Source organism: Actinomadura napierensis (assembly GCF_039529375.1).
GTDB classification, from domain to species: domain Bacteria; phylum Actinomycetota; class Actinomycetes; order Streptosporangiales; family Streptosporangiaceae; genus Spirillospora; species Spirillospora napierensis.
Genome location: NZ_BAAAMR010000001.1, coordinates 19,461 through 134,803 on the forward strand (window position 1 = coordinate 19,461; position 115,343 = coordinate 134,803).

Genomic DNA, 115,343 nt, shown 5'->3' on the forward strand with positions numbered 1-115,343 from the left:
CGCGCGGGCCGCCGGGGGCCGGCCCCGCCCCGTCCGGGCCGGCGCCGACCAGGTGGGCGACGAGCCTGCCGCCCGCGCCGACGACCGCGGCGGCGGTCACGCCCGGATGGGCGAGCAGGGCGGACTCGACCTCGCCGGGCTCGACCCTGAACCCGCGGATCTTGATCTGCCGGTCCAGCCGCCCCAGGTACTCGACGGCGCCGTCGGGCCGCCGCCGGACGCGGTCGCCGGTGCGGTAGAGCCGGGACCCGTCCGCGCCGAACGGGTCGGCGACGAACCGCTCGGCGGTCAGGTCGGGCCGTCCGGCGTACCCGCGCGCGAGCCCGGCGCCGCCGAGGAACAGCTCGCCCGGCACGCCGGGCGGCACCGGGTTCAGCCACCGGTCGAGCACGTGCAGGCGCAGGTTGGCGATGGGGTGGCCGATCGGCGGCGGGGACCCGTCGCCCGGCCGTTCGCACCGCCAGGACGAGACGTCGATCGAGGCCTCGGTCGGGCCGTAGAGGTTCTCGACGACGGCGCCGGGGTGGCGCGCGTAGAAGCGGGCGACCGTCTCGCCGGGAAGGGCCTCGCCGCTGCACACGACGAGCCGCAGATCGGCCATCTCGCCCAGCGGCTCGTGCGCGGCGAACTCCCGGAACAGCGACGGCACGAAGTGCGCGACGGCGACGCCCTGCTCGTCGATGAGCCGCGCCAGATGGTCCAGGTCGCCCTGGCGGCCGGGCTCGGCGAGGACGGCGCAGGCCCCGGCCGTCAGCGGCCAGACCAGCTCCCACAACGACACATCGAAGGTGACCGGGGTCTTGTGCAGCACCCGCTCCCCCGGCCGCAGCCGGTAGCGCTCCTGCATCCAGGCGATCCGGTTGATCAGGCCGCGGTGCGGGACCTGCACGCCCTTGGGACGGCCGGTCGAGCCCGACGTGTAGATCACGTAGGCGAGCCGGCCTGGCCGCGTGGTCACCTCGGGCGGGGTGGCGGGCGCGCCGGCGATCGCCGGGTCGTCCGGATCCACGACCGTGACGCCGGCCGCCCCGCTGGTCGTCCCGATCACCGCCGCCGCGCCGCTGTCGGCCAGCATGAACGCCAGCCGTTCGGCCGGGTGGGCGGGGTCGAGCGGGAGGTAGGCGCCGCCCGCCCTCCAGACGGCGAGCATCGCGACCAGGAACCCGGGGCCGCGCTCCAGGCACACCCCGACGACGGTCTCGGGCCCGACGCCGAGCGACCGCAGGTGGTGCGCCAGCCGGTTCGCCCGTTCGTCCAGCTCGCGGTAGGTCAGGGTGCGGCCGGCGAGGATCGCGGCCGCGTCCTCGGCGCGCCCGCGCACCAGCTCGTGGATCCCGCCGACGTCCGGGATCGGGGCTGACGTGGCGTTCCAGGCCGCCTCGGCGCCGGGCGACGGCGCGATGGTGGCGAGCGGCCGCCGCGGCTCGGCGGCGAACGCGGCGAGCAGATCGGTGAAGTGGGCCGCCATCCGCTCGACCGTCGTCCGCTCGAACAGCGCCGTGCTGTACTCGAAGGTTCCGGCGATGCCGTCGCCGGTCATCGAGGTGAAGAGGGTGAGGTCGAACTTGGCCGTGGTGTGCGGCGGCACGATCCTCTCCTCGCGCAGGCCGCCGCCGAACGTGGCCTGCCCGGCCCCCGCGTCGGCGACGCCGAGGTGGTTGAAGAACACCTGGAACAGCGGGGTGCGGCTGCGGTCCCGGACGGGCTGGAGGGCGTCCACGAGCTGCTCGAACGGCACGTCCTGGCGGGCGAACCCGGCGAGGGCCTCCCGCCGGGCGTCCTCGACCAGGTCGAGGAACGAGGCGTCGCCGCCGGCCCGTGCGCGCAGCACCAGCGTGTTGACGAAGAACCCGATCAGGTCCTCGGTCTCGGTGCGGTTGCGGTTGGCGATCGGCACGCCGACGGCGACCTCGTCCCTGTCGGCGTAGCGGGCCAGCAACGCGCCGAAGGCCGCCAGCAGGGTCATGAACATCGTCGCGCCGGTCTCCCGGCTCAGCTCCCGCAGCGCCGCCGCCGTCGGTTCCGGAACGGTGAACTCCACGAGCGCGCCCGCCGTGGACCGTACGGGCGGCCGCGGCCGGTCGGTGGGCAGGTCGAGGTCGGTGAGCCCGTCCAGCCGTTCCCGCCAGTACGCGAGCTGCTCCTGGATCGCCTCGCCGCGCAGCCGGTCGCGCTGCCACACCGCGAAGTCGGCGTACTGCACCCGGAGCGGTTCCAGCGGTGACGGCCCGCCCCGCGAGTAGGCCGCGTACAGCGCCGACAGTTCGCGGCGCAGCACCCCGGCCGACCACTCGTCGCAGACCACGTGGTGCATGCAGAGGCTGAGCACGTGGTCGGCGGGCGCGAGGCGGATCAGCGTGACGCGCAGCAGCGGCCCCGCGGCGAGGTCGAACGGGGTGCGCGCGTCGGCGGCGACGAACGCCTCGGCGCGCTCCAGCGCGTCCGGCTCGCCGGTCAGGTCCATGTGCGACGGCCGGACGGCGCCGGGCGGGTCCACCACCTGGCGTGCCACGCCGTCGACGGCGACCAGCCGGGTGCGAAGCACCTCGTGCCGCTCCACCACGGTGGTCAGCGCGGCATCGAGCGCCGCCGCGTCGAGGTCGCCGCGCAGCCGGAGGGCGAGCGGCACGTTGTACTCGGCCGAGCCGGGCTCGAGTTGGTCGAGGAACCACAGCCGCTGCTGGGCGAACGACAGCGGCAACGGCCTGTCCCGGTCCGCCGGCAGGAGTGGCCCGGCGGCGCCGCTCCCGGGCGCCGCCTCGTCCACGACGGCGGCGAAGCGGGCGACCGTCGGCCGGTCGAAGAGCGCGGCCAGGGTCGGCTCGGCGCCGAACGCCGTGCGGACCCGTGACACCACCTGGGTGGCCAGCAGCGAGTGGCCGCCCAGGTCGAAGAAGTCGTCGTCCACGCCGACGCGGTCCAGGCCGAGCACGTCGGCCCAGATCGCGGCGAGCGCCTCCTCGGTCGGGGTGCGCGGCGCGGTGTACGCGGTGCCGAGGCCGGTGCGGGCGCCGTCGGGCTCGGGCAGCGCGGCACGGTCGACCTTGCCGTTGGGGTTCAGCGGCAGGGCTGCGAGCTCGACGAACGCGGCGGGGATCAGATAGGAGGGCAGCCTCCGGCCGAGGAAGTCGCGCAGCTCACCCGCCGGGGGAACGCCCTCGGCCAGGTCGGCCGGGACCAGGTGGGCGACCAGGCGCCGGTCGCCCGCGTCCTCCCGCGCCACGACGACGGCCTCGGCGACCGCCGGGTGGGCGAGCAGCGCCGTCTCGACCTCGGCGGGCTCGATGCGGAACCCGCGGATCTTGACCTGGTGGTCGAGCCGCCCGAGGAACTCCAGCACACCGTCCGGACGGCGCAGCACCCGGTCGCCGGTGCGGTAGAGCCGGGAGCCGCCGGCGTACGGGTCGGCGACGAACCGCTCGGCGGTGAGGTCGGGCCGGTGCACGTAGCCGCGCGCCAGGCCCGTCCCGCCGATGAACAGCTCGCCGGGCACACCGTCGGGGACCGGGGCCAGGTGCCGGTCGAGGACCAGCAGCCGCATGTTGGCCAGCGGCCCGCCGATCGGCACGGTCACCGCGTCGGCGTCCACGTCATCGACCAGGTGCCAGGCGGCGAACGTCGTCGTCTCCGTCGGCCCGTAGCCGTTCAGCAGGCGCTCGGGCGGGGCGTGCCCCAGGACCCGCCGGACGCTCGCCGGGTCGAGGGCGTCGCCGCCGAGCACCAGGTGGCGGAGGCCGCCCAGCGCGTCCGGCGCGTCGGCGGCCAGCCGGTTGAACAGCGCCGGGGTGAGGAACATGGTCGTGACGCCGAGCCGGGTGAGTTCCGCGCCCAGCCGGCTCGGCGACAGCAGGACCTCGCCGTCGATCCCGGCGAGCGCGGCGCCGTTGGCCCACGCGCCCCAGATCTCGAAGGTCGCGGCGTCGAACGACACCATGGACGCCTGGGCGACGACGTCGTCCTCGGTGACGCGGACGAAGTCCCCGGCCGTCACCAGCGAGACGATGTCGCGGTGGCAGACCCCGATCCCCTTCGGGGTGCCGGTGGAGCCCGAGGTATAGAGCACGTAGGCGAGCTGGTCAGGGTGCGTCAGCACGTCCGGAGGCTCGGGCGAGGCGGCGGCAAGCGCGGCCATGGTCGCGGGCTCGTCCAGGCGCACCGGCCGTACCCAGCGGGCCGGGACCGCGTCCAGGGTCTCCGCCGTCCCCACGAGCACGGACGCGCGGCTGTCGGTGAGCATGAGTGAGGCCCGTTCGGGCGGCAGATCCGGGCTCAGCGGCAGGTAGGCGCCGCCCGCCCGCAGCACCGCGAGCAGCGCGACCAGGAGGTCGACGCCGCGTTCCAGGCAGAGGCCGACCACGACCTCGGGGCCCACGCCCATCGCCCGCAGGTGGTGGGCGAGCCGGTTGGCGCGCTCGTCGAGCTCCGCGTACGTGAGGGCGGCGGTGCCGTAGGTGAGGGCGGTCGCGCCGGGCCGCCGGGCCGCCTGCGCGGCGACGAGCTCGTGGACGCCGAGCGCGGGGACGGCGACGTCCGGGCCGCTTCCTGCGGCGAGCGCGCGGCTGCGTTCGTCCTCGCCCATCGGCCGGAGTTCGGACAGGCGCCGCCCGGGGTCGGCCGCGACGGCGGCGAGCAGGGCGGTCAGGTGCCCGGCCATGCGCCGCACGGTGCCCGGCTCGAACAGGTCGGTGTTGTAGAGGAACGAGCCGGTGAGCCCGCCACCGCTTTCGGAGAGCCCGAGCGTCAGGTCGAAGCGCGCCGCGGTCACGCCGACCGGGAACGCCTCGTTCTCCAGGCCCGGCAGGGCGAGGCGGTCCTCGCCGATCGCGTCCAACCCGAAGAACACCTGGAACAGCGGGGTCCGCGCCAGGTCGCGTTCCAGGTTCAGCGCCTCGACGAGCTGCTCGAACGGCAGCTCCTGGTGCGCGTAGGCGCCCAGCGCCTCCCGCCGGACGCGGGCGACGAGCTCGGCGAACGTCGGGTCGCCGGACAGGTCGACGCGCAGCGCGACGGCGTTGACGAAGAAGCCGATGAGCCCCTCCGTCTCGGCCTGGTCGCGGCCGCCGACGGGGGTGCCGACGACGAGATCGTCCTGGTCGGCGTACCAGCGCAGCAGGGCCGTGAGCGCCGCGAGCAACGTCATGAACATCGTCGCGCCGGACTCGCGTGCCAGGGCCCGCAGCGCCGTCGTGGTCGGCTCGTCCACCGTGAGGGGCGCGAGCGCGCCGGCCGTCGAGCGCACCGGGGGGCGCGGACGGTCCGCCGGCAGCTCCAGGGCGGGCGCTCCGGCCATCCGGTCCCGCCAGTATCCGAGCAACCGGTCGAGCGTCGCGCCCTGGAGGCGGTCGCGCTGCCAGACCGCGTAGTCGGCGTACTGCACGGGCAGCGGCTCCAGCGACGGCTCCGCGCCGCCCGCGTACGCCTCGTACAGCACCGCCAACTCGCGCCGCATCACCAGCGCCGACCGCTCGTCCGAGACGACGTGGTGGAGGTTGAGGCTCAGGACGTGATCGTCGGGGCCGAGCCGCAGCAGGCCGCCGCGCACCAGCGGGCCCGCCTGCAGGTCGAACGGGCTCGCGGCGTCCGCGTCGACCAGCTCGCGGGCCCGCGCCACCGGGTCCGGTTCGCCCGACAGGTCGGTCTCGACCAGGCCGAAGCCGCCCGGCGGGTCCACCACCTGGACGGGGACGCCGCCCTCGGCGACCAGCCGGGTCCGCAGGACCTCGTGCCGTTCCACCATCGCGTCGAGCGCCCTGGCCAGCGCCGGGACGTCCAGCGCGCCGCGCAGCCGCAGCGCGAGCGGCTGGTCGTACTCCGCGGAGCCCGGATCGAGCTGGTGGAGGAACCACAGGCGGCGCTGCGCGAAGGACGGCGGCAGCGGCCGGTCGCGGACGGCCGGTGCGATCGGGGGCGCGGCGTCCATGTCCGCGGCGTCCACTACCTCGGCGAGTTCGCCGAGGGTCGGGTGGTCGAAGACGTCGGCGAGCGAGACCTCGACGCCGAGCAGGCTCCGCACCCGCGCGACGACCTGGGTGGCCAGCAGCGAGTGGCCGCCCAGGTCGAAGAAGTCGTCGTCCACGCCGACCCGCCCCAGGCCGAGCACCTCGGCCCAGATCCCGGCGAGGATCTCCTCGGTGGGCGTGCGCGGCGCCACGAAGTCCGCCGCGGGCTCCGGGCGGTCCGCCACCGGCTCGGGGAGCGCGGCGCGGTCGAGCTTGCCGTTGGCCGTCAGCGGCAGGGCCGCGAGCGCCACGAAGTCGGTGGGGACCATCGGGTCGGGCAGCGTCCGCCGCAGGAAATCGCGCAGGTCGGCGCCGGACGGCGGCGCCGGCGGGTCCGCGGGGACGAGGTAGCCGACCAGCCGCCGATCGCCGTCGTCGCCGTGGGCCGCGACCGCCGCGGCCGCCAGCGCGGGATGCGCCAGCAGCGCGTTCTCCACCTCGGCGGGCTCCACCCGGTAACCGCGGATCTTCAGCTGCCGGTCCATCCGGCCGAGGAACTCCAGCCGCCCGTCCAGCCGCCGGCGGACCCGGTCGCCGGTCCGGTACAGCCGGGAGCCGTCGGCGGCGAACGGGTCGGCCACGAACCGCTCGGCCGTCAGGTCCGGGCGGCCCCCGTAGCCGCGGGCCAGCCCCGGGCCGCCGAGGTGGAGCTCGCCCGGGACGCCCCACGGGACCTCGTTCATCGCCGGGTCCAGCACGTGCGCCGTGACGCCGGGCAGCGGTAGGCCGATGGGCGCCGAACGCCCCCCGGTCAGCAGGCCGGGCTCCAGCAGGACGGCCGTCGCCCCGACGGTCGCCTCGGTCGGGCCGTAGTGGTTGAACACCGCCGTCCGGTCGCCGGCCGCCTCGACCAGCTCGCGCACCTGGTCGAGCGGCGCCGCCTCACCGCCGATCACCAGCGACCGTGCGGGCAGCAGCCGCGCCGCGGGAACGCCGCCCGCGGCCAGCGCGGCCAGATGCGACGGCACGATCTTGACATGGTCGACGGCGTGCTCGGCGAGGTAGTCGCGCAGCAGGGGCCCGTCGCGCTCGATCCGCCGGCCGGGCAGGTGCAGGACGCCGCCGGAAGCCAGGCAGGCGAAGACGACCGTGTTGCCGAAGTCGGTCGTCAGCGGCTGCAGGAGCGCGTAGCGCTCGCCGGGCCGGTCCCAGGCGAGCCGCGCGGAGACGCCGTCGACGTAGGCGTCCAGAGCGCGGTGGGTGATCTGCACGCCCTTCGGGCGCCCGGTCGACCCCGACGTGTACATGACATAGGCGAGCCGGTCCGGTGGCGGCGCGGCAGCGGCGGGCGGCGTCTCCGGAAGGGCGGCGAGCGCGGCCGTGAGCAGCGGGCCGTCCAGCGCGACCGTCCTGGTCCGTCCGGCCGGGAGCCCGCCGAGCGAGTCCTCGGTGCCGATGACCAGCGAGGCGCGGCTGTCGGCGAGCATGAACGCCAGCCGCTCCGCCGGATGGGCGGGGTCGAGGGGCAGGTAGGCGCCGCCGGCCTTCCAGACCGCCAGGAGCGCGGGCACCATGTCGGCGCCGTCGTCGAGGCAGAGCCCGACGACGGTCTCGGGGCCGATTCCGGCGGCGAGCAGGTGGTGGGCGAGCCGGTTGGCGCGCGCGTCGAGCTCCCGGTAGGTGATCGGCCCGCCGGGCCCGTGCAGCGCGGGTGCGTCCGGGCGCCGGGCGGCATGGGCCGCGATCCGCTCGGGCAGCCCGTCCGCGCCCTCCCGCTCCGCCTGCGTCGGCGACCCGGCCTCGGCGGGGCTCCGCAGGACGATCGCGGCGATGGGGTGGTCGGGGTCGGCCGCCACGGCGTCCAGAACCATGCGGTAGTGCCCGGCCAGGCGCTCGACGGTCGCCCGCTCGAACAGCTCGGTGCTGTACTCGACGGCACCGGTCAGCGCGTCGCCGTCCTCGCCGATGATGAGCCGGAGGTCGAACTTGGCGGCCACCACGCCGGGCAGCGCCGCCGCCGACACCCCCAGCCCGCCGAGCAGGCCGGCCGCGTCGGGGTCGGCCTGGTTGTAGTTGAACAGCACCTGGAAGAGCGGGGTGCGGGAACGGTCCCGGTCGGCGCCGAGCGCGGTCACGAGCTGCTCGAACGGGAGCTCCTGGTGGGCGAACGCGCCGAGGGCCTCCCGCCGCACCCGGGCGAGCACCTCGCCGAACGTCGGGTCGCCGGACACGTCGGTGCGCAGCACCAGCGTGTTGACGAAGAACCCGACGAGGTTCTCGATCTCGACCCGGTCGCGGCCCGCGACCGGGGTGCCGACCACGATGTCGTCCTGGCCCGAGTACCGCGCGAGAAGCGTCACGTACGCGCCGAACATGGTCATGAACATGGTCGCGCCGCGGTCGCGGCCGATCGCGCGCAACCGGGCCGCGGTGTCCGCGCCGACCCGGAACTCGACGCGGCCACCTGCCGACGACCGCACCGCGGGCCGCGGGTGGTCGGTCGGCAACTCCAGCGTCTCCGCCCCGGCCAGCCGGTCCCGCCAGTACGCCAGCTGCTCCTCCAGCACCTCGTCCCGGAGGTGGTCGCGCTGCCAGACCGCGTAGTCGGCGTACTGCACCGGCAGCGGCGGCAGCGACGGCTCCGCGCCCCGGCCGAACGCCTCGTACAGCGTCCACAGCTCGCGGTGCAGGAGGGCGACCGACCACTCGTCGCAGACCACGTGGTGCATGAGCAGGCTGAGCACGTGGTCGTCGTCGCCCAGTTCGATCAGCCGGGCGCGCAACAGCGGCCCCTCGGCCAGGTCGAAGGGGACGGTCACCTCGGCGGCCACGAGCACCCGGGCCTCGGCGAGCGGGTCGGCGGCGGCGCTCAGGTCGAGCCGGTCCAGCGGGACCGCGGCCGGCGGGTCGACGACCTGGTGCGCCACGCCCTCGACGCCGACGAGCCGGGTGCGCAGCACCTCGTGCCGCCGGACGATCGCGTCGAGCGCGGCGCCGAGCGCGCGCACGTCCAGGGGGCCGCGCAGGCGCAGCGCCAGCGGCTCGTTGTACTCCGGCGAGTCGGGCGCGAGCTGGTTGAGGAACCACAGCCGCTGCTGCGAGAACGACAGCGGCAGGTCGCCGTCGCGCGGCACGGGCACGATCGGCGCCGCCTTCCGGCCGGGCGCCGCGCGGCCGACCGCGGCGGCGAGCCCGCGGATGGTGGGGTGGTCGAACAGCTCCGCGAGGTCGATCTCGACGCCGAACGCGGCCCGCACGCGCGACATCACCTGCGTGGCCAGCAGCGAGTGCCCGCCCAGCTCGAAGAAGTCGTCCTCGGCGCCGGGCCGCCCGATGCCGAGCACCTGCGACCACAGCCCGGCCAGCGTCTCCTCGGTGCCCTCGGCCGGTTCCGCGTAGGGCGTCGAGAGCCGCGGGCGGGCGCCCTCGGGCGCGGGAAGCGCGGCGCGGTCCACCTTGCCGTTGGGGTTGAGCGGCAGCGCCGGCAGCACCATGAACACGGCCGGGATCAGGTAGTCGGGCAGCCGTCGCCGCAGGAACGCCCGCAGCTCGCTGGTCGACGGCGCGGGCAGGGCGCCCGCCGCGACCGCGTAGGCGATGAGCCGCCGGTCGCTGCTGGTTCCCCGCGCCACGACGACGGCGTCGGTCAGCGCCGGATGGGCGAGCAGCGCGGCCTCGACCTCGCCGGGCTCGATGCGCACGCCGCGCACCTTGACCTGCTCGTCGATCCGCCCGTGGTACTCCAGCTGCCCGTCGGTGCGCCACCGGACCCGGTCGCCGGTCCGGTAGAGGCGTGAGCCGTCGGCGGCGAACGGATCGGCCACGAAGCGCTCGGCGGTGAGGGCGGGCCGGTTGCGGTAGCCGCGGCCGACCCCGATCCCGCCGATGTAGAGCTCGCCGGGGGCGCCCACGGGCAGCGGCCGCAGGCACCGGTCCAGCACGTGCAGCCGCACGTTGCCGATCGCGCCGCCGATCGGGGGCGAGGGAGCGGTGCTCCCCCGGCCGATGATCGCGGAGGTCGCCTCGATGGTGCACTCGGTCGGCCCGTACAGGTTGCTGACGACCGCGCCCGCGTTGCGGGCGTGGAAGCGCGCCACGTCCTCACCGGCGAGGGCCTCGCCGCTGCAGAACACCAGCCGCAGGTCGGGCGGCGTCCCCAGGTCGGGGTGCGTGACCAGCAGGCGGAAGAGCGAGGGCACGAAGTGCACGACGCCGACGCGGCGGTCGCGCAGCAGCGCCAGCAGGTGGTCGAGGTCGCGGTGCCGGCCCGGTTCGACGACGACCATCTCGGCGCCCACCGACAACGGCCAGAAGAGCTCCCACACCGATGCGTCGAACGTGAGGGGCGACTTGTGGACCACGCGCTCGCCGGGCCGCAGCGAGTAGACCTCCTGCATCCGGACCAGCCGGTTGACCACGCCGCGGTGGGCGATCGCGACGCCCTTGGGCAGGCCGGTGGAGCCGGAGGTGTAGATCACGTAGGCGAGCCGGTCCGGATGGACGGGGACGCCGGGCGGCCCGGAGGGGGCGGCGGCGAGCGCGGCGGCGGTCGCCGGGTCGTCCAGGTAGACCGCGGTCCCGGCGGCCTCCGCGAACGGCGCGGCCAGGTCGCGGGTGCCGAGGACGACGGAGGCGCCGCTGTCGGACACCATGTAGTGCAGCCGGTCCGGCGGATAGTCGGGGTCCAGCGGGAGGTACGCCCCGCCCGCCTTCCAGATCGCCAGCAGCGCGACGACCATCTCCAGGCCGCGTTCCAGTGCCAGGCCCACGACGGTCTCGGGGCCGACCCCGGCGGCGCGCAGGTGGTGGGCCAGCCGGTTGGCCGCCGCCTCGAGTCCGGCGTAGGTGAGGGAACGGTCCCCGCAGGACGCGGCGGGTTCGCCGGGCGTACGGGCCGCCTGCTCGGCGAACAGCTCGTGCACTCCGGCGACCGGGGCGTGCGGCGCGGCGGTGTCGTTCCAGCCGCTGACGACGAGACGGTGTTCGTCGTCGCTCATCACCGGCAGCTCGGACAGGCGCCGGGCCGGGTCCGCGGCGACGGCCTCCAGGAGGAGGCCCAGCTGCTCGGCCATGCGGGCGATCGACTCGTCGTCGTACAACGCGCTCCGGAACCGGATCGCCCCGTCCGGCGACAGTTCCAGGTCGCGCTCGGCCGCCCAGTCACAGCCGTCCGGGCCGCCGTCCAGGTCCAGGCAGGCGTGGAAGAGCTCCGGGCGAAGGGCGTCTGCGGGGATCGGCCCGGCCGCCCGTCCCTCGCCGAGTGCGGCCTCGAGTCTTGCGGCGACCTCCGTGAAGAGCGGGTCGCCGGAGAGGTCGGCGCGGACCGCGAGGCCGCCGCTCAGACCCACCACGACGTCGTCCTCGCCCGCGTACCGGCCGATGATCATCGCCCACGCGGCGAGGAGCGCCGGGACGGGCAGCACGGGCAGGGCGATCCGCGACACCGCGTCGACCGGCCCGCCCTCGGGCGGCCGCGGCCGGTCGGTGGGCGGCTTCAGCACGGGGGCACCGCTCAGCAGCCGCTGCCAGAAATCGTCCCGAGCGTGCGCGGGTTCGCGTCCTGATCCCATGAATGCTCCACGTGAAGGCTTGGACGAGTCCGAGGCGCGGCGGCGCCTGCCATTCAGTGCAAAGAGATGGTCCGGTCGTCGGATTTTCCGTTTTCGGCGCCCGGTTGCAGATATCCGCGTGCCTGCAGGGTGAACAGTTCCGCGTACAGGCCGTCGGCGGCCATGAGTTCGTCATGGGTGCCGTGCTCGGCGACCTTTCCCGAACGGAGCACGACGATGCGGTCGGCCGTGCGGACGGTCGAGAACCGGTGCGAGATCAGCAGGACGGTCCGGCCCTGGTAGAGCTCGCGGACGCTGTCGAACAGCGCCCGCTCCGCGCGCGCGTCCAGGGACGCGCTCGGCTCGTCGAGGATGACCAGCGGGGCCGAGCGCAGGAACGCCCGGGCCAGCGCCACCCGCTGCCATTGCCCGAGCGAGAGGTCCTGGCCCTCGCCGAACTGCGGCGACAGGATCGTGTGGTAGCCGTCGGGGAGCGTGGCGAGGAACCCGTCCGCGCCCGCCGCGCGGGCGGCGTCGCGGATGGCCTCGTCGGCCGGGTCGCGCTCGGCCGCCCCGATCCGGATGTTGTCCTCGGCGGGCAGGGCGTAGCGGATGAAGTCCTGGAAGAGCACCGCGACCGACTCGCGCCAGGTCGCGGCGTCGAAGCCCGCGAGGTCGGCGCCGTCGACCAGGATGCGGCCGTCCTCGGGCGCGTAGAGCCCGGCCAGGAGCTTGGCCAGTGTGGTCTTGCCGGACCCGTTCTCGCCCACCAGCGCCACGACCTCGCCCGCCTCCATCCGCAGCGAGACCTGCTCGAGCGCGCGCCGGTCGGCTCCCTGGTAGGTGAACGAGACGTCCTGCGCCTCGATGGCCTCGAAGGCGGTGGGGGCGGCGTCCCCGGTGCGTTCGCGCTCGATCTCGGGACGCAGCGCGAGGAACTCCTCCAGGTCGCGCACGAGCGGCGCGGACTCGAAGAACTCGTTGCTGGACCCGATGCCGTCGACCAGCTTCTGGCTGAAGACCAGCAGCGCCCCGGCGGTCGTCGCGGTCTCGGCGAGGCTCATGCCCGCCCACCGGTTGAGGGCGATCAGCACGCCGGCGGCCAGCGCCAGCACCAGCCCGCTGCCGACGGAGGCCAGCAGCGCGGAGTAGAACCGCTTGCGCAGGTTGGCGGCGAGCAGCGCCAGCCTGCGCTCCATGATCGAGAGCCACCGCAGGGCCAGGTAGCGCTCCAGGTTGAAGGCGCGGATCTCCTTGGCCGGCTCCCTGGTCGTGAGCAGGTCGAACAGGTAGGTGCGGCTCCGGTCGTCGGCGGTGGTCTCGGTGACGAACTCGAAGTGCTGTTCGCCGCCCCGGACGCCGCCGAGCCAGACCGGCACCGTGGCCAGCACGACGACCAGGGCGATCCACGGCTGGATGAAGATCATCGCCACCGCCACCGCGGCCAGCGTGAACACCACCTGCCCGATGGTGACCAGGCTCTCCACCATGCGGGCGGGCCGGGTGAGCGCGCTGGTCGCCGCCCGGTGCAGCCGGTCGTGGAACCGCGAGTCGTCGAAGTCGGCCAGGTCCGCCAGGCACGCCACGCCCATGATCTCGCGGCACACGTGCAGGCCGGTGCGCTCGCTGAGCAGCAGCCGGCGGTTGGCGATGACGGCCTCGGCGACCGCGATGAGGATGTTGGCCGCCACGAAGCCGACCATGCCGAAGGCCAGCTTGTCGGGGTCGCCGCCGCCCTTCTCGGCGATGAGCCCGGAAAGCAGCGACTGCAATTGGACGACGAGTACGAAGATGCCGAAGGCCTGGACCAGGTCCATGAGCACGACGACGATGAATTCTTTTCGGCTGGCCGCCCACACCAGCTTTATCGCCGCAATGACGAGGTGGAGCATTCCGCCGATATTGCGCACTCGGCCATGCTTACACAGCCCCTCAGGACTGCCAATAGACGCTACAAGCACGCCAGATCGGCTCCACCGAGCCTCCAGCGATCAACCTTTTGCGCTTTATTCGAGGGCCTGTCTGGAAATGGCCGGGGGCTCGCGTCCGGCGAACAGCCAGCCCGCCGCGGCGGCGACCAGGGGAACACCGACCGCGACCCCGGCCAGGTAGAGGACGGGCACCTGGCCGAGCCTGCCGATGTCGCCGCTGTAGCCGGCGAGCAGCCCGGCGTAGGCGCCGAGCGAGCCGAGGACGACGCCGAGCAGCGCCAGCGCCCCGGCGGTGGCCGCGGTGATGGTCCGGCGGACGCGGCCGCTCGCGCCGGTCGCGGTGAGCGTGCGCAGGTCGCGGGCGGCCTCGATGCGGATGAGCCCGACGGTCATCGCCAGGACGCCGAGCGCGAGGAGCATGCCGGCGAGCGCGGCACCGAGCCGGATCTGCCCGAGCGAGCGCTGGTCGCGGCGCGACTCGACGGTCACGCCCGCCTCCGCCGCGATGTGCCGGGCGCCGACGACCTGGTCGGTGGTGAGCGGCCTGCCGGACTCGATCAGCCAGCCCGCGGGGACGCGCTTCCAGTGCCGGCGTTCGAGGCCGGCGGTGGTCAGGACCGAGTCGGGGTCGGAGGTGTAGGCCGTGCCCTTGACGCGCCGGACGTTCGTGAGCACCTCCGGCTTGGAGACCGACGGGATCTCCAGCCGGCCGGTCTGCGCGGTGATCACGTCGGTGCGCGGGTCGATCCCGGCCGGATCGACGTGGAGGTGGGCGAGCAGTTGCGGGTTGGCGAGGTAGAGCGGGACGGACCGGAGCGCGCCGTCGGCCCGCCCGCCGCCGTCGCCTCCCCCCTGGTCCGAGGAGGAGCCGCCGGTCGGGATGCCGAGGTCGGCGACCGGCTGCCCGCCCTGCGCGTCCTCGAACCCGGGCTCGGGCTTGATGGCCGGGTCGGCCGCCATCTCCAGCGGGATCACCCGCGCGCCGCCGAGCCGCCCCGCGATCAGGTTCATCTGGGCCGACAGGCCGGCCAGCTCCCGGGCGCTGCGGATCGGCACGACGGCGTCGCCGCGCTGCCCGATCCGGACGAGCAGCTGCCGGTCGGACAGGTTGCCGGTGGCGGCGGTGTCCTGGGCGGCGGCCGTGGAGACGATCACGGCGACCGGGATGCCCAGCGCCAGGCTGATCGCCGCCAGGGCCGCCGCCGAGCGGGACCGGTGGCGCGCGAGGTCGCGCAGCGCGAGCCGTACCGCGATCGGCGCCCGCGCGCCCAGCAGCGCCAGCGCCTTGATGGCCGGCGGGCTGGCGAACAGGGTGCCGAGCACCGTGCAGAACGTGCCGAGGATGATCAGCGGCGGGCTGGTCTGGTCGGCCAGGACCAGGCAGGTCGCGCCGACGGCGAGCAGGAGCACGGCGAGCAGCGCGGGGCGGTGCGACGCCTTGGGCCGCGGCGGCCGGTCGGAGAGCGCCTGGACGACCGGGACGCGCGCCACGGTGCGCGCCGGCCACCACGCCGCGGCGGTCGCCATCACGACCGCGAGCACCGCGCACTCCAGGATCAGCGACCAGGACGGGCTCAGCGGGCTGATGCGGTGCCCGGCCGCGGTCTCCAGCGTGCCGGACACCGGCATCCAGGCCAGCACGCCCGCCAGCGTGCCGGCGGCGGCCGCGATGACGCCGACCGCCGCGCCGTTGGCCAGCATCACCAGCCGGAGCTGGCGCTGGGTGGCGCCGATCGCGGCGAGCATGCCGATCTGGCGCAGCCGGCGTTGCGCGACGACGGCGAAGGCCGCCGCCGCCACGAGCGACACCAGCATGAGCAGGACCGTGGCGACGGCGAGGACGCCGGCCGCCGCCTGCCCGCCGCCGCGCAGGGTGTCGGTGACCAGCGGCGTCCTGGAGGCCTGCCGGTAGGCGTCGAACGTCTCGGGCGAGACCTTGGCGAGCACGGTCACCGACTGGGGTGCCGCGGCGCCCGCCGGCGGGACGAGCGCGAACTCGTCGCGCAGGTCGCGCGGGTTCTCCACGATGCCGACGACGGTGCGGTGCTCGCCGCCCGCGGTGAGCGTGCCGCCGATGCGCAGCCCGAGCATCTCGGCGGCGCCGTCGGTCAGCGCCGTCTCGCCGGGCCCCCGGGGAAGGCGTCCCCGGTCGAGCGCGAGCAGCGGCGCCCCGTAGACACCGCGCGGGTCGGCCGCGCGCAGTTCGAGGGACTCGACCGAGCCCGGCACCGGCACGAACCGGCGGCCGATCAACTCGATGGTGCCGAGCTTCTGCCGGGCGAGCGCGACGCCCTCGCCGAGCGCGCGCGGATCGGTGCCGTCCAGCCGGACCAGGTGGTCGGCGTTGCCGTAACGGGCGTCGGCGCGCGGCGTGAGGTTGACCGCGGCCGAGCCGCCGACGACGGCGCCGAGCACCGCCAGCGCGAGCAGCGCCGTCACCACGATCTGCTGCCGCCAGCCGCGGCGCAGCAGCCGCCAGGCCCAGCGGACGACGGCCCGGCGGGCGGTGACGCCGCCGTTGGCGGGCCCGTCCAGCAGCGGCCGCTCCGCCGTGACCGTCACTGCTGGCCGCCGGTGAGCAGCGAGTCGGCGCCGGGCGGGGTGATGGTCTGGTCGACGATCCGGCCGTCCCGGATGAAGACGACCCGGTCGGCCCAGGAGGCGAGCTGGGAGTCGTGCGTGACGATGATGCCCGCCACCTTGTCGCGGCACGCGGTGCGCAGCATCCGCATCACCGTCTCGCCGTTCACCGAGTCGAGCGCCCCGGTCGGCTCGTCGGCCAGCAGCACCTGCCGGTCGCCGACGACGGCGCGCGCGATCGCGACGCGCTGGCGCTCGCCGCCCGACAGCTCGTCGGGGTAGTGCCCGGCGCGGTCGCGGAGCCCCAGGCGGTCGAGGGCCTCCAGGCCGATCCCCCGGGCGGCGCGCATGCCGGTGCCGTCGAGCTCCAGCGGCAGCGTGACGTTCTCCACCACGGTGAGGCCGGGGAGCAGGTTGAAGTCCTGGAAGACGTAACCGATCAGCCGCCGCCGCATCTTGGCCCGGTCGTTGCCCGAGGTCCGGGACAGGTCGATGCCCGCGATGACCACGCGGCCGCTGCTCGGCTCCTCCAGGCTCCCGGCGATGGTCAGCAGCGTGCTCTTGCCCGACCCGCTGGGGCCCATGATGGCGACCAGCTCGCCGTGGTTCACCGCGAGGCTGACCTCGTCGAGGGCGCGCACCTCGTTGGGCGGCGCGCCGTAGACCCTGGACACCTGCTGCAACTCGATGGCGGCGGTCACCGGGGCACCTCCACGTCCGGTCTCGACGGCGCCCGATCCGGGCCGGCCGCCTCCGGGCCGGGGTCCTGCCGGGCACCGTCGCGTCGCGCGCTCTGCCTGAGCCGCGTCTCGGCGCTCTCGATCCAGCGGAACGCCGCGTCCAGCCGGAAGAGCTCCGCGTCCACCACCAGCGCCAGGCCGAGGTCGTCGAGCGACGCCTGGCTCTTGAGCGTGGTGTAGCGCTGCATGTTCTCCACGAGGTGCCGCCGGTGGACCTGGAGGATCTCGTGGACGTCGACCCCCGGGACCTTCAGCGCCACCATCACCTTGATGACCAGCTCGTCGCGGGGTGGCGGGGTGACTCCCGAGGGGGCGTGCAGCCAGCCCATCAGCTCGTAGCGGCCGGCCGGGGTGAGCCGGTAGCGCTTCTGGGAGGACCGCTCGACCTCGTGGTCGTCGTCGGACTCGATGAGCGCGTCGCGCTCCAGGCGCTGCAGGGTCGTGTAGACCTGCCCGACGTTGAGCGGCCACAGCTCGCCGGTGCGCGCCTCGAACTCCTCGCGCAGCCGCAGGCCGTACTTGGGGCCCTCGGCCAGCAGCGAGAGCAGGGCATGTCGGATGCTCATCGGCGCCCTCCCCTGAGGATACTCGGTACTATACCCGTTATACTCCCCGCGGCCAACGCCCCCTCGCACGTTCGTGCGAGAGGGCGCGGGCGGCTCGGTCAGAACTCGAATTCCTCGAACTCGCCCGAGTCCTCCCCGCCCTCGGCGGGCGTTCCGGAGACGGCCGGGGCGAGCTCGGCGATGGTCGGCCGGTCGAACAGCACCGCCAGCGGCAGCCCGACCCCGAACGCCTCGCGGACCCGGCTGGCGACCTGGGTGGCCAGCAGCGAGTGCCCGCCGAGTTCGAAGAAGTCGTCGGACGTCCCGACCGCGTCCACGCCGAGCACCTCGGCCCAGATCGCGGCCAGCCGCCGTTCGGTCGCGGTCCGCGGCTCGGTGAACGAGCCCTCCGGGCCGGGCCGGGCGCCGTCCGGCGCGGGCAGCGCCGCCCGGTCGAGCTTGCCGTTCGGCGTGAGCGGCACGGCCTCCAGCTCCATGAACACCGACGGGATCATGTGGTCGGGCAGCCGGTCGCGCAGGAACTCGCGCGCCTGGCCCGCCGACGGGACGCCCTCGGCCGGCCCGGCGGGCAGCAGGTACGCCACCAGCCGCCCGTCCGCGGCCGCGCCCTCGGCGACCACCACGGCGCCGCCCACGGCGGGATGCGTCGCGAGGACGTGCTCGATCTCGCCGGGCTCGACCCGGAACCCGCGCACCTTCACCTGGTCGTCGGCGCGGCCCAGGAACTCCAGCCGCCCGTCGGCGCGCCGCCGCACCCGGTCGCCCGTCCGGTAGAGCCGGGAGCCGTCGGCGGCGAACGGGTCGGCGACGAACCCCGCGGCGGTCAGGTCCGGGCGGCCTCCGTAGCCGCGCGTCACCCCGGCGCCGCCGATGAACAGCTCGCCGGGAACGCCGGCCGGGACGGGTCGCAGGTGCGGGTCGAGGACGTGCAGCCGGACGGTGGGCAGCGGCCTCCCGATCGGCGCGGGCCCGTCCTCCCCGTCTCCGGGATCGGCCGGCTCGCCGCAGGTGGAGTCGATGGTGGCCTCGGTGACCCCGTACGCGGTCAGGACCCGCACCGCCGGGCCCAGCACGCGCGCCGCCTCCCGGGCGGCCGCGGTATGCCAGACGTCGGTGGTGACCACCAGCAGCCGGAGCTCGGGCAGCGCGGCGCCGGTGTCCCTCAGGTGCGCGACCAGTTCGTCGGCGTAGCGCGGCGCGCACTCCAGGGCGTTGATCCGCTCCCCCGCGAGCACGGACGCCCAGCCGGGCGCCGACAGCTGCAGGCCCACCTCGCCCATGACCAGCGTCCCGCCCGAGCACAGCGCCCGGACGAGGTCGCCGGTGAAGACGTCGAAGCTGAAGCTGGTCAGCGTCAGCCAGCGGTGCCCGTCCTCGGGCCCGAACTGCGTCCGCGTCCAGCCCGCGTAGACGCCCGCCAGCGAGCCGTGGGTCATCAGGACGCCCTTCGGCCGTCCCGTCGAACCCGAGGTGTAGATGACCGCGGCGGCCTGGCCCGGCGGCACCGGACCGGCCTGCGGCGCGACCGGCGGCCGCGCCGCGAGCGCCGCCGCGACCTCCGCGTCGTCCAGCCAGACGGCCGCGGCCTCGGGGCGCAGCGGCGCTGCGGCCCGGTGCCCGACGAGCAGCGAGGCGCCGCTGTCGGCCAGCATGAACTCCAGCCGGTCCACCGGATACTCGGGGTCGAGCGGCAGGTACGCTCCCCCGGCCTTCCACACGGCCAGCACCGCCACCACCGTGTCGGCGCCGCGTTCCATGCACAGGCCGACCACGGTCTCGGCGCCCACCCCGCTGTCGCGCAGGTGGTGCGCGAGCCGGTTCGACCGCGCCTCCAGTTCCGCGTAGGTCAGCGATTCCCCGCCGCAGACCACGGCCGTTGCGTCCGGGCATGCCGCCGCCCGCCGGGACACCAGCTCGTGGACGCCGGCCGCCGGGATCGCCACGGGCGGGTCCGCCGGGATCGCGAGCTCCGCGTGTTCGTCCGCCGTCAGCATCGGCAGCTCCGACAGGTGTCGCCCGGGGTCGGCCGCCACCGCCTCCAGCAACGTGACCAGGTGCCCGGCGAGCCGCCGCGCCGTCGGCCCGTCGAACAGGTCGGCGCTGTACTCGACGCCGCCCGCGAGGCCGCGGCCGGCGGTCTCGGTGATGCTGAGGGTCAGGTCGAACAGCGTGGTGACCACCGAGATGTCGCCGCCGCCCGAGGCCGCCAGGCCGCCGAACGCGCCCGTCCCGTCCTCCGCGCCGGCCGTCTCGTAATTGAAGAGCACCTGGAAGAGCGGGGTCCGCGACCGGTCCCGATCGGTGACCAGGGCGTCGACGAGCTGCTCGAACGGCACATCCTGGTTGGCGTACGCGGCCAGGGCGTGGCCACGCACCTGGGCCAGCAGATCGGTGAACGCCGGGTCGCCCGACAGATCGGTCCGCAGCACCAGCGTGTTGACGAAGAACCCGATCAGATCCTCCACCTCGGCACGGTTGCGGCCCGCGATCGGCGTACCCACCGCGACATCCGGCTGACCGCTGTAGCGGCCCAGCAACGCCGCGAACGCCGCGAACACCGTCATGAACATCGTCGTCCCGGACGCCCGGCTCACCCCGCGCAGCGCCTCCGCCAGCTCCTCGGGCAGCTCGAACTCGACCAGGCCGCCCGCGGACGAACGCGTCACGGGCCGCGGCCGGTCGGTCGGCAGGTCCAGCGCCGGAACGTCCGCGAGCCGGTCCCGCCAGTAGGCGAACTGTCCCTCCAGGACGTCCCCGGTCAGCCGGTCGCGCTGCCAGACCGCGAAGTCGGCGTACTGCACCGGCAGGGGCTTCAGAGCCGGTTCCCCGCCGCCCGCCAGCGCCTCGTACGCGGCCGACAGCTCGCGCAGCAGAATCCGCGCGGACCACTCGTCCATCACCACGTGGTGGACGCAGAGGCCCAGCACGTGCTCGGCCGGGCCGGTCCGCACCAGGGTCGCGCGCAGCAGCGGCCCGCGGGCCAGATCGAACGGCCGTGCCGCGTCACGCGCCAGCAGTTCCCGCGCGGTCTCCGCCGGATCGGTGTCCGCCGAGGCGTCCACGACCGTCGGCTCGATCTTCGAGGACGGGTCGATCACCTGGTACGGCACGCCGTCGGGGCCCGCCACCAGTCGCGTCCGGAGCGTTTCGTGCCGGTCGGCGACGGCGCGCAGCGCGTCCCGCAGAGCATCCGGGTCGAGGTCGCCGGTGAGCCGCAGCGACATCGGCACGTTGTACTCGATCGAGCCGGGTTCGAGCTGCGCCAGGAACCACAGCCGCTGCTGCCCGAACGACAGCGGCAGGCGCCGCGTGCGGTCGGCGGCGGTGACCGGCGGCGCGATCGCGGTCCGCGGCCGCGTCTCGATCGTCGCGGCCAGCCCCGCGACGGTCGGCCGGTCGAAGAGCGCGGCGAGCGGGACCTCGAAGCCGAGGACCGAGCGCACCCAGGAGATCACCCGGGTGGCCAGCAGCGAGTGCCCGCCCAGCTCGAAGAAGTCGTCGGTGACGCCGACCCGGTCGACGCCCAGCACCTCGGCCCAGATCCCGGCGAGCACTTCCTCGGTCGCCGTGCCGGGCTCCACGAAGGCGCTGCCCAGCTCGGGGCGGGAGCCGTCCGGCGCGGGCAGGGCGGCCCGGTCGATCTTCCCGTTGGCAGTGAACGGGACGGCGTCGATCTCGACGAAGACCGCCGGGATCATGTGGTCGGGCAGGAGGGTCCGCAGGTGCGCGCGGAGCTCGGGCGCGGCCGGGACCGCGTCCGCCGGGCTCGCCGGGACCAGGTAGGCGACCAGCCGCCGGTCCGCGCCCGTGCCGTCCGGCACCACCACGGCCGTCGCGACCGCCGGATGGCCGGCGAGAACGTGCTCGATCTCGCCCGGCTCGATCCGGAAGCCGCGCAGCTTCACCTGGTCGTCGAGGCGGCCGAGGAACTCCAGGGCTCCGTCCGCCCGCCACCGCACGCGGTCGCCCGTCCGGTAGAGGCGGGAGCCGTCGGCGCGGAACGGGTCGGCGACGAAACGCCCGGCGGTCAGGGCGGGCCGCCCCAGGTAGCCGCGCGACACCCCGTGGCCGGAGATGTGCAGCTCCCCCGGCACACCGGCGGGCACCGGGTTCAGGGCGGCGTCGAGCACGTACAGCCGCACGCCGGGCAGAGGCCGGCCGATCGGCACCGGGCCGTCCTGGACGGAGACGAGTCCGTCCAGTTCGCCGTAGGTGGAGTCGATGGTGGTCTCGGTGACGCCGTACGCGGTCAGCACCCGGACGCCGGAGCCGAGGACGCCGCGGGCGCGCGCGGCAGCGGCCGTGCGCCACACGTCGGTGGTGACGACGAGCAGCCGCAGCGCCTCCAGGGTCGTCCCGGTACGGTCGAGATGGTCGATCAGGTCGTCGGCGAACCGCGGCGCGCACTCCAGCGCGTTGACGCGGTGGACGGCAAGGGCCTCGGCCCAGCCGGCGGCCGACAGCTGCAGCCCGACCCGGCCGAGTACCAGCGTGCCGCCCGCGCACAATGCGCGCACGACGTCTCCGGTGAACACGTCGAAGCCGACGCTGGTCAGCGACATCCAGCGGAAGGGCCTCGGCTCGTCCGGGCCGTCCTCGCCGGGGAAGTGCGTTGCCGCCCAGGCATGGAAGACGCCCACCAGCGACTCGTGGGTGACCAGCGTGCCCTTCGGGCGTCCGGTCGAGCCCGAGGTGTAGATGACCGCGGCGGCCTGGCCGGGCGACGTCACGCCACCGGGCGGTGAGGCCGGGGCGGCCGCGATGCGGCGCGCCGTCTCCGGATCGTCCAGCCATACCTCCGGACGGCCATCGGGGAACCCGGCCGCCAAGGCGCGATGGCCGACGAGCACCGACGCCCCGCTGTCGGACAGCAGGTGGGCGAGGCGTTCGGCCGGGTCGTCGGTGTCCAGCGGCAGGCACGCGCCGCCCGCCTTCCACACCGCCAGCATCGCCACGACAAGGTCCACATCGCGCGGCAGCAGCAGCCCCACGACCGACTCCGGGCCCACTCCAACGACGGCACGCAGGTGGTGTGCCAGCCGGTCCGACCGTTCGCGCAACTCGGCGTGGGTCAGGGAGGCACCACCGGGCACGACCACGGCAGGCGCATCGGGACGCTCCGAGGCACGGGCGGCGATCAACTCATGCACGCTCGCCGCGACCGGCGCCGGTTGGTCCGCGCCGAGGCCCCACGACTCGACCAGCTCGCGCCGCTCGTCCTCCGCCAGCATCGCGAGCGCGGACAGCGGCCGGTCGACCGACGTGGTCACCTCCTCCAGGAGGCCGATCAGGTGGGCGGCCATCCGATCCACGGTGGCCGCGTCGAACAGGTCGGTGGCGTATTCGAGGCCGCCGAAGAGCCCGTCCTCGCCGTCGATGATGGTGAGGGTCAGGTCGAACAGCGTCGTCCGGCGTCCGATCCCCGTCTCCACCGCCCGCATCCCGCCCGGACCGCCCGGACCGGCCGTTCCGCCGCCCCATCTGCGCGCGTAGTTGAACATGACTTGGAAGAGCGGCGTCCGGGACCGGTCGCGGTCCACGGCGAGCTCGTCCACGAGCCGTTCGAACGGCAGGTCCTGGTGCGCGTAGGCCGCGAGGGCCCCGGACCGCACCCGGCCCAGGAGCTCCCGGAAGCCGGGATCGCCGGACAGGTCGGTGCGCAGGACCAGTGTGTTGACGAAGAACCCGATCAGGCCCTCGGTCTCGGCCCGGTCGCGACCGGCGGCCGGGGTGCCCATCGCGATGTCGTCCTGGCCGCTGTGGCGGGCGAGCAGGACGGCGAACGCGGCCTGCAACGCCATGAACATGGTCACGCCGTTCTCGCGCGCCACCTCGCGCAGCCGCGCGGTGAGGGCCGCGGGCACCTCGAACTCGGCGAGGGCGCCCGCGCCGGAACGCACGGGCGGGCGCGGTCGGTCGGTCGGCAGGTCCAGGACCGGGACCCCGGCGAGCCGGTCCCGCCAGTACGCCAGCTGTCCCCGCAGCGCGTCGCCGCTCAGCCACTCCCGCTGCCACACCGCGAAGTCCGCGTACTGGACGGGCAGCGGCTCCAGCGGGAAGGGCGCGCGGTCGCGCAGCGCCTCGTACAGGCTCAGCAGCTCGCGGCGCAGCACCTCGATCGACCATTCGTCCGAGACGACGTGGTGCATCACGAGGCCGAGCAGGTGCTCGCCCGGTCCGAGCCGGTAGAGCACGGCGCGCAGGAGCGGCCCGGCCGCCAGGTCGAACGGTTCCAGCGCGTCCGCCGCGACGCGCTCGCGCGCGGCGCCGTCCGGGTCGTCCGCGCCAGTGAGGTCGACGATCGGCAGCCGGACGCCGGACGGCGGGTCGATCACCTGGCGGGGCTCCTCGCCGGTCCCCGCCACGAGGCGGGTGCGCAGCACCTCGTGGCGTTCCACGAGCATGTCCAGCGCGCCGCCGAGCGCCCGCACGTCGAGCTCGCCGGACAGCCGCAGGGCGAACGGGAGGCTGTACTCGGCCGACTCCGGCTCGAGGCGCGACAGGAACCACAGCCGCCGCTGGGCGAACGACAGCGGCAGCGGGCGTGAACGATCGGCCGGGACGACCGGCGGCGCGGTGGCGCCGGGGGCGGCCGACTCGACCACCGCGGCCAGGCCCGCGACGGTCGGATGGTCGAAGAGGGCCGCCACCGCGAGCTCGACGCCGAACGCCGTGCGGACCCTGGTGACGACCTGGGTGGCGAGCAGGGAGTGCCCGCCCAGCTCGAAGAAGTCGTCGGTGGCGCCGACCCGGTCCAGGCCGAGCAGCCCGGCCCAGATGCCGGCCAGCAGGTCCTCGGTGGCGGTCCGCGGCGGCACGTGCTCGCCGGCCGTCCCGGCGCGGGCCCCGCCGGGCGCCGGGAGGGCCGCCCGGTCGATCTTGCCGTTGGGGGTGAGCGGGATCTCCGACAGCTCCGTGTAGACGGCCGGGATCATGGAGGCGGGCAGCGCCGCGGCGAGCAGGTCGCGCAGTTCGGCGGGGGACGGGACGCCCGCCGCCGCGTCGGCCGCGACCAGGTGGGCTACCAGGCGCCGGTCGCCCCCTTCCCCGTCGGCGACGACCACGGCCGCGCCGATCCGGGGATGCGCGGTCAGCAGGGCCTCGATCTCGCCGGGCTCGATCCGGGACCCGCGGACCTTCACCTGCTGGTCGGCCCGGCCCAGGAACTCCAGTCCCCCGTCGCGCCGCCGGCGGACCCGGTCGCCGGTCCGGTAGAGCCGCGAGCCGTCGGCGGCGAACGGATCGGCGACGAACCGTTCGCCGGTGAGGTCCGGCCGGCCGCGGTAACCGCGCGCGACCCCGGCGCCGCCGATGAACAGCTCGCCCGGCACGCCCGCCGGGACGGGCCGCAGGTGCTCGTCCAGCACGTGCGCCGTGGTGTTGGCGATCGGGTCGCCGAGGCCGACCCCGCCGCCCGGGGTCAGCCGCCGGCAGGTCGACCAGATCGTGGTCTCGGTCGGCCCGTACATGTTCCAGACCGCCGCGACCCGCTCCAGCAGCTGCCCGGCGAGCCGTTCGGGCAGTGCCTCGCCGCCGCACAGCGCGCGCAGCCCGGCCGATCCCGTCCAGCCGCCCGCGACGAGGAGCTGCCAGGTGGCCGGCGTGGCCTGCAGCACGCTCACCGAACGGCGGTCGATCTCGGCTGCCAGCCCGGCCGCCGAACGCGCCGTCTCCCGGTCGGCGATCACGAGCCGGGCGCCCTGGAGCAGCGGCAGCCACAGCTCCAGCCCGGCGATGTCGAAACCGAGCGTGGTGACGGCGAGGACGACGTCGTCGCCCGTGAGACCCGGGCGGTCCGCCATCGCGGTCAGGAAGCCCGCGAGGTTGCGGTGCGTCACGACGACGCCCTTGGGCCGCCCGGTCGAGCCCGAGGTGTAGATGACGTACGCGGTCTGCGCGGGGTGCGGCCGCACGCCGACCGCGGTCACGGGTCCCGTCTCGATCGCCGCGGCCGTCTCGGGATCGTCCAGCCACAGGGCCGGCACGGTCTCGGGGAGCCCGGCGGGGACGGCCGTGCGATGGCCGATGAGCAGCGAGGCGCCGCTGTCGGCGAGCATGTAGGCGAGCCGGTCCGACGGATGGTCGGGGTCCAGGGGCAGGTACGCGCCGCCCGCCTTCCACACCGCCAGGGCCGCCACGACCATCTCGGCGCCGCGCGCGACGCACAGGCCGACGACCGTTTCGGCGCCGACTCCGGCGGCGCGCAGGAGGTGCGCCAGCCGTTCGGCGCGGGCGTCGACCTCGGCGTAGGTGAGCTCCGCGGTGCCGCTGACCACTGCCGTGACGTCCGCCCGGTCGGCGCTCCGCTCGGCGATCAGCTCGGGGACGGAACGCGCCGGGACGGCCGCCGCGGTGTCGTTCCAGGCCGCCTGCTCGGCGAGTTCGGCCGCGGTGAGCAGCGGCAGCTCCGACAGCCGGCGGCCGGGGCCGGCGGCGACCGCCGCCAGCAACGTGCCGAAATGACCGGCCAGGCGCTCGATCGTGGCGGCGTCGAAGAGCTCGGTGCTGTACTCGATCGCCCCCGCGAGGCCGCCGTCGCCCGGCTCGTCCAGCAGCACCGACAGGTCGTACTTGACCGGCAGCGGCCCGCCGCGCGCGAGCGTCTCCGCGCCGCCGAGCGCGTCGTCCCCGGCCTCGCCGCCGCGCTGCGCGGGCCCGAGGTAGTTGAAGAGGACCTGGAAGAGCGGGGTGCGCGACCGGTCCCGATCGGTGACCAGGGCATCGACGAGCCGCTCGAACGGAAGGTCCTGGTTGGCGTACGCGGCGAGGGCGTGGCCGCGCACCTGGGCCAGCAGATCGGTGAAGACCGGGTCGCCCGACAGGTCGGTCCGCAGCACGAGCGTGTTGACGAAGAACCCGATCAGGTCCTCCAGCTCGGCACGGTTGCGGCCCGCGATCGGCGTGCCCACCGCGATGTCGTCCTGACCGCCGTAGCGGCCCAGCAGCACCGCGAACGCCGCGAACACGGTCATGAACATCGTCGCGCCGGCCTCGTTCCCCACCGCCCGCAGGCCCGCCGCGACGTCCGCGGGCACCGCGAACTCGACGAGCGCGCCCCGGCCCGACCGTACGGGCGGGCGCGGCCGGTCGGCCGGCAGGTCCAGCACCGGCGCGCCGGCGAGCCGGTCCCGCCAGTACTCCAGCTGGCCCTCCAGCACGTCCCCGCTCAGCCACTCCCGCTGCCAGACCGCATAGTCGGCGTACTGCACCGGCAGCGGCTCAAGAGGAGACGGGCGGCCGGCGCGCAGCGCGTCGTAGGCGGCCGACAGCTCGCGCAGCAGGATCCGCGCCGACCACTCGTCCGCGGCGACGTGGTGCAGGCAGAGGCACAGCACGTGCTCCCCGGCGCCGAGCCGCAGCAGCCTGGCCCGCAGCGGCGGCCCGGCCGCCAGGTCGAACGGCGTCACCGCGTCCCCGGCCGCCAGGGCGCGCGCCGCGGCCACCGCATCGGGCTCGCCGGTCAGGTCGGTGACCGGCAGGTCCATCGCCGGTCGCGGGTCGATCACCTGGTGGGCGACGCCCTCGGCGTCCGCGACCAGCCGGGTCCGCAGCACTTCGTGCCGCGCCGCGACCGCCTCCAGCGCACCGCGGAGGGCGGCGGCGTCGAGGTCTCCGGTAAGGCGGAGCGCGAGGGGGAGGTTGTACTCGGCCGACTCCGGCTCCAGCTGCGCCAGGAACCACAGCCGCTGCTGGGCGAACGACAGCGGCGGTTGCGCCGGCCGCGCCCTCGCCGTGACGGGCGGGACGGACGGGCGCTCGCCACCGGTGGAGATCGCCTCGGCCAGGCCCGCGACCGTCGGCCGGTCGAAGAGGACGGCCAGCGGCACCTCGACGCCGAGGACCGATCGCACCCGGGAGGCGACCCGGGTGGCCAGCAGCGAATGCCCGCCGAGCTCGAAGAAGCCGTCGGTGACGCCGACCCGGTCGACGCCCAGCACCTCGGCCCAGATTCCGGCCAGGAGCTCCTCGGCCGGAGTGCGCGGCGGGACGTACGTCCCGGACGCCGCGACGCGCGCGGCCGGGTCCGGATCGGGCAGCGCGGCCCGGTCGGTCTTGCCGTTCGGGGTGAGCGGAACGGCGTCGATCGTCAGGAAGAGGGCCGGGACCATGTGGCCGGGGAGGCTCTCCGCCACGTGGTCACGGAGCTCGCCCGCGGCGGGCACGCCCCGCCCCGGGTCGGCGGGCACCAGATACGCCACGAGCCGCCGGTCGGCCTCCGCGCCGTGCGCGGCCACGACCGCCGCGGCCACCGCGGGATGCGCCCGGAGCGCGGCCTCGATCTCGCCCGGCTCGATCCGGAACCCGCGCACCTTCACCTGGTCGTCGGCCCGGCCGAGGAACTCCAGGGTGCCGCCGGCCGCCCACCGCACCCGGTCGCCGGTCCGGTAGAGGCGCGTCCCGTCCGCGACGAACGGGTCGGGCACGAACCGCTCGGCGGTCAGGTCGGGCCGCCCCGCGTAGCCGCGGGCGACTCCCGCGCCGCCGATGAACAGCTCGCCCGGCACGCCCACCGGCAGCGGCCGCAGCTCCGCGTCCAGCACGTACACCCGGGTGTTGCCGATCGGCCCGCCCAGATCGACGCCGCCGCCCGCCGCGATCGGGCGCACCGTCGACCAGATCGTGGTCTCGGTCGGGCCGTAGAGGTTCCACAGCTCCCCGGTGCGCTCGATCACCGCCTCGGCCAGCGGGACGGGAAGGGCCTCGCCGCCGCACAGGGCCCGCAGTCCGGGCGCGCCCTGCCAGCCGTCGTCGACCAGCATCCGCCAGGTGGCCGGGGTCGCCTGCACGACCGTGGCGCCGCACCGCCGGATCGCGGCGGCCAGCAGTGCCGGGGACCGGGCCGTGTCCCGGTCGGCGATCACCAGCCGGGCGCCCGCCACCAGCGGCAGGAACAGCTCCAGCCCGGCGATGTCGAACCCGAACGTGGTCACCGCCAGCAGCACGTCGTCCGCGGCCAGGCCGGGCTCCTCCTGCATCGACAACAGGAGGTTGACCATCTGGTCGTGGGCGACGGCGACGCCCTTGGGGCGTCCGGTCGACCCGGACGTGTAGATCACGTACGCCAGGCGGCCGGACGGCCCCGGGGCGGCCGGCCGCGTCGCGGGCCTCGCCGCGACGGCCGGGTCGTCCGGGTCCAGCGTCTCCCCGACGACCACCGAGACGCCCGCGTCCGCGGTCATGCGGGCGAGCCGTTCGGCCGGGAAGCCCGGGTCGAGCGGAAGGTAGGCGGCCCCGGCCTTCCAGATGCCGAGCGCGGCCACGACCAGGCCGGCACCGCGTTCCAGCCGGATGCCGACGACCGACTCGGGCCCCACCCCGCTCGCCCGCAGGTGATGGGCGAGCCGGTTCGACCGTTCGTCCAGTTCCCGGTAGGAGAGGCGGTCATCGCCGCACTCCACGGCGATCGCGTCGGGGGCGGCGGCCGCGCGCGCGCCGATCAGCTCGTCGACGCCGCCCGCCGCGGGCAGGTCCCGGCCGGTGGCGTTCCAGTCCTCGACGACCTGGCGCAGCTCGGCGGCGGACGGCGCCCCGGCGTCCGCGACCGCGATGGCGGGGTCGGCGGCGACGCGGCCGAGGATCCCGGTGAGGTGCCCGACGAGCCGCTCGATCGTGGCCCGGTCGAAGCGGGACCGGTCGTACGAGGCGCCGACGATCAGCTCGTCGCCGTCGGGGGCCGCGATGACGGTGAGCGGGTAGTTGTCCTGCTCTCGTTCCAGGCCGGTCGAGACGCGGAGACCGTCGCCCGCCGCTCCCCCTGGCCCTTCGTCCTCGGGCGGCGGACCGGCCGAGGGGTAGTTCTCGAACAGCAGGAGGCTGTGGAACAGCGGAGCGACACCGGACCAGCCCTGGACGCGCACGAGCGGGGTGTGCTCGTGCCTGCGCGCCCGGATCTGCTCGGCCTGGAGCTCGGCGAGCCAGTCCAGCATCGGCCGCGTCGGATCGATCCGGGTGCGCAACGGCGTGGTGTTGATGAACGTGCCGACCATCGTCTCCACGCCCGCGAGGTCCTCGGGCCTGCCCGAGGTCGTGACGCCGAAGACCACGTCGTCCTCGCCGCTGTAGCGCGACAGCAACAGCGCCCATGCCCCCTGCATGAGGGTGTTGAGCGTCAGCCGGCGTTCGCGCGCCAGGCCCGCGAGGGCGGCGGCGGTCTCGGCGGGCAGCCGCGTGCGGTGGACCGCGCGGCCGTGGTCGCCGGTGGCCCGGTCGACGGCCGGCGGCGTCGCGCCCGCGAGCCCGGCGAGCCGGTCGCGCCAGTACCGCTCGGCCTCGGCCGGGTCCTGCCGGTCCAGCCAGGCCACGAAGTCGCGGAACGGGCGGACCGGCGCGTGCGCGGGCTCGCCGCCCGCCGCGTACGCCCGGTAGGCGTCGAGCAGCTCGTCATGAACGATCGGCGCGCTCCAGCCGTCGAGCAGCAGGTGATGGTAGGTCCACACGACCTGGCTCTCGTGCGGTCCGAGGCGCAGCACCGACACCCGCATCAGCGACGAGCCCGCGAGGTCGACGCCGCGGGTGCGGTCGGAGGCGGCCCAGGCCTCCACCGCCGCGGCCCGGTCACCGGCCCCGCGCAGGTCGTGGACCTCCAGCGCGGGGTCCGCCTCGTCCGGGACCACGAAGAGGGGCTCGGGAACGCCGTCGTGGACGACGCGGCCGCGCAGCACGGCGTGCCGGGACATCACGTACCGCCAGGCCCGGGCCAGCGCGGTCTCGTCCAGGTCGTCGCCGAACACCAGCCCGCGCTGGACGAGGTAGACCCCCGACCCGGGGGCGAGCAACGTGTGGAACAGCATGCCCTGCTGCATGGCCGTGAGCGGGTAGAGGTCGCCGACGGGCACGCCGACGCGGTCGAGCAGCCGGTCGAGGGAGCGCTGCCCGAGGCCGGCGAGCGGGAAGTCCGACGGCGTGGCGCCGCGCACCCCGGGCCGGGAGCAGTGCTCGATCAGCCGGGTCAGCACCTCCGTGTAGCGGCCGGCGAGCCGGTCGACGGTGGCCCGGTCGTGGACGTTCGGGGAGAACGTCCACGACAGTTCCAGGCGGCCGTCGATGACCAGGCAGTTGACCTCGATGAGGTGGGTCCGGCCGCCCGCGTCCGACCGTTCGGGGCCCAGCGTCCAGGGCAGCAGCCGGAACCCGCCGTCGTCGGGCGCCCCCTCGTCCACCCGGCCGAGGTAGTTGAAGCTCACGCCGGCCGGTGGATGGCCGGGGAGCGTGCGGGCCAGGTGGCGGAGCACGCCGTAGCCGATGCCGCCGCGCGGGACCGCGCGCAGCTGTTCCTTCACGCCCTTGATCAGCGAGGCGGGGTCGGCGGCCGGGCCGTGCGGGGCGACCGGGTGGATGGAGGTGAACCAGCCGACCGTGCGGGACACGTCGATCGCCGGGCCGAGGTCCTCCCGCCCGTGCGACTCCAGGTCGACCAGCAGCGGACGGCCGGCCCACTCGCCGAGCGCCGCGCCGAGCGCCGCCAGCAGCACGTCGTTGATCCGGGTGCGGTAGGCGGCGGGCACGCGTTCGAGCAGCCGCGCCGTCAGGTCGGCGTCCAGCCCGGCGTCGAGGGTCTCGGCCGAGGCCAGGTCGTTCTCGCCGTCCGGGTGATCGCGGGGCACCTCGCCCGCGTTGCCGGTCACCGCCTGCCAGTAGGCGGCCTCGGCCGCGAGGCCCTCGTCGGCGGCGAGGTCGTGCAGGGCCCGCGCCCAGCGCGGGTAGGACGTGGTCTTCGCGGGCAGCTCGATGCGCTCACCGCGGGCGGCCTGGGCGCAGGCGATCCGGAGGTCGTCCAGGAAGATGCGCCAGGAGACGCCGTCGAAGGCCACGTGGTGCACGACCACCAGCAGGAGCGTGCCGCGTCCGCCGTCCTCCAGCGGTGCGGCCTCGAACAGCACGCAGCGCAGCAGCGGCCCCTCGGTGAGGCTCAGGCTCCGCTGGACGCTCGCGCCGCGCTCCCGCATCCGGGCCTCGGCCGCCTCGGCGTCCAGCCCGCCGAGGTCGACGGTCTCCAGGACGTCCTCGTCGTCCGGCGACCCGATCACGGCGGTCCCGTCGGGGGTGAGCCGGAGCCGCAGCGCGTCGTGGTGCCTGGTCAGCGCGGTGAGCGCGCGGCGCAGCGGCCCGGCGCCGAGCGGCCCGGCCGCCTGGAGCACGACGGACTGGTTGTAGTGGTCGTGTTCGGCGCGCCGGTTCTCCAGGAACCAGTGCAGGATCGGGGTGAGCGGCACCGGGCCGGTCACCGGCCCCTGCTCGGCGTCGGCCGTCGCCTCGAACCCGGCCACGGCGGCCAGCGCCTCGACGGTCTGCCGTTCGAACGCCTCGGCGGGCGTGACGTGCAGGCCGCGCGCCCGGGCCCGCGCGACCATCTGGATGACCAGGATGGAGTCGCCGCCGGCCTCGAAGAAGTTGTCGGCCGTGCCGACCCGGTCGCGGCGGAGCACCTCCGCCCAGACCTCGGCGAGGATGCGCTCCGCCCGGGTGCGCGGAGCGGTGAAGACGGCCGCGGCGGACGTGGTGAGGGAGCCTGGGTCGGGCAGCGCCGCCCGGTCGAGCTTGCCGCTCGCGGTCTGCGGCAGCTCCGACAGCTCGGCGAACACCGCCGGGATCATGTGGTCGGGCAGCGTCGTGCGGAGCCGCTCGCGCAACTCCGCCGTGCCGGGGACCCCGGCGGCGGGGTCGGCCGGGACCAGGTAGGCGACCAGGCGTGGTCCGGTGCCCGCGTCGCCGGCCGCAGCGACCACGGCGGCCGAGACGGCCGGGTGCGCGGCCAGCGCCGCCTCGACCTCGCCGGGTTCGATGCGGAAGCCGCGGATCTTGACCTGGGAGTCGGCGCGGCCCAGGAACTCCAGGGTCCCGTCCGCGCGCCGGCGGGCCCGGTCGCCGGTCCGGTAGAGCCGCGAGCCGTCGCCCGCGAACGGATCGGGCACGAACCGCTCCGCCGTCAGGTCCGGACGCCCCGCATAGCCCCGGGCCACCCCGGCGCCCCCGACGTACAGCTCGCCGGGCACCCCGGCCGGGCTCAGGCCCATGACCGCGTCCAGGACGTACACCCGCAGGTCCGGGATGCCGACGCCGATGACGCCGGGCCCGCCCGCGGCGGCGGTGGCCGCGTCGAGCGGCGCGTAGGTGACGTGCACGGTCGTCTCGGTGATGCCGTACATGTTGACCAGGACCGGGGCCCCGTCCGCAGACCGCGCGTACCAGGGCGCCAGCCGGACCGGGTCGAGCGCCTCGCCACCGAAGATCACATAGCGCAGGACCAGGTCGCGGCCGCCCCCGTCCACGTCCCCGGCGTCCTCGCCGTCCGCCGCCGTCAGCGCGGCGAACGCCGTCGGCGTCTGGTTGAGCACCGTCACCCGTTCGGCGGCCAGCAGCCGCAGGAAGTCGGCGGGCGACCTGGACACCTCGAACGGCACCACGACCAGCCGGCCGCCGTACGCCAGCGCGCCCCACATCTCCCACACCGAGAAGTCGAAGGCGAACGAGTGGAACAGCGTCCACACGTCCGAGGGGCCGAACCCGAACCAGGGCTCGGTCGACCGCAGCAGGCGCAGCAGGTTGGCGTGCGGGACGACGACGCCCTTGGGCCGCCCGGTGGAGCCGGAGGTGTAGATGACGTAGGCGGCCTGGCCGGGGCGGATCTCCGGCGCGGGCAGGGGCTCCTTCGCGGGCCACAGCTCCTTCGCGTCCTCGGGCCCCGGCGCGTCCAGCCAGACCGTGCTGATCCCGGGGTCGAGCGCGGTCGCGGCGCGATGGGCGACCAGCACGGCGGCGCCGCTGTCGGCCAGCATGAACGCCAGCCGTTCGGCCGGGTACTCCGGATCGAGCGGCAGGTACGCGCCGCCCGCCTTCCACACCGCCAGCGGGGCGACGGCCAGGTCCAGCCCGCGCGGCAGGCAGAGGCCCACCACGGTCTCCGGGCCCACGCCCAGCGCGCGCAGGCGGCGTGCCAGCAGGTCGGACCGCTCGTCGAGCTCGCGGTAGGTCAGCGACGCGTCACCGCAGACCACCGCGACGTCGTCCGGGCGCAGCCGGGCATGCTCCCGGACCATTTCGTGCACGCCGCCGGGTTCGGAGGCCGGAGCCGGAGCCGAGGCCGGGGCCGCGGTGCCGCTCCAGCGGACCAGCTCGGCGCGTTCGGTCTCGGGCAGGACGGAGATCTCCGACAGGTGGCGGTGCGGGTCGGCCGACACGGCGGCCAGCACGGCCCGCAGGTGGCCCACCAGGCGCTCGGCGGTGGCGTGGTCGAACAGCTCGGTGCTGTATTCGAGATGCCCGCCGATCTCGCGCATGGCGTCGCCGAGCAGCAGGGTCAGGTCGAAGCGGGCGACGGCCGCGCCGAAGGGCATGGGCTCGGTGCGCAGGCCCTCCAGCGCCGCCGGGGTGTCGCCCACCCGGTCCACGCTGAACATCACCTGGAAGAGCGGGTGCCGCGACCGGTCCCGTTCGGGCTGCAACTCGTCCACCAGCCGCTCGAACGGCACGTCCTGGTGGGCGTAGGCGTCCAGCGCGTCCCGGCGCACCCGGCCGACGAGCTCGCCGAACGTGGGGTCGCCCGCGAGGTCGACGCGCAGCACCAGGGTGTTGACGAAGAAGCCGATCAGCTGCTCGATCTCCGCCCGGTTCCGGTTGGCGACCGGGGTGCCGAGCACGATGTCGTCGCCGCCCGCGTGCCGTCCGAGCACGATCGCGAAGGCCGACAGCAGGGTCATGAACATCGTCGCGCCGGTGTCGGTGCCGAACGCGCGCAGCCGGGCGACGACGTCCTCCGGCAGCTCGAACTCGACGATCCCTCCCGCGGCGGACCGGACCGGCGGGCGCGGCCGGTCGGTCGGCAGGTCGAGGACGGGCGCGCCGGCGAGCCGTTCCCGCCAGTACGCGAGCTGGTCCTCCAGCACGTCGCCGGTCAGCCAGCCGCGCTGCCAGGCGGCGAAGTCCGCGTACTGCACGGGCAGCGGCGCCAGCGGGGACGGCTCGCCGCGCCGGAACGCCTCGTAGAGGGTCTCCAGCTCGTGCCGCAGCACGCCGGTCGACCACTCGTCCGCCACCACGTGGTGCACGCAGAGGTCGAGGACGTGGTGCTCGGCGCCCAGGCGCAGCAGCGAGACGCGCAGCGGCGGGCTCGCCGCCAGGTCGAACGCGAGGGCGAAGTCGGCCTCGACGCGGCGGACGGCCTCGGCGAGCGGGTCGGCGTGACCGGTGAGGTCGTGCACCGGCAGCGGCACCGGGCCCGGCGGGTCGACGACCTGGTGCGCGACGCCGTCGGCGCCCGCCACCAGCCGGGTGCGCAGCACCTCGTGGCGGGCCGTGATCTCCGTCAGCGCCGCCTCCAGCGCGGCGGCGTCGAGCGGGCCGGTGAAGCGCAGCGCCATCGGGACGTTGTACTCGGCGGATCCGGGTTCGAGCTGGTCCAGGAACCACAGCCGCTGCTGGGCGAACGACAGCGGCAGCGGCCGGTCCCGGCCGGCCGGGACGATCGGCGGCGGCGCACCGCCGCCCTCGGCGGGCCGGGCCGCCTCGACGATGCGGGCCAGCCCGGCGACGGTCGGATGGTCGAACACCTCCACCAGCGCCAGCTCGGCGCCGAGCTCGGTCCGGACCCGGGAGATGACCCGGTTGACCAGGAGCGAGTGCCCGCCGAGCTCGAAGAAGTCGTCGCCGACGCCGACCCGTTCCAGGCCGAGGACCGCCGCCCAGATCTCCGCCAGGACCCGTTCGGTCCCGGTCCGCGGCGCGGCGAACTCCGCCACCTCGGGCCGGGCGGAGTCGGGGGCGGGCAGCGCGGGACGGTCGACCTTGCCGTTGGAGTTGAGCGGCAGCGACGCCAGCTCCACGAACGCCGCGGGGATCATGTGGTCGGGCAGGCTCTCGTGCAGGAACGCGCGCAGGTCGCCCGCCGCCGGCACGCCCTCCGCGAGGTCGGCCGGGACCAGGTAGCCGACCAGCCTCGCGTCGCCGTCCTCGTCGTCGTCGCGCACCGCGACCACCGCGGCCGCCACCGCGGGGTGACCGGTCAGCGCGGCCTCGATCTCACCGGGCTCGATCCGGAAACCGCGCACCTTGACCTGGTCGTCGACCCGGCCGAGGAACTCGATCTCCCCGTCCGGCGTCCACCGCGCCCGGTCGCCGGTGCGGTAGAGGCGGGAGCCGTCGGCGGCGAAGGGATCGGCGACGAACCGTTCCGCGGTCGGCTCGGGACGGCCTACGTAGCCGCGGGCCACCCCGGCTCCGCCCAGGTGGAGCTCCCCCGCCACCCCGGCGGGCACCGGCCGCATGCGCCGGTCCAGCACGTAGACGCGGCCGTTGGCCAGGGGGCGGCCGATCGGGACCGGGTCCCCGGACCCGACCCGGCGCACCGCCCGCCAGGTGGCGAACGTGGTCGCCTCGGTCGGGCCGTACACGTGCAGCAGCCGCTCCGGCCGCCCGAGCGCCAGCATGCGCCGCACGCTCAGCGGGTCGACGGCCTCACCGCCGAACAGCAGGGACCGCACCCGCCGCACGCCGTACGGCGCCTCGGCCGCGAGCCTGTTGAACAGCGCCGTGGTCAGGAACAGCACGGTGATCCCGCGCCGTTCGATCTCCGTGCCGAGCCGCCGCGGCGACAGCAGCACCTCGCGTTCCACCCCGGCCAGCGTCGCGCCGTTGGCGAGCGCGCCCCAGATCTCGAAGGTGGCCGCGTCGAACGCGGTGGTGGCGGCCTGCGCCACCACGTCGCCGGGCTCGATGGTGATGTAGTCGCCGGGTGCGACGAGGCCGACGATGTCGCGGTGGCGAACGCCGATGCCCTTCGGCCGTCCGGTCGAGCCGGAGGTGTAGATGACGTACGCGAGCCCGTCGGGGTGCGCCGGGACCGCGGGATCGGTGGCCGGGCAGGCCGCGATGGCCGCCGCGGTCTCCTCGTCGTCCAGCCACACCGCGTCGGCCTCCCCGATGTCGCCGGGCAGGGCTCGCCGGCCGACCAGGACGGCGGCGCCGCTGTCGGCGCGCATGAAGGCGAGACGGCCGTCCGGGTAGTCGGGGTCCAGGGGCAGGTACGCGCCGCCCGCCTTCAGCACCGCCAGCAGCGCGACGACCATCGCCGGGCCGCGTTCCAGGCGGATCCCGACGACGGTCTCCGGCCCGGCGCCCCTGCCGATGAGGTGGTGGGCGAGGCGGTTGGCCCGCGCGTCGAGCTCGGCGTACGTGAGGGACTCGCCGCCGTACACCACCGCCGTCGCCTCCGGCCTGGCGGCCGCCTGCGCGGCGACGAGCTCGTGGACGCCGGCCGCCTCCGGGACGGGCATGGCGGTGTCGTTCCAGCCGACGAGGATCTCGCGGTGCTCGGCGGGCGTGCCGAACGGAAGGTCGGCGACCCGGCGGCCCGGGTCGTCGGCGATGGCCTCCAGGACGGCGACCAGGTGGCCCGCCATCCGCCCGATCGTGCCGTCGTCGAAGCGTGCCCGGTCGTAGGCCAGGCCGAGAGCGAGCTCGGGGCCGGGCCCGGCGACCACGGTGAGCGGATAGTTGGCCTGCTCGCGGGAGACGTTCTCCTCCATCAGCAGGCCGCCGCGCGCCGACTCGGCCTTGCCGTGCTCCAGCCGTTCGGCGGGAAAGTTCTCGAAGAGCAGCAGGTACTCGAACAGCGGCCGCCCTGCGGGCACCTCGCTCCACGCCTGCGCCTGGACCAGCGGCGTGTGCTCGAACCGCCGCGCCTCCGCCTGCTCGCGCTGCAACCGCCGCAGCCAGGACGCGACCGTCTGCTCCCCGTCCACCCTGACCCGCGCCGGGGTGGTGTTGATGAGCAGGCCGACCATGCTCTCGATGCCGTCGAGCTGGTCCCCGCGCCCGGAGGTGGTCACGCCGAACAGCACGTCGTCGGTGCCCGCGTAGGCCGCCAGCAGCACCGCCCAGGCGCCCTGCACCACGGTGTTCAGCGTGAGCCGGTGCCGCCGGGCCAGCTCGGAGAGGTCGGCGGTCACCCGTTCGCCGAGATGCGTCCGGTAGGTGTCGTGGCCCGTCTCGCCGGTGTCGCGTTCGACGCCGAGCACGGTGGCCGCGCCGATGCCGCGCAGCCGGTCCCGCCAGTACGCCTCGGCCGCCGCGAGGTCCTGCCCGGCGGTCCAGGCGACGTGGTCGCGGAACGGCCGGTGGGTCGCGTGCGGAGGCCGTTCGCCCGCGCGGTACGCGTGGTAGGCGTCGATCAGCTCGCCGAGGACGATCGGGACGCTCCAGCCGTCCAGCAGCAGGTGGTGGTAGCTCCACAGCACCTGGTGGCGGTCCCCCGCCAGCCGGATGACCACGATCCGCACGAGCGTCGGCCGGTCGAAGTCGGCGCCTCGGGCACGGTCGGCGGCCATGAACGCCGCGAGGGCGTCGTCCACGCCCGGCTCGTCCAGGTCCGACCAGTCCAGCTCTTCCCAGGGCAGGTCGACGCCGCGGGAGACCACGGCCAGCGGCTCGGGCACGCCCTGCCAGACGACCGTGCTGCGCAGCACCGCGTGCCGGGCGAAGACCAGCTCCCACGCGCGGCGCAGCGCGGCGAGATCGAGGTCGCCCTCCAGCAGGAGCCCGTTCTGGACCCAGTAGACGCCCGACTCCAGGGCGCGCGCGGAGTGCACCATCATGCCCTGTTGCAGCGCCGTCAGCGGATAGATGTCCTCGATCTCGGTCGTGGCGCGCGCGTGGACGGCGTCGAGGGCGTCCTGGCCGAGGCCGGCGAGCGGGAAGTCGGACGGGGTGAGGCCGCCGGTGCCCGGAGCGCAGCAGTGGTCGATCAGCTCCGTGAGGGCCTCGAGGCAGCGCCGGGCCAGCCGGGCCACCGTCGCCTCGTCGTGCACCTCGCGCGAGTACGTCCAGACCAGCCGCAGCCGCCCGTCGTCGATCTCGCCGTTGATCTCGATGAGGTGGGTGCGGTCGCCGGTTCCGGCTCGCTCCCGCCCGAGGCCGGCGCCGTCGACCGGCCGGAAGCGTCCGTCCGCGGAGGACGAGGGGGACGCGGGGGACGCCGGCCGGGCCGCCTGCCCCCCGAAACGCCCCATATAGTTGAAGCTCACCTCGGCGCCGTCCGCCGGGCGCGCATCGCCGTTCAGGTAGCGCAGCAGGCCGTAGCCGAGGCCCCGCCGCGGGACCGCGCGCAACTCCTCCTTGGTCCGGCGCAGTGCCGCGCCGGGGTCCCCGCCCGGCGCGGCGAGCGCCACCGGGGCGAAGGCGGTGAACCAGCCGACGGTCCTGGAGACGTCGATGCCGGGCCCGAGGTCCTCGCGGCCGTGCGCCTCCAGGTCGACCACCGCCCGGTCGGCGCCGGTCCATTCGGTGAGGGCCGTGCCGAGGGCCGTCAGCAGCACGTCGTTGATCTGCGTGCGGTACGCGGCCGGAACCTCCTGGAGGAGCCGGGTGGTCTGGTCGCGGCCGAGCGCGACCCGGACGTCGCGCGCGGACGCGACGGTGTTGGGGCCGCCGTGGTCGCGCGGCAGGGGCCGTACGGCGGCCTCTACCGCGTGCCAGTGCTCGACCTCCTCGGCCGGGACGGGGGGCAGGTCGGCGAGCCGTTCCGACCAGTGCTTGAACGAGGTGGTCTTCGGCGCGAGGCGGATCGTGCCGCCGCGTTCGGCCTGGTCGAAGGCGAGGGCCAGGTCTTCCAGCAGGATCCCCCATGACACGGCGTCGACGGTGAGGTGATGGACGACGATCAGCAGCAGCGGGTGCGCGCCGGGGCGCTCGAACAGCACGCAGCGCAGCAGCGGCCCGTGCTCCAGGTCGAGGCTCGTCTGCGCCGCGTCGGCATGCGCGTCGAGCGCGCCGTCGTCCTCGGACGGGACGCGGACGACCCGGAGCAGGTCCGCTCCGGCTCCTGGCGGCACGTTCCGTCCCACCCAGGCGTCGCCGTAGCGGACGTAGCGGGCGCGCAGCGCGTCGTGGTGCTCGACGAGTGCGTCGAGGGCCCGCCGCAGCACGGCCGGATCGACCGGCGAGGTCGCCTCCAGCACCATGGACTGGTTGAAGTGGGCCGGGTCCGGCAGCTCGCGGCGGAAGAACCAGTGCTGGATCGGCGTGAGCGGGAACTCGCCGACCACCGGCCCCTGCTCGGCCTGTGCCGCCGGCCGGCGGGCCGCGACAGCGGCGAGCTCGGCGACGGTCTGGTGCTCGAACAGCTGGGCGGGCGTGACGTGCACGCCCCGGGCGCGGGCGCGCGCGACGGTCTGGATGCTGACGATCGAGTCGCCCCCGAGCTCGAAGAAGTTGTCCTCGACCCCGACCCGGTCGAGGCCGAGCACCTCGGCCCACGCCTCGGCCAGGACCTGCTCCGCGTCGCTGCGCGGGGGGACGAACCGTTCGGCGAGATCGGGACGGGCTCCGCCGGGCGCCGGCAGCGCGGCGGCGTCGATCTTGCCGTTGGGGCTGAGCGGGATCGCCGCGATCGGCGTGAACACCGCGGGGATCATGTGGTCGGGCAGGGTGGCCGCCAGGAAGGCGCGCAGCTCGCTCGTGCCGGGCGGGCCCCCGTCCCCGGCGTCTTCGCCGGGGACGAAGTAGGCGACCAGGCGCCGCCGGCCGTCGTCCTCCCGCACGACCGCGACGGCCGCCGCCACCCGCGGGTGCGCGGTCAGCGCGGCCTCGACCTCGCCCGGCTCGACGCGGTGGCCGCGGACCTTGACCTGCTCGTCGATGCGGCCGAGGAATTCCAGCCGCCCGTCCGCGCGCCATCTGGCCCGGTCCCCGGTCCGGTAGAGCCGGCCGCCGTCCGCGGCGAACGGGTCGGCGACGAACCGTTCGGCGGTGAGGGCGGGACGGCCGTGGTAGCCGCGGGCGACCCCGGCGCCACCGACATGGAGCTCGCCGGGGACGCCGACGGGCACGGCGTTCAGCGCGCGGTCGAGCACGTACACGCGGGCGTTCGCGATGGGGGCGCCGATCGGCGGCGGGCCGGCGCCGATGCCGGGATCGACGGCGACGGTCGCGCAGACGGTCGTCTCGGTCGGCCCGTACGCGACGATGAAGCGCCGCCCCCGCGCCCAGGCGCGGGCGAGGCCGGGCGGGCACGGCTCTCCGCCGACGACCAGGACGCGCAGCGCGGGCAGGGCGCCCGGGTCCAGGTCGTGCAGCGCGGTCGGGAGCGTCTGCGCGACGGTCACGGCATGCTCCTGGAGCAGCCGCTGGAGCTGCGGCGCGGACCGGCGGGTGGCACCGCCCGCGATGACCAGGTGCGCCCCGGCCGCCAGCCCGACGAAGGTCTCGCAGCCGGCGACGTCGAAGCTGAACGAGGCCATCTGCAGCACCACGTCGTCCTCGGTGACGCCGAGATCCCGGCGCTGGGCCTCCACCAGGTTGGCCAGGGCGCGGTGGCCGACCATGACGCCCTTGGGCCGCCCGGTCGACCCGGAGGTGTAGATCACGTAGGCGGGCTGGTCGCCGTGCCGGACCGCCCCGGCGACCGGCCGGGCCGCCGGGCCTGCGGGGTCCCGGTCATCGGGATCCAGGAGTTGGAGCCCGAGGTCGGCCGCTACGGGCGTGCCGACCAGGACGGCCGCGCCGCTGTCGGCGATCATGAACGCGAGACGGTCGGCCGGGTAGCCCGGATCGAGCGGGAGGTAGGCCCCGCCCGCCTTCAGCACGGCGAGCATGGCGGTGACCATCCGCGTGCCGCGATCCAGATGCAGCCCGACGACGGTCTCCGGGCCGACGCCCAGCCCGCGCAGCCGATGGGCGAGGCGGTCCGCGGCCGCGTCCAGCTCGCCATAGGTCAGCGTCTCGCCGCCGGACGTGACGGCGGGCGCGTCCGGCCTGCGGGCCGCGGCGGCCGACACGAGGTCGGCGACGGTCCCGTCCGGCTCCCGGGCGGCGGTGTCGTTCCATTCGGCGAGCAGCCGGCGGGACTCGCCGGCGGTGAGGAGCGACGTCCCGGCGAGGCGCTCGTGCGGGGCCTCGGCGACGCGGCTCAGCAGCTCCGCCAGATGGCGGCCCATCCGCTCGACGGTCGCGTGGTCGAACAGGTCGGCGCTGTAGCTGAGCTCGAAGTCCAGCGCGTCGCCGCGCTCGCCGATCGCGACGGTCAGGTCGAACTTGGCGTGCGCCACCGCGAGCCCGACGCCCTCGGTGCCCAGCCCGGCGAACTCCAGGGCGCTGACGGTGCCCCGGCCATGCGTGATCATCACCTGGAAGAGCGGATGCCGGGCCCGGTCGCGCTGCGGCCGGAGCGCGTCGACGAGCTGCTCGAACGGCACGTCCTCGTGCGCGTAGGCGGCCAGCGCGTCGCGCCGCACCCGCGCGACGACCTCGGCGAACGTGGGGTCGCCGGACAGGTCGACGCGGAGCGCGAGGGTGTTGGTGAAGAAGCCGATGAGCTCCTCGGTCTCCACGCGGTTGCGGTTGGCGATCGGGGTGCCGAGCACGACGTCGTCCTCGTCGCCGTACCGGCCGAGGAGGACAGCGAGGCCGCCGACCAGGACCATGAACATGGTCGCGCCGGTCTCCCCCGCCACCTCCCGCAGCCCGGCGACGACCGGGGCGGGCAGCGCGAAGTCGATGGTGCCGCCGGCGGACGAGCGGACGGCGGGCCGCGGCCGGTCGGCGGGCAGCTCCAGGACGGGCGCGCCGGCCAGCCGCTCCCGCCAGTAGGCGACCTGGTCGTCCATGGTCGCGCCGCTGAGCCACTCGCGCTGCCAGACCGCGAAGTCGGCGTACTGCACCGGCAGCGGCGGCAGGGGCGACGGCTCCCCCGCGCGGAACGACGCGTACAGCCGCGCCAGCTCGCGGCGGAAGACGTCGGCCGACCAGTCGTCGGAGATCACGTGGTGCATCACCAGCGACAGCACGTGGTCCTCGGCGCCGAGGCGCGCGAGCAGGCCGCGCAGCAGCGGCCCGGCCGCCAGGTCGAACGGCGTGGTCGCCTCGACCGTGGCCAGCTCCCGCGCCCGGCCGAACGGGTCGGGCCCGCCGGACAGGTCGATCGTGCGCAGCGGGAACCCGGCGGGCGGATCGATGATCTGCCGGGCCCGGCCGTCCACGGTGACGAGCCGGGTGCGCAGCACCTCGTGGCGTTCGGTGAGGGCGTCCAGCGCCGCCGCCAGCGCGGCCTGGTCGAGCGGCCCGCGCAGCCGCAGCACGATCGGGATGTTGTACTCGGCCGACCCGGGTTCGAGCTGGTCGAGGAACCAGAGCCGCTGCTGCGCGTACGACAGCGGCAGCTCGCGGTCGCGCCCGGCAGCGACGATGGGCGGCGCGGGCGCGCCGGGCGCGGCCGAGTCGACCAGCGCGGCCAGCTCGCCGACCATGGGGTGGTCGAACAGCGCCGCCAGCGGCAGCTCCCGCTCGAACTCCTTCCGCAGCCGCGACACCGCCTGGATGGCGATCAGCGAATGCCCGCCCAGCTCGAAGAAGTTGTCGGCGACGCCGACGCGCGGCACGCCGAGCAGGTCGGCCCAGATGCCGGCGATGGCCTCTTCGGTGCCGGTCCGCGGCGCACGGTAGGGACCGGCGGTGCCGGACGGCGAGGAGCCGGGGTCGGGCAGGGCGGCCCGGTCCAGCTTGCCGTTGGGGGTGCGCGGCAGGCCGGCCAGCTCCACCATGACGGCCGGCACCATGTGCTCGGGCAGCCGCTCACGCAGGAACGCGCGCAGCTCGCCGGCCGGGGCGGTGCCCGCGGCCGCGTCGGCGGGGACGAGGTAGGCGACGAGCCGCCGGTCCTGGTCGTCGCCCCGGGCGACGACGACGGCGGACCCGACCGCCGGGTGCGCGGTCAGGGCGGCCTCGACCTCGCCCGGCTCGATCCGGAAGCCGCGCACCTTCACCTGGTGGTCGGCCCGGCCGAGGTACTCCAGGCCGCCGTCCGCGCGGCGCCGCACCCGGTCACCGGTCCGGTAGAGGCGCGTCCCGTCCGCGGCGAACGGGTCGGCGACGAACCGCTCGGCGGTGAGGTCGGGCCGGTCCCGGTAGCCGCGGGCCACGCCGGTGCCGCCGATGAACAGCTCGCCCGGCAGGCCGACGGGCACCGGGCGCAGGTGCCGGTCGAGCACGTGCAGGGCGGTGTTGGCGAGCGGCCTGCCGAGGGTCACCTCCCCGCCCGCCGGGATCTCGGCGCACGCCGACCAGATGGTGGTCTCGGTCGGCCCGTACACGTTCCACAGCCCGGCCGTGCGCGCCAGGACCTCCTTCGCCAGCCGGGGCGGCAGCGCCTCGCCGCCGCACAGCGCGCACAGCCGCGGCGATCCGGCCCAGCCGTCGTCGACGAGCATCCGCCAGGTGGCCGGCGTCGCCTGCATCACGGTGGCCCCCGACCGTTCGATCAGATCGGCGAGGGCCCCGGGTGAACGGGCGGCCGCGCGGTCGGCGACCACGACGCGCGCGCCCGTCCAGAGCGGCAGGAACAGCTCCAGCCCGGCGATGTCGAACCCGAGCGTCGTCACGGCGAGCAGGACGTCCGCGCGGGTCATTCCCGGGCGGCCGGCCATCGAGACCAGGAAGTTGACCAGGTTGCGGTGAGAGACCACCACGCCCTTCGGGCGGCCGGTGGAGCCGGAGGTGTAGATGACGTACGCGGCCTGGCCGGGGTCGGTGGGGACGGCCGTTCCGGGGGCGTCGAGCGGATCCGTGCCGGGGTCGTCGAGCCAGAGCCTGACCGGCACGTCCGCCGCGAGATCCCCGGCGACGGCCCGGTGGCCGACCAGGACGCGGGCCCCGCTGTCGGCGAGCATGTAGGCCAGCCGGTCGCGGGGGTACTCGGGGTCCAGCGGCAGGAAGGCGCCGCCCGCCTTCCAGACGGCCAGCAGGGTGACGACCAGGTCCAGGCCCCGGTCCAGGCACACGCCGACGACCGTCTCGCGTTCCACGCCGAGGGCCCGCAGGTGCCCGGCCAGCCGCCCGGCCCGTTGGTCGAGCTCGGCGTAGCCCAGCGATCCGTCCCCGTGCCGCACGGCGGCCGCGTAGGGGTCGCCCTCCGCCCAGGCGGCGACCGCCTCGTGCACCCCGGCCGGGCCGGGGAGGCGCAGCGCGGTGTCGTTGTGGCCGTGCAGCAGGTCGTCCAGCTCGCCCGGGGGCAGCAGCGGAAGCTCCGACAGCCGCAGCGACGGGTCCGCCGCCACGGCGTCCAGCAGCGTGCGCAGATGGCGGATCATCCGCTCCAGCGTCGGGCGCTCGAAGAGGTCGGTGCTGTACTCGAACGCCCCGGACAGCCCTCCGCCGGGCGCCTGGGCCAGGCCCAGCGTCAGGTCGAACTTGACGGTCGTCTGCTCGACGCCGAACCCGCGGACCTCCAGCCCGCCGAACGCGGGGGCGCCGCCGCCGTCGCCACCGCCGCCGTCCTCGTGGCTGTAGTCGAACATCACCTGGAACAACGGGGTGCGGGAGCGGTCGCGTTCGGGCAGCAGCGCGTCCACAACGTGTTCGAAAGGGACGTCCTGGTGCTCGTAGGCGTCCAGCGCGACCTGGCGGACCCGGGCGACGAGCTCGGCGAAGGACGGGTCGCCGGACAGATCGGCCCGCAGCACGAGGGTGTTGAGGAACAGCCCGATCATGCCCTCGGTCTCCGTGCGGCCGCGGTTGGCGATCGGGGTCCCGGCCACCACGTCGTCGGTGTCGGCGTAGCGGCCCAGCAGGACCGCGAACGCGCTGAAGAGCGTGATGAACATCGTGGCGCCGGAGCGCAGGGACAGCTCCCGCAGGCCGGCAGCCGTCGGTTCGGGCACCTCGAAGCCGACGACCCGGCCGTCCGCCGACCGCACGGGCGGGCGGGGCCGGTCGGCGGGCAGCTCCAGCGCTGGTGCCCCTGCCAGCCGCTCGCGCCAGTAGGCCAGTCCGGCCGCGGCCGCCTCGCCGTTCAGCCGGTCGCGCTGCCAGAACGCGAAATCGGCGTACTGGGCGGGCAACGGCTCCAGAGGGGACGGCTCGCCGCGCCGGAAGGCGTCGTAGAGGGCGGCGAGCTCGCGGTTGAGGATCCCGATCGACCATTCGTCCGAGATGACGTGGTGCAGGCACAGGCTGAGCACGTGGTCGCCGGGGCCGACGACGATCAGCGTCCCGCGGATCAGCGGCCCGGCGGCGAGGTCGAACGGCGTCAGCGCGTCCGTGCGGACCAGCCGTCCGGCCTCCTCGGCGGCGTCGGGGCGGCCGGTGAGGTCCGCGCGCGCGAGCGCGAACGGGACCGGCGGGTCGATGACCTGGTGGGCGACCCCGTCGCTTGCGACCAGCCGGGTGCGCAGCGACTCGTGCCGTTCCACCAGCGCGTCCAGCGCCGACCGCAGGGCCGCCTCGTCCAGGTCGCCGGTCAGCCGCACCGGGAGGGGCACGTTGTACTCGACGGACCCGGGTTCGAGCTGGTCCAGGAACCACAGGCGTTCCTGGGCGAATGAGAGCGGCACCGGCCCGCCGGGTCTGGCCGCCGGTTCCCGCCGCGGCGGGGCCTGCCCCCGCAACCGCCGTTCGAGCAGGCGCCGCTTCGATTCGGAAAGCATCGGGGACCCTCCGTGCGAGAGATCGGGCGGGACGGGAGACCCCGCGGGGCGGATCAGGCGAGGACGCCGAGCAGCTCGTCCACGCTCCGCAGGATCGAGGCGTGGTCGAAGCCGAAGTCGATCAGGCAGGCGACCTCGTCGACGTCCCAGGACGCGACGGCCGCCAGCCGTTCGGGGATCTCGGCGGCGGTGCACACCAGCCCGGTGTCGATGTAGCGGGACGCGCCCGCCGCCGCGACCGCGTTCCGGTCCGCGGCGGTCATCGCGGTGAACGCGGCGGCGTCCTTGACGGCCGCGACGTTGGACGCGTCGAGCCGCATCGAGGTCGTCAGGTAGCGGGCCAGCTCCGCCTCGGCCCGCTCGGCGGCCGCGGGCGAACCGTCCAGGACGTGCGTGTGCAGCATCAGCGTGACGTGGCCGCGCCCGCCGCCGTGCTCCGCCCTGGTCTTCCGGTAGGCGGCGATCTTGTCGCGCAGCTCGCCGGGGCGCTGCCCGACCAGATGGGTGAGCACCCCGGCGCCCAGGGAGCCGGCCAGCTCGAACGTGCCCGCGCTGCCGCCCGAGGTGAGCCACATCGGCAGCTCCGGCCGCACCGGGCGGGGCCGGCTGGTGATCTCGACCTCGCGGCCGGCCGCGTCGGTGAAGGTCCACGCCTCGCCGCGCCACAGCGCGCGGACGGCGTCGACGCCGTCCCGCATGACCTGCCGCCGGTCGGCCGCGTCGAACCGGGACAGCACGAAGTCGGCCCCGTGCCAGCCGGAGGCGAACGAGATCCCGGCGCGGCCGCCCGACAGCCGGTCGACGACGGCCCACTCTTCGGCGACCCGGGCGGGGTGGTGCAGCGGCAGGACCACGCTGCCCGCCCGGATCTCGATGCGCCGGGTGGTCGCCGCGACCGCGGCCGCCGGGACGGACGGGTTCGGAAAGAGGCTCCCGAAGTCGGCGAAGTGCCGTTCGGGGATCCACACGGCCTCGAGGCCCGCCTCGTCGGCGAGCCGGGCCGTGTCGAGCAGGACGTCGTAGGGCGCGGCGGCGGGGTCGTGCGCACCGCCCGCGGAGAAGTAGGAGAGGCTGACGGTCACCATGATCTGGCCCCTTCGCTGACGATGGCCGTCAGGTCGGCCACCAGCCGGTCGATCCGGCCGGCGGCGGCTGCGCCGCCGCGGCCCGGCGCTTCGAGGAGTTCCTTGTGGTCGGCCAGCAGCTCGGCGGCGCGCGTCGCCGCCCGGCCCGGCCGGCGCCGCGCGGTGCGCAGGACGGAGGCGGTGAGGGCGAGGGCGGCCTTGGCCTCGCCGATGTCGTGGAGCAGCCGGACCAGGTCCGCGGCGTCGGTGAACGGGTCGGCGTCGCCCTGGCCGTCACCGAGCTCGAAGGTTCCGGCCAGGGCCCCGAGGTCGTCCTGGACGGCCGCGGACTGCAGTTGCCGCATGAACCCCGGGACGAGGCAGTCCAGCACGTTCGCCCGCCACCAGAAGTTGACCGAGACGGCCACCTCGTCGCGCGAGAGCACCTGGTGCCACCAGAACGCGGGGAGCACCAGCGCCTCCCCCGCCCGCACCGTCGCCTCCAGGTAGCCGAGCGCGGCGGCGCGCGGGTGCCGGTCGAGATCGGGCTGGAAGAGGTTCACGCCGCTGAGGTGCTGGGCGCCGGTGTTCAGCGGTCCGGGGTAGAGCGCGTCGAGGTCCTCGGGCGGGAAGACGTAGAACGTCTTGGCGCCCGACACCTGGCAGAAGAGGTTGTGGGTGTCGTCGTAGTGCAGCGGCGTCACGGTGCCGGGCGATGCCAGCCACAGGTTCACCGCGTTCACCAGTTCCCGGGGAACGCAGTCCGGGTAGTCCAGGGCGGCGAACAGGGCCGGGAGCGCGCGTTCGACCGGCACCTGCTGCAGGCACCAGCGCGGGCCGTCCGGGTCGGCCATGTCGTCGAAGAACCGCGCCACCGCCAGCGGCCGCGAGTCGAGCACCCGGCCCGGCTCGTACCGGAAACCGCCGTCCGGGCCGGGCAGCGTGGCCGGGAGCCGTTCGTCCCCGACCGTCGCGCGCAGATGGTCCGGGGTCCACCGCCACACCTCGTTCATCAACCGCGACGCGCCGGTGACGACCACCGGCTCCCGCAGCCACGGCGACCCGGCGCGCAGCGGGCCGAGATCGGCGGCGGAGACTCTGCTGATCGGCCCCGCGCTCGGGAGCCCCGGGGTCCCGCTCATGTCCAGGTGACCACTGTCCGCGCGTCCGCGAACCCCATGAGGAAGGACACGGCGGTGCGGTTGCCGCGGGTGGCGTCGACCGCGTGCACGTGGCGGCCGTTGAAGATGTAGACGTCCCCCGGCCGGATGTCGACGCGGAACTCCTCGAAGCCGTCCAGGAGCTCGGCGGGGTAGGAGAAGCCGGTGTGCTCGATGCCGAGGCGCCGCCTGCTGTCGTCGTCCGGGCGGATGTTCCACAGCACCAGCCGGCCGCCCTCCTCGTGCTCGACGCACATGTTGACCGCGCAGACCTCGAAGTCCGGCACGCGCTGCACCTCGAAGCCCGCCTGGCGGGGATCGCGGCACTGGGCCTCGTCCTCGTGCGGCTCCAGGGAGTAGGCGCCCTCCTTGTTCCAGGCGCGGATCAGGGCGGGACACGCCTGTGCGCCGTCCATCTCGGCCAGCCGCAGGGACGCGCCGCGCCCCGCCAGCTCGCGCGCCAGCTCGTCCTGGAAGAGGTGCCACGGCGAGTCGGCCACGTCGAGCACGTCCATCACGTCGCCGGCCACCTCGGCGGACTCGGCGAGATAGGTGCCGATGGGCTTGTTCCAGTGATACGAGCCCACGTAGTAGGAAGGCTCGCCGGTGCGTCTCTTCAGCGCCGGGCTCGCCCAGAACTTGGCGCACAGCTCCTTCTGGGTGGCGACCGGGATGACGTCGCGGAAGATGACCCCGAAGCGCCTCCCCCGCAGCACGTCGGCGACGAGCGAGGCGTCGAACTCGGTCCGCTCGTCGAAATGGAAGTGGCCGGGATCCATCCGGGTTCCGGTCAGCGGCGCCAACCCTCGTACGGTCATCGCGTGTCGCCCTCTCCGTCTCCTGCCGGGTCTCCGTCCGCCGCCGGGCCCGGCGGGCACCGCCGCCACCCGGTGAGCGCGGCCGTCAGCCGGTCCAGGCCCTCGGCCAGCGGCCCGGCCGGTCCGCCGAAGCCCAATCTGATGTGCTCCGGGGCGCCGAAGCAGGAACCCGGAATGACCAGCACTCCCCGCCGTGTGAAGAGGTCGTCGCAGAACGCGTGGGTGTCCGCCAGGCCGTGCAGCCGCGGGAACGCGCTGACCCCGCCCAGCGGGGTGGCGAGCGACACCAGGTCGGGATGGGCGTCGGCCCACTCCCGGACCAGGTCGCGGTTGGCCCTGGCCTGCTTCATCCTCGGCTCGAGGAACGCGTCGGCGTTCCGCAGGACGTTCAGCGCCAGGAGTTCGATCAGCGGCGACACGTGCAGGGTCGTGTAGTCGCGGATGCGCACGCACTCGGCCAGCACGGCGGGCGGCGCCAGGCACCACCCGAAGCGCAGCCCCGGCAGTCCGAACGCCTTGGAGAACGTGCCGAAGCCGATGCCGCGCTCGTAGAGCGTCGAGATGTCGGGCAGCGGCGGCGCGTCGTAGGCGAGGTCGGCGAACGCGGCGTCCCACAGCAGGTAGGCCCCCGAGGCCCCGGCGGCCTCGTCCGCGGACCCGGCAGGCCCCGCGGACCTGGCGATGGCCACCAGCCGGCGCAGCTCGGCCTCGGTGATCGACGCGCCGGTCGGGTTCTGCGGGAAGTTGACGATGATCGCCTTGGTGCGTTCGGAGACCAGGTCCGCCAGCTCGTCGAGCGAGGGACGCCAGCCGCGGGCCCGGTCGAGCCGCCAGGTGCGGGTCGCGCAGCCCAGCCCGGCGGCGAACGCCACGAGCGTGTGGTAGCCGGGCTCCACGACGACGACCTCGTCGCCGGGCCGGAGCAGCGCGGTCAGCACGAGGGTGATCGCCTCGCTCGACCCGCTGGTCGTCATGACCCTGCTCGGGTCGCCGTCGCCCCAACGCCGCGCGATGTGCCCCCGCACCGCGGGCGTGCCGAGCGAGTATCCGTCGTCGAAGACCAGCCCGTCGATCTCGGCGTGGTCCAGCCCCGTCATGGCGCGCAGCTCGGCCATCGAGTACGAGTGCACGCCGCTGGAGCTGATGTCGATCTCCGCGGTGAAGTAGTAGTCGCGGAGCCAGTCCTCGAGCCGTGCCGCACGCAGCCTCATGGCCCGACCTCGTTCTTGGAGAGGAATTCCAGCAGTGCGGCGTTCACCTCGGCGGGACGTTCGAGATAGCCGAAGTGGCCGGCCGACCCGATCTCGATGAGGTCGCAGTCGGGGATGGACGCGGCGACCTCCGCGCCCAGGTGCGGCGGCGTGACGAGGTCGTCGGAGAACGCGATCACCCGGCAGGGCGCCGCGACGCCGCGCAGCGCCTCCCTGCGGTCCTCGGTGAGGTCCGCCCAGCTCTGCCCCAGCGCCCGGTTGGCACCGCCGACCGACCGCCGGATCGTCTCCAGCCAGAGCTCGGCCTGCGCCGGGTCGTTCAGCGTGGCCGGCGAGAGCATCTCGAACGCCAGCACGCTCGCCTCGAAGTCACGGGGCAGCTCGACCCCGCTCTCGGCGAGCGCCTGGTAGGCCCGCAGATGGGCGGCCCGGGCCGGGTCCGATCTGGCCTTGGTCGAGATCAGCACCGCGCACCGGACGAGCTCCGGCCAGCGGATCGCCAGCTCCTGGGCGACCAGCGCGCCCATGGAGGTGCCGACGATCCGGCAGGGCGCCGCCCCGAGTGCCTCGATCAGGCCCTTGGTGTCGGCCACCAGGTCGTCGAGCGAGTACCGGCCCGGCGGCTCGTCGGACGGCGGCACGCCCCGGTTGTCGAAGGTGATCGCCTGGTATCCCGCGGCGGCCAGCGCCGGGGTCTGGTGCAGGGTCCAGACCCGGCCGGCGGCCGACGAGCCCATGATGAGCAGCACCCGCTCGCCCCGCCCGTGCCGGTCGAAGGCGAGCCGGATGCCGTTCGTGAAGACGTGGGGCATGGCGGCGGCGCGTCATTCCCCGTCGAGCGCCAGGCGCAGGCTCTTCGGACGCATGTCGGTCCAGGTCGCGCGGAGGTACTCGTCGCACTCCTCCTTGGAGGCGTGCACCCCCGTCTCCTTCCAGCCGCCGGGGACCGGGAGGTCGCCGGGCCACAGCGAGTACTGCTCCTCGTCGTTGATCAGAACCTTGAATCGCGCCTCGGGCGATTCGAAGTCGAAACTCACCGTCCGCACGGTCACTCTCCTCGGTCGTCGCCTGGTCGTGGGGGTGTGCCTTGCCGTGGGGTGCGCGGGTCCTACCAGCGCCACTCGCGCTGCCCGAGCAGGTGCTCGGCCTTCACCCCGTTGTCCGCGCACCAGGTCATGAACTCGTCGATCTGCTTGAGCTGGTAGGACTCGTCGTTGTAGCTGGTGGCCATGACGTGGCCCAGCCACTCCTCCTCGCCCATGGCGTAGATGTAGGCCTCGCCCGCGCCGAGCTCGGTCACGATCGCGCCCGCCTGGGCCGCGTTGGAGCCCGACAGCTTGCGCGAGTCGCTCATCTTCTTGGTGATGGGCTGGGTGAGCAGTGCCTGGTAGAGCCAGGTGAGCGGGGCGCCGTCGCACTCCATGCCGAGGAAGGCCATGTCGGCCGTTCCCAGGTGCTCGCGTACATGGCGGTAGAGCGCCGGGTCGATGCCCGAGGAGTCCGCGCCGACGAAGACCTTGCGGCCCGCCATCTCGACCCAGAACGTCGACTTGCCGCGGATGTCGAGGTCGGCGTGCTCGCCGAGGAACGGCGTCGCGGTGACCTTGCCGCCGGGGAACTCCACCTCGTCGAAGTCGTCCACCTCGACGACCGGCAGCCCCAGATGCTCCAGGTAGAGCCCCAGCGACGGGTCGCAGAGGTTGCCGCGCGACGAGCGCGGCACCACGACGGCGCCCACGCGGCCGCGCAGCTGCAGCAGCGTCTCCAGCACGATGTGGTCCTGGTGCCCGTGCGTGATGAGCACCAGGTCGATGTGGTCGGGCAGGTCGTCGTAGGTGTACCGGCCGCTCGCGTGGCAGTCGGCGCTGATGAACGGGTCGGTGAGGATGGCCGCCTGGGGCGACTGCAGGGCCAGGCACGCGTGCCCGTAGTAGCGGACGCGGCCTCCGGACTCGATGTGGCGGTCCGGATGCAGTGAGCCCTCGCCGGTGAGCAGCCCGTCGAGCAGGGCGAACTGCGACTCCTCCAGCTCCAGTGCCTCCCGGAGCGCCGCCGCGGTGGTGGGGCGGATGCGGGCCTGGAACAGTTCCTGCAGCCCCGGGTGCCGGAACGGGACGGGCAGGTCGAGGACGTCCGGCGACGCGAGCCGCGGCGTGCTGAGGATGAACGGGCGTTCGTGGCCGGGCTCCAGCAGCAGCTGGACCGACTGGCGCGCCTCGGTGTACGCCGGGCTCTTGTAGACCAGCGGCTCTATGAAGCGCAGCGACGCCTGGTTGCCGGTGTCGTAGGCGATCTCCACCAGCCCGTTGAGCTCGGCCGGCAGCTTCGGGTAGAGGGGCGTGAGGTCGAAGCCGGCGGCCTCCTGCCGGACCAGGTCCTCGGCCTGCGCGACCGCCTCGGCGAACCTCAGCATGTCCGCCCGGTCCCGCCTGATCGAGGCCAGCAGATCGCGGATCTCGCCGCCGCGCTCCTCGGCGACGTTCACGAAATAGCCGCCGCGCAGATCCGGATTGCTGCTCGCCGCCACGTGCACCTGCGGCGCCTGCAGGTACGACTCGAGCATCGGCACTTGCAGAAATGCCAGATTCATCGACGCCTGTACGGGAGCGACCGTGTGGGCCCAGGCATAGAAACTGTCGACCAGTGGCTCGACAATCACATTCGACCGAAGAAAGCGAGGATCGTCCATATGGTTTTCTCCTTCAGGCAGCGCCCATGCTCACACAGCATTGGAAACCCGAACAAGAGGACGCCATGCAGGCTCCATCCGGGCCCCAGGGAGCCACATGCGCCGCATTCACCGGATGGCGCGGCCGACCCGTGCCGCCCGCGATTTGCGCAGGTCGCTCGCGACGTTGATCCGCTTGAGCCACCGGTCCGTTCCGTCGTGGCGGGGCGTGAACGGCTTGCGGCCGTGCACGACCCGGTAGTTGTCGAGGAAGCAGAAGTCGCCGCTCTCCAGCCGCAGGTCGAACATCAGCTCGTCCATGGACTTGGTGAACTCGTCCAGCGCGGCCTGCGCCTCGCGGTCGGCCACGCTCATGAAGTACGGGTCGGCCCTGATGTAGGGCCGGTCCGGGTCGCCGAACAGGACGGCGACGCGTTCGGGAGACCGCTGCATCTCCTCGACGCGCTCGAAGGCCTCGTCCGCCGGCAGCGAGTTGTTCTTGGGCAGGTGCGACTCGTCGGGACGAATGCTGAAGCGCTCGCCGGACAGCACCTCCTTGACGCTCGCCGGCAGGTCGAGCGCGTCGACGTAGCCCACGGTCGTCGCCGCGGCGTACGGGTTGCGCAGGCACGCGAAGCCCAGGAAGTCGCCGCGCAGAGGATGGAAGGCGTCCTCGGTGTGCCAGGTCAGCAACGACTCGCTGCTCGAGCCGAGCTGCTCGTGCTCGTGCCCGCGGATCGGCACGACGTCGTGGACGAGCCGCCCGTCCTGCTGCGTGGCCCATCCGAACGGGTCGCCGAGCAGCGACCCGTACAGCACCAGGAGCAGTTCCTCGCGGTGGGCGCGCGAGGACCCCTCCCGCTCCCGCCAGTGGACGGGCGTCGCCCCGAGCCGCTCCTGGTCGACGGCGTAGCCCGTGATGCGCAGCACCCCCGACATCCGCTCCAGCCGGAACTCGTTGAGGCACCTCCTGATCCGCGCCGGGAGCCGGTGCGCCAGCACCGTGGCGCACCGGAGGGCCTCGTCGGAGTCGAGGTCGGTCAGCTCCCCCTCCGCCTCGTCGAGGAGCCGGTCGATCTCACGCAGTTCGGCCGCGTCGACCTCCAGCCTGTCCATGCCGCAACACATCCTCTCCATACGATTGACTCGACGATCGAATGCCGCCAGCCCGGTTGACTTCGACATCGACATCCGCACATGTTTCATGCTCTGCGCTGCCTTGCGAACGTTAATTCGCACTCTTCACCGGGCGTTGGGGACCCAACACCGCCAGCCAGAGTCGGAGCTGATCCGTCATGGACTCGGGCGATCGGCGCCGCCTTTCTTCTCCGGCTTCGGAGAATTTTCGAATTCCGCTTGATCCGACGTCATGGTTACATACCCCAAGACCCGCGACAAGCGACACTATTAACCCGCCACACCCACGCTATCGGCACTCCATCGAAACGCATGGGCGCACTTTCGGGCAGCCGAAGAACCCGTCCCGGCGATTCGGGAACGGACGTCAGGAAGGGCGAATAGGCCCGCGCCCCATCGACCGGGGACACGGCCGCCGTACGCGAGGATCAGGCCTGCTCGACGAGGCCGCCCGCCGCGACGGCGTACGGAGGGAGCGACGCGCTCAGCCAGGAGGCCGCCCAGCGACGCGAGTGGGGCGGACCGCCCGGACCCGTCAGCGAACCCGGGCCTTCCACACAGAATTGCTGAGCTCGGCCGCGGGCACCTGCCTGAGGATCGACTTCTGCAGCTCCTGGAGCTCCTGCCCCGGCTCGATACCGAAGTTCTCGGAGAGCCGGCGCCGCATGATCGCGTAGTTCTGCAGCGCCTCCGCCTGCCGGCCGGACGCGTAGAGGGCGAGCATGAGCTGCGCGCGGAAGACCTCGTGCAGGTGGTAAACCGAGACCGCCTTGTGCAGCTCGGGAATGATCTGCCGGTGCCGCCCGAGGTCGAGCTCGGCGCTGAAGAGCTCCTCATAGGCGGCTATGCGCTCGCCCTCCAGGACGCGCGCCTCCTGTTGGACCGTTTCACCCGGGATGCCGGCGAACGCGCTGCCCCGCCAGACGTCCAGGGCGCTGCGGAAGGTCTGCGCAGCGTCCGCCTTGTCATCGCATCGGGCCATCCCGCGCGCCGTGTCGACCTGCCGCCGGAAATACCAGAGGTCGGTCTCGGCATAGTCCACGCTGAGCATGTAGCTGTCGGTGCTGGTCTTGAGCTCGACCCCGGCCAGCGGGCGCAGCATCTGGCGCAACCGGTAGATGTAGGACTGCAGGGTCGTCTGCGCGGTCACCGGCGGGCGCCCGTCCCACACGAACCTGATGAGCCGTTCTATTTGCACCTCGTTGTTCGCCTGGAGGAGCAATGCCGCCAGTACCGCCCGCTGCTTGGGTGCCGTGATGGAGATGCGCTTTCCCAGATGTTCCACCTTCAGATTTCCCAGAATCAGAAAGTGCATCGTCACTCTCCCCCTTCGATCGGCACCGCGCGGCGTTTCCAGTGATGATCATTTTGGATGATAGCCACCCGGGATGGCCCCAACAAGCCTTGATCACCAGCGGCAGAGCGTCGATCTTCTATCACCCAACGCAATATTAGGGTTGCCTACCCTCACTCGACGGCGGCCCGCATCCGGCCCCATTTCACCACGGAACTCGACCCCTCCCGGCCATCGAACGGTCATGACCGCAGGCTGGACGCCCAATGGGCATCCGCTCTCAGTCAGGTTCCGGCTTTGCGCTATTCGCCCCGACCTCCCCCACCCGCCCGCGAGCACGCGCCTAAGAATGCCTAAGGTGCCACTAAGAGTTCGCGATCGTCACTACGGGCCCGCCCGCGTACTTCTTTCGCCGCGCGGCCACAGTCGGCCCCTTATGCCACCACCGAGGCTCCAACGAAGGTCCATCGGGTCGCGACCCGTCCGACCACTTAGCGCAGGGAAAGAAAAAACGCGCGTTAACCGCGGATGGAAAGCAACAGGGGGACAACCTGGTCGATGCCCTTTTCGTGCAGATGCCGCATCACCAGCCCGGCGTCGTCCGGGCCGTCCACCAGAAGGCACCGCGCAGGCACCCGCCCCTTCGCGACGGCGGCCGCGGGGATGGCGAACATCGGGGCGTCGACCTCGGTGACCGTGTGGTCCCGGCCGTCCAGCCACTCGGCGACGACGTCCGGCCGCCCCCGGGGCACGGGCACGATGACCAGCACCTGCACCAGCGCGCCGGCTTTGAGCGGGGCCTTGCCCAGCTCACGAACGATCGACTCGGCCGTGAACGGGTCGAGCCCCCCGGCGCGGTCCCGGGGCGGACGGCCGGGCGCGTTGAAGACCACGTGATCGTGACCGTCCAGGCCGTCCTCGAACCCGGCCACGCGAAAGTCGCCCGCCCGGCCGTTCACGAGCGCGTTGGCCTTGGCAAAGAACACTGCCCGCGGATTGACGTCGATTCCGGTGACCGACTCGTGATCCGGCGCCATGGTCAGGGCGAGAAACCCCGATCCCGTACCGACGTCCAGCAGACGGCCGCCACGGCCGGAGACCTCCTGGCGCATCACCAGGCTGCTCGCATGAGGCGGCATGACAAGGTCGGGACTCAGGTTCATCACCGGCCGCTCTCCCACGCAGGAGAACAGCGGATCAGACAGGAAGAACATCCCTGAATGAGGAGACACGGAAACAGTCGGTCGGACCCGGTCTCCCAACTCCACCATGCCCAGGGTTTCGAGAATGATCCGCAGATCCCGGCCCAGAACGCTGGTGTATTGATGGCGCTCGGCATCACCGTTACGGACGAAGAGTTGCGTCAGCATCCCCTCAGACGTGCGAACGAGTTCAGCGACCCGCCCATACGATCCGAGCGCATGCAACGCCGAACGTCGCAACAGGTCGTCAACATCCCTGGCCCCCAGAACCCGGGCCGCCGACCTCTCGTCGAATCCACTTTCACGCAGACGGGGAACAAGACCGGCAATGGCATGGGCGATATCCGGTGAATCAATATCGACGTCGGCGCCCCACCGGCTCACGATCTTGGATCGTACTCCCGAACCAAATACCTGTACAGGCCCGAGATACAGACCGCGCTTGACGAGCAAGAACTCACCCTGTCAAACACAACAGAGCCCGCTGGGACCCCGCTATCGGCCTCGCTTCGCCGCCGCCCGCCGCGGCGGATGGGCGCATGCGGTGGTCCAGCGCCTTGGCTCCCCCGCCGGATTCACGGGCCGGAGCTGCCGGCCAAGGTGAGCAACTGGTACAGATCGCGCACCGCCTCCATCGCCCACACCATCGAGCCGGCTGCCAGCAGCAAGGGGATGATCGCCGGCCAGGTGAAATACCGGGACCGGCGTGGTGTCAGCAACTCGGCCACCCGCCGCGGAACCTCCCCGGGCCGGACAGCCCTGGCGAAGGAGAGCCGGAGCGACGAATCGGCCGCCGGCCGACGGTTGGCGGCGAGGGCGGCGACTCCGATGGCCCGAGCCACTGCTCGCCGGTCCCCGACCGTGCCGACGGCCCGCTCGTCGGCCGCGCGCTCGATCAGGTAGGAGACGCGGTGCGCGACCCAGCGCAGAGCCGGATGCGCCGCGCCCGCCAACTCCGCCATGAGCATCAGCCGGAAATGATCGGCCTCCAGATGGGCGCGTTCATGCGCCACGAGCACAGCGAACTGATCGTCGTCCAGGACGGCGCGCATACCCGTCGTGACGACTATCCGTCCGGGACGGCCGGGGACGGCGAGCGCGTCGATCTCGTCGCTCTCGATGAGGACGACCTGCTCCAGGTCAGGAAGTTCGGCGACCTCGCGGACGAACTCCCGGCCGCGGCGATGCCTGCGCCATACCCGTACGGCGGCGTGGGCGGCGTAGGCCAGCATGACCACCGACACCCAGGAAACCCAGCGCACGTGCACGGTGTCCTGCACGATCGTCCGCTGCGACAAGCCGAATCGAGCGGCGATCCAGGGCACCTCGCCCGCGGCCTTGACCGTGAAGGTGCCCAGACTGACGAAGGCCGCCACCGCCGCCACGGCGGCCGACCATGCGAGCGCGACCACGCCTGCGGCCGGCGGCAGGCGGTCCGCCAGCAGGGCCGCGATGACCACTACCGCGGCCGGTATGACGAGCACGGACCATACAAAGTGATCGAACACGTTCATTCCTGACGTGGAGGACTGTTGATCAGTCTGACACCGGCGCGCGACTCCCGAGCGCAGGGTGGCTACAGTTCGTACGATGACGCCGAAGGCCCCCGGAACCCCTCCGCCGCGCAGGCGCCCGGGGGAACTCGAGGCCCAGATCATCACCGTGCTCGTCGAGGCCGGCGCCCCCCTGACGACCGGGGAGGTTCTGAAGCGGCTCGGCCCGGGGGGCGGGCTCTCGTACAGCACGGTGGTGACGACCCTCACCCGGCTCCACAAGAAGGGAGCCGCCGTCCGCAGCCGCCACGGACGCGCTTTCCGCTACCGGGCCGTGGCCGACGCGGCGGCGCTGACCGCGTCCCGCATGAGCCGCCTGCTGTCGGACGAGGCCGACCGCGCGTCGGTCCTCCGCCGTTTCGTGAGCACCCTCGACCCCGACGACGAGGAGATCCTGCGCGAACTGCTCCGCGATCAGGACGATTGACCGCTCGCCCACATCAGGTGAAACGCCGACCTCCGACGCACCACCCGCGCTACACCTTCGGCACCGAGACCGCAATCCCCGACGGCCCGGAGTGCCCTGCGCGGCCGCCAGGTCGGTGAAGTCCATCCCGCCGTCAATGACGACCATGGCCATCTCGTGTGCCGGACGCCGAACAGCGGTGATGGTCCGCTCAGCGGTTGGGCGCCCACGCTCAACGCCGCCTCGACCGAGGGAAGGGTCACCGCGCCGACAGGTTGCTGGGGTGGCACGACGGCCGGGGCGACGCGCACGGCGCTACGGTCCGAGTGAGTACGGTGGGAGGTGGCTTCGAGTCTCATCGTGTCCGCTCGTCCAAGAGCGGGCCGTCCCGGAGTAGTGAACTCACGGCCCTGGCAGGGCTGGGACGGACCGGATCGTGGCCGACGAGCCTGCGCAGACCAATGCGACGACGACACGCCTGCAGTCGTTGCTGCTGGAGACCACCAGTGTCGAGGACTTCCTTCAGGAAGTGGTCGAGCTCGCCGTGGGCGAAGCGGGGCCGGGACTGTCGTGCGGGATCACCATGCGGGCTGAGGGCCGGGCGCTGACGGTCGCCAGCTCTGATGTGTTGGCCGAACAGGTCGACGAGGTCCAGTACGGTCTCAAGCACGGCCCCTGCCTGCACAGTCTCGACACCGGTGACCGGATCTACATCGAGGATCTGGCCGCTGCGGAACGGTGGGCCGACTACGCCTCACGTGCGCTGGCGCACGGCGTGCGGTCCTCGTTGTCCCTGCCGCTGCAGGTACCCGGCGCCAGCATCGGCGCGATGAACCTGTACGCGCGGACGCCGCACGCGTTCCCCGAGGACCGGACCCGCACCCTGGAAGGGTTCGCGCAACTGGCGGCGGGAGCGCTGGCAATCGCGTCGCGGCTGGCGGCGGGCACGGCTCTGGCCGATCAGCTGCAGGCCGCGCTGGCCTCCCGGTCGGTGATCGACCAGGCGCTCGGGGTGCTGATGGGGCAGCAGCGATGCACCGCCGACGCCGCGTTCGCGATCTTGCGGACGGCATCGCAGAACCGCAACGTCAAGCTCCGCGACATCGCCGCGCAGATCGTCACCGCCGTCAGCGGCGCCCCGCCCCAGCCCACCCCGTTCAACATCGGCCCCGACCCGGCCCCGCAGAGCAGCTGAAACCACAGGCCGCTGCCTGCCCAGCGAGCCGACACCGCCGACACCTGACCGGCGGCCCCGGAAGTGCGATGATCCCCTCGGTCAAGGTCGGCGATCGTCCACAGCGCCACGCGGCACCTCCTCCTTCGAGGAGCCTTCGCGTGTTGTTTCGGCGGCAGAAGCGGCGCCATCCCGGCCTTGGCCCTCGCCGCCCCGGGCTTGGCCGTTGTGGGCCGCGTGCTGAGCCCGTTGCCCACGACGCCGGGACCGGCGATCTTCATCCGGCCCCGTAGAACCGGACCGCAGCGGCGGACCTTCTGACACGGCGGCGACCGGTCGCGACGCGCGCCGCACCAGGTGATCGATGTGCTCCCGCGCCGCATGCGCACCAGGCAGATCCAAGACCGTGGCGATGGCCTCGGCCTCCAGCCCGGCATCCCGGGCGGCGTTCAGCAGGCGGAACTCGCGCCGGTCGGCGTCCAGCCGGACCGCTTGGGCCAGCACCAGCGCGGCGGCCAGATCCGGGCCGATCGCGGTACCGTCCTCAGCGGCCTTGATCACCGCCTCGATCGCATCGACGTCGGGCATCGGCCGCTCATAGGTCTCCCACAGCAGCACCTGCACACCCTTGGCGTACCGGCCCGTCAGATGAACGCGCGCCGCCCGGACCATCTTCGGATCGGGAGCCGGCGGCTCCACGGGGCGCCCGGTCACCGGCCACGCTCCGCGGCACCGTCCCCTTCTCCAGGGGTCCTCGTCCAGGGAACCGTCGTCGGCATCACAGACCTCCACCCACGTCGAAAACGCTGGTGGCCGCTCTGCTGGACCCTCGCCGCCATGCCTCCCGAGACACACGCGACCCGTACAGGATGCCCAAAACCGACCCGAGACGTCAAAGATCCACACCACCACGTTCACTCGGCCACCGTCGCACCGCGTTCGAAGGCACGTCAGTAGCGATCGGCAACCCTGTTGACAGGCGTTAACTCAGAACGCGACGGCCGATTACGGGTCTGTACGGTTTCGGCACCTCGGGCCCCACAAACGCTGGCACTCCTCGGCTACGAGATGCGGTCGGCCTCGTCCTGCTTGGCCTGTTCGACGGTCGTTTCGGGAAGGCCCGCGGCGGCCAGGGCCTGGCTTTCGGTCGGGCCGGGCGCCAGTGCGTTGACGCGGATGCCGTCGGCGGTGGTTTGGGCCAGGGGCATCACCTTGGTGGCCCCGGCGTTGTTGACCAGCACGTCCACGCGGTCCCACCCAGGCGTGCGGACGGCCTCGGGAGCGTTCTATGCCCCCGACCCCCGATGGCCAGGGACCCCCGACTTGGGCTCTAGAAGTTGTCGCGACACCCCACTCCAGGCAGGGCGACTCGAAGACCGGCTGGCGGTGGCGGAACGGACGTGGCCCACCCCTTTTGCGCGCTGCTTGGTGGGGCATCGCAGCGCTGAGGTGTGGATACGGCATCGCAACAACCGTTAGGGTCGTGTACTGGTGAGCCGGGAAGTCTGGTCGGCATGTCCCTACCCGACCGTCCCCGAAGGGCCCCGGCACGCCGATGACCATTCTGCTGACCGTCTTCGCGGCGCTGCTGCTGCTGGCAGTGCTGCTGTCCAACCTGGCCAACCGCACCATCCTGTCCACCGCGGCGCTGTTCTTGGTGGGCGGTTTCCTGCTGGGCGACGGGGTGACCGGTGTCGTCTCGGTGAAGCCGGGCGATGCGATGGTGTCCCGGTTGGCCGAGCTGGCGCTGTTCGCGGTGCTGTTCACCGATGGCATGCACGCCGGCTGGCGGGATCTGCGCAGCGCTTGGCGGCTGCCGGGCCGGGCCCTGGGCTGGGGACTTCCGCTCACTCTGCTGGTGACCGCCGGCCTTGCGCGCTATGTCGTGGGGTTGGGGTGGGTGGAGTCGCTGCTGATCGGGGCGATCCTCACCCCGACCGACCCGGTGTTCGCCGCGGCCTTGGTCGGCAATGAGCGGGTGCCCCCGCGGCTACGGCATCTGTTGAACGTGGAGTCCGGCGTCAACGACGGTGTGGTCCTGCCGTTCGTGGTGTTGTTCCTGGCCGTCGCCCAGGGCTCGCACGATCTACATCTGGGTGAGCTGGCCGGTGAGCTGGCTCTGGGAGTGGTGATCGGCGTGGCGGTGCCCTGGGCGGCGATAACGTTGGAGCGCACCAGAGTGTTCGCGATCTCGCCCAAGTACGAGCCGCTGAACGCGGTCGCCATCGGGCTGCTGGTGCTCGCCCTGAGCCAGGCCACGCACGGCAACCTGTTCCTGGCGGCGTTCGCCGCCGGCATCACGGTGGCCAGCATCGGTGACCGGCACCGGGAGGCGTTCGAGGACTTCGGCGAGTTGGTCGCCGAACTGCTGAAGCTCGCGGCACTGCTGGTGTTCGGGGCGCTGCTGTCGCCGGCGTTCCTCGGAGACGTCGGTTGGAGGGGCTGGGCGTTCGCGGTGTTGGCACTGGTGGTGGCCCGGCCGGTGGCGATCTGGGTGTCGTTCCTGCGGTCCGGGCTCACGACTCGTGAGCAGGGCGCGGTGATGTGGTTCGGGCCCAAGGGGTTCGCCTCGGTCGTGTACGGGCTGCTGGTACTGGAGTCGGGCATCTCGGCCGCCGGGAAGATCTTCCACCTGGTCGCCGTCACGATCGTGTTGTCGATCCTCGCCCATTCCTCCACCGACATCGTGGTGGCCCGCGGCTTCGACGACGAACGAGAGGTCCCCGCCTGGTTCGGCAAGGCCAGGACGCTCGCGCGTCGCCCCGCCAGGACCGATGCGCCGGCAATGGACGGCGACTCACCATGATGGACGTGCCCGCCGCGCGGCCAGGCGTGGTCAGGGCCCGGCCGGCCAAGCCCGGCTCATGCCCGTGTTCAGATTCGCCGAGCAGGAGGCTCCTTGACCGCCGTAGCCGCCATCGCGATCTTCGTCGTCGCCTATGTGCTGATCGCGTCGGAGAAGGTGCCCCGCACCGCCGTCGCGCTCGGTGGCGCGGCGCTGATGATGCTGCTGCGCATCACCGACTCCGGCAAGGCGTTCTTCTCTGAAGAGACCGGCATCGACTGGAACGTCATCTTCCTGCTGCTGGGGATGATGGTGATCGTCTCGGTGCTGCGGCGCACCGGGGTGTTCGAGTACGTGGCGATCTGGGCGGCGAAACGGGCGCGGGGAAAGCCGTACCGGCTGATGGTGATGCTGGTGGTCATCACCGCGGTCGCGTCGGCGCTACTGGACAACGTCACCACCGTGCTGCTGGTCGCCCCGGTCACCTTCCTGGTGTGCGAGCGGCTCGGGCTGAAGGTGGTCCCGTATCTGATCGCCGAGGTGATGGCGTCCAACATCGGCGGCACCGCGACGCTGGTCGGCGACCCGCCCAACATCATCATCGCCAGCCGCGGCGGGCTGACCTTCAACGAGTTCCTGGTGAACCTCGCGCCGCTGGTCGTCGGATTGATGGTGGTGTTCTGCCTGCTGTGCCGGTGGCTGTTCCGATCGGCGTTCGTCTACGACCCGGACCGCGCGGCCGCCGTCATGGCGCTCAACGAACGCGAGGCCATCACCGATCGGCGGCTGCTGTGGCAGGGACTGTCGGTGCTCGGGCTGGTGGTCGCGGCGTTCGTCCTGCATCCCGTGCTGCACTACGAGCCCTCCATCGTCGCGCTGCTGGGTGCCGGGCTCCTGGTCGCCGCGACCAAGGTCACCACCGAGCAGGCGCTGGAAGAGGTCGAATGGCCGACGCTGGTGTTCTTCGCGGGGCTGTTCGTCATGGTCGGCGGGCTGGTCGAGACCGGCGTCATCGCGCACGTGTCCGAGGCCGCCGCCGACGCCACCGACGGCCGTCTCGGTTTCGCCACCATGCTGCTGCTGTGGGCCTCCGCCGCCCTGTCGGCGATCGTGGACAACATCCCCTACGTCGCCACGATGACTCCGATCGTTTCCGACCTGGTCCATGCCCAACAGCCCGCCGGGGACGGTCACGTCCTGTGGTGGGCGCTGGCCTTGGGCGCCGACCTCGGCGGCAACGCCACCGCCGTCGGCGCCAGCGCCAACGTCGTCGTGCTCGGCATCGCCGCGCGCAACGGCGCCCCCATCAGCTTCTGGACGTTCACCAAATACGGGCTCATCGTCACCACCATCACCGTCGCCCTGTGCGTCCCCTACCTCTGGCTGCGCTACCTATAAAGGACACGATGCTGAGGGAAAGGATCCGCTCAAGGCCGCCCGCCGCATTCCATCGGCCGTCAGATCGAAGGTCGCATCGTCGAGGGAGAGCCGTTCGGCATCGGCGCGGCGAAAGCGGACGCGGTCGTCGAACCCGGCCGCGCGTCGTGTCGGTGCCGGGGAAAGCCGACGTGCTCCACGCCGTCGACCTGGGCGGCGTGGTCGGGGGCGAGCAGCAGGGCCGTTCCACCGGTACCGCTGGCCACGTCCAGCACCCGTCCGCGGCCGCCGCGGACAGTGTCAGCGCTCTGGTAGACCCGTTGTCACCGTCGTCTCATCCCCCGGTCGTCGTGAGGTCGTCCGCCAGCCGGTGCAGATCGGCTGCGGTATGCGTGGCCGCGGTCATGACCGAGGGGTATTCGGCGCCGCCGCGATTGAGCCAGGCGGCTTGAAGCCCGGCCCGTCGGGCACCGTCGATGTCCCACGGGTGGACGGCGACCAGCACGGTCTCAGCCGGGTCGGCGCCGAGCGCGTCGATGGCGTAGTGGTAGGCCGCGGGGGCGGGCTTCCATGCCCTGGGTGCGCCGACGTCCAGCAGCGCCGTGAAGTACTCCACCAGGCCGGCCCGGGACAGCAGGCGCTCGGTGTTGGCGGCCGAGCCGTTGGTCAGGGTGGCGAGCCGCAACCCGGCGGCGTGCAACTCGCGCACGCCGTCCGGGACGTCGGGATGCACGGTGAGGTCCGCGAAGCCGTCCAGGATGTGGGCCGCCGCGCGAGCGGCGTCCCCCTCCCATCGCGGCAGAGCGGTCAACAGGCCGCGCAGCCCGGCATCTGCCACATCGCGGAAGTCGGCGTAGGCGCCGGCGGTGGTGAGCGCGAAGCCGTCCCGCAGGACACCGGCGAACCAGGTGGCGACCAGGTCTCCTGGAGCGCCGACGTCCGCGAACCGCGTCCGCAGCGTCGACATGTCGCTCAGGGTCTCGTTGACATCGAAGAGCACTGACCGAATAGTCATGCCCCGTCTCCTTCCCGCACTCCGGCGAACCGACCATGGGGGGACGTCCGCGAGGAGTGGGAGTTGTCAGCCGCCTGCTGTCGGGGTGGGTCGAGTGCTCGAATGGGTGGTGTGGTGTGGTGTGCATGGAGGAGGGCGAACATGGCACGAGCCGTTTGGAACGACGTCGTGGTGGCCGAGACCGATCGGCCGGTGATGCTGGAGGGCAACGTGTACTTTCCGCCCGAATCGCTGCGGCGCGAGTACTTCACTCGGGCCCGCACCGTTTCGGTGTGCCCGTGGAAGGGGCTCGCGCGGTACTACTCGGTCACGGTCGGGGACCGCACGGCCAAAAGCGCGGCCTGGTACTACCCGCATCCGACGCCCTTCGCCCGCAAGATCAAGAACCACGTGGCCTTCTGGGGCGACGTGCGGGTCGAGCACTGACCGATGGCCACGGCCCCCGGGCATGACCTGATCGTGATCGGAGGCGGCGCGGCCGGGCTCGCCGCCGCCCGCACCGGACCCTGCTGGTCTGCGACGGCCCGATCGGCGGGGACTGCACGTTCACCGGGTGCGTGCCGTCCAAGACCCTCGTCGAGCACGCCGCACGCGGCGCCTCCTTCACCGAGGCGATGGCCGCGGCGCGGGACGCGGTCGCCGCCACCGAGACCGCCGACGTTCTGCGCGGCGAAGGCATCGAGGCGCTGTCCGGACGCGTCCTTCCGATCGGCCACCGAGGTACAGGTGGACGAGCATGCGCTGTCAGCGACAACCCCACAAGTCCGGCCCCGCCTCCCCCATGACGCCTGCTCCCTTCCGCTCGGCGGTGTTCGCTCAAAGGCGGTCTTCGAAGTAAGAGCGTGAAGCGGGGCGGGCTGGGGTGACACGGCGGCGCCGGAGCCAGTGTGACGGTGATACAGATTCTGTCAGTGGGCGGCGGTGAGCTCGCCGCTGAGCTTTCCGTGCAGGTGGGCGCTGGGCTGGTTGAGGCCGGTGATCTGGACGGTCTTGCCACGCTGGGCGTACTTGGTGGTGATGGCGTCCAGGGCGGCGACGGAGGAGGCGTCCCAGATGTGGGTGGCCGACAGGTCGATGACGACGGTGTCGGGGTCGCCGGCGTAGTCGAACTGGCCGACCAGGTCGCTGGAGGAGGCGAAGAACAGTTCGCCGGTGACCCGGTAGACGACGGTGGCGTTGTCGGGATCGGTGACGGCGGTGACCTCGGCGAGGTGGGCGACGCGGCGGGCGAAGATGACCATCGCGGTCAGGGTGCCCAGCACCACGCCGATGGCCAGGTTGTGGGTGGCCACGACGGCGGCCACGGTGATGGCCATGACGATGATCTCGCCGGCGGGCATCCGCTTGAGCGTGGCGGGGGCGATGGAGTGCCAGTCGAAGGTGCCGAACGAGACGAGGACCATGACGGCGACCAGCGCGGCCATCGGGATGTCGGAGACGATCGGGCCCAGGCCGATGCACAACACCATCAGGAAGGCGCCGGCCAGGAAGGTCGACAGGCGGGTGCGGGCGCCGGACACCTTCACGTTGATCATCGTCTGGCCGATCATGGCGCAGCCGCCCATGCCGCCGAACAGCCCGGTGACGATGTTGGCGATGCCCTGGCCGATGGACTCGCGGGTCTTGCTGGAGCGGGTGTCGGTGATGTCGTCGACGAGCTTGGCGGTCATCAGCGATTCCATGAGCCCGACCAGCGCCATGGCCAGGGCGTAGGGGGCGATGGTGGTCAGGGTGTCCAGCGTGAACGGCACGTCGGGGAGGCCGGGGACCGGGAGGGCGGAAGGCAGGGCGCCCTTGTCGCCGACGGTGGGGACCGCGATCCCGGCCGCGACGGTGATCACGGTGAGGACGGCGATGGACACCAGCGGGGCGGGGATCACTTTGGTGACCTTGGGGAACAGCACCATCAGTGCCAGTCCGGCGGCGATCAGCGGGTACACCGGCCACGGCACGTCGTGCATCTCGGGGATCTGCGCGGTGAAGATCAAGATGGCCAGGGCGTTGACGAACCCGACCATCACCGAGCGGGGCACGAACCGCATCAGCTTCGCCACGCCCAGCGCGCCCAGGACGATCTGGAAGGCGCCGGCGAGAATGACGGCGGCGACCAGGTAGCCCAGGCCGTGCTGGTGGTTGAGCGGTGCGATGACCAGCGCGACCGCACCGGTCGCGGCGGAGATCATGGCGCGGCGGCCGCCGACGATCGCGATGGTGACGGCCATGGTGCAGGAGGCGAACAGCCCGACCGCGGGGTCGACTCCGGCGATGACCGAGAACGAGATCGCCTCGGGGATGAGGGCCAGCGCCACGACCAGGCCGGCCAGGACCTCGGTGCGCCACACCTTGGGATCGGTGAGCCAGTCGGGACGCAGGGCCCGCAGCCGGGCGCCCCGCGAGACGGCAGAAGACGAAGCAGACAAGAGGAAGAGCAACCTGTCGGACTCGGGCACGCCACCGGGCAGGCGGCGCGGGAAGTGGCGCAGACGGGCCGGACGGCACCTCTGCGGGCGGCCGCCGCACGGGCGGACCGCGAGATCACGACGAACGAACGCGCAGACGACCTGCGCACGGGGCGGGGGCCCGGCCAGGTATCAGGGGGGCGGCCGAGTTCATGTCCAGGCGGTGGTCACGGCGGGCACGCGGCGCCATACGACATCGGCTCGCGCACGCTCCCCCAGTCGAAATCCACCATCGCGGCTCCGGGGCGTTGCCCAGCACCGGACACGGTAATGGTGGAACCATCGCGAGCGGTCCCACCACCAGTAACTCTACCCTAACGTGAGGGTAGAGAATGCGGGGGTCGCGGACCGGAAGCAGACGCGAAAGGGCCGGTGGACGGCGGGACATGGACGGCACGCACATGCAGATCGGCGAGGTCGCAGCGCGGACGGGGCTGTCGCTGCGCACGATCCGGCACTACGAGGAGACCGGCCTGGTCGTCCCCTCGGCGCGGTCTCAGGGCGGCTTCCGGCTCTACACCGAGGCCGACGTGGCCCGGCTGATGGTGATCCGCCGGATGAAACCGCTCGGCTTCACCCTTGACCAGATGCGCGACCTGCTGGAGATCACCGACCGCCTCGATGCCCCCGCGGACGCCGGCGGCTCGGGCGGCGCGCTGCCAGGCGGCGAGCGAGCGGCGCTGCTGGAGCGGCTGAGCACTTACGAGCAGGCCGCCGCGCAGCAGGTGGACAAGCTGCGGGTGCAACTGGCCCGAGCCGAGGACTTCGCCGCGACCTTGCGCGCCCGCCTGGACCACGCCGACGCGCCACCAGGGTCTTGACCTCGACCATGGTGTTCGATGAGCCGAGCTGCCGGGACGACCGCAACACCGAGAGCGCGAACCACCGGCCCCACGGCAGGCCTCTGCACTTGAGCCCCGTCACGATTGACGGGCATGCTCTCCCGCACGTGTTCCGCAACGGAGGACAGGGCATCTAGCTGCATTGTCGAGCACACGACGGGGGGTGAAGAGTGGAACCGACCGCAGATGGCAGTCGACGGTTTCTGAGTGTTCTGCCCTTCGGCATGATGGGTGTGGTCACCGCCGTCGATCTTCTCGCCGGGCCCGGTGTGGGCTACCTGCCCCTGCTGTCGCTCGGCCCCGCCTTCGCCAGCCTGTCCTGCGGCGTCCGGCGCACTGCCGCCGTCGGAGCGCTCGCCGTCGCCCTCTGCGCGATGCTCGGCCTTTACGACCAGACTCTCGGCACCCGCGCCAACAGCCTCACGTTCGCGTCGATCGGCGGCGTGATCGCCGCGGGCATGCTCGCCGCCGGCCTCCGGGAGCGCAACGAGCGGGAACTCGCCGACGTGCGCACCGTCGCGGAGGTGGCACAGCGGGTGCTGCTGCGTCCGATGCCCCGCAAGGTCGGTCCCGTTCAGGCCGCCGTCCGCTACGTCTCCGCGGCGGCCCACGCGAGGATCGGCGGGGACCTGTACGAGGTGGTGCTCACCCCGAACGGCGTCCGTGTGATCGTCGGAGATGTCCAGGGAAAGGGGCTGGACGCCGTCGAGACCGCCGCGGTCGTGCTGGGCGCCTTCCGCGAGGCCGCCTACGACGAGCCGGAACTCAACGGCGTGGCGGGCCGCATCGAGACGGCCCTCACCCGCCACCTGACCAGCGAGCAGTTCGTCACCGCGATCCTCGTCGAGATCCAGCCGGACGAGAGCGCGACACTGCTCAATCAAGGGCATCCGTCACCGCTCCTGCTCCACCGCGCCGGGCCCGTCGAGGCCGTCGATCCGCCCGAGCCCGCACCACCGCTCGGCCTGTCCGGCCTCGTCGACGCGCCGGTGCCGGCACGCTCGCTGAAACTGGAACCCGGCGACCGGATGCTCCTCTACACCGACGGAGTCGTGGAGGCACGCGACCAGGACGGCGCCTTCTACCCGTTGGCCGATCGAGCGGAGCGGCTTCTCGCGGCCGACGACCCCGAGGCGGCCCTGGACGCGCTGGTAAGAGACCTGACCCGCTTCCGGGGAGCACCACTCGACGACGACGCCGCCATGCTGCTTCTGCAATGGCGGGCATCCGCGGACCGCGGCGCACATCGACTCAGCTGACCGCCTGAAGGCAGCCGGCGACCATTCCGGAAAAGGGACCGATGGCGCACAGCAGCAGGCTCAGAGCCGGATAGTTCCCGGTCGGGCCATCGGATCCGTCGAGGGAGCGCTGGGCGTCGAAGAACAGGCGCTCGGGCACCAGCGGCGTCCACGCCACCCGCTCCTCCTCATCGGCGGCGGCCTTGCCGATATAGGCGGGGTTGTGGACGATGTCGTGCACGACGGCCCACGACCAGCGCGGGCCGCCTCGCGGAGCGCGCACACCGCGACCCTCGAGCTCACGGATGATCGGCTGGATGCCCTGCCCCTGGGCGACCCGGCTGATGATCTCGCGGACGACGCTCGCCTGCGGTTCCAAGGGCAGTTGCGTCACGTACCGTCCCCGCTCATCGCGAATGCACCGGTAGCCGTAGGGCACCGGCCGACCTCTCCTCCGCGCCACCGCATCCCCCTTCGCCGCACGCGGCCACTGTTACGCCAGGCCAAGCATCCCCCCAACAATTGCATAGTGCAATAAACCGATCGCTCCGAAGCGGACGTCACTCCCAGCCGAGCGGAACGGCGGCGGAGACGGGGGGTTCGCCGCCGGCCTCGGCGAACGCCCGCAACGCGGCCACCAGGGCACGGCGTTCGCCCGGCGGCATGCGCGCGACGATCGCGGCGATGTCGGTGCGCCGCCGGGTCGTCACCTGGTCCACCACGGCGCGTCCCGCCGCGGTGAGTTCGATGCGGATCTCGCGGCCGCTGTCGGGACTGGCCCTGCGGTCGACGAGTTTCGAGGCGACCAGACGGTCGACCATGCGCAGGGCCGTCGACGGGTTGACGTCGAGGAGCCCGGCGAGCGTCACCAGCTTGGCCGGCCCCTGCGAGGACAGCACCACCAGCAGCCGGAACTGCGGAAGGGTCACCGCGTCCTCGACGGCCGCCAGCGACCGTGCCGCGACCGCGACGAGCAGCCGCGACGCGGTCAGCATCGCCGAGGTGAGTTCGTCGACGTCGCCGACCCCCGGACCGGCGTCCGCGCTTCCTTCGATCACGACGACGTTTCTACCCTCCCGGCCGCAAGGGCGCCAATCCCTCTCCGATCCCCCGCGGGACGCCGGTCCGCACGGCGTACACCTCCCCCCGAATGTCATTCGGGACGAAAATGTTGCATACTGCAATGGTTATGGGACGAACAGGGAGGGACGACTCAACAGTGGCCAACACGTCCAGCCGTCATGAGATACCCGTCGAGACAGGGGCCCGCCTTCTCGTCACGCGGCTGCGTGAGACCCAAGGCGGCCTCATCGTCCTGGCCCTGCTGGTGGGCTGCGGGGCAGGGCTGGGCGCGGTCGTGTTCCGCAAGCTCATCACCGCGTTCACGCACCTGTTCACCGGGCACGCCGACTACTCCGCCGCCGGGCACGCCGGCAACCCGCACCTGCCCTGGCTCGGGCCGTTCTTCGTCCTGATCGTCCCGGTGGTCGCCGGGCTGGTCTACGGGCCGCTGGTGCACCGCTTCGCCCCCGAAGCCCGCGGCCACGGCGTCCCCGAGGTCATGTTCGCCGTCGCGCAGCGCGGCGGCCGCATCGGCGCCCAGGTCGCCATCGTCAAGTCCCTCGCATCGGCCCTGACGATCGGGTCGGGCGGCTCGGTCGGACGCGAGGGCCCCATCGTCCAGATCGGCGCGGCGCTCGGCTCCACGCTCGGCCGCCTCGCCCGGCTCACCGAGAACCGGCTGCGGATCCTGGTCGCCTGCGGCGCCGCCGGCGGCATCGCCGCCACCTTCAACGCGCCCATGGCCGGGGTGTTCTTCGCCATGGAACTGATCCTGCGCGACTACACCGTCGAGTCGTTCGGGGTCGTGGTGCTCTCCAGCGTCACCGCCAGCGTCATCGGCCGCGCCATCCTCGGCTCCGCCCCGTTCATGTCACCGCCCCACTTCGAGATCTCCCATCCCGCCGAGTACGCGCTGTTCGCCCTGCTCGGACTGCTCGGCGCGCTGGTCGGCGTCGGTTTCACCCGCGCGCTCTACCTCATCGAGGACGTGTGCGACCGAGCCTGGCGCGGCCCCGAATGGCTCCGCCCCGCCGCCGGCGGCCTGCTGCTCGGGCTCCTGCTCCTCGCCGTCCCCCAGATGTACGGCGTCGGGTACCCCGTCCTGCAGAACGCCGTCAACGGCCAGTACGCCATCGCCTTCCTGCTCGTGCTGCTGGTAGCGAAGATCGCCGCCACCAGCCTGACGATCGGCATCGGCGGATCCGGCGGCGTGTTCGCCCCCAGCCTGTTCATGGGCGCCATGCTCGGCAGCGCCTTCGGCGCCGCCGCCCACCACGCCGCGCCGTCCCTCACCACGTCGCCCGGCGCCTACGCCCTGGTCGGCATGGGAGCCGTCTTCGCCGGCGCCGCCCGCGCCCCCATCACCGCCGTCGTCATCCTGTTCGAACTCACCGGCGAGTACTCCATCATCCTGCCGATGATGACCGCCATCGTCGTCGCCGCCCTGATCAGCCGTCGCCTGACACCCGACACCATCTACACCCTCAAACTGCGCCGCCGAGGCGTCGACCTGGACGCACCGCCCGTGGACCCGCGTCTGACCGCCGACGTCGCCACCGTCATGGCACCGGTCCCCGAGCCCCTGCCCGCCGCCCTGACCATCGCCGACGCCTCGCAGCGCCTGGCCCTGTCCGCCCACGGCGCCCTCCCCGTCATCGACGACCAGGGCGCCTACCAGGGCCTCGTCACCGCCCGCGCGGCCGCCGAAGCCCTGGCCGATCCCGCCCCCCGCAGCACCGACGCCGGCCACGCCGCGACCGTCGGCGCCCTGGCCGAAATGCCCGCCCCGCTCGCCGCCGGCATGCCCCTCGCCGACGCCCTCCACCACCTGACCACCGCCGACGGAACCGGCCTGCCCGTCCTCGACGCCGACCGCTCCGCCCTCGTCGGCTGGGTCACCCACCAGGCGGTCCTCCGCGCTCTTCACGCGCCGAAGATCGTCACCATCGAACAACCGGCGCGAACGGCAACGATGCCGCCAAAGGAAACGTCCGAAGTTCAGGTATAGGCCGAGGCAATCGCGCGGCGGCCATGGCGCCCTCTCTTGCGGGCCGCCCGCTCGGACCTCGACCAGACGGAATCCAAGCCGGCGGACGCCACCGACCCCTGCCAGGTAGCCGTCTCGGTCGCAGAGACGCGAGAAGGCCGGGGGCGAGCGAGAGGCGGCCGCAGTTAACGCCCACCGGCGATTCCCGCGGAGCCAGGCAGGTCAAGCGCCATTGGAAAAATCCGGGGAAGGACGTTAGGGAGGCGCCGTACCGGTTATGACCTATCGTGAGGCGATACATACCGGCACCGCATATGCCGGTCTTCGCCGAGCCGTATGGACGACGAGAGGGAAAGGAGTAGATCCATGACCACTCATCCTGCGGGGAGCATCGAACAACACCCGGACATCATCGAGATGCGCGCCCGGTACGAAGCCGCGGCGGAGACGCCCGTCGCGCAGGGCGTGAACGGACTCATCGCGCTCGCCGGCCTCTACCTGGCGGCGTCCTCCTGGATCGTCGGGTTCAGCGGCCTCACCAACCTCACGGTCAACAACCTGATCATGGGGATCGCGGTGACCCTGCTGGCCGTCGGCTTCGCCTCCGCATACGGCCGCACGCATGGCCTGACGTGGGTGACACCGGTGATAGGGACATGGACGATCATCGCACCCTGGGTGATCCGCGGTGACATGTCCACGACGTCCACCATCTGGAACAACGTAGTGACGGGTGCCATCGCGCTCGTTCTCGGAGCGGCCGCCATGGGCTTGGCGGCCATGCGCCGGTCATAACGCCACCCGGACGGGTCAGGGCCGGCGCCCAGCGTCGCCCCTGACCCGTGCTCGCGACCTGAGGCATCGAGAAAAGGGGCCGAAGACACGGAGACCACGCCGTGACCATTGCACCCTTGAGCCTTTTCCAACGCGATGCAGCTTCTCGGAATCGCACACTCCTCATACGGCCTTCCTCGGGGCCGACCACTCGCCGAGAAACCTGTCCGAAGTCCCCACGGCCCCCAAACATTCACACTAAAGCCATTGCGGGACGCAAAGCACCCAGGGCGATTCCGGACGGCGCGGCTGGTCCGGAACGTCAGGAAGCCCCCGGTAGGACGGTTGATCTTTCACAACCACCCGTCCGCACCCAGAGGCCCTGCATGCTCTTGTGCGGTGCTTCCCTGCCGTTGTCGTAGTCCAGCATGCGGGTGAAGACGAGAGCGGGACAGGTCGAGTGAGACGGCGAAGGACAGGACCACGGTGGCCAGCAGCATCAGCGGGACGATGCGCTCGGTGTAGCTCAAGGCGGCGCGGCGGTAGTCGAGCTGCACGGCGGGACCGCCGCCGACCAGGACATCAGGGTCGATGGCGTGCAGGCGGTGACGCAGTTCGTCGATGGTGTGCGCAACGGAACTGAGGGAGTGCCGGCGGGCGATCGACGCGGCCCCGCGGCGGCCGAGCTCCAGATGGTCGCCGCAGTGGTGAAGGACGCCCCGAGCGAGGCTGGTCAAGCGGATGATCCGGCAGCTACCTGATGGAACGGTGGAGACCGTTGACCGGAAACGAGAACACGTTACAGTTTGCGTCATGACCGCAGTCAGCTGGGACGCACCGGACGGTGACCACCCCGCGCGCCGGGCGGTGCGCGCGGCGATGGCCGCGGCCGCCGGCGGACGCAAGCAGGAGTGGCTCGCGCTGTTCGGCCCCGACGCCGTCATCGAGGACCCCGTCGGCCCCTCGATGCTCGATCCCGAGGGCAAGGGGCACCGCGGGCCGGACGGGATCGAGCGGTTCTGGGACGAGAACATCGCCCGGGTGCGGAAGTTCCACTTCCGGGTGAGCGACTCATTCGCCAACGGTCCCGCCTGCGCCAACGTCGTCACCATCACCGCGACGCTCGACGGCGAGACCACCATGACGATCGACTGCCTGACCGTCTACACGGTCGATGACGACGGCCTGATCACCTCGTTCCGCGCCCACTGGGAACCGGATCGCGTGATGGCCACCCTGAACTCGCCGTAGGGCGCGGGAAACCGGCATCGGGCCGTGCGCGCTTCTCGCTGCGATCGCGGAAGCTCGGTGCCGGGAGGGCTCAGTCATCCGATCTGCCCAGGCCGTCAAGCTGCGGCCTCCAGTCGTGCTCCGAAGGCGATTGTGACCATCGCGCACGGTGCGTCATCCGCGCCCTGCGGCCGACCGTGGTCAACATTTCGGCGGGCGCCGCGCGAGCCGCCTTCGGGCTGCTCGGCGGCGCCTCCGCCTGCGGGCTGACCGTTGTGTTGTCGTCCCAACGCCGTCGGCCACTCCGCCTACACGCTGGCCGGTGGGTCGGGGCGCGAGTAGTAGACCATGACGCTCCCGCAATCTCTCGCCAGGCTCCGAACCGGCTCGGCCACCGGCACCCGGGCCTCGTCGAAAGGACCGATCGAGATCAGCCCGCCGATAGGAAGGCTGCGCACCATCTGCTGTGCGGCCCCCGCAGGCGGGTCGTCCCAGAGGATGCACACCACCCGCACTGCGACTGCGACGCTGTTGGTGTTGTGCAGGAGCAGGGTGTCGAAGTCCTGGAAGGGATTGGTGAACCGGGTGCCCAGCAACCGGCGCGCGCGCAGATCCTCGGCAGCGATCGCCGGCCGTTTCGGGTGGTCCTTGCGGCGTACCACCACCCGGACGTCGGTGACGTCCCGGAAGCCGGGCCCGTCGAAGGCGAGCACGTCGGATTCGGTCGAGTGGGGCGGGAGGACCACCAGCCCGCGGTCACTTCCGTACGCGGTGCGGACGGTGACTCCGGGGAGCGCGTGCCCGGCCCGGTCGAGCGGAACGAGTTTCAGGGTGGGCGCTGTGGCGGCGGTCCCGTAGTTGGTCATGAACAGGGCCTGGTCAATGTAGCCCGGGCCGGTGGTCGGTTTGAAGAAGAAGCCGATCTGCGAAGGGCTCGACGGCACGACGTTGACGGTGAGGGCGCCGACCAGCAGCACACACAGACCGGCGTTCGCCAGCCTCATCCACAGGCGCGCGGATTTCCGGGCCCGTTCCTGCTCCGGCGAGGTGGCACCGGACAGGAACCCCATGACTCCCTGCGGCGGCTCGTACTCCTGCCGCAGCCGGTCGGCGAGCTCGGCGACCTCCGCCGCGGGACGGGCGAGGGGCCTTGTACGCAGGGCGATCGGGGCACCGAACCGCCGCAGGTTCCTGCGGACCTCCGCTCGGGCCGGGAGCGACACGTCCTCCTGCGCCTGGCCGGAATCGCCGAGGCGTACGACCAGCCGCGCAACGCCCCAGCGGGTGCTCTCCTCCACCGCCGTCACGTTGGCCCACGAAAGGCGCATCTCGTGCTTGTGCCAGATGATCCCCCGCGCGCCGAGGGTCAGGCCGCGCCTGACGCGCAGGGCGGTCAGGATCGCGTTGGTCTCCAGGAGCGCGATGGCGGGAATCCACAGGACCAACGGCCCTCCGGCGTCCCAGCCGAGAAACCACCTGAGTGCGATGGCGACCGGCCAGAACACCGGCCAGAACCAAACGAGGTGGCTTTGGTACGCGATCCGCTGCTCATCCGGCGGTGCCGTCATTGAAAAGTCCCGTCCCTCGTCCCCGCTGCCGGCCCGGCGACGAAGATCATAAAGCTGGTTGCGTCAGCCGGTCGGCCGGGGCGGGAGAAGATGTGTTCCGGTCGGCGTCGGCCGATGCTGTGGTATTGCTTTCGGGCTGGACTTGTCGCCGCTGGTGTGGCGCTGGGGCCAGGCCGGGTGATCGCTGGATCCAAGCTGCCTGGCGGCGGATACATGGAGGTCGTGATGCCGGAACCCGAGGGCGAGGACCACGTCCCGCGGAGCACGTTCATGTTGATCTTTCGTGGGGGTGCTGTTTCGCGTGATGGCCTGTCGCCGTCCGAGCTTCAGGCTCATGTCGAGAAGTGGTACCGCTGGTCGGAGGAGTTGGCCGGGCAGGGCAGGCGTAACACCGGAACCGCGCTCGACGGGCCCGGGGCGACGGTTCGCGGTCGGGACCTGGTCACCGACGGGCCGTACGCCGAGTCGAAGGATCTCGTGACCGGCAGCATGATCATTGAGGCGGCCTCTTTGGAAGACGCCATCGAGGTCGCGCGCGGATGCCCGACGTATGAGTTCGGAGGGTCCGTCGAGGTGCGGCCGATCCAGGATTATCGGATCTGACGCTGGTGAATGAAGGGCCCGGGGCGCTCTCATCTGCGGAGCTGGTAGAGGACCTGTTCCGCAGGGAGTACGCGCACCTGGTCAGCGCGCTGATCCGGGTGCTGGGTCCGTCGAACATCCCGCTCGCCGAGGACGTCGTCCATGACGCGCTGGTCAGCGCCATGCAGGCGTGGCGCTTCGGGCTGCCGAAGGACCCCAAGGCATGGATCATCCGTGCGGCCCACAACCGGGCGGTCGACATCATCCGCAGGGAGCAGCGGCGCCGCTCTTTGCTGCCCGAACTGGCGACGACGACCGCGCTGACCGACACCATCGAGGCGGCCCTGGCTCCGGCGGCCGAGGGAACCAGCCAGTTGGCGATGATGTTCGCCGTTTGTGATCCCGGCCTGAGCCGCGAGACGCAAGTCACCCTGATCCTTCGGTGGCTGTGCGGTCTGTCGCCGAAGGAGATCGGTCAAGCGTTCCTGGTGGACACCCAGACCATCGATCGACGCCTGCATCGCGGTCGCGGACGCCTGCGTGAGCTGGGCCGGTTGCCCGACGTGGACGACCTGCCCGACGTCGGCACCCGGCGGGGCTCGGTTCTGCGATCGCTGTATCTGCTGTTCAACGAGGGCTATCACGGCAGCAACCCGCAGGATCCGGTGCGTCCTTTCATGTGCGACGACGCTCTGCGCCTCACCGAGTTGCTGCTTCAGGCCAGGGCGACCGCGCATCCGGACATCCACGCTCTGGCCGCGTTGTTCTGCTTCGGCACCGCTCGACTATCGACGCGCATGGACGAGCACGGTGTGTTCGTCCCCCTGGAGGACCAGGACCGGAGCCGCTGGGACCGGGTGCGTATCGAGCGCGGTCTGGTCCATCTCGCCCACGCGGCCACCGGGGATCACCTGTCCCGCTGGCATCTGGAGGCCGGCATCGCCTGCGAGCACGCGATCGCGCCTTCGGTCCGGGAGACCAACTGGGACAGGATCATCGGCTTCTACGAGGTCCTCGCCGAACAGTCCTGGAGCCCCGTCGTGGCGCTCAACCGTGCGCTGGCCGTGGCCGAACGGGACGGTGTCGACGAGGGCCGCCGCGAGCTGGTCGCCCTGGCGGAGGAGCCCAAGCTGTCTCGGTACCCCTTCTACTGGGCGGCCCTTGCCGACCTGGAACGGCGTGCCGGCCGCCACGCCGCGGCCCGGGGGCACTACGAGCACGCGATCGCGCTGGCCCGCAGCACCGCCGAGCGTGCGTCCTTCGAGCGGCGGATCGAGAGCCTGAAAATCTTCTAGAGGCGTGTCCGGTTCCGGCGGCCGCCATTCGTCGTCCTCCTGAGATCACCCGATCAGTCCAGGAGAGACCGATGCCAGAGTCGTCAACACACCGCGTGAAGGACCTCCGCCGGCGACCGCGCGCCGAGCACCCGAACGAGCGGACGCGGCCGTGACCGCGGTGGACCCCGGCAGCGACATCGGCGCCGGCCAGGCCGCGCCACCGGGCCGGGTGCACCGGTGGCGGGCGTTCTCGCTGCTGGCCGTGGCGTACTTCATGACGGCGGTCGACATGCTGATCGTCAACGTCGCGTTGCCGACGATCGGCCGCAAGCTGGATTTCGCGCAGGCGGACCTGCAGTGGGTGGTGACCGCCTACGCGCTCGCCTTCGGCGGGTTCCTGCTGCTGGGCGGCCGAGCCGCGGACCTGCTCGGGCGCAGGCGCGTGTTCACGGCCGGGCTGGCGTTGTTCACGGCGGCCTCGCTGGCCTGCGCGCTGGCCACCAGCGGCGTCTTCCTGATCATCATGCGGGGCGTCCAGGGCCTGGGCGCCGCCCTGGTGCTGCCCGCCGCGCTGTCGATCGTGATGAACATGTTCACCGAGGGCACCGAGCGCAACAAGGCACTCGGCCTGTGGGGCGCCATCGGCGCGAGCGGCGCGACCGTCGGCGTGCTGGCCGGCGGCGCCCTCACTCGCTACGCGGGCTGGCCGTACATCTTCTACCTGAACGTGGCCGTCGGCGGGGCCGCGCTGCTCCTGACCCGGCGTGTAGTGCCGGAAAGCAGGCTGAGCGGCGCGCGCCGCCGCTACGACCCGTTCGGCGCCATCACCGTGACCGCCGCGCTAGTGATCATGGTGTACGCCATCTCGCAGGCGCCGACCGCCGGGTGGACGGCCACCCGGACCCTGGCCCTGATCGCGACGTCGGCGGCCCTGCTGGCCGCGTTCGTGGCCATCGAGGCCAGGGCGCAAGCGCCGCTGCTGCCGCTGCGCCTGTTCCGGCTGAGCACCCTCGCCGGGTCCAACGCCGTCGGGTTCCTGCTCGGCGCCAGCTTCTACGGGTACATCTTCATCGGCACCCTCTACATGCAGCAAGTACTCGGCTATTCCGCGATGAACACCGGCCTCGCCTGGCTCACCGTCGGCCTGACCGGAGTGGTCCTCGCGGGGCCGGCGCAGATGCTCGTCACCCGCACCTCCATCAGATTGGTGCTGGCGGCCGGGCTGACCCTGACCGGCGCCGGGATCCTGTGGGCGACCCAGGCGCCCGCCCACGGCGGCTTCTGGGCGAGCCTGGCCGGCCCCTTCCTCCTCACCGGCACCGTCACCTGGATCTTCATTCCGGTATCGATCGGAGCTCTGGTCGGCGTCACCGAACGGGACGCAGGCGTCGCCTCCGGCCTCATCGACTCCTCCCAGCAACTCGGCGGCGCCATCGGGATCGCCATCGCCTCCACCGTGGCGGCCACCCGCACCCGCCACCTCCACGGCCAAGGCCACGCCATGGCAGGCGCCCTCACCGGCGGGTTCCACACCGCCTTCTGGGTCTGCGGACTCATCGCCCTGGCCGGAATCCCCATCGCCTTCCTGCTCATCAGGCGCACCGACATCACAGAGGTCACCACCGTCCTGCAAGGCCAAGTCCCAGAACCTGCCCCCGCCGACTGACCACCGCGCTCATCACCTAGGAGAACCACCGTGCGCAAACTCATCGAGTCGACGCTCGTCACGCTGGACGGCGTCATCGAAGCCCCTGACCGCTGGGCCCTCTTCGACGCCGAGTCCTCGGCGTACTCGCTCGAACAACTCGGCAACTACGACGCGTTCGTCATGGGCCGGAAGACCTACGAGACCTTCTACGCCAACTGGGGCCACGTCACCGGCAACCCCTACATCGACCGCATCAACGCCATGCCCAAGCACGTCGCGTCCCGCTCACTGGCCGAGACGACCTGGAACGCCACCCTGCTGGGACCCGACCCCTCCAACGCGATCGCGGAGCTGAAGAAGCAGCCGGGCAAGGACCTCATCAAGTACGGCACCACTCGGTTCGACGCCACACTCGTCCAGCACCACCTGATCGACGAGTTCCACTTCTGGTACATGCCCGTCGTGGCCGGCTCAGGGCAACGGCTCTTCGAACACGTGGACACCGCAGGGCTGGACCTCAGCCTCACCGGCGAGAAGCGATTCCAGAACGGGTCGGTCATCCTCACCTATGTGCCGCGCTGACCTCGCGCGGCAGCCCGGATCCCGCGACGTGTCACCCTTTGAGTTCACGAGGCCCAGGTAGCCATCCCACGGAGGCCGCAGGCACGGTTCCTCCAGAAGATCACGGGCTTCGAAACCCACGTCCTCTGGAGACCGTGCCTGTCTCATCACCTTCAGGTGGTGGACAGTGCGTTGCCGATGATCCAGCCCATGCCGAAGGCGGAGAGCAGACCGTTGCCGGAGAGGTAGCCGTCGGAGTGGGGGCCGGCCAGGCCGCACGCGGTGCCGCCGCCCGCGTACAGGCCCGGGATCGGCTCATCGGCCTGGTCCAGGACGCGGCCGGACGGGTCGATGACCAGACCGCCCTGGGTGGTGAGCAGGCCGTGGGTGACCCAGGCCAGATGGTAGGGGTCGGTGAGCCGGCGGCGACCGGGCAGCGGGGCGAGGGCGCGCTCGGTCTCCTCCATCGTCCGGCCCAGGGAGGCGGCCAGGTCGTCGAGGGTGGCGCAGTCGCGGACGGCGCCGGCCGCGAGGCTTTCGCGCATCATCTCCGACTCGCGGGTGGCGGCCATCGCGGTGGCGTCCCAGATCATCGCGGCGCGCTCGCCGGTCTGCCGTTGCAGGACGCCCGCCATGGACGAGTAGCCCTTGGACTCCTCGTCGACGAAGCGCTCGCCTTCCCAATTGACCAGGACGGCGCCGTTGAACGGCAGGGCCGGGGACACGCGGGTGCCGTGGTCGACGACGACGAGACCGGAGCGCAGGCCGGCGCCCATGTTCCGCAGCCGGCCGCCCAGCCGCCGTGCCCAGGCGAGCGCGTCGCCGGTCGAGGTGGAGACGCCGCCGTAGAACGGGGTACCGAGGTGAGGCAGATGCTGTTTGACCAGGGCTTGGTCGGCCGCGAAGCCGTCGGCGGCGAGGACGACGGCGCTCGCCCGGACGCGTTGCAGCGAGCCGTTCTGCGCGATGACGACGCCGGTGACCTCGCCGTCGTCCGAGACGAGGTCGACGGCGGGGGCCTCGTCGACGAAGGCGGCGTTGTCGTGGGTTTCGAGCAGGGCGCGCAGGTGGCGCATGAGGCGGGCGCCGCCCTGGCGTCCGGTGTCGGTGTGCAGGCGCAGGGCCGCCATCCCGGCGCGGGGCATGTCGGTGCCGATCTCGATCGGGTAGCCGGTGTCGGCGATCCACTCCACGATCCGCGGGGCGGCCGCGCAGAGCGCCTCCACGACAGGGCGCCACTCCTCGTCGCCGCTGGCCCGGAGGATGTCGTCGGCGTGCCGTTGCGGCGAGTCGTCGATGCCCGCGGCGGCTTGGAAGCGGGTGCCTCCGGCGGCGAGGGAGCCGGAGGAGATCGCCGCGTTGCATCCCTCGCGGGTGGACTTCTCGAAGACGGCGACGACGCGGCCGGTGTCGCGGGCGGCGCGGAGGGCGGTCATCACGCCGCAGGCTCCGCCGCCGATGACGGCCACGTCGACCTCGGCGTCCCAGGTCATGACAGGGTCCTGTTCGTGCCGTAGAAGTCGCGCGCGGCGTCGATCAGCGGGCGGGGCGGGCGCGCGCCGTAGAAGCCGGTCCGCGCCGGGGTGAGGCCGGTGGCGCGGTACTGCGCGGCGCGCAGTTCCGCGACGCGGACGCAGGTGCCGAGGGAGTCGAGCACCGGCACGTCGTCGACGCGGGACAGGCCCTGGTCGGCGAGGAACACGTTGAGCGGCCCCTCGCCGGGGACGATGACGTTCGCGCCGTCCGCGATGGCCTTGCGGGCGGCGCGGGTGAACGCGTCGAGCAGCGGCTCCGGGTCGGAGTACGCCGCCATGACGTCGGTGAACTCCGCCTCGACCTGGACGATGGGCCCGACGAGCCGGTCGATGCGGTAGTTGCCCATGTTGCGCCGGATCTGGGGTTCGAGGGCGGCGATGAAGTTGACGATCCCGACGCGATCGCCGAGCGCCCCGGCCATCAGGACCGAGGTCTGGCCGAACGCGATGACGGGGATGTCGACGATCGTGCGGACCTCCTCGTACGCGGTGTCGGGGATGGTCGCGATGAGGAAGGCGTCGTAGCCCTCGTCCTGCGCGCGCAGCGCCGCGTGCACGAACTGCTCCTTGTGCAGGCCGGCGAGGTAGGCATAGCCGATATGGGTCCCGGGATAGTCGGACGGATAGGTGCCGGGCTTCATCCCGTGGAAGTCGATCTCGGTTCCGGGGGCCGCCTGCGACAGCATGTGGCGGGCGAGCGCGTCGCGGTAGTGCGGGACGTCGTCGAGGACGGTGAAGGACTGGTGCCAGATCCGCACGGTCACACCCCCGCCGCGGCGTGGGCGGCGGCGTTCGCGCCGGCGATCCGGCCGAACGTCGCGCCGCGCAGCACCGACGTGGAGCCGGTGTAGTTGGAGTAGTACAGCCCGGTCAACTCCCCCGCCGCGTACAGGCCGGTCATGGGGCGGCCGTCGCGGTCGACGACCTCGGCGGCGGAGGTGGTCTTGAGGCCACCGAAGCTGAAGACGTTGGCCGCCATGATCGGGTACGCGGCGAACGGCCCCTGCGCGACGGGCCGGCTCCAGTTCGACTTCGGGACGTCCAGCCCGGTGGTGGCGAGGCCGTCGGGCGCGCTGTGGTCGAAGCCGTCCGAGGGAGGGCAGGCCGCGTTGTAGGCCTCGACGGTGCGCTCAACGTCCGCGGCGGGCAGGCCGAGCAGACGAGCCAGTTCGCCGATGCTGGAAGCGGTGACGGGCGGGACGTCGGTGCGCACGCCCGCCATCAGGTTCGGCACCGCGAGCCCCTGCTGGTCGAGGATCGCCCAGGCGATCCCCTCGGTCTGGGCCTGGATGGCGCGGGTGGTGCGCTCGTACCAGGCGTCGACGGTGCCGCGCGCCTCGTCCACGAACCGCCGCCCTTCCTTGTTGACGAGGACGCCGTAGGGGAAGCAGAAGATCGCGGCCTCGGGCTCGCCGCTGCGCGGGTCGATCGGCTCGGCGTGGAAGAGGGCGAAGTTCCCGGCGGTGGCGGCGCCGAGCGCGAGCGCCATCTCCAGCCCTTCGCCCTTGTTGTAGTTGCCGCCCTTGGCGACGGGACGGCAGGTCAGGGCCCTGTCGCCGTGGTAGCGGGCCATCAGCTCGAAGTTGCCCTGGTAGCCGCCGCTGGCGAGGACGGCCGCGCCCTCGAACACGGCGGGGCCGGCCGGGGTGTGCGCGACCACGCCGGTGACGCCGCGGTCGGAGAAGGCGAGCCGGCGGGCGGTGGTCTCGAAGTGGAACTCGACGCCGAGCCCGCGGGCGGCCTTGCCCATCGTCTCGACGATGGCGAGGCCGCCGCCGACCGGGGCCATCCGGGTCGTCGAGCGGGTGAGGAACGGGGTCGGCATGAAGTCGAACCGGACGCCGTGGCCGGACATCCAGTGCAGCGTCGGCGGCGCGTTCTCGGACAGCACGGCGACGTAGTCGGGATCGACGGTGTGCGTGGCCCGGTACAGGCCGCTCTGCCGCCGGGGCGGGAGCGCCGCGTCGTTGACGATGGACGGGTCGGGATGGCCCATGAAGTCGTCGACGAGCGCGTCCTCGAAGCCGTCGGCGACCTCGTCCAGCGACTTCATCCGCAGGAACGCCTCGGTGTAGCGGGTGTTGCCGCCGGTCTCGGCCTCTGGGGAGCGCTCCAGGAGCGCGACGCGGGCGCCGTTCTCGGCCGCGGAGACCGCGGCCGACAGGCCCGCGACCCCGCCGCCGACCACGACGACGTCGTAGCGGTGGGTCTGTTCGGTCATGGCGTGGCGTCCCCTCAGAGTGCGAGCTCGGCGGAGCTGATCACGGAGCCGAACAGCGGCAGCATGTTCGTCACGGAGAACGCGTGGAAGTCGGGCCGGAAGGAGGCGCACATGTCCTCGACCACGGTCACCTGAAGGCCGGAGTCGGAGGCGTGCCGGGCGGCCGACTCGACGACGAGGTTGGTGGCGACGCCGCCGAGGACGACCTCGGTGACGCCTTCGGCGGCCAGGACGTCCCGCAGCGCGGTCCCGACGAACGGGTCGACGCAGCCTTTGTCGATGACGGGCTCGCCCGCGACAGGCGCCAGCGCCTTGACGATCTGCGCCTCCGGGGAGTCGGCGAGCATCGCGCGCTGCTCCTCGTAGGGGTCGAAGCGCGGCAGCCGGTTGGTGCGCAGCTTGTAGGACGGGTCGAACGCGAGCCGGACGTGCACGACGAGCGTCCCGGCCGTGCGGGCGGCGGCGAGCACCCGTCCGGCCGTGGCGAGGACGCCGCGTTCGGCGATCTGCGCGGCGAGCGGGGGCATCCGCAGGTGCGGCCCCTCCTCGCAGAGCGCGACCTGGTAGTCGAGCATGAGCAGGGCCTTCGTGGCGGTGGTCATCAGGGGTCTCCTTGGAGGGATCGGGCTACCAGGCGGACCAGCCGCCGTCGACGTACACGACCTGGCCGGTCATGTACGAGGCGGCGGGGCTCGCGAGCAGGAGCAGGGGGCCGGCGAAGTCGGTGGCGGGGTCGCCGAGCCGGCCGAGCATGGTGCGCTGGCCGAACCACTTCAGGCGGTCGGGGTCGGCGCCGAGCGCGGCCGTCATCTGGGTGGGGTAGAAGACGCCGGGGGCCAGGCAGTTGACGTTGACGCCGTGCGGGCCGAGTTCGGCGGCCAGCGCCCGCGTCACGTTCACGACGCCGGCCTTGGACGAGTAGTACGCCGACTCGGGGACGGGTCCGACGCGTTCGGCGTAGACGGTGGTGAGGTTGACGATGCGTCCACCGCGCCCCTGGCGGGTGAGGGCCTTGCCGGCTTCGCGTCCGACCAGCCAGGTCCCGGTGAGGTTGACCCGGACGACCCGCTCGAACTCCTCGACGGACGTCTCGTCGTACGGCTTGCGCAGCATGACGCCAGCGGCGTTGACGACGACGTCGAGCCGCCCGTGCGCGGCGATGACGCCCTCGAAGAGTGCGGCGACGGACGCCTCGTCGGTGACGTCGACCTCGTGCGCGCTCGCCCCGCGGTCCCGCGCCGTTCCGGCGAGGTCGGCGGCGCGCGACGGCAGGTCGGCGACGGCGATCTCCGCGCCGGCGTCGGCCAGCGCGTGCGCCGCGCGCTCGCCGAGGCCGCCGGGGGCCACGCCGACGACGAGGGCGACCTGGCCGGTGAGGTCGAAGGCGGACGTCACCATGGGAGCTCGCTCTCCTCGCCGGCGGCGTTGCGGCCGGCGATCCGGCCGAAGACGCCGGACTTGCCGATGGAGGTGCCGGTCATGTAGCCGGCACCGTGGAACCCGCCGGTGATCTCGCCGGCGGCGTAGAGGCGCCCGATCGGCTCGCCCCACCAGTCGAGGACCCGCATCCGGGTGTCGACGGTGAGCCCGCAGTACGTCGCGAGCACGACGGTGCCGGACGGGTGGGCGTAGAACGGCGGCCGGTCGATCGGCATCCGCTCCCCCACCGCGCCGGACAGGTGAACTCGTCCGAACGCGTCGGGTCCGCCGTGCTCGATCGCCGCGTTGTACTCGGCGACCGTGCGTTGCAGGGAGCCCTCGGGGAGGCCGATTTCGGCTTCCAGGCCACCGATCGTGTCGGCCTTGAGCAGCATCCCGGCCCGCTCGCGTCCCGCGAACTCGTAGATCGGGACCTCGTCGTTGGCGAGGGCCATCGTCCGGGCGTCGAAGACCTGCCAGGTGGTCACGCCGGGCTGGGCGAGCGCGGCGTCGCCGATCTCCTTGTAGTTCCTCGACTCGTCCACGAAGCGGCGGCCTTCGCGGTTGACCGCGATCGCGCCCTTGTAGACGGCGAGGATGCCGGTGCCGTCCTCGTCGGGATGCTCGACGTGGTAGTGCCCGTAGGTGCCCTTGATGTACGGGGTGTCGCGGACGCCGGCGCCGAGCGCCATGGCCATCTTGAGGCCGTCGCCCTGGTTGCCGGCACCGCCCTGGCGGAGTGCGTGCTCCATCTGCGGCGCGAAGGTGGCGAGCAGGTCCGGGTTCATCGAGAAGCCGCCGGTGGCGAGCACGACCGCGTCGGCCAGTACCTCGCGGCCGTCGGCGAGCCGGACGCCGGTCACGCGGGCGCCGTCGTGCAGCAGCCGATGCGCGGGGGCGTTCAGCATGATGCGCGCGCCCAGCTCACCGGCCGCCTTGAGCAGCAGCTCCAGCATGCGGGTGGTGTCGGCGGGGTGGCTGCGCGGCGCCGACTGGCCCGAGGCGGCGTGGATCTCGCCGTACCGGACGCCGTGCTCCTTCAGCCACCGGTACGTCGCGAGCTGGTGCTCGCAGTACAGGTCGACGAGCGCCGGGTCGTTGCGGTCCCTTCCCACGTCGAGGAGGTCCTTGCGGAGCAGGTCGACGGAGTCGGCGATGCCCTGCTCGGCCTGCTCGTCGGTGCCGGCGAACGCGGACAGGCCCGCGGACTTCACCGTGGAGCCGCCGATCTCGCCGGTCTTCTCCAGCAGCAGCGCGTACCGGCCCGCCTCGGCGGCGGCCAGCAGGGCGGCGCAGCCGGCGAGGCCCGCGCCGAGGACGAGGACGCCGACGCGCTCGGGCGGCTCGGTTTCGACCGGCAGGCCGGCGATGGAGCTCACGAGTTGCTCCCCAGCTCGCGGTCCAGCGCGCTTTCGGCGGCGCTGAAGCGCGGCAGGTTGAACAGGCTCTGCCGCTGCTCCCAGCTCGCCATCCGGCCGGCGCGCGACGCGGTCTCCCCGTGCTCCTTCAGGTGCGCCAGCGCCTCCTGCCCGGCGAGGTGCATCGAGCGCATCAGGTAGTTGGCGAACAGCACGATCCCGAAGCCCAGCTCGGCGTACTCCGCCACGCTCAGCTGCGGGGTCTTGCCGCCCTCGACGACGTTGACGACGAGCGGGACGCCGGCCAGTTCGCGGCCGACGAGGGCGAGCTCGCCGACCGTCCGGGGCGCCTCGACGAACAGGACGTCGGCGCCGGCCTCGGCGTAGGCGCGGCCGCGCTCGATCGCCTCGTCGATCCCGTGCACGGACCGGGCGTCCGTGCGGGCGATGATCACCAGTGCGTCGTCGGTGCGCGCTTCGCACGCCGCCGCGATCTTGGTCTGCATGTGCCCGGACGGGATCAGCGCGTGCGAGTCGAAGTGCCCGCACCGCTTGGGCATCTCCTGGTCCTCCAGCTGGAGGCCGGCCACCCCGGCGCGCTCCAGCAGGCGGACGGTGCGCATCGCCGCCAGCGGGCCGCCGTAGCCGGTGTCGGCGTCGCAGATCAGCGGGACGCGGGTCGCCTCGGTGAGCCGTCCGGCATGGTCGGCGACCTCGGTCTGGGAGACGAGCCCGATGTCGGGCAGGCCGAAGCCGGCGTTGGCGAGCCCGGCGCCGGTGGCGTAGACGGCACCGAAGCCGGCGTCCTCGACGAGCCGGGCGCCCAGGGCGTCGGTCGCGCCCGGCAGCACGAGCGGATCGACCGCCGTGCCCGGCCCGCCCGCCGTGGCGGCGGCGAGCGCGGCGCGCAGCGCGGCCCGTTTGTCGCGGGCGCTCGGGCCGGGGCCGACCCCGGTCAGCGACGGGAGCAGGCCCGGCTCCCAAGGCGGGGTGTGCGACACGACGCCTCCTCCATGTAGTGATTACTACAGACATTAACCGTGACACCGGTCACCACCCAAACGCAACCCACCCGTTGAGTTGCGGCGAGTCGTCGTTTTGAGCGGCTCCATAACGACGACTCGCCGCAAGTCAACGGATCGGACCGGTGGGGGTCTTGCTTTCTCTGGAGCGAGCGCTCTACGGTCCATGTAGTGACTGCTACAGAGATGCCGGTCACGCTTTCACGTTCTCCACACCCCGAAGGAACGTCACCGATGACCGTCCTGGACGAGATCCGCCGGCTGGAGCCGGAGTTCCGCGCCGAGGAGGATCGCTCGGCCGAGCAGCGCGCGCTGACCGGCCGGGCCTTCACGTACATGCGCGAGACCGGGCTGATGCGCGGCCTGCAGCCCAAGCGCTGGGGCGGCGCCGAGCTGTCGCTGCGCGAACACCTCACGAGCGTCTACGAACTCGGCCGCATCGCCCCGTCCGCCGGCTGGGTCGCCGGGGTCATGGGGTCGCACCCCTGGCAGCTCGCGCTCTTCCCCGAGGAGACGCAGGCCGAGATCTGGGCGTCCGACCCGGACTGGAACGCCTCCTCGTCCTACGCCCCGACCGGCAGGATCGAACCGGTCGACGGCGGCTACCGGGTGCACGGCCGCTGGTCGTTCTCGTCCGGCTGCGACCACGCCCAGGGCGTGATCCTCGGCGGGTTCGCCGGGAAGGTCGAGGTCGCGCCGGGCGTCGAGGTGCCGAACTACGGGTCCGCGCTGCTGTTCCGCGACCAGTACGCCATCGAGGACACCTGGCACGTCGGCGGCTCGCGCGGCACCGGCAGCAAGGACATCGTCGTCGCCGACGCCTTCATCCCCGAGCGCCGCTTCCTGTCCAGCCCGCTCTACGAGTACAACCCCGACCGCCCCGCGCCCGGCATGGAGACCAACCCGAGCACCCTCTACAAGGTGCCGTGGGCGGTCATGTTCAACCTGGTCCTGGTCGCGCCGATGCTCGGGCTCGCCCGCCGCGTCCTCGACGACTGGACGGCCGGCACCCGCGTCCGCAAGGCGAACTGGGGCGGCACCTACGCCGACGACCCGCTGATGCAGATGCACCTGGCCGAGGCCGAATGGGTGCACGACGCGGCCGTCATGAAGATGTACGACGCGATCGACACGATCACCGACGCCGCCGAGGCCGGCGCGTTCCTGGACAAGCGGCAGCGCGCCCGGCTGCGGTGGAACATCACCAAGGGCTGCCAGGAGACCGGCTTCGCGATCAACAGGCTGATGCGGGTCGCCTCGGGCCGCACCGTCTTCGTCGACCACCCGCTGCACCGCATCTACCAGGACGTCATCGCCGAACTCGGCCACGCGTTCCTGGTCTCCGACGGCGTCGGCCAGTACTACGGCGCCGCGCTCCTCGACTCGTCCGCCCCGGAGGTCATGCTTTGATTTCGCAACTCGCCTACCTCGGGATCGCGTCGCCGCAGGCCGAGGAGTGGCGCGACTACGCCACCCGGCTGCTCGGCGCGGTCATCGCCGACGACGGACCGGACGGCGCCGTCCGCGTCAAGGTCGACGACAAGGGCTACCGGATCGCCGTCCACCCGGCGGAGCGGGACGAGCTCCGCTACATCGGCTGGGACTGCGGCAACGAGACCGAGCTGCGCGCCTACGTCGCCGAGCTTCGCGGCAAGGGCGTCGAGTTGCACGCCGGGACCGCCGAGGAGCTCAAGGAGCGGCAGGTCACCGAGCTGCACTGGTTCGCCGACCCGTTCGGCAACCGGCACGAGCTGGTCTGGGGGCAGTACTCCCACCCGAACTCGTTCTTCCCCGGACGTCCCATGCGCGGCCGGTTCGTCACCGGCGACCTCGGCCTCGGCCACGTCGTGCTGATCGTGCCGGACCTGGAGCGGGCCAACGCGTTCTACGCCGAGACGCTCGGCTTCCGCCTGTCGGACCGGGTGAAGAGCGACATCTTCAACCTGCGCTTCTACCACTGCAACGGCCGCCACCACTCCCTCGCGGTCGCCGAGATCCCCGGCATGACCGGCATCAACCACCTGATGCTGGAGGTCGAGTCGTTCGACGACCTCGGCACCGCGATCGACCTGTTCACGGCGGACCCGGAGCGGGAGATCCTGCTGTCGCTCGGCCGGCACACCAACGACCTGATGACCTCGATCTACGTGCAGACGCCGTCGTCGATGCAGATCGAGTACGGCCACGGCGGGATCAGCGTCGACGACCTGACCTGGGTCGCGGGCAACCACGACCTGCCGTCGATCTGGGGCCACCACCGCTCCCAGGCCTACATCGAGGGGCCGCCCGGGATCTTCCGCACCGTCACCGGCGAGGAGACCGCCGAATGACCGCCGCGATCCGGACCGAGGACGTCGCGATCGGCGGCGGCCGGCACCTGCGCGTCAACCAGACCGGCACCCCGGGCGCGCCCGCCCTGCTGTTCCTGCACGGCTCCGGACCCGGGGTCACCGCCGCGTCCAACTGGCGCGAGGTCATCGAGGGGCTCGGCGACACCTACCACTGCATCGCCCCCGACATTCTGGGCTTCGGCGATTCCAGCCACCCGGACCCGCAGCCGCAGGGCTTCACGGCGCAGGCCGAGGTCCGCATCGAGGCGCTGCTGGAACTGGTGGACGTGCTGGGCCTGGAGAAGGTCGTCCTCGTCGGCAACTCGATGGGCGGCATGTACTCGCTGCGCATCGCCCAGCTCCGGCCGGACCTCGTCGGCAGGATCGTGCTGATGGGCTCGGGCGGCATGCCGGGCCTGGAGCCGACCCCCGACCTGATCAAGCTCATCACCTACTTCGACGATCCGACCGTCGAGGCGATGGCCGACCTGCTCATCCGGTTCGTGCACGACAAGGACGCCTTCGGCGACACGGTCGAGGCGGTCGCGGCGGAGCGGATGCCGATCGTCCGGCGCCCCTGGATCGAGGCGGGGCACCGGGCGATGTTCGGGCCGGAGATGCTCGGCTTCGGACCGGACGACCTCGCGAAGATCGACATCCCGGCGCTGGTGGTGCACGGCCGCCAGGACGTCATCGTGCCGCTGGAGTGCGGCTACTACCTCGCCGAGCATCTGCCGCAGGCGGACCTCTACGTGATCGACAAGTGCGGCCACTGGACGCAGATCGAGCAGGCCGCGCGCTTCCAGGCGATCGTGCGGACGTTCGTCGGGGACGGAACGGAGTGACCATGAGCATGATCGACAAGGCGCGGGCCGCCGCGCCCGCGCTCGCCGCCGCCGACGCGGCCGCCGCGGAGCAGGGCAGGCTCACCGAGGAGGCCGTCGCGGCGCTCGACGCGACCGGCGTGCTGCGTGCGCTGCAGCCGGCTCGGTGGGGCGGCGGGGAGGCCCACCTCGCCGAGTACGCCGAGACGGTGATCGAGATCGGCCGCGCGTCGGCGTCCGCCGGCTGGGTGGCGTCCGTCGTCGGCGTCCACCCGTGGCAGATCGCCCTGTTCCCCGAGGAGACGCAGAAGGAGATCTGGGGCGACGACCCGGCTCGCAGGATCGCCTCGTCCTACACGCCGACCGGGAAGATCGAGAAGGTCCCCGGCGGCTACCGGGTGTCGGGCCGCTGGAGCTTCTCGTCCGGCAGCGGCATCTGCTCCGGCGTCATCCTCGGCGGCATCGCCGGACGCCGCGAGGTGAACGGCACCGAGTACCCCGACTTCACGTCCGTGATCCTCGACGAGGCCGGCTACCGGATCGAGGAGACGTGGAACGTCGCGGGCCTGCGCGGCACCGGCTCCAACGACATCGTCGTGGACGAGGTGTTCGTGCCGGAGCACCGCGGCCAGTCGCACGTGTACTACACGCACGGCCTCGGCACCCCGCTGCCCGGCCAGGAGCTCAACGACGGGCCGCTGTACCGGACGCCGTGGGCCGTCACGTTCAACCTGATCATCACCGCCGGGGCGCTCGGCGCCTGCCTCGGCTTCTACGACCAGTGGGTCACCGAGACCCGCGGCCGCCGCACCAATTACGGCCAGCTGCTGCGCGAGGAGCCCGTCGTGCAGAACCACCTCGCCGAGGCGGCCTGGCAGCTCGACGCCGCCGTCCTCAAGGTCAAGCGGACGGCCTCCGAGCTGATGGAGCACGCCGAGCGCGGCGAGATCCCGACGCTGGAGCAGCGCGCCTTCTGGCGCTGGGACGTCGCCCGGTCGGCGAATGCGGCGGTCGACACCGTGCAAGCGCTGATGCGGGTCTCCTCGGGCCGCTCCGCCTTCGTCGACCATCCGCTCCAGACGAAGTTCCAGGACGCCATCGCGGCCGGCAGCCACGCCTTCCTCTTCGACGACCCCCTCGCCAAGGCCTGGGGCGGCCGCCACCTCGGCGCCGAGAAGCTCGCGGAGGTGCACCTGTGATCACCTCGTCCGACGTCACCGTCAAAGTCCGCGGCGGCGAGCTGACGTTCCGGCTGCACGAGACCGGCGAGCAGGGTTCCGAGGCCGTGCTGTTCCTGCACGGCTCCGGGCCGGGCGCGACCGGGCTGTCGAACTGGGAGCGGATCATCACCGATCTCGGCCACCGGTTCCGATGCCTCGCGCCCGACCAGATCGGGTTCGGCGACTCCTCGCATCCCGCCGGCGCGCCGCGCGGCATGGGCCCGTTCAACGAGCTGCGGGCCGAAGCGCTGCTGGCGCTCGTCGACGCCCTCGGCCTGGAGAAGGTCCACCTCGTCGGCAACTCGATGGGCGGCCAGCTCGCCCTGCTGATGACGCTGGCCCGGCCGGAGCTGGTCGGCAAGATCCTTCTGATGGGCAGCGGCGGCGCCCCGGACATGCCGGTCAGCCCCGGGCTCAAGCACCTCCGCGAGTTCTACGCGAACCCGAGCGCCGCGTCCCTCAAGGGGCTGCTCAGCGAGTTCGTGTACGACCTCGAACCCATGCGCGGCACCATCGACCGGGTCGTCGCCGAGCGGATGGCCTACGTGAACCGCGAGGACGTCCGCCGCTCGCACGAGGCGTCGTTCGACCCGAACGGCGCCCGCCGCTTCTTCACCCCCGAGGAACTCGCGACCATCACCCACGAGGTGCTGTGCGTCCACGGCCGCGACGACCGGATCATCCCGGTCGACGCGAGCAGGTACTTCGCCGAGGCGATCCCGAACGCGAACCTGTACGTCCTCGGGCGGTGCGGCCACTGGACGCAGATCGAGCATCCCGACACCTTCGAGCGGCTCCTGACGGGCCTCATCGACGGAGAGATCTGAATGCGCATCGCCAACCACGCGGGGCGGGCCGTGCTGGTCGTCTCCGACGGCAAGGCCGCGGACATCGCGACCGCCTCGCACGGCCGCTTCGGCCCCGACCCGCAGAGCGTCTACGACCACTGGGACGCCTTCGCCGCCTGGGCCGCGACCGCCGCTCCCGCGCCGGACGTCGAGATCGACGCGGCCCGGCTCGGCCCACCGTCGCCGGCACCGTCCCAGGTCATCGCGATCGGGCTGAACTACGCCGACCACGCCGCCGAGACCGGCTTCGAGCCGCCGAAGGACCTGCCGCCGGTCTTCACCAAGTTCGCCTCGTCCATCACCGGCCCCTACGGCGAGATCGCCCTGCCCGACGGCGGCCACACCGACTGGGAGGTCGAGGTCGTCGCGATCATCGGCAGGACGGCCCACGAGGTCTCCCCCGACTCGGCCTGGGACCACGTCGCGGGCCTCTCCGCCGGGCAGGACCTCTCGGAGCGCATCCTGCAGTTCACCGGCGAGGCCCCGCAGTTCGGCTTCGCCAAGTCCTACCCGGGCTTCGCGCCGATCGGCCCCTGGCTGGTCACCCCCGACGAGCTCCCCGACCGCGACGACCTCGCACTCGGCTGCGCGATCGACGGACGGGCGGTGCAGGACGGCCGCACGTCCAAACTGATCTTCTCGATCCCCCGCACGATCGCGAAGCTGTCGCAGGTCATCACCCTGCGCCCCGGCGACGTCATCTTCACCGGCACCCCCGACGGCGTCGGCCTCGGCATGAGCCCCCAGCGCTTCCTTCGCCCCGGCGAAACGCTGCGCACCTGGGTCGAAGGCATCGGCGAGATGGAGCACACCTTCCGCTGAGCCGCACGTCCGGAGCCCTGGCCCCCACAGGGCCGGGGCTCAGTGTTCGGAACCGGTTCGGGCGGCCGGTGGGAAGATCGCACCGACGGCGCGGATGACGGCGGCACGTCGCGCGGCCGGAGTTGTGTCGGCCGCTGCATGGCGCGCGACGGCGGCCAGCTCGGCTTGGTCGAGCCAGGTATGCGCGATCTGGGAGACCACGGCCATGACGTCGACGGGATCCCACGCGGGGTCGAGGTCGCCCGCCTCCTGAGCGCGGCGGATGGTCTCGATCTTGGTGAGGATCGCGTCGCGGTACGGACCGCGGTCGCCGTCAGGTGCGGCGGCCAGTTCCAGGCGGCCCCAGGTGACGAACCGGTACCGGTCGGAGTTGGCGGTGAAGTAGTCGAACAGCTGCCCGGCATAGGCGGGCAGATCGCCCGGATCCAGATGGACGGCCTCGGCCGGCGCCGCGAGTTCGGCGGCGGCGACGTGTTCGTACAGCTTCTCTTTGCTGCGGAAGTAGGCGTAGACGCGTTCCTTGCTGGTGCGGGCGGCCTTGGCGATCCGGTCGACCCGGGCGCCGGCGATGCCGTGCCGGGCGAACTCGTCGCGGGCGGCGGCGACGATCCGGCCCCGGGTCGAGTCGGCGCGGGCGGACTCGGTGCTGGCCATGTCCCCAGCCTAGCTAACCGAACCGTTCGGTTTGACTCGTTCGGAGAGGTGGGTACGGTGGGACAGGACCATACCGAACGGTTTGGTTTGTTCTTTGCGATTCCTTCACGGAGGGTTGGTCATGCAGCAGCGCACTCTGGGGCGCCAGGGCCTGGTCACCTCGGCCATCGGCTACGGCACGATGGGCCTGACGATGGCCTACGGCCCCGGCGACGAGCAGGAGGGCATCGCCGCCATCCGCCGCGCCTACGACCTGGGCGTCACGTTCTTCGACACCGCCGAGCTCTACGGCCTCGGCACCGGCTCCAACGAGACCCTCGTCGGCAGGGCGGTCAAGAGCTTCCGCGACCAGGTGGTCATCGCCACCAAGTTCGGCTTCGACCTGTCCGCCCGCACCGAACAGGGCTTCGGCCTCAACAGCCGCCCGGACAACATCCGCAAGGTCGCCGACAACAGCCTGCGCTACCTGGGCGTCGACCACCTCGACGTGCTCTACCAGCACCGCGTCGACCCCGACGTGCCGATCGAGGACGTCGCCGGCACGGTCAAGGAGCTGATCGAGGCGGGCAAGGTGAAGTACTTCGGCCTGTCGGAGGCCGGCCCGCAGACCATCCGCAAGGCCCACGCCGTCCAGCCCGTCTCGGTACTGCAGACCGAGTACTCGCTGTTCGAACGCGACGTCGAGCAACTGCTCCCGGTGCTGCGCGAACTCGGCATCGGATTCGTGGCCTACTCCCCGCTGGGACGCGGCTTCATCACCGGCACCGCCAAGCCCGCCGGGTCCTACGACTCGACCGACATGCGCAACCACGACCCCCGCTGGCAGCCGGGCAACTTCGAAAAGAACGTGGAGGCCGTCCAGCGGCTCACCGAACTGGCCGCCACCAAGAACGCGACGGTCTCCCAGCTGGCGCTGGCCTGGCTCCTGGCCCAGGGCGAGGACATCGTCCCGATCCCCGGCACCCGCAGTCCCCAGCGGGTCGAAGAGAACACCACCGCCGCCGACCTCGTTCTGACGGACGCCGACCTGGACGCCATCGCCCAGATCCTGCCGACCGGCGGCTTCGGCGCCCGCTACGCCGAACACGCCCTCCCCACCTGGGTCTGACCCGTTGACTTGTGGCGTGTCGCCCCTATCTGCAGCCGCAGAAGTGCGACACGCCGCAGGTCAACGCCTCGGCGTCGGAGGGTCAGTGCCTGAGGGCCGCCATCAGGGCGGCGAACGCGTCGCGTCCCACGACGAGCTTGGGCCCGTCCGGGTCCTTCGAATCACGGACGGCGACGACACCGGCAGCGGACGCCAGCTCGACGCACTCCCCGCCGTTCGAGGCGCTGCGGGACGCCTTGCGCCAGCGAAGATCGTTCAAGTCCATCTGTCCTTCACCGTTCTTGAAATCAAGTCGGCCGACTGGCCGATGGGTAGTGCAAGAGAGCGTATCTCCCTGAGCGCACGACGCACCTCGGTGATGTCCTCGACCTCGCCCATCGTGAAACCGCGCGCCACGGTCTCCACATACGCCACCTCGGTGAGGTCTTCCAACGTCGCGCATGTGAACGACCCGACGTTGCCGATGTGCTCGCCGTGGGACGGGACCACCTGCACCGTGATCCGGTCGTAGGACGGGTTCAGCAGGTGTTCCAGTTGGTCTCTCATCACCTCCGGCCCGCCGACCTCGCGATACAGGACGCCTTCGTCCAGCAGGAAGGTGCAGTCCGGCGGATCCTCTCGCGCAAGGATCTCCTGACGCTTCAGGCGTGCCTCGATCGCTTCGGCATTACCGTGCAGCACGGCGGCGGCGTACGCGGGTGTCTGCAACAAGCCGTGGACGAGCATGGTCTGCCAGCTCTCCAGCGCTTCCGCCGAGTCCTCGATGCTCACCCAGTCGAACCACACGGGAAAGGCCGCGTCTTTCACCAGGTCTTCCCACAGCGCGACCAATTCGCCGTTCGCCTTGAGCGCCTCGTCCATCTCCTTGGCGAATTCCAGCGTGCAGCGGGTTCGGCCCGTCTCGATCGCGCCGATGTACTGGGGGGTGACGCCTTGGCCGCCGCGGGCTCGCGCGGCGAGGTTCTCCTGGCTCCATCCCATCGCCTCCCGGAACCGACGGAACCGCCGCCCGAACGGCAGGAGGGACGGGCTGACCTTGCCCTTGTTGCGCCGTGGCGTCATGCCGTCATCGTCTCTCAAGCAAGCCCAACCGGGGAGCAAGTCCGGCGAACCCGCGCACGGAACTTACCCAGCTTCACCTGCACTTCGTGACGCTCCGCGAGTGCATGGTGGCTAACTGAGCGGTGACCAGTGGCCAACATCCCAAGGTGTACCGATGACTTCACCAGCAGCATCCGAGCCCCCCACGCTCGTCCTCGACTCGACTGACGTGGCGCCTCGGCTCGCGCGCGAGTTCCTTGCCAAGCACTTCGCCGACTGGGGCATCGCTGACGACTACCTAGGGCGGCTGATCGTCTGCGAGCTGGTCACGAACGCCTACAGGCACGGTGAGGGGCCGATCGTCGTGCGCCTCCCACGGGACGCGGACGACGGGCGGCCCGTGATCGAGGTGTGGGACGCGGGTAATAGCCGTCCGGTCGTCCGGCCGGAGAACCACGCGGCGGTCTCGGGCCGGGGGCTCCGGCTCGTCGCCGAGTTCGTCCGGGACTGCTGGGGCGTCCGGCCACTCGCCGAGGGAGGCAAGGCCGTCTGGGCGAAGCTGCCCGGCTCCTGACCGTTGCGCGGCGGGGCCTTCCCACGGCCGGCGGGTCAGAAGAGATCCCAGAAGTCGGTTCGCTGACGCATCTGTTCGGCTGTCTCCTCCAGGATCACTTGGCCGGAGCGCATCGCGTAGGCGCGGTCGGCGATTTTGAGGGCCTGCTTGACGTTCTGTTCGAGGAGCAGGATGCCGAGGCCGTCGTCGTCGGCGAGGGAGCGCAGGCGTTCGAAGATGGTCTCCACGACGGACGGCGCGAGGCCGAGGGACGGTTCGTCCAGCAGGAGCAGCTTGGGGCGGGCCATGAGGGCCATGCCCAGGCTGACCATGCGTTGTTGGCCTCCCGACATGGAGCCGGCCGGTTGCTTCCAGCGTTCTTCGAGGATCAGGAACAGTTCCTTCACCGTCGCGAGGCGCTGCGCGGTGCCGGAGCCGGACGGGGCGTTGGCGGCGCCGAGCAGCAGGTTGTCGTGCACCGACAGGTCGGGGAACACGAACCGCTCGGACGGGATCATGGCGACGCCCGCCGCCACGGCCTTGCGGACGGGCCGGCGGGTGGTGTCCCGGCCGGCGATCCGGACCGTCCCCGCGCGCGGGCGGACGGCTCCGAGGACGGCCCGGATCGTGGTCGTCTTGCCCGCGCCGTTGTGCCCCATCAGGGTCACGATCTCGCCGGCCTCGACGCGGAGGCCGACGCCGTGGAGCACCTCCTTGCGGCCGTAGCCGGCGACCAGGCCGCTCACGTCGAGCAGCGGCGCGCTGTCCTGAGTCATCTGTCCTCCATGAGCGTCACTGGGCGCCGAAGTACGCCTCGGCGAGGCGGGCGGAGCCGGTCAGCTCGGCGAGCGTGCCGGACGCGGTGATCTCGCCGAGTTCCATGAAGCAGGTGTGGTCGGCAAGCCGCCGGACGACGTCGAGGTTGTGCTCGACGAGGCAGACGGTGCGGCCCTCGTCGCGGACGGCGGCGACCATGGCGAGCATGGTGTCCACCCAGGCCGCGTCGACGCCGGAGGCCGGTTCGTCGAGCAGCAGCACGTCGGCGCGGGTCGCCAGCGCCCGCGCGAGCGAGACCAGCTTCGACTGGCCGTAGGACAGCGCGCCCGCCGGCGTCGCGGCCTGGTCGGCCATGCCGACGAACTCCAGCCACCGCATGGCCTCCGCGGCGGTCTCCCGGTCCGCGCGGGAGACGCCGCGGCCGGGCACGAACAGCCGGCCGGGCCGCTCCCCCGGCTGTCCGGGGACGGCGAGCATGACGTTCTCCAGGCACGTCAGCCGGTTGAGCAGCCGGACGTCCTGGAAGGTGCGCACCAGTCCGGCGCGGACGATCAGGTCGGGGCGCATCCCGACCAGTTCGGCGCCGTTCAGCGTCACCGAGCCGGTGTCGGGGACGACGGTGCCGGTGAGCAGGTTGAACGCGGTCGTCTTGCCGGCGCCGTTCGGGCCGACCAGCGCCGTGATGGTGCCGCGCCGCAGTTCGAGGTCGATGTTCTTGGCGGCGGTGATGCCGCCGAAGCGCTTGGAGAGCCCCTGCGCCCGGAGCACGACGTCGGCCTCGTCGTAGGGCGTCCGGTCGGCCGGCGCGCGTCGCGGGGAGGTCCGCGCTCGCGGCTCGGAGGCGGGCGCGGTGACCTTCCGGGCGCGTTCGGGGAACAGGCCCTGCGGCCGGACGAGCATGACGAGCAGCAGCAGGGCGCCGTACAGCACCACCTGCACGAGCGCGGCCTGGGTGCTCTGGACGGCGAGGACCTGGCGCAGCACCGGCTCGATCATCGTCAGGATGACGCCTGCCGCTATCGAGCCGACGAGGTTGGCGTTGCCGCCGACGATGACCATCGCGAAGACCGCCATGGCGAGCGGGAACCCGTACGCCGACGGGGTCGCCTGGCCGAGCCAGCCGGAGTAGAGGCCGCCGACGAGCCCGGTCAGCCCGCTGGTGATCGCGAAGATGCCGATCTTGTAGCCGAAGGTGTTCTTGCCGAGCGCCCGCGTCGCGACGGCGTCCTCGCGGATGCCCTTGAGCACCTGCCCGTAGGGCGATTCGCCGAGGCGCCGGCAGACGGCGAAGACCAGCGCGAGCACCACCGCCGAGGGGATCAGCCAGTCGGCCGGGGTGTCCAGTTCCCTGCCGAACAGCCGCAGGCCGTCGACGCCGGTGATGCCCGTGACGCCGCCGAGGGCGTCGAACGTGGCGAGCACGCCGATGATCCCGAGCGAGAACGCGAGCGTCATCAGGATGAGGAACTCCTCGGCGAGCCCGAGCGCGATGAGCCCGATCAGGACCCCGAGGACGGTGGTGGCCAGCACGGCGACGGCGAGGGAGGCGAGGTAGGGCCAGCCGTGCAGGCCGGCGAGGAAGCAGACGGCGTAACCGCCGACGCCCGCGAAGGCGGCGTGCGCGACGGAGACCTGCCCGGCGTAGCCGACGAGCAGGTTGACGCTGACGGCGAGGGCCGCGAGCAGCAGCGCCTGGTCCAGATAGTTGATCCACATGGCGTCAGGCCTTCTTCAGCGGCGCGGGACGGACGGGGCGCGGGCCGGGCAGGCGGTCCTTCACCGCCAGGAACGCGAGGTAGGCGGTGAGGACGATGAACACGGCGGTCTGGGTCCACTGCAGCGGCAGCCAGTTCGACGCCCACTGCTCCAGCAGGCCGAGCCCGATCCCCACGGGCAGCGCCCGCAGCGGGGACGAGCGGGTGCCCGCGAGGAAGGCCACCACGAACCCGTAGATGACCGTCGAGTCGCCCATGCTCGGCTGGACCGTGTAGAGCAGGCCGTACCAGAGGGCGCAGGCGCCGGAGATGAGCCCCGCGATGGCGAAGCAGATGAGGTTGACGCGGCGGACGCCGATTCCCAGCACGGCGGCGAGGCCGGGGTTGCTGCGGACGGCCTTGATCGAGCGGCCGATCGGCGTGAACGCCAGGAACGCGGCCAGGGCGGCGACGAGGACGAGGCAGGTGGCGACCTGGTCGAGGTCGAAGTTGGAGATCCGCGCCGAGCCGACGCGGTGCTGCACCTGGTCCGGCCCGTAGAACGGCAGGCTGCTGGTGCCGAACTTCAACTGGAGGAGCGCGATTCCCGCGGTGCTGACGCCGATCGAGGTCACCAGCACGGCGAGCATGGCGCGGTCGGCGGCGCGGCGGGCGACGGGCTCGTACACCCCGAGTTCCAGCAACATGCTGACGGCGACCGCGGCGGCGAGCCCGGCGAGCGCCGACGGCCAGAACGGCGCGCCGAGGCCGTCCATCGCCCAGTAAGCGGCGTAGGGAGCGACGGTGTAGGTGAGCGCGTAGGCGAAGTGGAAGCGGTTGGTCACCCCGATGACGAGTGCCAGCCCGGCGCCGAGCGCGGCGTAGAGGGCGCCGCGCACGAGGCCGTTGACGGTCAGCTGCCAGAGTTCGCCGTCCAGTAGGTCGTGCATGGATCCTCCCGGATCGAGGGAGGGGGGACGGCCCGCTGCGGGCCGTCCCCCGGGAGGCGAAGCCGGTCAGTCCGCGAGGCGGAAGCCCTGGCCGCCGACGTTGTAGGTGGCGAGCGCCTTGACCTTGCCGTCCTTGTACTCGAAGACGCCCATGGGGCGGCTCGCGACGCCGTGCGTCGCGAGGTCGATCTTCAGCGTGCCGACCGTGGCGACGTCGCCGCCGTAGACGGAGGCGAACTCGGGGTCCTTCTCCAGCGCGGCCTTGAGCTGGGCGCTGTCGCCGGGATCGCCGCCGGCGGCCTTGACGCGGCGGATGAGGTCCCAGACCATCAGCGTCTCTTCGTAGGCGTTGGCCGCGTAGAAGTCGGCCGGCTGCCCGTAGGCCTTCTTGTAGGCGTCGGCGAAGAGCTTGGCGAGCGGGTTCGGCGGTGCGGACGCGTCGAAGTAGTCCATCGCGAACGTGAAGCCGTCGGAGTCGAGGACGCCCTTGGACGCCTTGACGGCCTCCTGCGTGAACTCGATCCCGACGAGCTCGCTCTTGATGCCGGCGGCCTTGGCCTGGGCGGCGAACGCGCCGGGCGACGCCCCGCTGAAGGCGACCCACAGCAGGTCCGGCGGGTTCTTCTTGATCTTGGCGATCATGCTCGCGAAGTCCTGGGAGCTCGGCGCGGCGGTCTCCCACAGGCCGTTGAAGGCCAGGCCCGCGGCGGCGAACTTCTTGGTCATGTCGGCCTTGATGGCGGCGTTCTGCGCGCCGAGGTCGACGCCGGCGAGGCCGACCGTCCGGCCCTGCGGGTGGGTCCGCTTGAACCATTCCAGGGCGCCGGGGACGGCGTCGGACGGCGCGACCTCGCGGGTGCCGTAGAAGTACTTCGTACCTCGGGTGAAGACCTGGGCGCCGCCGACGCCGTCGAGGCTGAGGATCTTGTTCTTGTCGGTGTCGGCGAGCATCGCGCCGAGGCCGTCCCCCATCGAGGTGATCTTGGCCGGGACGCCCTCGGAGGCGAGCTCGGACGCGGCCTGCTTGGCGGCGACGGGGTCGGGGCCCTTGATGTCCTTGACGCTGAGCTTGAGCGCGGGCCCGCCAGCCGCCTTGATCTGCTTCGCCGCCAGCTCGATGGCGTTACGCATCGACTGGCCGTTGCCGGCGGACGGGCCGGAGAGGGTGAGGGCGGCGCCGAGCTTGAAGGTGACGTCGCCGCCGAGCGCGGCGCCGTCCGGGAGTTTCAGGACCTTGACGAGGTCGGCCGCCTGGGTCTCGGCGTCCGCGGCGCTGACGCCGGTGTCGCCGGACCCGCAGGCGGTCAGGGTCGCGGCCGCGGCCAGCGTCGCCAGGAGGGAGGCGATCGGCCGCCGGCGGCGGAGATCGCTGCGAAGGGTGGGCATGGGTGGTCTCCGTTTCGCTGACCAACGCCGGTGGCGTCGTCACGAAGGCGTTCGCGCCACAATGGATCCGTAGGGATCGCTACACAGACTGGAGCGATCACTACAGGGACGCGGTGTGACCGTACCCATGATGTGATGGTCGACACAACCCCCCGCCGCGGCGGAGTTTCCTGAGGTCCAGAGGAGCAAGTGCAGATGCGGAAGACGGCACGGCGCCACCAGCAGGGCGAGGAGTCGAGGCTGCGGATCCTGGAGGCGACCCTCGCCATCGCCGCCGAGCGCGGCTACGACGGCACCTCGATCGCCCTGGTGACCGAGGCCACCGGACTGCCGCCGAGCTCCGTCTACTGGCACTTCCGCAACAAGGACGAACTGCTCGCCGAGACCCTGGAGTTCAGCTACCGGCGCTGGCGCGACACCGCCCCGACCTGGCGGGACCGGACCGAGACCGGCGACCCCGCCGAGGAGGTCCGGGACCGGCTGCAGCGGGCCTCGCACTCCATCGCCGACCGTCCGGAGTTCTGGCGGCTCGGCCTCATGCTCGGCCTGGCGAACCGGGCGAAGGAGCCCGCCGCGCGGCGCCGCTACATCGAGGTCCGCACCGAGACCCGCATCGCCATCCGGACCTGGTGGGAGCAGGTGCTCGCCGGCGGCGACCCGGAGCGCGGGCGGGACGTCGCCGACCGGATGGCCCGGTTCCATCTCGCCGTCATGGACGGGCTGTACATGGGCATCCGCTCGGACCGGGGCTGGAACCTGGAGCGCCTGGTCGACTTGATCGCCGACGGCGTCTACGCGCAGGCCGTGGCCTGGCTCGGGGAGGCGGCGTGAGCACCGCGCGCCCCACCTCCCCCGGCCCCGGCGACGAACGGGAGATGTCCCGCGTCCGCATCCTCACGGCCGCCGCCGAGATCGCCGCCGAGCACGGCTACGAGGGCACCACGATCTCGAAGGTCACCAAGCGCTCCGGGCTGCCGGCCAGTTCGGTCTACTGGTTCTTCCGCGACAAGGACCACCTGCTCGCCGAGGTCGTCCGGCACAGCTTCGAGCAGTGGATCGCCGCCGAGCCGCGCTGGGAGCGCGATCCCCGCGACGGGCGGTCCCTCGCGGAGGGGCTGCGCTCGATCCTGTCGCGCTCGACGCGCGGCCTGCCCGGCGCGCCGGACTTCCTGCGGATCGGGCACATGCTGCTGCTGGAGTCCCGCGAGGTGGAGGCGGAGGCGCGCCAGTACTTCCTCGCCACCCGCGACGCGGTGGCCAGCAGCATCGCGGCCTGGTTCACCTCGCATTTCGGCACCGGGCTGCGGGCCCGCCGGCCGGAGCTGGCGATGGACCTGGCCCGCATCGTGATCGCCTCGACCGACGGGCTCTTCCTCGCCCACCAGATCGACGAGGCCGGGGATCCGGACGACTTCATCACGATCATCGTGGCCATCGTCGAGCAGGCGGTCGCGGACGCCGGCTGAGCCCGGCCCCGGAGCCCCGGCGGGCACGCAGGGTTGTCACGCCGGGGTTCCGCATGGCAGTCTCTGTAGTGATCGCTACAGGGAGGAGTTCCCGCCATGCCCGTCACGACCCCCGGGACCGGCGCCCCGGTCATCGATCCCACCCGTTTCCGGCACGTCCTCGGCCACTACCCCACCGGCGTCGTCGTGGTGACCGCGCTCGACGCGGCCGGCACCGCCATCGGCATGACGGTCGGCTCGTTCACCTCCGTCTCGCTCGACCCGCCGCTGGTGGCCTTCCTGCCCGACAAGAACTCCAGTTCCTGGCGCGCGCTGCGCGAGTCGGGCGAGCGGTTCTGCGTGAACGTGCTGTCCGCCGGCCAGGAGGACGTCTGCCGCGCCGTGGCCATGCGCAAGACGGACAAGTTCCACGACATCGGCTGGCGGCCGTCCCCCGCCGGCAACCCGGTCATCAACGGCGCGATCGCCTGGATCGACTGCGTCACCGAGCAGCTGCACGACGCCGGCGACCACCAGATCGTGGTCGGCCGCGTCCTCCACCTGCAGGAAGGCGACGGCGACACGCCCCTGCTCTTCCACCAGGGCGCTTACGGCACGTTCGCCCCGCACTAGCCCCCGGCTTCAGCAGAATCAGCGGGGCGTGGCCGGTTCACGCTTCGGTCACGGCACGGGTGAAGACGAGGTCGCGGGCCGTTTCCAAGCCCGTCGCCAGGGCACCGAGGACGACGGCGTCGTCGCCGAGGGCGGAGACCTCCACGCGCGGCGCGCCGAGCGGGGTCATCGTCTCCAGGTGGTCGCGCACGGCGCCGAGGAGCACGTCGGCACCGTGCCCGCCGATGCCGCCCCCCAGCACGATCAGGTCGGGGTCGAGGAGCGCGACGACGCTGGCCAGGGCGCGGGCGACGTGCCCGGCCTCGTGCGCGACGGCCTTCGCCGCGAGCGGGTCGCCGGCCCGGGCCTCGTCGAAGACGCGCTTGGCGGTGATCGCCCCGGTCATGCCGAGCCGCCGCGCGGCGGCCACGACGCCGGGGCCGGACGCGACCGACTCCAGCATCCCGTGCGAGCGGGCCTCCCGCGGATCGGCCTCGCCGAACGGCAGCCACGCGATCTCCCCGGCCGCGCCGCGGGCGCCGCGGTGCAGTTCGCCGTTCAGGACGATCCCCATCCCGATGCCGGTGCCGATCGACACGAACGCGAAGTGCGGCACGCCCTCGCCGAGCCCATAGCCCTGCTCCCCCAGCGCGGCGAGGTCGATGTCGTTCTCGATGGTGCAGGGCGCGGGCAGCCGCCGCGCCAGCCGCCCCGTGACGCCCGGGACGTCCCAGCCGGGCAGGTTGGGCGCCAGGCGCAGGCGCCCGTTCTCGACGTCGTGGACGCCGGGGGTGCCGAGCACGATGTGGGTGACGGCGCCGTCCGCGGCCTTCGCCAGGTCGTCGACGACCCGGCCGAGCTGGTCGATGAGGGCGGCCGGATCGGGGTCCGCGTCGGCGCCGACCGAGCGGACGTCCGCGCGCACGGCGATCTCGCCGGACAGGTCGGCGAGCGCGGCCCGGATCCATTCCCGGCCGACGTCGAGCCCGATGACCCAGCCCGTCTCGGGCCGGATGCCGTACAGCCGGGCGGACCGCCCGGCGCCGCCGGTGCGCCTGCCGATCGCCTTGACCAGGCCGACGCGTTCCAGGTCGGCGAGCGCGAGCGAGATCGTGGGCTTGGACAGCCCGGTCGCGGCGGCGAGCTGCGGGCGCGACACCGGTCCGAGCAGGCGGATCCGCTCGTAGACGGCGCGTTCGTTCATGATCCGCAGCACGCTGGTGGTGTTGGCGGTCTCCCTGCTCGGCACGTGTAAAGACTGACATATCCCGGCACGGCGCACGCCTCGGGTGTTGATTTGTTAGGGAGCCTCCCTTACATTCGCATCGACGTCGAGCGGGGGCGAGACGTCCGGTCACGAGGAAGGGAGAGACCACGATGACCGCTCCCGCGGGTTCGGGGTTCGAACGGCGGCTCGGAGTGTTCCAGGCCACCACCGTGAACATGACTCAGATGTGCGGAATCGGCCCGTTCGTCACCATCCCGGCGATGATCTCCACGATGGAGGGCCCGCAGGCCATGTTCGGCTGGCTGGTCGGCGCCCTGATCGTGCTGGCCGACGGGCTGGTCTGGGCCGAGCTGGGCGCGTCCATGCCCGGCGCCGGCGGCACCTACCTCTACCTGCGCGAGGCGTTCCAGTACCGCACCGGTCGGCTGATGCCGTTCCTGTTCGTCTGGTCGGCGGTGCTGTTCATCCCGCTGATCATGTCGACCGGGGTGATCGGGCTCGTGCAGTACGCGGGCTACCTGTGGCCCTCGCTCGTGGACGGCTCCGGCCTGTCGACCGCCGGCCACGCCCTGGCGATCGCGGTCGTCGCGGTCGTCGTCGCCGCGCTGTACCGGAAGATCGGCGACATCGGGCTGCTCACGACGGTCTTCTTCATCGTCATGCTGGTCTCCGTGCTCGGCGTGATCCTGGCCGCGTTCACGCACTTCCACTCCGACCTGGCGTTCACCTACCCGCACGACGCGGGGTCGAAGTTCTTCCACGGGCTCGGCGCCGGGCTCGTCATCGCCGTGTACGACTACCTCGGCTACAACACGGCGGCCTACCTCGGGGCGGAGGTGCGGCAGCCGGGCCGGGTGATCCCGCGGGCGATCATCTTCTCGATCCTCGGCATGATGGCGCTGTACTTCCTGCTCCAGGTCGGGATCCTCGGCGTGATCCCGTGGGAGAAGACCCAGGAGTCCAGCTCGTTCGCGTCCCTCGTCCTGGAGAGGACGTGGGGCAAGGCCGCCGCAAAGGTCTTCACGGTCGGGATCATCGTCACCGCGTTCGCGTCGGTGTTCGCCGGGCTTCTCGGCGGCTCGCGGGTGCCCTACAACGCGGCCCGCGACAAGCTGTTCCTGCCGTGGTTCGCGCGGATGCACCCGCGCCTGAAGTTCCCGACGTTCGGGCTGTACGCGATGGGCGTCATCACCGCGATCGGCTCGCTGTTCACCCTGACCGACGTCATCAGCATGCTGACCGCGGTGTTCGTTCTGGTGCAGTCGGTCGCGCAGATCGTCGCCCTCACCGTGCTGCGGCGCAGGCAGCCGAACCTGCCGCGCCCGTACCGGATGTGGCTGTATCCGCTGCCGAGCCTGGTCGCGCTGGCCGGCTGGATCTACATCTACAAGTCGGCGGGCACCAGGCCGATCGTGCTGTCGCTGGTCTGGCTCGCGGCCGGCGTCGTCGCGTACCTGGTCTGGGCGCGGCTGGAGCGGATCTGGCCGTTCGGGCCGAAGGAGATCAGCGAGCCCTTCACCGAACCCGGCGGCGCCGAACCGCAGGCCGCATGATCCTCGGGATCGACTTCGGGGGGACCAAGGTCGCGCTGGCCACCGCCGACGCGACCGGGGCGCCGCTGCGCCGCGCCCGCCTGGAGACCCGCGCCGCGGACGGCGCGAAGCGGGTGGTGCGCCGGGCGCTGGACGCGGCGCACCACCTCGTCGCCGAGACCCCGGGCACGCTGACGGCGGTGGGCGTCTCGACGTTCGGCGTCGTCCGCGAGGGGCGGGTGCGGCTGGCGCCCAACGTCCCCGGATGGGAGGACCTGCCGCTGCCCGACCTGGTCTCGGGTGACCTCGGCGTGCCCGTGCGCATCGACAACGACGTGAACGCGGCCACCGCCGCGGAGGCGCGCTGGGGCCGGCTCGCGGGCATCGGCACCGGCGCCTACGTGAACCTCGGCACCGGCCTCGGCGCCGGGCTCGTCGTCGGCGGACGCGTCGTGCCGGGCGCGCACGGCGCCGCCGGCGAGATCGGGTACCTGCTGCGGCGCCCCGGCGAGCCCGGGTGCGCGGACGGCCGCGCGCCGCTGGAGGAGTACGCCTCGGGCAGCGGCCTGGCCGCGCGGGCCTCGGCCCTTCCCGGTGAGCCGGTGACGGCCGCCGGCCTGTTCGCCCGCCGGGACGAGCCGCAGGTGGCCGCGCTGCTGGACGACGCCGCCGGGACGCTCGGCCTGGCGGTCGCCAACCTCGCGACCACGCTCGATCCGGAGCGGGTGGTGCTCGGCGGCGGCATGGCCGCCGAGCCGTCCCTGCTTCCGGCGATCCGCGCGACCGTGGCGCGGGCGGTCCCGTTCCCGCCGGAGGTGGTGACGGCCCGGTTCGTCGACGACGCCGCGCTCGTCGGCGCCATCGCGCTCGCCGGGGCCGGGTCGTGACCCCGCTCCTCACGTCCGCGACGCGGCGGGAACGGTCCGCCCCGGCAGGTTCCAGCCGCCGAGGCTGACGACCGGGACGGCGCCGCGCAGGTCGGAGGCGCGGTAGCGGGCGGTCAGGGTCTGGGACTGCCCGGGCCACAGCGTGACGTCGTTGTCGTTCCAGCGGATCGGCAGCACCTGGTCGTCGCCGGGCAGCGGGCGCCCGCCGGGTGCGCCGCGCCGCACGTCCGCCCTGGTGAAGACGGTCGGCGCCGTCCCGGTCGCCCTGATCGTCACGGTGGTCACCAGGTCGGCGCCGTCGCGGCGGGTGGCGGCCGACGCGCGCACGGCGGCGCGGGGCAGGCCGCGCAGCCCGGTCAGGTCGGCGTACCCGTCCGGCTGGAAGGCGGCGCCGCTGCCCTTGCCGAGGGTGTTCTTCCAGTCCACCGCGTCCGGCTTCGCGGACAGCCAGTAGACGTTGCGGCTCACGGTCGTGCCGCGCCGGGTCAGCGTGAGTTCGAGGAAGTAGGTGCGGGAAATGCCCCTCGGCGCCCGCGCGGCGGCCACCGTCCGGACATCCTGGGTGGCCAGAGCCGGCACCGTGACGCGGGAGGTCCGCTTCACGGTGCCGTCGACATCGATCAGCCGCGCCCGCGCCGTCAGTCCGGCCTGGCGCCTCCCGGTCAGGTTGGCGACCTTGACCGTCCCGGACGCGTAGTCGTACATGATGTGCACCGGCTCCCCCGCCTTCTTCGCGCCGAAGTACACGCCGGGCTGGTCGAAGTCCTGGTTGTACAGGTTCCACTGCAGCGACGGCCAAGCCTTGTTCATCATCCAGTAGATGACGCCGGTGCTCGGGTTGGCCGGGTCCTTGGAGTTGCCGAGATACGCCTCGAACTGCGCTCGGGCGGTCTCGTACCCGCCCATCTGCGCGATCCGCTGGTAGGAGGCCATGTCGGACCAGGGCCCGTACCGGTGCCACAGCGGGGTGTTGTACTGCCCCATGCGCGCGGTCCTGGTGTAGTCGTTGTAGGCGTACACATGGAAGAGGTCCCGGCCGGAACGCGGACCGCGCGCGGTGGCCGGGTCCCAGATCGCGGCCTGGTCCTGCGGGGTCAGGAAGCGGTCGAGCGAGTCCTGTGTCGGGACGGTGTTGCCCGCGCTCGTCTCGGTGTCGAAGCCCCAGGCACTTCCGGCGTTCGTGTACGACGGGTCGTTCACGGCGGCGGTTTCGCGGCCGTTGCTCCACCAGTAGACCGGCGGCACGTAGTTGTACGGCCCCTCCTTGGCGCCGGACCGGCCGAGCCGGGGCGACGCCTTGTCCTCCGCGGACGCGACCTGCGGCGTGCTCCAGTCCGCGGCCTTGAACGCCGACAGGTACACCGACTCCTTCGCCGCGTCCGGCGCCGCGTCGCTGCCCTGGAAGAAGGTGAACACGCTGGGGTGGTCGCGCAGCCGGCGGGAGACGGCCGCGGCCTGGACGGCGGCGTTGGCCTGGAGTTCCCTGCTCCACTTGGCGTAGGGGTCTTCCCAGCGGTCGCAGCACTGCCAGCCGGTCATGGCGAGGACGCCCTCGTGGTCCATCTGCCGGAACATGTCGTCCGGCGGGAAGTTGCCCTCGAAGCGCAGCGCGTTCAGGCCGAGGTCCTTGACGTAGGAGAGCTGGTCGCGGACGTTCCGGGGCGAGTAGCGCAGGAACATGTCCGGCGACCAGCCGCCGCCGCGGACCACGATCGGCACGCCGTTGATCTCGAACCGCCGGTAGCCGTGCGGCGCGTGCGTCCTGCCGGGGACGGCGCGGGTGAGCGACGAGGTGACGGTGCGGATGCCGAAGTCCTCGGCGTACCGGCCGGTCTCCCGGCCGCCGGTGCGCACGTGCGCGGCGAGGCGGTAGAGCGGCTGATCGCCGAGTTGGTACGGCCACCACACGTCCGGATGGTCGAGGCGCAGGCCGAGCGCGACCGGGCGGACGGTGCCCGGCGGCAGCGTCACCGACGTCCTGAACGGCAGCCGGGTCGCGCCCCGGCCGACCGTGCCGGCGAACTCGGCCCGCCGCACGGTCCCGGTGTTGTTGCGCAGCACGGCCTTCACCGTGAGGTCGGACCGGGAGAAGTCGTCGGCGTTGCGCTGGACGACGTGGACGTCGCGCAGCGACACCGGACCGTCCTGGACGATCTTCGGCGGACGCTCCAGACCGGTGCCCTGGTCCGGGGCGGCCGGGTTCCAGTCGAGCCGGCTGCCGGTGAGGTACGTCTTCGCCTTGTTCGGCGCGACGTCGAGCGCGATCGCGTTGGCGCCGTCGCGCACGTACCGGGTCACGTCGTACTCGAAGCGCGAGTAGGAGCCCTGGAGCCGCGAGCGGCCGTCGATCCGCGTGCCGTTCACCCAGAGGTCGGCGGTGCCGGAGACACCGTCCATGATCAGGAAGGTGCGGCCGCCCTGCCGCGGATGCAGGATCACCTCGTCGCGGTACCACCAGTTCACGGCGAACTGTCGCGTCGGTACAGACCTCAACCGGTCCGAGGAGAAGACGTGCGGGTACCGGCCGTTCTCCAGCAGTCCCGCCATCAGCGTCTCGGGACGGCCGATCGGCAGCCAGCCGGACGCCCGGTAGCCCGGCCGGGAGATCCGCGCGCCGTCGCTCCCCGCGACGGCCGAGGACTGGATCCTCCAACCCCGGACCAGCTCCGAGGCGCCGTCCTCACCCGCCGGCGCGAGGACGGCGGGCTCCGCACGCCCCCGCACGGCGCCGCTCACGGCATGCGGTGGGGCGGCGATGGCGAGGACCGCGCACGCGGCCAGGGCCGCCGGCGGTCGTCCGGGCTTCAACATGGGCGCCTCTGCGGTCGGATGCATCGTTGATCGTTCGCTACCTGTGCGATCACCCGATCCGGCCGCCGCCACACGCGATCACGAAGAGAAAGCCATGCTGCTCGCCGGCGGGGACGCCGGGCGCGGGGTCACTGCGGCCAGCTCTGCCGTTCCGGGTCGCACAGCTTCCAGGTCCCGCCCTCTTTGCGCAGGTAGAGCGTTGTGGGCTGCTGCGAGGGGCGCGTCAACCGCGCCCGGGCCAGGTCACCGGAGATCTTGATGTCGGAGGTCTTCACCGGCCGTTCGTAGCGGGAGCCGAGGCCGTGGTCGGTCGTGGCGGCCCCGGACTCGACGGCGCTCTGCTCCTCCTCGGCGCACATGAGGCCGAGCGCCGTGGCCGAGTCCTCCCGGTCGACCGCGTGCGCGAAGTCCGTCACCGCGCTGCTGACCCGCCTCTCGTCCCGGTGCGTCCACCGGTGGACGCCGTAGGCGGCGGCTCCGGCGAAAACCGCGAGCGCAGTGAGCGCTCCGGCGAGCAGGACGAGCCGCCGGCGCCGCCGGTCGTGCCGGGGCGGAGGCGGGAGCGGCAGGCCCGGGTTCTGGATCTGGTCGTACATCTCGGATCAGCTCCTCTGGCTCTTGAGCAGCGCGTCGATGAGTTCCTGGAGTTCGGTTTCGGCCTTCTGCCGGAGTCGAGCCTGCTGCTGTTGCCACGCGGGCGAGGTGCCGGAGGTGAGCGCCGCGCTTCCTGAGCCCTTGGAAAGGTTCGCCGAGCCGGAGAGCCATTGGCCGTTGGCAGGCGAATTCGCGACGATGTACATGTTGCCGGGGGTCAGTTTCAGGAAGTCGCGCATGGAGACGAGCCGCCGCAGCGGGACGATGTGGTCCATGTGCGTGCTGTTGACCACCCGGCCGCTCGAAGGGGGGTACGCGGAGTCGGGCGTTCCCGTCTTCGGCGCCTGCACGCCTTGCAGGTAGGCGGTCTTGGGGAACGCGGGGCGCGTTTGGTCGAGCGCCTTGTACACGCTGTAGACGGACGGCGGGAGTTTGGCGGGCTGCCGGTCCACCCGTTTGGTCATCCCGCTCTTTCCCTGCCCGTACTTGAGGTAGTCGTAGGTCTTGGCGTTCCAGCGCGTGGCGGCCTGCTTCTCCGCGTCGGTCACCTTCTTGAGCGCCGTCTCGATCTTGGCGACGTCGTTTGCCGACGGGCTCATGATGGTCGACTTCGGATACCTGGCCTGCATCTGGTCGAGGCTCCGCTCGCAGGCCATGAGCCGCGAGAGGGCACGGTTCTGTTCGCCCCTCAGGGTGGCCGCCTCGGAGTCGTAGGCGGCGGCCGCCGCGCTGTAGGGGCCGGTGTGGGGACGGGCGTTGTGCTGTCGGATACGCGCCTGTATCGCCTGCAGTTCGGCGACCGGGCCGGCGCACAGTTCCTGGTAGGCGGGGTCGGCCAGCGCCTGCGACGACCCGGTGGCCGTCAGGAGGGCGGCCAGGGGCAGGGCGGCCAGTAGTTGGGCGATCCGCCGCGGGGTCCGCATCATGCTTCCTCGTCCTGGGGAAACCATACCCATATAGACGCCTGTGTCTGTATGGAAGTTCGGACCTCATGGTGAACACCCGGTGACGTGTCGCCGCCCCAGGTCATCTCGGCGGCTCCGTCTCGTGGTAGGGAACGAGCAGGGCTCTTTTCGGGAGCCTGTCCCCTTGCCGGCGAACTCTCGGCGCCGCGCGGAACGGAGATCGGCCAGTGAAACTCGACGTGCAGTTGGACGGGCGGCCGGACGAGGCCGCGGAGCGCGCCCGCGCACTGATCGCCGCCGGGGTCGACGGCCTGTTCACTTTCGAGGGCCCGCACGATGTGTTCCTGCCGCTGATCGTCGCCGCCGGTTCATCGGAGGTGCCGCCGACCGACCTGATGACCAACGTCGCGATCGCCATTCCCCGCAGCCCGATGAACCTGGCCAACATGGCCTACGACCTGCAGTTGCTGAGCAAGGGCCGGTTCCGGCTCGGGCTGGGCTCACAGATCAGGCCGCACATCGAGAAGCGGTACGGCTCGACCTGGAGCAGGCCGGCGGCCCGGATGCGCGAGACGGTGCTCGCGGTGAAGGCGATCCTGAACTCCTGGCAGGACGGCACCCCTCTCGATTTCCGCGGCGAGTTCACCAGGCACACCCTGATGCCCGCGACGTTCGTTCCCGGACCGAACCCGTACGGCGTCCCCCCCGTCCTGCTCGGCGCGCTGGGCCCGGTGATGACCCGGACCGCGGCCGAGGTCGCCGACGGTCTGCTGGTGATGCCGTTCCACAGCCACCGGCACTTCCGCGAGCGCACCCTCCCGGCCGTGGCCGAGGGTCTGGAACGGGCGGGACGCGAACGCCTCGACCTGTACCCGCAGGCGATCGTCGCGATGGGCGACACTCCCGAGGAGATCGAGGCCGCGAGCCTCGGGGTGAAGGCACTACTGGCGTTCTACGGTTCGACCCCGGCCTACAAGCCGGTCCTGGACATCGAGGGATGGGGGGATCTGCAGCCCGAACTGAACGCGCTGTCGAAGACCGGCGACATCATGACGATGATCGGCCTGATCGACGACACGATGATGCGGACCCTCGCGGTCGCCGGAACGCCGGCCGAGTGCGCGGCCGAGATCAGGTCCCGGTTCGGCGACGTGGCCGAACGGGTCTGCGCCTATTTCCCCGGATCGACCCACCCGGAAGAGCGGATCGCGTCCCTGGCGAACGAACTCCGCCGATCCGATGGGGCTTGCGCCGCACCGGCCGTCGTCACCCCGCAATGATTCGCCGAGCCGAAGTCGTCAGGGCGCCACCGGCCGGCCCTATCGGCGCACGGCCTCGATCGCGCTCAGGGGGGTGCGAGGCAGCGCGGTCACCCCGGTGACGTGCAGGCCGGCCTCGTGAAGGACCGCCTTGTACTCCTCCTGGTCGCGCTCCTGCCCGCCCGGGAAGACGGCCATCATCCGGATGTTCAGGTCGAATCCGAAATGGGGCCGACCATCCGAGGGGAGCAGGATGTCGAGCGCCAGGACGCGGCTGTCGTCGCGCATGGCCTCGCGCACCCGGCGCAGGAGCCGCACGGCGTCCGGACGGCCGAGGTTGTGGATGACGTTGGACAGCAGGTAGAGGTCGGCCCCTTCGGGCACCGATGCGAAGTAGTCGCCGGCGACGAACTCGCATCGGTCGGCCAGTCCCTGCTCGCGGAAGGACTGCTCGCCGCGCTCGACGACGTGCTCGAGGTCGAGCAGGGTGCCGCGGATCTGCGGGTGGGCGGCCATCACGGTGGCCAGGACGATACCGGTCCCGCCGCCGACGTCGGTGACCGTCCGGACATCCCCGAAGTCATAGCGCTGCACCAGCGCCTCGGCAGTGTCGCGGGAGCGGGACGCCATGAAGGCATCGAAGTCGCCCGCGGCCTCGGGATATTGCTCCAGGTACCCGTACATCGAGCCGTACTCGCGGGCGAACGGGGACACCCCGCTCGTGACGGCATCGGCGACGCCGCTCATGGCGTTCCACGACCCCGGCTCACCTGCCGACAGGACCGCCCACCGCATGGAGCCGGGGTCCTCGGACAGCAGGGTGGAGCCCTGATCGTTCAACGCGTAGGCATCCCCGTCGACGGCGTCGAGGAAGCCCATCGCGGCCAGCGCGCGCAGGACGCGGGTGAGCTGGTCGGGCTGGGCACCGGAGGATGCGGCGAGTTCGGCGGCCGTCCGTGGGCCGTCCCTCAACAGTCCGGCCAGGTCGAGCCTGGCCATGACGTATAGCGACGAGAACCGGTAGACGCCCTGGATCATCTTCCACACAGCCGCCCGGGGGTCGGCGCCGTCGACCATCAGCGGCGGCTGAGATGGGGTGTTCACGGCTGGTCCGGTCATTCCGGTCTCCTGTTCACGGTTTGGCGAGGGACGGTTGCGGAGGTCAGATCTTCTGATGCGCGCGGCCGTGCCGGGCCAGGACGCGGCGCTCCACGGCCAGCAGGGCGGCGTTGAAGGCGAACCCGAGCACGCCGAGGACCACGATTCCGACCCACATGGCCGGGATGTCGTAGGTGCGCTGAGGCTCCAGCAGCAAGCTGAAACCGATCCCGTTGGTCGCGCCGCCCATGAGCTCGGAGACGACCATGAGGATCAGCGACAGCGACAGGCTCAGCCGCAGCCCGGCGAAGATCTTCGGCAGGGCCGCGGGGAGGATGAGGTAGATCAGCCGTTGCGGGCCGCTCAAGTGGAACACCCGGGCGATGTCCTCCTGCGCCGGCTGTACCGCGCGGGCGCCGTCGATGGCGGCCAGCAGGACCGGCCAGATCACCCCGAAGACGATCGTGGCGACCTGCATCGGGCTCCCGATGTGCAGCAGCGCGAGCCAGACCGGCAGGACGGCCGGGGGCGGAACGGCGCGGGCGAAATGGATCGCCGGCTCCAGCAGGTCGGCCAGAAGGCGGAGCCGGCCCAGCAGCACCCCGGCCGCGATGCCGCCGGCGGCGGCCAGCAGCCAGGCGCCCAGCAGCCTGGCCAGGCTGGGCGGGACGTTCTCGATCGCCTGCTGGGTGAGCCAGACCCGGTCGGAGGGCCCCGAGAACCACAATTGCCGCAGCCGCGTCGCGATCTGTGCGGGCGGCGGGAAGTAGGGGTCGTCGGCCCCCCGCGCGGCCAACTCCCAGCCGGCGACGACCGCGATGATCGGCGCCGTCCGCGCGAGTCCGGTCAGCAGCACCCGCGCGCGGCGTTTCGGCCGGGCCGCCCCACGGTCGGACGGCCGGTCCCCTGCCAGGTGATCCGCGGGGTCCGTCGGGTCGCGGGCTTCCAATGATGCGCCCGTGCGGCCTGTCATCCGGCGACGCTCTCTTCGTGCCAGCGGAACAGCCGCCGCTTGCCCCACACCAGCAGGGCGTCGACCACGACGCTGAGGCTGCCAAGCCAGACGATCGTCGCCAGCACAACATCGGTCTGGTCGACGCCGCTGTTGAGCGCGATCAGCCAGGTGCCGACTCCGCTGCCGCCACCGGCCATCAGTTCCGCGCTCACCGCCACGATCAGGCCGATGCCGGCGGCGACGCGGATCCCGGTGGCGACGAAGGGGGCCGCGCTGGGGAGCGCGACCCGCAACAGCACCGCCAGCCTGCCGAAGCCATAGGCGCGCAGGGTGTCGGACGCCACGGGGTCGACGTCATGCAGGCCGTACATGGTGTGGATCAGGATCGGCCAGCAGGAGGCGTAGGCGATCACCACCACCGTCATGCGGGTGTCGTCCCCGACGATCAG

The 115,343-nt window shown here is 72.6% G+C and carries 76 protein-coding genes (1 of these 76 only partly in view); 29 read left to right on the plus strand and 47 right to left on the minus strand.

Annotated features, from left to right (window positions below; translation table 11 throughout):
- The 17 genes from ABD296_RS00015 to ABD296_RS00095 form a co-directional block, all read right to left on the minus strand.
- On the minus strand, positions 1–11,509 hold an 11,509-nt coding region (locus tag ABD296_RS00015), incomplete at its 3' end, for a non-ribosomal peptide synthetase (protein WP_344259872.1).
- 53 nt (positions 11,510–11,562) lie between these two features.
- Positions 11,563–13,398 (minus strand): ABC transporter ATP-binding protein, encoded by a 1,836-nt coding sequence (locus ABD296_RS00020; RefSeq protein WP_344259875.1) that lies wholly within the window; start codon positions 13,396–13,398, stop codon positions 11,563–11,565.
- Between the two features lie 96 nt (positions 13,399–13,494).
- Complete coding sequence (locus ABD296_RS00025) at positions 13,495–15,981, minus strand: FtsX-like permease family protein (protein ID WP_344259877.1); 2,487 nt, start codon at positions 15,979–15,981, stop codon at positions 13,495–13,497.
- Positions 15,978–16,700, minus strand: a complete 723-nt coding sequence (locus ABD296_RS00030; protein ID WP_344259879.1) for an ABC transporter ATP-binding protein — start codon at positions 16,698–16,700, stop codon at positions 15,978–15,980. Before ABD296_RS00030 ends, ABD296_RS00025 begins: the two co-directional genes overlap by 4 nt.
- Positions 16,697–17,305 carry a PadR family transcriptional regulator gene (locus ABD296_RS00035; protein ID WP_344259881.1) on the minus strand — a complete coding sequence of 203 codons (609 nt, stop codon included), beginning with the start codon at positions 17,303–17,305 and terminating at the stop codon, positions 16,697–16,699. Before ABD296_RS00035 ends, ABD296_RS00030 begins: the two co-directional genes overlap by 4 nt.
- Positions 17,306–17,403: 98 nt before the next feature.
- Positions 17,404–45,714 (minus strand): non-ribosomal peptide synthase/polyketide synthase, encoded by a 28,311-nt coding sequence (locus ABD296_RS00040; protein WP_344259883.1) that lies wholly within the window; start codon positions 45,712–45,714, stop codon positions 17,404–17,406.
- Between the two features lie 53 nt (positions 45,715–45,767).
- On the minus strand, positions 45,768–46,799 hold the full coding sequence (locus tag ABD296_RS00045; protein ID WP_344259885.1) for a MupA/Atu3671 family FMN-dependent luciferase-like monooxygenase: 1,032 nt from the start codon (positions 46,797–46,799) through the stop codon (positions 45,768–45,770).
- The gene (locus ABD296_RS00050; protein ID WP_344259887.1) at positions 46,793–47,920 is read right to left on the minus strand and encodes a cupin-like domain-containing protein; all 1,128 of its coding nucleotides are present in this window, start codon (positions 47,918–47,920) and stop codon (positions 46,793–46,795) included. Before ABD296_RS00050 ends, ABD296_RS00045 begins: the two co-directional genes overlap by 7 nt.
- Positions 47,917–48,756 (minus strand): hypothetical protein, encoded by an 840-nt coding sequence (locus ABD296_RS00055; RefSeq protein ID WP_344259890.1) that lies wholly within the window; start codon positions 48,754–48,756, stop codon positions 47,917–47,919. The genes ABD296_RS00050 and ABD296_RS00055 overlap by 4 nt, the downstream gene beginning before the upstream one ends.
- Positions 48,753–49,967: a capreomycidine synthase gene (gene vioD / locus ABD296_RS00060; RefSeq protein ID WP_344259892.1), complete on the minus strand. Its 1,215-nt coding sequence runs from the start codon at positions 49,965–49,967 to the stop codon at positions 48,753–48,755. The genes ABD296_RS00055 and vioD overlap by 4 nt, the downstream gene beginning before the upstream one ends.
- Positions 49,964–50,779, minus strand: coding sequence for an alpha/beta fold hydrolase (locus ABD296_RS00065; RefSeq protein WP_344259894.1), 816 nt, complete (start codon positions 50,777–50,779; stop codon positions 49,964–49,966). The genes vioD and ABD296_RS00065 overlap by 4 nt, the downstream gene beginning before the upstream one ends.
- A 12-nt stretch (positions 50,780–50,791) precedes the next feature.
- A complete protein-coding gene (locus ABD296_RS00070) occupies positions 50,792–51,013 on the minus strand; it encodes an MbtH family NRPS accessory protein (protein ID WP_208272292.1) in 222 nt (73 codons plus the stop codon).
- A gap of 62 nt (positions 51,014–51,075) precedes the next feature.
- Positions 51,076–52,656 (minus strand): MBL fold metallo-hydrolase, encoded by a 1,581-nt coding sequence (locus ABD296_RS00075; RefSeq protein WP_344259899.1) that lies wholly within the window; start codon positions 52,654–52,656, stop codon positions 51,076–51,078.
- 108 nt (positions 52,657–52,764) lie between these two features.
- On the minus strand, positions 52,765–53,751 hold the full coding sequence (gntD, locus tag ABD296_RS00080) for a guanitoxin biosynthesis L-enduracididine beta-hydroxylase GntD (RefSeq protein WP_344259901.1): 987 nt from the start codon (positions 53,749–53,751) through the stop codon (positions 52,765–52,767).
- 556 nt (positions 53,752–54,307) lie between these two features.
- A complete protein-coding gene (locus ABD296_RS00085) occupies positions 54,308–55,057 on the minus strand; it encodes an AfsR/SARP family transcriptional regulator (protein ID WP_344259903.1) in 750 nt (249 codons plus the stop codon).
- 527 nt (positions 55,058–55,584) lie between these two features.
- Complete coding sequence (locus ABD296_RS00090) at positions 55,585–56,652, minus strand: methyltransferase (protein WP_344259905.1); 1,068 nt, start codon at positions 56,650–56,652, stop codon at positions 55,585–55,587.
- Between the two features lie 191 nt (positions 56,653–56,843).
- A complete protein-coding gene (locus ABD296_RS00095; RefSeq protein WP_344259907.1) occupies positions 56,844–57,782 on the minus strand; it encodes a M56 family metallopeptidase in 939 nt (312 codons plus the stop codon).
- A 76-nt stretch (positions 57,783–57,858) separates the two neighbouring features.
- Here ABD296_RS00095 and ABD296_RS00100 point away from each other — a divergent pair, with 76 nt between their 5' ends.
- Positions 57,859–58,248, plus strand: coding sequence for a BlaI/MecI/CopY family transcriptional regulator (locus tag ABD296_RS00100; protein WP_344259909.1), 390 nt, complete (start codon positions 57,859–57,861; stop codon positions 58,246–58,248).
- Positions 58,249–58,663: 415 nt separating this feature from the next.
- Positions 58,664–59,422, plus strand: a complete 759-nt coding sequence (locus ABD296_RS00105; protein ID WP_344259912.1) for a GAF and ANTAR domain-containing protein — start codon at positions 58,664–58,666, stop codon at positions 59,420–59,422.
- Positions 59,423–59,503: 81 nt separating this feature from the next.
- Here ABD296_RS00105 and ABD296_RS00110 read toward each other — a convergent pair whose 3' ends face one another.
- A complete protein-coding gene (locus tag ABD296_RS00110) occupies positions 59,504–60,115 on the minus strand; it encodes a hypothetical protein (protein ID WP_344259914.1) in 612 nt (203 codons plus the stop codon).
- Between the two features lie 347 nt (positions 60,116–60,462).
- Entirely contained in the window at positions 60,463–60,648 is a 186-nt protein-coding gene (locus ABD296_RS00115) for a hypothetical protein (protein ID WP_344259916.1), read from the minus strand.
- Positions 60,649–60,956: 308 nt separating this feature from the next.
- Here ABD296_RS00115 and ABD296_RS00120 point away from each other — a divergent pair, with 308 nt between their 5' ends.
- Complete coding sequence (locus tag ABD296_RS00120; RefSeq protein ID WP_344259918.1) at positions 60,957–62,207, plus strand: cation:proton antiporter; 1,251 nt, start codon at positions 60,957–60,959, stop codon at positions 62,205–62,207.
- Positions 62,208–62,300: 93 nt separating this feature from the next.
- Entirely contained in the window at positions 62,301–63,584 is a 1,284-nt protein-coding gene (locus ABD296_RS00125; RefSeq protein ID WP_344259920.1) for an ArsB/NhaD family transporter, read from the plus strand.
- 59 nt (positions 63,585–63,643) lie between these two features.
- Here ABD296_RS00125 and ABD296_RS00130 read toward each other — a convergent pair whose 3' ends face one another.
- Positions 63,644–63,829: a hypothetical protein gene (locus ABD296_RS00130; RefSeq protein ID WP_344259922.1), complete on the minus strand. Its 186-nt coding sequence runs from the start codon at positions 63,827–63,829 to the stop codon at positions 63,644–63,646.
- A gap of 68 nt (positions 63,830–63,897) precedes the next feature.
- The gene (locus ABD296_RS00135) at positions 63,898–64,578 is read right to left on the minus strand and encodes a haloacid dehalogenase type II (protein WP_344259924.1); all 681 of its coding nucleotides are present in this window, start codon (positions 64,576–64,578) and stop codon (positions 63,898–63,900) included.
- A gap of 141 nt (positions 64,579–64,719) precedes the next feature.
- On the opposite strand from ABD296_RS00135, the gene ABD296_RS00140 reads away from it, so the two are divergent.
- Both ABD296_RS00140 and ABD296_RS00145 read left to right on the plus strand, forming a co-directional pair.
- Complete coding sequence (locus ABD296_RS00140) at positions 64,720–65,004, plus strand: DUF427 domain-containing protein (RefSeq protein WP_344259926.1); 285 nt, start codon at positions 64,720–64,722, stop codon at positions 65,002–65,004.
- Positions 65,005–65,135: 131 nt separating this feature from the next.
- A complete protein-coding gene (locus ABD296_RS00145; RefSeq protein ID WP_344259928.1) occupies positions 65,136–65,363 on the plus strand; it encodes a hypothetical protein in 228 nt (75 codons plus the stop codon).
- A gap of 123 nt (positions 65,364–65,486) precedes the next feature.
- Here ABD296_RS00145 and ABD296_RS00150 read toward each other — a convergent pair whose 3' ends face one another.
- Entirely contained in the window at positions 65,487–66,959 is a 1,473-nt protein-coding gene (locus ABD296_RS00150; protein WP_344260452.1) for a SulP family inorganic anion transporter, read from the minus strand.
- 464 nt (positions 66,960–67,423) lie between these two features.
- Here ABD296_RS00150 and ABD296_RS00155 point away from each other — a divergent pair, with 464 nt between their 5' ends.
- Together ABD296_RS00155 and ABD296_RS00160 are read left to right on the plus strand one after the other, a co-directional pair.
- Positions 67,424–67,858, plus strand: coding sequence for a MerR family transcriptional regulator (locus ABD296_RS00155; RefSeq protein ID WP_344259930.1), 435 nt, complete (start codon positions 67,424–67,426; stop codon positions 67,856–67,858).
- A 245-nt stretch (positions 67,859–68,103) separates the two neighbouring features.
- Complete coding sequence (locus tag ABD296_RS00160) at positions 68,104–69,138, plus strand: PP2C family protein-serine/threonine phosphatase (RefSeq protein WP_344259932.1); 1,035 nt, start codon at positions 68,104–68,106, stop codon at positions 69,136–69,138.
- Here ABD296_RS00160 and ABD296_RS00165 read toward each other — a convergent pair.
- Positions 69,131–69,511 carry a recombinase family protein gene (locus ABD296_RS00165; RefSeq protein ID WP_344259934.1) on the minus strand — a complete coding sequence of 127 codons (381 nt, stop codon included), beginning with the start codon at positions 69,509–69,511 and terminating at the stop codon, positions 69,131–69,133. The two genes, ABD296_RS00160 and ABD296_RS00165, sit on opposite strands and share 8 nt — an antisense overlap.
- 166 nt (positions 69,512–69,677) lie before the next feature.
- Positions 69,678–70,175: a MarR family winged helix-turn-helix transcriptional regulator gene (locus tag ABD296_RS00170; RefSeq protein WP_344259936.1), complete on the minus strand. Its 498-nt coding sequence runs from the start codon at positions 70,173–70,175 to the stop codon at positions 69,678–69,680.
- 161 nt (positions 70,176–70,336) lie between these two features.
- Here ABD296_RS00170 and ABD296_RS00175 point away from each other — a divergent pair, with 161 nt between their 5' ends.
- Positions 70,337–72,187 (plus strand): chloride channel protein, encoded by a 1,851-nt coding sequence (locus ABD296_RS00175; RefSeq protein ID WP_344259938.1) that lies wholly within the window; start codon positions 70,337–70,339, stop codon positions 72,185–72,187.
- Positions 72,188–72,532: 345 nt separating this feature from the next.
- Complete coding sequence (locus tag ABD296_RS00180) at positions 72,533–72,961, plus strand: SPW repeat protein (RefSeq protein ID WP_344259940.1); 429 nt, start codon at positions 72,533–72,535, stop codon at positions 72,959–72,961.
- A gap of 332 nt (positions 72,962–73,293) precedes the next feature.
- Here ABD296_RS00180 and ABD296_RS00185 read toward each other — a convergent pair whose 3' ends face one another.
- A complete protein-coding gene (locus ABD296_RS00185) occupies positions 73,294–73,677 on the minus strand; it encodes a hypothetical protein (protein ID WP_344259942.1) in 384 nt (127 codons plus the stop codon).
- 76 nt (positions 73,678–73,753) lie between these two features.
- Here ABD296_RS00185 and ABD296_RS00190 point away from each other — a divergent pair, with 76 nt between their 5' ends.
- Positions 73,754–74,191: a nuclear transport factor 2 family protein gene (locus ABD296_RS00190; protein WP_344259944.1), complete on the plus strand. Its 438-nt coding sequence runs from the start codon at positions 73,754–73,756 to the stop codon at positions 74,189–74,191.
- A gap of 287 nt (positions 74,192–74,478) precedes the next feature.
- Here the strand turns inward: ABD296_RS00190 and ABD296_RS00195 are convergent, their stop codons facing one another.
- A complete protein-coding gene (locus ABD296_RS00195) occupies positions 74,479–75,615 on the minus strand; it encodes a hypothetical protein (protein WP_344259946.1) in 1,137 nt (378 codons plus the stop codon).
- 348 nt (positions 75,616–75,963) lie between these two features.
- On the opposite strand from ABD296_RS00195, the gene ABD296_RS00200 reads away from it, so the two are divergent.
- From ABD296_RS00200 to ABD296_RS00215, 4 genes are all read left to right on the plus strand, one after another.
- Positions 75,964–76,341 (plus strand): YciI family protein, encoded by a 378-nt coding sequence (locus ABD296_RS00200; RefSeq protein ID WP_344259948.1) that lies wholly within the window; start codon positions 75,964–75,966, stop codon positions 76,339–76,341.
- A gap of 5 nt (positions 76,342–76,346) precedes the next feature.
- A complete protein-coding gene (locus ABD296_RS00205; protein ID WP_344259950.1) occupies positions 76,347–77,615 on the plus strand; it encodes an RNA polymerase sigma factor in 1,269 nt (422 codons plus the stop codon).
- 151 nt (positions 77,616–77,766) lie between these two features.
- Complete coding sequence (locus ABD296_RS00210) at positions 77,767–79,263, plus strand: MFS transporter (protein WP_344259954.1); 1,497 nt, start codon at positions 77,767–77,769, stop codon at positions 79,261–79,263.
- A gap of 30 nt (positions 79,264–79,293) precedes the next feature.
- Complete coding sequence (locus tag ABD296_RS00215; RefSeq protein WP_344259956.1) at positions 79,294–79,827, plus strand: dihydrofolate reductase family protein; 534 nt, start codon at positions 79,294–79,296, stop codon at positions 79,825–79,827.
- 152 nt (positions 79,828–79,979) lie between these two features.
- Here ABD296_RS00215 and ABD296_RS00220 read toward each other — a convergent pair whose 3' ends face one another.
- The 7 genes from ABD296_RS00220 to ABD296_RS00250 are packed head-to-tail and all read right to left on the minus strand — an operon-like array spanning position 79,980 to position 87,340.
- Entirely contained in the window at positions 79,980–81,299 is a 1,320-nt protein-coding gene (locus ABD296_RS00220; RefSeq protein WP_344259958.1) for an FAD-dependent oxidoreductase, read from the minus strand.
- Complete coding sequence (locus ABD296_RS00225; protein ID WP_344259960.1) at positions 81,296–82,099, minus strand: aspartate/glutamate racemase family protein; 804 nt, start codon at positions 82,097–82,099, stop codon at positions 81,296–81,298. Before ABD296_RS00225 ends, ABD296_RS00220 begins: the two co-directional genes overlap by 4 nt.
- A gap of 2 nt (positions 82,100–82,101) precedes the next feature.
- Entirely contained in the window at positions 82,102–83,562 is a 1,461-nt protein-coding gene (locus ABD296_RS00230) for an FAD-dependent oxidoreductase (protein ID WP_344259962.1), read from the minus strand.
- A gap of 14 nt (positions 83,563–83,576) precedes the next feature.
- Positions 83,577–84,164 (minus strand): cysteine hydrolase family protein, encoded by a 588-nt coding sequence (locus ABD296_RS00235; protein WP_344259964.1) that lies wholly within the window; start codon positions 84,162–84,164, stop codon positions 83,577–83,579.
- A gap of 25 nt (positions 84,165–84,189) precedes the next feature.
- Positions 84,190–84,960 carry an SDR family NAD(P)-dependent oxidoreductase gene (locus tag ABD296_RS00240; RefSeq protein WP_344259966.1) on the minus strand — a complete coding sequence of 257 codons (771 nt, stop codon included), beginning with the start codon at positions 84,958–84,960 and terminating at the stop codon, positions 84,190–84,192.
- Positions 84,954–86,360, minus strand: coding sequence for an FAD-dependent oxidoreductase (locus tag ABD296_RS00245; RefSeq protein ID WP_344259968.1), 1,407 nt, complete (start codon positions 86,358–86,360; stop codon positions 84,954–84,956). Before ABD296_RS00245 ends, ABD296_RS00240 begins: the two co-directional genes overlap by 7 nt.
- Positions 86,357–87,340 carry an isocitrate lyase/PEP mutase family protein gene (locus tag ABD296_RS00250; RefSeq protein ID WP_344259970.1) on the minus strand — a complete coding sequence of 328 codons (984 nt, stop codon included), beginning with the start codon at positions 87,338–87,340 and terminating at the stop codon, positions 86,357–86,359. Before ABD296_RS00250 ends, ABD296_RS00245 begins: the two co-directional genes overlap by 4 nt.
- Before the next feature lie 255 nt (positions 87,341–87,595).
- Between ABD296_RS00250 and ABD296_RS00255 the strand changes: the two genes are divergently transcribed.
- The 6 genes from ABD296_RS00255 to ABD296_RS00280 are packed head-to-tail and all read left to right on the plus strand — an operon-like array spanning position 87,596 to position 93,405.
- Positions 87,596–88,771 (plus strand): acyl-CoA dehydrogenase family protein, encoded by a 1,176-nt coding sequence (locus ABD296_RS00255; protein ID WP_344259972.1) that lies wholly within the window; start codon positions 87,596–87,598, stop codon positions 88,769–88,771.
- On the plus strand, positions 88,768–89,691 hold the full coding sequence (locus ABD296_RS00260) for a VOC family protein (RefSeq protein WP_344259974.1): 924 nt from the start codon (positions 88,768–88,770) through the stop codon (positions 89,689–89,691). Before ABD296_RS00255 ends, ABD296_RS00260 begins: the two co-directional genes overlap by 4 nt.
- Positions 89,688–90,536 (plus strand): alpha/beta fold hydrolase, encoded by an 849-nt coding sequence (locus ABD296_RS00265; RefSeq protein WP_344259976.1) that lies wholly within the window; start codon positions 89,688–89,690, stop codon positions 90,534–90,536. Before ABD296_RS00260 ends, ABD296_RS00265 begins: the two co-directional genes overlap by 4 nt.
- Positions 90,537–90,538: 2 nt before the next feature.
- Positions 90,539–91,714 (plus strand): acyl-CoA dehydrogenase family protein, encoded by a 1,176-nt coding sequence (locus ABD296_RS00270; RefSeq protein ID WP_344259978.1) that lies wholly within the window; start codon positions 90,539–90,541, stop codon positions 91,712–91,714.
- Complete coding sequence (locus tag ABD296_RS00275) at positions 91,711–92,562, plus strand: alpha/beta fold hydrolase (protein WP_344259980.1); 852 nt, start codon at positions 91,711–91,713, stop codon at positions 92,560–92,562. The genes ABD296_RS00270 and ABD296_RS00275 overlap by 4 nt, the downstream gene beginning before the upstream one ends.
- Positions 92,563–93,405, plus strand: a complete 843-nt coding sequence (locus tag ABD296_RS00280) for a fumarylacetoacetate hydrolase family protein (protein WP_344259982.1) — start codon at positions 92,563–92,565, stop codon at positions 93,403–93,405.
- 39 nt (positions 93,406–93,444) lie between these two features.
- Here ABD296_RS00280 and ABD296_RS00285 read toward each other — a convergent pair whose 3' ends face one another.
- Positions 93,445–94,059, minus strand: a complete 615-nt coding sequence (locus tag ABD296_RS00285) for a TetR family transcriptional regulator (protein ID WP_344259984.1) — start codon at positions 94,057–94,059, stop codon at positions 93,445–93,447.
- A 121-nt stretch (positions 94,060–94,180) separates the two neighbouring features.
- On the opposite strand from ABD296_RS00285, the gene ABD296_RS00290 reads away from it, so the two are divergent.
- Entirely contained in the window at positions 94,181–95,167 is a 987-nt protein-coding gene (locus ABD296_RS00290; protein WP_344259986.1) for an aldo/keto reductase, read from the plus strand.
- A gap of 82 nt (positions 95,168–95,249) precedes the next feature.
- Here the strand turns inward: ABD296_RS00290 and ABD296_RS00295 are convergent, their stop codons facing one another.
- On the minus strand, positions 95,250–95,432 hold the full coding sequence (locus ABD296_RS00295) for a DUF397 domain-containing protein (RefSeq protein ID WP_344259988.1): 183 nt from the start codon (positions 95,430–95,432) through the stop codon (positions 95,250–95,252).
- A complete protein-coding gene (locus ABD296_RS00300; protein ID WP_344259990.1) occupies positions 95,423–96,229 on the minus strand; it encodes a helix-turn-helix domain-containing protein in 807 nt (268 codons plus the stop codon). Before ABD296_RS00300 ends, ABD296_RS00295 begins: the two co-directional genes overlap by 10 nt.
- 154 nt (positions 96,230–96,383) lie before the next feature.
- Here ABD296_RS00300 and ABD296_RS00305 point away from each other — a divergent pair, with 154 nt between their 5' ends.
- Entirely contained in the window at positions 96,384–96,782 is a 399-nt protein-coding gene (locus tag ABD296_RS00305; protein WP_344259992.1) for an ATP-binding protein, read from the plus strand.
- Positions 96,783–96,817: 35 nt separating this feature from the next.
- Here ABD296_RS00305 and ABD296_RS00310 read toward each other — a convergent pair whose 3' ends face one another.
- From ABD296_RS00310 to ABD296_RS00325, 4 genes are all read right to left on the minus strand, one after another.
- Entirely contained in the window at positions 96,818–97,537 is a 720-nt protein-coding gene (locus ABD296_RS00310; protein WP_344259994.1) for an ABC transporter ATP-binding protein, read from the minus strand.
- A gap of 16 nt (positions 97,538–97,553) precedes the next feature.
- The gene (locus tag ABD296_RS00315) at positions 97,554–99,254 is read right to left on the minus strand and encodes a branched-chain amino acid ABC transporter ATP-binding protein/permease (RefSeq protein ID WP_344259996.1); all 1,701 of its coding nucleotides are present in this window, start codon (positions 99,252–99,254) and stop codon (positions 97,554–97,556) included.
- A gap of 4 nt (positions 99,255–99,258) precedes the next feature.
- Complete coding sequence (locus ABD296_RS00320) at positions 99,259–100,182, minus strand: branched-chain amino acid ABC transporter permease (RefSeq protein WP_344259998.1); 924 nt, start codon at positions 100,180–100,182, stop codon at positions 99,259–99,261.
- 66 nt (positions 100,183–100,248) lie between these two features.
- On the minus strand, positions 100,249–101,568 hold the full coding sequence (locus ABD296_RS00325; RefSeq protein ID WP_344260000.1) for an ABC transporter substrate-binding protein: 1,320 nt from the start codon (positions 101,566–101,568) through the stop codon (positions 100,249–100,251).
- Positions 101,569–101,763: 195 nt separating this feature from the next.
- Here ABD296_RS00325 and ABD296_RS00330 point away from each other — a divergent pair, with 195 nt between their 5' ends.
- The 3 genes from ABD296_RS00330 (at position 101,764) to ABD296_RS00340 (ending at position 103,646) form a co-directional block, all read left to right on the plus strand.
- Complete coding sequence (locus tag ABD296_RS00330; RefSeq protein WP_344260002.1) at positions 101,764–102,399, plus strand: TetR/AcrR family transcriptional regulator; 636 nt, start codon at positions 101,764–101,766, stop codon at positions 102,397–102,399.
- Complete coding sequence (locus tag ABD296_RS00335; protein WP_344260004.1) at positions 102,396–103,034, plus strand: TetR/AcrR family transcriptional regulator; 639 nt, start codon at positions 102,396–102,398, stop codon at positions 103,032–103,034. Before ABD296_RS00330 ends, ABD296_RS00335 begins: the two co-directional genes overlap by 4 nt.
- A 96-nt stretch (positions 103,035–103,130) precedes the next feature.
- Positions 103,131–103,646, plus strand: coding sequence for a flavin reductase family protein (locus ABD296_RS00340; protein ID WP_344260006.1), 516 nt, complete (start codon positions 103,131–103,133; stop codon positions 103,644–103,646).
- Positions 103,647–103,683: 37 nt separating this feature from the next.
- Here ABD296_RS00340 and ABD296_RS00345 read toward each other — a convergent pair whose 3' ends face one another.
- Positions 103,684–104,874: an ROK family transcriptional regulator gene (locus ABD296_RS00345; protein ID WP_344260008.1), complete on the minus strand. Its 1,191-nt coding sequence runs from the start codon at positions 104,872–104,874 to the stop codon at positions 103,684–103,686.
- 128 nt (positions 104,875–105,002) lie between these two features.
- Between ABD296_RS00345 and ABD296_RS00350 the strand changes: the two genes are divergently transcribed.
- Both ABD296_RS00350 and ABD296_RS00355 read left to right on the plus strand, forming a co-directional pair.
- On the plus strand, positions 105,003–106,406 hold the full coding sequence (locus ABD296_RS00350) for an APC family permease (RefSeq protein WP_344260010.1): 1,404 nt from the start codon (positions 105,003–105,005) through the stop codon (positions 106,404–106,406).
- Positions 106,403–107,272: an ROK family protein gene (locus ABD296_RS00355; RefSeq protein WP_344260012.1), complete on the plus strand. Its 870-nt coding sequence runs from the start codon at positions 106,403–106,405 to the stop codon at positions 107,270–107,272. Before ABD296_RS00350 ends, ABD296_RS00355 begins: the two co-directional genes overlap by 4 nt.
- A 9-nt stretch (positions 107,273–107,281) precedes the next feature.
- On the opposite strand, the gene ABD296_RS00360 is transcribed toward ABD296_RS00355, so the two are convergent.
- The 3 genes from ABD296_RS00360 to ABD296_RS00370 form a co-directional block, all read right to left on the minus strand.
- Positions 107,282–110,107 (minus strand): glycosyl hydrolase 2 galactose-binding domain-containing protein, encoded by a 2,826-nt coding sequence (locus ABD296_RS00360; RefSeq protein ID WP_344260014.1) that lies wholly within the window; start codon positions 110,105–110,107, stop codon positions 107,282–107,284.
- A gap of 104 nt (positions 110,108–110,211) precedes the next feature.
- Complete coding sequence (locus ABD296_RS00365) at positions 110,212–110,679, minus strand: Rv0361 family membrane protein (protein ID WP_344260016.1); 468 nt, start codon at positions 110,677–110,679, stop codon at positions 110,212–110,214.
- Positions 110,680–110,685: 6 nt separating this feature from the next.
- Positions 110,686–111,603, minus strand: coding sequence for a hypothetical protein (locus ABD296_RS00370; protein WP_344260018.1), 918 nt, complete (start codon positions 111,601–111,603; stop codon positions 110,686–110,688).
- Positions 111,604–111,809: 206 nt separating this feature from the next.
- Between ABD296_RS00370 and ABD296_RS00375 the strand changes: the two genes are divergently transcribed.
- Positions 111,810–112,862, plus strand: coding sequence for a TIGR03617 family F420-dependent LLM class oxidoreductase (locus ABD296_RS00375; protein WP_344260020.1), 1,053 nt, complete (start codon positions 111,810–111,812; stop codon positions 112,860–112,862).
- A 39-nt stretch (positions 112,863–112,901) separates the two neighbouring features.
- Here ABD296_RS00375 and ABD296_RS00380 read toward each other — a convergent pair whose 3' ends face one another.
- The 3 genes in view from ABD296_RS00380 to ABD296_RS00390 are tightly spaced (at most 43 nt apart) and all read right to left on the minus strand, a layout consistent with a single transcriptional unit that may run on beyond the window.
- On the minus strand, positions 112,902–113,960 hold the full coding sequence (locus ABD296_RS00380) for a methyltransferase (RefSeq protein ID WP_344260022.1): 1,059 nt from the start codon (positions 113,958–113,960) through the stop codon (positions 112,902–112,904).
- A 43-nt stretch (positions 113,961–114,003) separates the two neighbouring features.
- Entirely contained in the window at positions 114,004–114,912 is a 909-nt protein-coding gene (locus ABD296_RS00385) for an ABC transporter permease (protein ID WP_344260024.1), read from the minus strand.
- Positions 114,909–115,343 carry the 3' portion of an ABC transporter permease gene (locus ABD296_RS00390; RefSeq protein WP_344260026.1) on the minus strand. It continues 351 nt past the right edge of the window, so the window shows 435 of its 786 coding nt (coding positions 352–786); its start codon lies off the right edge, out of view; it ends in the stop codon at positions 114,909–114,911. The genes ABD296_RS00385 and ABD296_RS00390 overlap by 4 nt, the downstream gene beginning before the upstream one ends.

Coding starts and splice junctions, on each gene's coding strand:
- ABD296_RS00035 (WP_344259881.1), bottom strand. CDS start 17,305: ATGAGCATCCGACATGCCCTGCTCTCGCTGCTGGCCGAGGGCCCCAAG.
- ABD296_RS00040 (WP_344259883.1), bottom strand. CDS start 45,714: ATGCTTTCCGAATCGAAGCGGCGCCTGCTCGAACGGCGGTTGCGGGGG.
- ABD296_RS00045 (WP_344259885.1), bottom strand. CDS start 46,799: ATGGTGACCGTCAGCCTCTCCTACTTCTCCGCGGGCGGTGCGCACGAC.
- ABD296_RS00050 (WP_344259887.1), bottom strand. CDS start 47,920: ATGAGCGGGACCCCGGGGCTCCCGAGCGCGGGGCCGATCAGCAGAGTC.
- ABD296_RS00055 (WP_344259890.1), bottom strand. CDS start 48,756: ATGACCGTACGAGGGTTGGCGCCGCTGACCGGAACCCGGATGGATCCC.
- vioD (WP_344259892.1), bottom strand. CDS start 49,967: ATGAGGCTGCGTGCGGCACGGCTCGAGGACTGGCTCCGCGACTACTAC.
- ABD296_RS00065 (WP_344259894.1), bottom strand. CDS start 50,779: ATGCCCCACGTCTTCACGAACGGCATCCGGCTCGCCTTCGACCGGCAC.
- ABD296_RS00075 (WP_344259899.1), bottom strand. CDS start 52,656: ATGGACGATCCTCGCTTTCTTCGGTCGAATGTGATTGTCGAGCCACTG.
- gntD (WP_344259901.1), bottom strand. CDS start 53,751: ATGGACAGGCTGGAGGTCGACGCGGCCGAACTGCGTGAGATCGACCGG.
- ABD296_RS00095 (WP_344259907.1), bottom strand. CDS start 57,782: ATGAACGTGTTCGATCACTTTGTATGGTCCGTGCTCGTCATACCGGCC.
- ABD296_RS00100 (WP_344259909.1), top strand. CDS start 57,859: ATGACGCCGAAGGCCCCCGGAACCCCTCCGCCGCGCAGGCGCCCGGGG.
- ABD296_RS00120 (WP_344259918.1), top strand. CDS start 60,957: ATGACCATTCTGCTGACCGTCTTCGCGGCGCTGCTGCTGCTGGCAGTG.
- ABD296_RS00135 (WP_344259924.1), bottom strand. CDS start 64,578: ATGACTATTCGGTCAGTGCTCTTCGATGTCAACGAGACCCTGAGCGAC.
- ABD296_RS00140 (WP_344259926.1), top strand. CDS start 64,720: ATGGCACGAGCCGTTTGGAACGACGTCGTGGTGGCCGAGACCGATCGG.
- ABD296_RS00155 (WP_344259930.1), top strand. CDS start 67,424: ATGGACGGCACGCACATGCAGATCGGCGAGGTCGCAGCGCGGACGGGG.
- ABD296_RS00160 (WP_344259932.1), top strand. CDS start 68,104: ATGATGGGTGTGGTCACCGCCGTCGATCTTCTCGCCGGGCCCGGTGTG.
- ABD296_RS00180 (WP_344259940.1), top strand. CDS start 72,533: ATGACCACTCATCCTGCGGGGAGCATCGAACAACACCCGGACATCATC.
- ABD296_RS00190 (WP_344259944.1), top strand. CDS start 73,754: ATGACCGCAGTCAGCTGGGACGCACCGGACGGTGACCACCCCGCGCGC.
- ABD296_RS00200 (WP_344259948.1), top strand. CDS start 75,964: ATGCCGGAACCCGAGGGCGAGGACCACGTCCCGCGGAGCACGTTCATG.
- ABD296_RS00220 (WP_344259958.1), bottom strand. CDS start 81,299: ATGACCTGGGACGCCGAGGTCGACGTGGCCGTCATCGGCGGCGGAGCC.
- ABD296_RS00230 (WP_344259962.1), bottom strand. CDS start 83,562: ATGACCGAACAGACCCACCGCTACGACGTCGTCGTGGTCGGCGGCGGG.
- ABD296_RS00235 (WP_344259964.1), bottom strand. CDS start 84,164: ATGACCACCGCCACGAAGGCCCTGCTCATGCTCGACTACCAGGTCGCG.
- ABD296_RS00240 (WP_344259966.1), bottom strand. CDS start 84,960: ATGGTGACGTCCGCCTTCGACCTCACCGGCCAGGTCGCCCTCGTCGTC.
- ABD296_RS00255 (WP_344259972.1), top strand. CDS start 87,596: ATGACCGTCCTGGACGAGATCCGCCGGCTGGAGCCGGAGTTCCGCGCC.
- ABD296_RS00265 (WP_344259976.1), top strand. CDS start 89,688: ATGACCGCCGCGATCCGGACCGAGGACGTCGCGATCGGCGGCGGCCGG.
- ABD296_RS00270 (WP_344259978.1), top strand. CDS start 90,539: ATGAGCATGATCGACAAGGCGCGGGCCGCCGCGCCCGCGCTCGCCGCC.
- ABD296_RS00280 (WP_344259982.1), top strand. CDS start 92,563: ATGCGCATCGCCAACCACGCGGGGCGGGCCGTGCTGGTCGTCTCCGAC.
- ABD296_RS00285 (WP_344259984.1), bottom strand. CDS start 94,059: ATGGCCAGCACCGAGTCCGCCCGCGCCGACTCGACCCGGGGCCGGATC.
- ABD296_RS00290 (WP_344259986.1), top strand. CDS start 94,181: ATGCAGCAGCGCACTCTGGGGCGCCAGGGCCTGGTCACCTCGGCCATC.
- ABD296_RS00295 (WP_344259988.1), bottom strand. CDS start 95,432: ATGGACTTGAACGATCTTCGCTGGCGCAAGGCGTCCCGCAGCGCCTCG.
- ABD296_RS00300 (WP_344259990.1), bottom strand. CDS start 96,229: ATGACGCCACGGCGCAACAAGGGCAAGGTCAGCCCGTCCCTCCTGCCG.
- ABD296_RS00305 (WP_344259992.1), top strand. CDS start 96,384: ATGACTTCACCAGCAGCATCCGAGCCCCCCACGCTCGTCCTCGACTCG.
- ABD296_RS00310 (WP_344259994.1), bottom strand. CDS start 97,537: ATGACTCAGGACAGCGCGCCGCTGCTCGACGTGAGCGGCCTGGTCGCC.
- ABD296_RS00315 (WP_344259996.1), bottom strand. CDS start 99,254: ATGTGGATCAACTATCTGGACCAGGCGCTGCTGCTCGCGGCCCTCGCC.
- ABD296_RS00320 (WP_344259998.1), bottom strand. CDS start 100,182: ATGCACGACCTACTGGACGGCGAACTCTGGCAGCTGACCGTCAACGGC.
- ABD296_RS00325 (WP_344260000.1), bottom strand. CDS start 101,568: ATGCCCACCCTTCGCAGCGATCTCCGCCGCCGGCGGCCGATCGCCTCC.
- ABD296_RS00330 (WP_344260002.1), top strand. CDS start 101,764: ATGCGGAAGACGGCACGGCGCCACCAGCAGGGCGAGGAGTCGAGGCTG.
- ABD296_RS00340 (WP_344260006.1), top strand. CDS start 103,131: ATGCCCGTCACGACCCCCGGGACCGGCGCCCCGGTCATCGATCCCACC.
- ABD296_RS00350 (WP_344260010.1), top strand. CDS start 105,003: ATGACCGCTCCCGCGGGTTCGGGGTTCGAACGGCGGCTCGGAGTGTTC.
- ABD296_RS00355 (WP_344260012.1), top strand. CDS start 106,403: ATGATCCTCGGGATCGACTTCGGGGGGACCAAGGTCGCGCTGGCCACC.
- ABD296_RS00360 (WP_344260014.1), bottom strand. CDS start 110,107: ATGCATCCGACCGCAGAGGCGCCCATGTTGAAGCCCGGACGACCGCCG.
- ABD296_RS00365 (WP_344260016.1), bottom strand. CDS start 110,679: ATGTACGACCAGATCCAGAACCCGGGCCTGCCGCTCCCGCCTCCGCCC.
- ABD296_RS00370 (WP_344260018.1), bottom strand. CDS start 111,603: ATGATGCGGACCCCGCGGCGGATCGCCCAACTACTGGCCGCCCTGCCC.
- ABD296_RS00380 (WP_344260022.1), bottom strand. CDS start 113,960: ATGACCGGACCAGCCGTGAACACCCCATCTCAGCCGCCGCTGATGGTC.
- ABD296_RS00385 (WP_344260024.1), bottom strand. CDS start 114,912: ATGACAGGCCGCACGGGCGCATCATTGGAAGCCCGCGACCCGACGGAC.